The 115,343-nt window shown below is 71.8% G+C and carries 102 protein-coding genes and 3 tRNA genes (2 of these 105 running past the window's edge); 46 read left to right on the top strand and 59 right to left on the bottom strand.

Annotated elements, in window-relative coordinates; all coding sequences use genetic code 11:
- The 16 genes from rpoB to HNR19_RS02090 form a co-directional block, all read right to left on the bottom strand.
- Window positions 1–3,237, bottom strand: the 5' portion of a protein-coding gene (gene rpoB, locus HNR19_RS02165; RefSeq protein WP_179666342.1) for a DNA-directed RNA polymerase subunit beta. It extends 246 nt beyond the left edge of the window; only the first 3,237 of its 3,483 coding nucleotides appear in the window; the start codon lies at window positions 3,235–3,237; its stop codon lies off the left edge, out of view.
- A gap of 227 nt (window positions 3,238–3,464) precedes the next feature.
- Complete coding sequence (locus HNR19_RS02160; protein ID WP_179666341.1) at window positions 3,465–4,400, bottom strand: J domain-containing protein; 936 nt, start codon at window positions 4,398–4,400, stop codon at window positions 3,465–3,467.
- On the bottom strand, window positions 4,397–5,134 hold the full coding sequence (locus HNR19_RS02155) for a hypothetical protein (protein WP_179666340.1): 738 nt from the start codon (window positions 5,132–5,134) through the stop codon (window positions 4,397–4,399). Before HNR19_RS02155 ends, HNR19_RS02160 begins: the two co-directional genes overlap by 4 nt.
- Complete coding sequence (locus HNR19_RS02150) at window positions 5,131–6,423, bottom strand: MCE family protein (RefSeq protein ID WP_179666339.1); 1,293 nt, start codon at window positions 6,421–6,423, stop codon at window positions 5,131–5,133. Before HNR19_RS02150 ends, HNR19_RS02155 begins: the two co-directional genes overlap by 4 nt.
- A complete protein-coding gene (locus tag HNR19_RS02145) occupies window positions 6,420–7,874 on the bottom strand; it encodes an MCE family protein (protein WP_179666338.1) in 1,455 nt (484 codons plus the stop codon). The genes HNR19_RS02150 and HNR19_RS02145 overlap by 4 nt, the downstream gene beginning before the upstream one ends.
- The gene (locus tag HNR19_RS02140) at window positions 7,871–9,016 is read right to left on the bottom strand and encodes an MCE family protein (RefSeq protein ID WP_179666337.1); all 1,146 of its coding nucleotides are present in this window, start codon (window positions 9,014–9,016) and stop codon (window positions 7,871–7,873) included. The genes HNR19_RS02145 and HNR19_RS02140 overlap by 4 nt, the downstream gene beginning before the upstream one ends.
- Window positions 9,013–9,987, bottom strand: a complete 975-nt coding sequence (locus HNR19_RS02135; RefSeq protein ID WP_343047010.1) for an MCE family protein — start codon at window positions 9,985–9,987, stop codon at window positions 9,013–9,015. Before HNR19_RS02135 ends, HNR19_RS02140 begins: the two co-directional genes overlap by 4 nt.
- Complete coding sequence (locus tag HNR19_RS02130; RefSeq protein WP_218910121.1) at window positions 9,987–11,042, bottom strand: MCE family protein; 1,056 nt, start codon at window positions 11,040–11,042, stop codon at window positions 9,987–9,989. Before HNR19_RS02130 ends, HNR19_RS02135 begins: the two co-directional genes overlap by 1 nt.
- Window positions 11,042–12,322 (bottom strand): MCE family protein, encoded by a 1,281-nt coding sequence (locus HNR19_RS02125; protein WP_179666335.1) that lies wholly within the window; start codon window positions 12,320–12,322, stop codon window positions 11,042–11,044. The genes HNR19_RS02130 and HNR19_RS02125 overlap by 1 nt, the downstream gene beginning before the upstream one ends.
- Window positions 12,323–12,329: 7 nt before the next feature.
- On the bottom strand, window positions 12,330–13,157 hold the full coding sequence (locus tag HNR19_RS02120) for an MlaE family ABC transporter permease (protein ID WP_179666334.1): 828 nt from the start codon (window positions 13,155–13,157) through the stop codon (window positions 12,330–12,332).
- 5 nt (window positions 13,158–13,162) lie between these two features.
- Window positions 13,163–13,945, bottom strand: coding sequence for an MlaE family ABC transporter permease (locus HNR19_RS02115; RefSeq protein ID WP_179666333.1), 783 nt, complete (start codon window positions 13,943–13,945; stop codon window positions 13,163–13,165).
- A 13-nt stretch (window positions 13,946–13,958) separates the two neighbouring features.
- Window positions 13,959–14,921 (bottom strand): ABC transporter ATP-binding protein, encoded by a 963-nt coding sequence (locus HNR19_RS02110; protein WP_179666332.1) that lies wholly within the window; start codon window positions 14,919–14,921, stop codon window positions 13,959–13,961.
- A 313-nt stretch (window positions 14,922–15,234) separates the two neighbouring features.
- Window positions 15,235–15,630 carry a 50S ribosomal protein L7/L12 gene (rplL, locus tag HNR19_RS02105; protein WP_179666331.1) on the bottom strand — a complete coding sequence of 132 codons (396 nt, stop codon included), beginning with the start codon at window positions 15,628–15,630 and terminating at the stop codon, window positions 15,235–15,237.
- Between the two features lie 78 nt (window positions 15,631–15,708).
- The gene (gene rplJ / locus HNR19_RS02100) at window positions 15,709–16,398 is read right to left on the bottom strand and encodes a 50S ribosomal protein L10 (RefSeq protein WP_179666330.1); all 690 of its coding nucleotides are present in this window, start codon (window positions 16,396–16,398) and stop codon (window positions 15,709–15,711) included.
- 231 nt (window positions 16,399–16,629) lie between these two features.
- Complete coding sequence (locus HNR19_RS02095) at window positions 16,630–17,175, bottom strand: GXWXG domain-containing protein (RefSeq protein WP_179666329.1); 546 nt, start codon at window positions 17,173–17,175, stop codon at window positions 16,630–16,632.
- A complete protein-coding gene (locus HNR19_RS02090) occupies window positions 17,172–18,875 on the bottom strand; it encodes a GMC family oxidoreductase (RefSeq protein ID WP_179666328.1) in 1,704 nt (567 codons plus the stop codon). The genes HNR19_RS02095 and HNR19_RS02090 overlap by 4 nt, the downstream gene beginning before the upstream one ends.
- A gap of 152 nt (window positions 18,876–19,027) precedes the next feature.
- On the opposite strand from HNR19_RS02090, the gene HNR19_RS02085 reads away from it, so the two are divergent.
- Together HNR19_RS02085 and HNR19_RS02080 are read left to right on the top strand one after the other, a co-directional pair.
- A complete protein-coding gene (locus HNR19_RS02085; RefSeq protein WP_179666327.1) occupies window positions 19,028–19,705 on the top strand; it encodes a TetR family transcriptional regulator in 678 nt (225 codons plus the stop codon).
- Complete coding sequence (locus HNR19_RS02080) at window positions 19,702–20,982, top strand: aspartate aminotransferase type Ic (RefSeq protein WP_179666326.1); 1,281 nt, start codon at window positions 19,702–19,704, stop codon at window positions 20,980–20,982. The genes HNR19_RS02085 and HNR19_RS02080 overlap by 4 nt, the downstream gene beginning before the upstream one ends.
- A gap of 75 nt (window positions 20,983–21,057) precedes the next feature.
- Here HNR19_RS02080 and rplA read toward each other — a convergent pair whose 3' ends face one another.
- The 5 genes from rplA to HNR19_RS02055 all read right to left on the bottom strand — a co-directional run bounded on the left by rplA (window position 21,058) and on the right by HNR19_RS02055 (window position 23,676).
- Window positions 21,058–21,771 carry a 50S ribosomal protein L1 gene (rplA, locus tag HNR19_RS02075; protein ID WP_179666325.1) on the bottom strand — a complete coding sequence of 238 codons (714 nt, stop codon included), beginning with the start codon at window positions 21,769–21,771 and terminating at the stop codon, window positions 21,058–21,060.
- 1 nt (window position 21,772) lies between these two features.
- The gene (gene rplK / locus HNR19_RS02070) at window positions 21,773–22,207 is read right to left on the bottom strand and encodes a 50S ribosomal protein L11 (RefSeq protein ID WP_179666324.1); all 435 of its coding nucleotides are present in this window, start codon (window positions 22,205–22,207) and stop codon (window positions 21,773–21,775) included.
- A 174-nt stretch (window positions 22,208–22,381) separates the two neighbouring features.
- On the bottom strand, window positions 22,382–23,239 hold the full coding sequence (gene nusG / locus HNR19_RS02065) for a transcription termination/antitermination protein NusG (RefSeq protein ID WP_179666323.1): 858 nt from the start codon (window positions 23,237–23,239) through the stop codon (window positions 22,382–22,384).
- Between the two features lie 62 nt (window positions 23,240–23,301).
- A complete protein-coding gene (gene secE, locus HNR19_RS22275) occupies window positions 23,302–23,550 on the bottom strand; it encodes a preprotein translocase subunit SecE (RefSeq protein ID WP_343047009.1) in 249 nt (82 codons plus the stop codon).
- A 53-nt stretch (window positions 23,551–23,603) separates the two neighbouring features.
- A tRNA-Trp gene (locus HNR19_RS02055) sits at window positions 23,604–23,676 on the bottom strand.
- Between the two features lie 179 nt (window positions 23,677–23,855).
- On the opposite strand from HNR19_RS02055, the gene HNR19_RS02050 reads away from it, so the two are divergent.
- Both HNR19_RS02050 and HNR19_RS02045 read left to right on the top strand, forming a co-directional pair.
- Entirely contained in the window at window positions 23,856–24,896 is a 1,041-nt protein-coding gene (locus HNR19_RS02050; RefSeq protein ID WP_179666321.1) for an adenosine deaminase, read from the top strand.
- A complete protein-coding gene (locus HNR19_RS02045; protein WP_179666320.1) occupies window positions 24,893–25,309 on the top strand; it encodes a DUF4190 domain-containing protein in 417 nt (138 codons plus the stop codon). The genes HNR19_RS02050 and HNR19_RS02045 overlap by 4 nt, the downstream gene beginning before the upstream one ends.
- On the opposite strand, the gene HNR19_RS02040 is transcribed toward HNR19_RS02045, so the two are convergent.
- From HNR19_RS02040 to HNR19_RS02030, 3 genes are read right to left on the bottom strand one after another with little or no spacing between them, the layout of a single operon-like run.
- Window positions 25,310–26,350 carry a UDP-N-acetylmuramate dehydrogenase gene (locus HNR19_RS02040; RefSeq protein ID WP_179666319.1) on the bottom strand — a complete coding sequence of 347 codons (1,041 nt, stop codon included), beginning with the start codon at window positions 26,348–26,350 and terminating at the stop codon, window positions 25,310–25,312.
- The gene (locus tag HNR19_RS02035) at window positions 26,343–26,738 is read right to left on the bottom strand and encodes a MaoC/PaaZ C-terminal domain-containing protein (RefSeq protein WP_179666318.1); all 396 of its coding nucleotides are present in this window, start codon (window positions 26,736–26,738) and stop codon (window positions 26,343–26,345) included. The genes HNR19_RS02040 and HNR19_RS02035 overlap by 8 nt, the downstream gene beginning before the upstream one ends.
- Window positions 26,735–27,148, bottom strand: a complete 414-nt coding sequence (locus HNR19_RS02030) for an FAS1-like dehydratase domain-containing protein (RefSeq protein ID WP_179666317.1) — start codon at window positions 27,146–27,148, stop codon at window positions 26,735–26,737. The genes HNR19_RS02035 and HNR19_RS02030 overlap by 4 nt, the downstream gene beginning before the upstream one ends.
- Window positions 27,149–27,191: 43 nt before the next feature.
- Between HNR19_RS02030 and HNR19_RS02025 the strand changes: the two genes are divergently transcribed.
- Entirely contained in the window at window positions 27,192–28,214 is a 1,023-nt protein-coding gene (locus HNR19_RS02025; RefSeq protein WP_179666316.1) for a hypothetical protein, read from the top strand.
- 91 nt (window positions 28,215–28,305) lie between these two features.
- On the opposite strand, the gene rpmG is transcribed toward HNR19_RS02025, so the two are convergent.
- The 7 genes from rpmG to HNR19_RS01990 form a co-directional block, all read right to left on the bottom strand.
- Window positions 28,306–28,476: a 50S ribosomal protein L33 gene (gene rpmG / locus HNR19_RS22475; protein WP_110206760.1), complete on the bottom strand. Its 171-nt coding sequence runs from the start codon at window positions 28,474–28,476 to the stop codon at window positions 28,306–28,308.
- Between the two features lie 50 nt (window positions 28,477–28,526).
- Window positions 28,527–28,600: transfer RNA gene (locus HNR19_RS02015), tRNA-Met, on the bottom strand.
- 53 nt (window positions 28,601–28,653) lie between these two features.
- Window positions 28,654–28,726 (bottom strand) — tRNA-Thr (locus tag HNR19_RS02010).
- Between the two features lie 62 nt (window positions 28,727–28,788).
- Complete coding sequence (locus tag HNR19_RS02005) at window positions 28,789–30,189, bottom strand: amidase (protein WP_179666315.1); 1,401 nt, start codon at window positions 30,187–30,189, stop codon at window positions 28,789–28,791.
- A gap of 9 nt (window positions 30,190–30,198) precedes the next feature.
- Window positions 30,199–30,756, bottom strand: coding sequence for a DNA-3-methyladenine glycosylase I (locus HNR19_RS02000; RefSeq protein WP_179666314.1), 558 nt, complete (start codon window positions 30,754–30,756; stop codon window positions 30,199–30,201).
- A gap of 52 nt (window positions 30,757–30,808) precedes the next feature.
- Window positions 30,809–31,771, bottom strand: a complete 963-nt coding sequence (locus HNR19_RS01995) for a pirin family protein (RefSeq protein ID WP_343047008.1) — start codon at window positions 31,769–31,771, stop codon at window positions 30,809–30,811.
- Between the two features lie 10 nt (window positions 31,772–31,781).
- The gene (locus HNR19_RS01990; RefSeq protein ID WP_179666313.1) at window positions 31,782–34,088 is read right to left on the bottom strand and encodes an FdhF/YdeP family oxidoreductase; all 2,307 of its coding nucleotides are present in this window, start codon (window positions 34,086–34,088) and stop codon (window positions 31,782–31,784) included.
- 119 nt (window positions 34,089–34,207) lie between these two features.
- On the opposite strand from HNR19_RS01990, the gene HNR19_RS01985 reads away from it, so the two are divergent.
- Entirely contained in the window at window positions 34,208–35,323 is a 1,116-nt protein-coding gene (locus tag HNR19_RS01985; RefSeq protein WP_179666312.1) for a glycosyltransferase, read from the top strand.
- On the opposite strand, the gene HNR19_RS01980 is transcribed toward HNR19_RS01985, so the two are convergent.
- The gene (locus HNR19_RS01980) at window positions 35,258–36,586 is read right to left on the bottom strand and encodes a glycosyltransferase 87 family protein (protein WP_179666311.1); all 1,329 of its coding nucleotides are present in this window, start codon (window positions 36,584–36,586) and stop codon (window positions 35,258–35,260) included. The genes HNR19_RS01985 and HNR19_RS01980 overlap by 66 nt on opposite strands.
- Entirely contained in the window at window positions 36,583–38,073 is a 1,491-nt protein-coding gene (mptB, locus tag HNR19_RS01975; RefSeq protein WP_179666310.1) for a polyprenol phosphomannose-dependent alpha 1,6 mannosyltransferase MptB, read from the bottom strand. Before mptB ends, HNR19_RS01980 begins: the two co-directional genes overlap by 4 nt.
- Window positions 38,074–38,258: 185 nt before the next feature.
- Here mptB and HNR19_RS01970 point away from each other — a divergent pair, with 185 nt between their 5' ends.
- The 6 genes from HNR19_RS01970 to HNR19_RS01945 all read left to right on the top strand — a co-directional run bounded on the left by HNR19_RS01970 (window position 38,259) and on the right by HNR19_RS01945 (window position 45,863).
- On the top strand, window positions 38,259–39,161 hold the full coding sequence (locus tag HNR19_RS01970; RefSeq protein ID WP_179666309.1) for a DUF2189 domain-containing protein: 903 nt from the start codon (window positions 38,259–38,261) through the stop codon (window positions 39,159–39,161).
- A gap of 89 nt (window positions 39,162–39,250) precedes the next feature.
- Window positions 39,251–39,718, top strand: coding sequence for a nitroreductase family deazaflavin-dependent oxidoreductase (locus HNR19_RS01965; protein WP_179666308.1), 468 nt, complete (start codon window positions 39,251–39,253; stop codon window positions 39,716–39,718).
- Window positions 39,719–39,776: 58 nt separating this feature from the next.
- Window positions 39,777–42,275 carry an AMP-binding protein gene (locus tag HNR19_RS01960; protein WP_179666307.1) on the top strand — a complete coding sequence of 833 codons (2,499 nt, stop codon included), beginning with the start codon at window positions 39,777–39,779 and terminating at the stop codon, window positions 42,273–42,275.
- Entirely contained in the window at window positions 42,275–43,285 is a 1,011-nt protein-coding gene (locus tag HNR19_RS01955; protein WP_179666306.1) for an extracellular solute-binding protein, read from the top strand. Before HNR19_RS01960 ends, HNR19_RS01955 begins: the two co-directional genes overlap by 1 nt.
- A complete protein-coding gene (locus tag HNR19_RS01950; RefSeq protein WP_343047333.1) occupies window positions 43,282–44,829 on the top strand; it encodes an ABC transporter permease in 1,548 nt (515 codons plus the stop codon). Before HNR19_RS01955 ends, HNR19_RS01950 begins: the two co-directional genes overlap by 4 nt.
- Window positions 44,826–45,863 carry an ATP-binding cassette domain-containing protein gene (locus HNR19_RS01945; RefSeq protein WP_179666305.1) on the top strand — a complete coding sequence of 346 codons (1,038 nt, stop codon included), beginning with the start codon at window positions 44,826–44,828 and terminating at the stop codon, window positions 45,861–45,863. Before HNR19_RS01950 ends, HNR19_RS01945 begins: the two co-directional genes overlap by 4 nt.
- A gap of 43 nt (window positions 45,864–45,906) precedes the next feature.
- On the opposite strand, the gene HNR19_RS01940 is transcribed toward HNR19_RS01945, so the two are convergent.
- Complete coding sequence (locus HNR19_RS01940) at window positions 45,907–46,419, bottom strand: SigE family RNA polymerase sigma factor (protein WP_179666304.1); 513 nt, start codon at window positions 46,417–46,419, stop codon at window positions 45,907–45,909.
- The gene (locus HNR19_RS22470) at window positions 46,416–47,264 is read right to left on the bottom strand and encodes a hypothetical protein (protein ID WP_179666303.1); all 849 of its coding nucleotides are present in this window, start codon (window positions 47,262–47,264) and stop codon (window positions 46,416–46,418) included. Before HNR19_RS22470 ends, HNR19_RS01940 begins: the two co-directional genes overlap by 4 nt.
- Window positions 47,265–47,414: 150 nt before the next feature.
- Between HNR19_RS22470 and HNR19_RS01930 the strand changes: the two genes are divergently transcribed.
- Both HNR19_RS01930 and HNR19_RS01925 read left to right on the top strand, forming a co-directional pair.
- Window positions 47,415–48,557 (top strand): YibE/F family protein, encoded by a 1,143-nt coding sequence (locus tag HNR19_RS01930; RefSeq protein ID WP_179666302.1) that lies wholly within the window; start codon window positions 47,415–47,417, stop codon window positions 48,555–48,557.
- A gap of 10 nt (window positions 48,558–48,567) precedes the next feature.
- Window positions 48,568–48,876, top strand: a complete 309-nt coding sequence (locus tag HNR19_RS01925; protein WP_179666301.1) for an STAS domain-containing protein — start codon at window positions 48,568–48,570, stop codon at window positions 48,874–48,876.
- Between the two features lie 25 nt (window positions 48,877–48,901).
- Here the strand turns inward: HNR19_RS01925 and HNR19_RS01920 are convergent, their stop codons facing one another.
- Window positions 48,902–51,052 carry a SpoIIE family protein phosphatase gene (locus HNR19_RS01920; protein ID WP_179666300.1) on the bottom strand — a complete coding sequence of 717 codons (2,151 nt, stop codon included), beginning with the start codon at window positions 51,050–51,052 and terminating at the stop codon, window positions 48,902–48,904.
- Window positions 51,053–51,194: 142 nt separating this feature from the next.
- Between HNR19_RS01920 and HNR19_RS01915 the strand changes: the two genes are divergently transcribed.
- The 8 genes from HNR19_RS01915 to HNR19_RS01880 all read left to right on the top strand — a co-directional run bounded on the left by HNR19_RS01915 (window position 51,195) and on the right by HNR19_RS01880 (window position 63,054).
- Window positions 51,195–53,072 carry a PAS domain S-box protein gene (locus tag HNR19_RS01915; RefSeq protein WP_179666299.1) on the top strand — a complete coding sequence of 626 codons (1,878 nt, stop codon included), beginning with the start codon at window positions 51,195–51,197 and terminating at the stop codon, window positions 53,070–53,072.
- Window positions 53,069–53,851 carry a response regulator gene (locus HNR19_RS01910; protein ID WP_179666298.1) on the top strand — a complete coding sequence of 261 codons (783 nt, stop codon included), beginning with the start codon at window positions 53,069–53,071 and terminating at the stop codon, window positions 53,849–53,851. Before HNR19_RS01915 ends, HNR19_RS01910 begins: the two co-directional genes overlap by 4 nt.
- A gap of 82 nt (window positions 53,852–53,933) precedes the next feature.
- Entirely contained in the window at window positions 53,934–55,643 is a 1,710-nt protein-coding gene (gene qcrB, locus HNR19_RS01905) for a cytochrome bc1 complex cytochrome b subunit (RefSeq protein ID WP_179666297.1), read from the top strand.
- Between the two features lie 20 nt (window positions 55,644–55,663).
- On the top strand, window positions 55,664–56,143 hold the full coding sequence (locus HNR19_RS01900) for a hypothetical protein (RefSeq protein ID WP_179666296.1): 480 nt from the start codon (window positions 55,664–55,666) through the stop codon (window positions 56,141–56,143).
- A 76-nt stretch (window positions 56,144–56,219) separates the two neighbouring features.
- Window positions 56,220–57,083 carry a class I SAM-dependent methyltransferase gene (locus tag HNR19_RS01895; protein ID WP_179666295.1) on the top strand — a complete coding sequence of 288 codons (864 nt, stop codon included), beginning with the start codon at window positions 56,220–56,222 and terminating at the stop codon, window positions 57,081–57,083.
- 63 nt (window positions 57,084–57,146) lie between these two features.
- The gene (locus HNR19_RS01890) at window positions 57,147–57,539 is read left to right on the top strand and encodes a hypothetical protein (protein ID WP_179666294.1); all 393 of its coding nucleotides are present in this window, start codon (window positions 57,147–57,149) and stop codon (window positions 57,537–57,539) included.
- Between the two features lie 95 nt (window positions 57,540–57,634).
- Complete coding sequence (locus HNR19_RS01885) at window positions 57,635–61,165, top strand: ATP-binding protein (RefSeq protein WP_179666293.1); 3,531 nt, start codon at window positions 57,635–57,637, stop codon at window positions 61,163–61,165.
- Window positions 61,162–63,054, top strand: coding sequence for an FAD-dependent monooxygenase (locus HNR19_RS01880; protein WP_218910119.1), 1,893 nt, complete (start codon window positions 61,162–61,164; stop codon window positions 63,052–63,054). The genes HNR19_RS01885 and HNR19_RS01880 overlap by 4 nt, the downstream gene beginning before the upstream one ends.
- Before the next feature lie 86 nt (window positions 63,055–63,140).
- Here the strand turns inward: HNR19_RS01880 and HNR19_RS01875 are convergent, their stop codons facing one another.
- From HNR19_RS01875 to HNR19_RS01855, 5 genes are all read right to left on the bottom strand, one after another.
- Entirely contained in the window at window positions 63,141–65,753 is a 2,613-nt protein-coding gene (locus HNR19_RS01875) for a glycoside hydrolase family 32 protein (RefSeq protein ID WP_179666292.1), read from the bottom strand.
- 112 nt (window positions 65,754–65,865) lie between these two features.
- Complete coding sequence (locus HNR19_RS01870; RefSeq protein WP_179666291.1) at window positions 65,866–66,819, bottom strand: carbohydrate kinase family protein; 954 nt, start codon at window positions 66,817–66,819, stop codon at window positions 65,866–65,868.
- The gene (locus HNR19_RS01865) at window positions 66,812–67,669 is read right to left on the bottom strand and encodes an ATP-binding cassette domain-containing protein (protein ID WP_179666290.1); all 858 of its coding nucleotides are present in this window, start codon (window positions 67,667–67,669) and stop codon (window positions 66,812–66,814) included. The genes HNR19_RS01870 and HNR19_RS01865 overlap by 8 nt, the downstream gene beginning before the upstream one ends.
- Window positions 67,666–68,685: an ABC transporter permease subunit gene (locus tag HNR19_RS01860; protein ID WP_218910118.1), complete on the bottom strand. Its 1,020-nt coding sequence runs from the start codon at window positions 68,683–68,685 to the stop codon at window positions 67,666–67,668. Before HNR19_RS01860 ends, HNR19_RS01865 begins: the two co-directional genes overlap by 4 nt.
- Window positions 68,686–68,753: 68 nt before the next feature.
- Entirely contained in the window at window positions 68,754–69,827 is a 1,074-nt protein-coding gene (locus tag HNR19_RS01855; protein WP_179666289.1) for a substrate-binding domain-containing protein, read from the bottom strand.
- Window positions 69,828–69,975: 148 nt separating this feature from the next.
- Between HNR19_RS01855 and HNR19_RS01850 the strand changes: the two genes are divergently transcribed.
- Both HNR19_RS01850 and HNR19_RS01845 read left to right on the top strand, forming a co-directional pair.
- Entirely contained in the window at window positions 69,976–71,001 is a 1,026-nt protein-coding gene (locus HNR19_RS01850; protein ID WP_218910117.1) for a substrate-binding domain-containing protein, read from the top strand.
- A 46-nt stretch (window positions 71,002–71,047) separates the two neighbouring features.
- Window positions 71,048–71,848, top strand: a complete 801-nt coding sequence (locus HNR19_RS01845; RefSeq protein WP_218910392.1) for an HAD-IIA family hydrolase — start codon at window positions 71,048–71,050, stop codon at window positions 71,846–71,848.
- Here HNR19_RS01845 and HNR19_RS01840 read toward each other — a convergent pair.
- Complete coding sequence (locus HNR19_RS01840) at window positions 71,835–73,250, bottom strand: MFS transporter (RefSeq protein ID WP_343047007.1); 1,416 nt, start codon at window positions 73,248–73,250, stop codon at window positions 71,835–71,837. The two genes, HNR19_RS01845 and HNR19_RS01840, sit on opposite strands and share 14 nt — an antisense overlap.
- 76 nt (window positions 73,251–73,326) lie before the next feature.
- Between HNR19_RS01840 and HNR19_RS01835 the strand changes: the two genes are divergently transcribed.
- Window positions 73,327–73,779 carry a winged helix-turn-helix transcriptional regulator gene (locus tag HNR19_RS01835; RefSeq protein WP_343047006.1) on the top strand — a complete coding sequence of 151 codons (453 nt, stop codon included), beginning with the start codon at window positions 73,327–73,329 and terminating at the stop codon, window positions 73,777–73,779.
- 57 nt (window positions 73,780–73,836) lie between these two features.
- On the opposite strand, the gene HNR19_RS01830 is transcribed toward HNR19_RS01835, so the two are convergent.
- Complete coding sequence (locus tag HNR19_RS01830; RefSeq protein ID WP_246303460.1) at window positions 73,837–75,036, bottom strand: MFS transporter; 1,200 nt, start codon at window positions 75,034–75,036, stop codon at window positions 73,837–73,839.
- 145 nt (window positions 75,037–75,181) lie between these two features.
- Between HNR19_RS01830 and HNR19_RS01825 the strand changes: the two genes are divergently transcribed.
- On the top strand, window positions 75,182–75,574 hold the full coding sequence (locus HNR19_RS01825) for a MerR family transcriptional regulator (RefSeq protein ID WP_179666285.1): 393 nt from the start codon (window positions 75,182–75,184) through the stop codon (window positions 75,572–75,574).
- A 61-nt stretch (window positions 75,575–75,635) separates the two neighbouring features.
- Window positions 75,636–76,790, top strand: a complete 1,155-nt coding sequence (locus tag HNR19_RS01820; protein ID WP_179666284.1) for an alkene reductase — start codon at window positions 75,636–75,638, stop codon at window positions 76,788–76,790.
- Here HNR19_RS01820 and HNR19_RS01815 read toward each other — a convergent pair.
- Both HNR19_RS01815 and HNR19_RS01810 read right to left on the bottom strand, forming a co-directional pair.
- Window positions 76,787–77,521: an MBL fold metallo-hydrolase gene (locus HNR19_RS01815; RefSeq protein WP_218910115.1), complete on the bottom strand. Its 735-nt coding sequence runs from the start codon at window positions 77,519–77,521 to the stop codon at window positions 76,787–76,789. The two genes, HNR19_RS01820 and HNR19_RS01815, sit on opposite strands and share 4 nt — an antisense overlap.
- A 23-nt stretch (window positions 77,522–77,544) precedes the next feature.
- Window positions 77,545–78,522 carry a GlxA family transcriptional regulator gene (locus HNR19_RS01810; RefSeq protein ID WP_179666283.1) on the bottom strand — a complete coding sequence of 326 codons (978 nt, stop codon included), beginning with the start codon at window positions 78,520–78,522 and terminating at the stop codon, window positions 77,545–77,547.
- Window positions 78,523–78,594: 72 nt separating this feature from the next.
- On the opposite strand from HNR19_RS01810, the gene HNR19_RS01805 reads away from it, so the two are divergent.
- The gene (locus HNR19_RS01805; protein WP_179666282.1) at window positions 78,595–79,515 is read left to right on the top strand and encodes an NAD-dependent epimerase/dehydratase family protein; all 921 of its coding nucleotides are present in this window, start codon (window positions 78,595–78,597) and stop codon (window positions 79,513–79,515) included.
- Window positions 79,516–79,558: 43 nt separating this feature from the next.
- Here the strand turns inward: HNR19_RS01805 and HNR19_RS01800 are convergent, their stop codons facing one another.
- Window positions 79,559–80,962 (bottom strand): aminotransferase-like domain-containing protein, encoded by a 1,404-nt coding sequence (locus HNR19_RS01800; RefSeq protein WP_179666281.1) that lies wholly within the window; start codon window positions 80,960–80,962, stop codon window positions 79,559–79,561.
- A 42-nt stretch (window positions 80,963–81,004) separates the two neighbouring features.
- Here HNR19_RS01800 and HNR19_RS01795 point away from each other — a divergent pair, with 42 nt between their 5' ends.
- From HNR19_RS01795 to HNR19_RS01775, 5 genes are all read left to right on the top strand, one after another.
- Window positions 81,005–82,237, top strand: coding sequence for an aminotransferase class V-fold PLP-dependent enzyme (locus HNR19_RS01795; protein ID WP_179666280.1), 1,233 nt, complete (start codon window positions 81,005–81,007; stop codon window positions 82,235–82,237).
- Window positions 82,234–82,668: a hypothetical protein gene (locus HNR19_RS01790; RefSeq protein ID WP_179666279.1), complete on the top strand. Its 435-nt coding sequence runs from the start codon at window positions 82,234–82,236 to the stop codon at window positions 82,666–82,668. The genes HNR19_RS01795 and HNR19_RS01790 overlap by 4 nt, the downstream gene beginning before the upstream one ends.
- Before the next feature lie 10 nt (window positions 82,669–82,678).
- Entirely contained in the window at window positions 82,679–83,752 is a 1,074-nt protein-coding gene (locus HNR19_RS01785) for a hypothetical protein (protein ID WP_179666278.1), read from the top strand.
- A gap of 115 nt (window positions 83,753–83,867) precedes the next feature.
- Window positions 83,868–84,221 (top strand): nuclear transport factor 2 family protein, encoded by a 354-nt coding sequence (locus HNR19_RS01780; RefSeq protein WP_218910114.1) that lies wholly within the window; start codon window positions 83,868–83,870, stop codon window positions 84,219–84,221.
- A 1-nt stretch (window position 84,222) separates the two neighbouring features.
- Window positions 84,223–85,248: a Leu/Phe/Val dehydrogenase gene (locus tag HNR19_RS01775; RefSeq protein WP_179666276.1), complete on the top strand. Its 1,026-nt coding sequence runs from the start codon at window positions 84,223–84,225 to the stop codon at window positions 85,246–85,248.
- Window positions 85,249–85,264: 16 nt separating this feature from the next.
- On the opposite strand, the gene HNR19_RS23680 is transcribed toward HNR19_RS01775, so the two are convergent.
- Together HNR19_RS23680 and HNR19_RS01765 are read right to left on the bottom strand one after the other, a co-directional pair.
- Window positions 85,265–85,918, bottom strand: a complete 654-nt coding sequence (locus HNR19_RS23680; protein WP_179670027.1) for a helix-turn-helix domain-containing protein — start codon at window positions 85,916–85,918, stop codon at window positions 85,265–85,267.
- A gap of 99 nt (window positions 85,919–86,017) precedes the next feature.
- The gene (locus HNR19_RS01765; RefSeq protein WP_179666275.1) at window positions 86,018–86,389 is read right to left on the bottom strand and encodes a RidA family protein; all 372 of its coding nucleotides are present in this window, start codon (window positions 86,387–86,389) and stop codon (window positions 86,018–86,020) included.
- A gap of 118 nt (window positions 86,390–86,507) precedes the next feature.
- Between HNR19_RS01765 and HNR19_RS01760 the strand changes: the two genes are divergently transcribed.
- Window positions 86,508–89,861 carry a serine hydrolase gene (locus tag HNR19_RS01760; protein WP_179666274.1) on the top strand — a complete coding sequence of 1,118 codons (3,354 nt, stop codon included), beginning with the start codon at window positions 86,508–86,510 and terminating at the stop codon, window positions 89,859–89,861.
- Window positions 89,862–89,867: 6 nt separating this feature from the next.
- Here HNR19_RS01760 and HNR19_RS01755 read toward each other — a convergent pair whose 3' ends face one another.
- Window positions 89,868–90,932 (bottom strand): pyridoxal-phosphate dependent enzyme, encoded by a 1,065-nt coding sequence (locus HNR19_RS01755; protein WP_179666273.1) that lies wholly within the window; start codon window positions 90,930–90,932, stop codon window positions 89,868–89,870.
- Between the two features lie 139 nt (window positions 90,933–91,071).
- Here HNR19_RS01755 and HNR19_RS01750 point away from each other — a divergent pair, with 139 nt between their 5' ends.
- The 7 genes from HNR19_RS01750 to menC all read left to right on the top strand — a co-directional run bounded on the left by HNR19_RS01750 (window position 91,072) and on the right by menC (window position 99,438).
- Window positions 91,072–92,652 (top strand): ABC transporter substrate-binding protein, encoded by a 1,581-nt coding sequence (locus HNR19_RS01750; RefSeq protein WP_179666272.1) that lies wholly within the window; start codon window positions 91,072–91,074, stop codon window positions 92,650–92,652.
- Between the two features lie 2 nt (window positions 92,653–92,654).
- A complete protein-coding gene (locus HNR19_RS01745) occupies window positions 92,655–93,653 on the top strand; it encodes an ABC transporter permease (protein ID WP_179666271.1) in 999 nt (332 codons plus the stop codon).
- Window positions 93,654–93,796: 143 nt separating this feature from the next.
- Window positions 93,797–95,551, top strand: coding sequence for a dipeptide/oligopeptide/nickel ABC transporter permease/ATP-binding protein (locus HNR19_RS01740; protein ID WP_246303640.1), 1,755 nt, complete (start codon window positions 93,797–93,799; stop codon window positions 95,549–95,551).
- Complete coding sequence (locus tag HNR19_RS01735) at window positions 95,548–96,324, top strand: ABC transporter ATP-binding protein (RefSeq protein ID WP_179666269.1); 777 nt, start codon at window positions 95,548–95,550, stop codon at window positions 96,322–96,324. The genes HNR19_RS01740 and HNR19_RS01735 overlap by 4 nt, the downstream gene beginning before the upstream one ends.
- Entirely contained in the window at window positions 96,321–97,454 is a 1,134-nt protein-coding gene (locus HNR19_RS01730; RefSeq protein WP_343047005.1) for a M20 family metallopeptidase, read from the top strand. Before HNR19_RS01735 ends, HNR19_RS01730 begins: the two co-directional genes overlap by 4 nt.
- A complete protein-coding gene (locus HNR19_RS01725) occupies window positions 97,454–98,341 on the top strand; it encodes a GNAT family N-acetyltransferase (RefSeq protein WP_179666268.1) in 888 nt (295 codons plus the stop codon). Before HNR19_RS01730 ends, HNR19_RS01725 begins: the two co-directional genes overlap by 1 nt.
- A gap of 11 nt (window positions 98,342–98,352) precedes the next feature.
- Complete coding sequence (gene menC, locus HNR19_RS01720) at window positions 98,353–99,438, top strand: o-succinylbenzoate synthase (protein ID WP_246303458.1); 1,086 nt, start codon at window positions 98,353–98,355, stop codon at window positions 99,436–99,438.
- 18 nt (window positions 99,439–99,456) lie between these two features.
- Here the strand turns inward: menC and HNR19_RS01715 are convergent, their stop codons facing one another.
- The 3 genes from HNR19_RS01715 to HNR19_RS01705 form a co-directional block, all read right to left on the bottom strand.
- Window positions 99,457–100,965 carry a leucyl aminopeptidase gene (locus HNR19_RS01715; RefSeq protein WP_179666266.1) on the bottom strand — a complete coding sequence of 503 codons (1,509 nt, stop codon included), beginning with the start codon at window positions 100,963–100,965 and terminating at the stop codon, window positions 99,457–99,459.
- Window positions 100,965–101,960, bottom strand: coding sequence for a threonine ammonia-lyase (locus HNR19_RS01710; protein ID WP_343047004.1), 996 nt, complete (start codon window positions 101,958–101,960; stop codon window positions 100,965–100,967). Before HNR19_RS01710 ends, HNR19_RS01715 begins: the two co-directional genes overlap by 1 nt.
- An 88-nt stretch (window positions 101,961–102,048) precedes the next feature.
- Entirely contained in the window at window positions 102,049–103,704 is a 1,656-nt protein-coding gene (locus HNR19_RS01705) for a PucR family transcriptional regulator (RefSeq protein ID WP_343047003.1), read from the bottom strand.
- A gap of 180 nt (window positions 103,705–103,884) precedes the next feature.
- On the opposite strand from HNR19_RS01705, the gene HNR19_RS01700 reads away from it, so the two are divergent.
- The 3 genes from HNR19_RS01700 to HNR19_RS01690 all read left to right on the top strand — a co-directional run bounded on the left by HNR19_RS01700 (window position 103,885) and on the right by HNR19_RS01690 (window position 106,732).
- Window positions 103,885–105,009: an alpha/beta hydrolase family protein gene (locus tag HNR19_RS01700; RefSeq protein ID WP_179666264.1), complete on the top strand. Its 1,125-nt coding sequence runs from the start codon at window positions 103,885–103,887 to the stop codon at window positions 105,007–105,009.
- 102 nt (window positions 105,010–105,111) lie between these two features.
- On the top strand, window positions 105,112–105,501 hold the full coding sequence (locus HNR19_RS01695) for a MerR family transcriptional regulator (protein WP_179666263.1): 390 nt from the start codon (window positions 105,112–105,114) through the stop codon (window positions 105,499–105,501).
- Window positions 105,502–105,505: 4 nt separating this feature from the next.
- Window positions 105,506–106,732, top strand: a complete 1,227-nt coding sequence (locus HNR19_RS01690) for an amidase family protein (RefSeq protein WP_179666262.1) — start codon at window positions 105,506–105,508, stop codon at window positions 106,730–106,732.
- On the opposite strand, the gene HNR19_RS01685 is transcribed toward HNR19_RS01690, so the two are convergent.
- Window positions 106,627–106,956 (bottom strand): winged helix-turn-helix transcriptional regulator, encoded by a 330-nt coding sequence (locus HNR19_RS01685; RefSeq protein ID WP_179666261.1) that lies wholly within the window; start codon window positions 106,954–106,956, stop codon window positions 106,627–106,629. The two genes, HNR19_RS01690 and HNR19_RS01685, sit on opposite strands and share 106 nt — an antisense overlap.
- On the opposite strand from HNR19_RS01685, the gene HNR19_RS01680 reads away from it, so the two are divergent.
- A complete protein-coding gene (locus HNR19_RS01680; protein ID WP_343047002.1) occupies window positions 106,948–107,679 on the top strand; it encodes an NADPH-dependent F420 reductase in 732 nt (243 codons plus the stop codon). The two genes, HNR19_RS01685 and HNR19_RS01680, sit on opposite strands and share 9 nt — an antisense overlap.
- Before the next feature lie 14 nt (window positions 107,680–107,693).
- Here the strand turns inward: HNR19_RS01680 and HNR19_RS01675 are convergent, their stop codons facing one another.
- From HNR19_RS01675 to HNR19_RS01660, 4 genes are all read right to left on the bottom strand, one after another.
- Window positions 107,694–108,515, bottom strand: a complete 822-nt coding sequence (locus tag HNR19_RS01675) for an alpha/beta fold hydrolase (RefSeq protein ID WP_179666259.1) — start codon at window positions 108,513–108,515, stop codon at window positions 107,694–107,696.
- A 5-nt stretch (window positions 108,516–108,520) separates the two neighbouring features.
- On the bottom strand, window positions 108,521–109,774 hold the full coding sequence (locus HNR19_RS23370) for an amidase family protein (protein WP_179666258.1): 1,254 nt from the start codon (window positions 109,772–109,774) through the stop codon (window positions 108,521–108,523).
- A 104-nt stretch (window positions 109,775–109,878) separates the two neighbouring features.
- A complete protein-coding gene (locus HNR19_RS01665; protein WP_179666257.1) occupies window positions 109,879–110,970 on the bottom strand; it encodes a hypothetical protein in 1,092 nt (363 codons plus the stop codon).
- Window positions 110,971–111,101: 131 nt separating this feature from the next.
- The gene (locus tag HNR19_RS01660; protein ID WP_218910110.1) at window positions 111,102–112,037 is read right to left on the bottom strand and encodes a nitrilase family protein; all 936 of its coding nucleotides are present in this window, start codon (window positions 112,035–112,037) and stop codon (window positions 111,102–111,104) included.
- 109 nt (window positions 112,038–112,146) lie between these two features.
- On the opposite strand from HNR19_RS01660, the gene HNR19_RS01655 reads away from it, so the two are divergent.
- Entirely contained in the window at window positions 112,147–113,124 is a 978-nt protein-coding gene (locus tag HNR19_RS01655; RefSeq protein WP_218910109.1) for a LacI family DNA-binding transcriptional regulator, read from the top strand.
- A gap of 686 nt (window positions 113,125–113,810) precedes the next feature.
- On the opposite strand, the gene fabG is transcribed toward HNR19_RS01655, so the two are convergent.
- Complete coding sequence (gene fabG / locus HNR19_RS01645; RefSeq protein WP_179666254.1) at window positions 113,811–114,602, bottom strand: 3-oxoacyl-ACP reductase FabG; 792 nt, start codon at window positions 114,600–114,602, stop codon at window positions 113,811–113,813.
- A gap of 36 nt (window positions 114,603–114,638) precedes the next feature.
- Window positions 114,639–115,343: the 3' portion of a phosphotransferase enzyme family protein gene (locus HNR19_RS01640; protein ID WP_218910108.1), read on the bottom strand. The gene runs 246 nt beyond the window's last position; 705 of the gene's 951 nt are visible here — the last part of the coding sequence; its start codon lies beyond the right edge, outside the window; the stop codon is at window positions 114,639–114,641.

Here is a 115,343-nt window from a genome sequence, read left to right as displayed (position 1 = left end):
GTCGTCGGACTTGATCGTGAGCAGCTCCTGGAGGGCGTAGGCGGCGCCGTACGCCTCCATCGCCCAGACCTCCATCTCGCCGAACCGCTGGCCACCGAACTGGGCCTTACCGCCCAGCGGCTGCTGCGTGATCATCGAGTAGGGGCCGGTCGACCGCGCGTGGATCTTGTCGTCGACGAGGTGGTGGAGCTTCAGGATGTACATGTAGCCCACCGACACCGGGTCGGCGTACGGCTCGCCCGAGCGACCGTCGAACAGCGCGGCCTTGCCGTCCTCCTTGACGAGGCGGGTGCCGTCGCGGTTGGGCAGCGTCGAGCCGAGCAGGCCGGTGATCTCGTCCTCGCGGGCGCCGTCGAAGACGGGCGTCGCCAGCTTGGTGTCGGGGTCGGCCTTGTCGGCGCCGATCGAGATGAGCCGCTGGGCCCACTCCTCGTTCTTGAGGTCGGCGTCGATGTGCCAGCCCTGCTTGCCCAGCCAGCCCAGGTGGAGCTCGAGGATCTGGCCGATGTTCATCCGTCGCGGGACACCGAGCGGGTTGAGGATCACGTCGACCGGGGTGCCGTCCTCCATGAACGGCATGTCCTCGATCGGCAGGATCTTCGCGATGACGCCCTTGTTGCCGTGGCGGCCGGCGAGCTTGTCGCCCACCGAGATCTTCCGCTTCTGGGCGACGTAGACGCGCACCAGCTGGTTGACGCCCGGCGGCAGCTCGTCGCCGTCCTCGCGGTCGAAGACCCGGACGCCGATGACCGTGCCGGACTCGCCGTGCGGGACCTTCATCGAGGTGTCGCGGACCTCGCGCGCCTTCTCACCGAAGATCGCGCGGAGCAGCCGCTCCTCCGGCGTCAGCTCGGTCTCGCCCTTCGGGGTGACCTTGCCGACGAGGATGTCGCCCGTGGTGACCTCGGCGCCGATGCGGATGATGCCGCGCTCGTCGAGGTCGGCCAGCATCTCCTCGGAGACGTTGGGGATGTCGCGGGTGATCTCCTCCGGGCCCAGCTTGGTGTCGCGGGCGTCGACCTCGTGCTCCTCGATGTGGATCGAGGTGAGGACGTCCTCCTGCACCAGGCGCTGGCTGAGGATGATCGCGTCCTCGTAGTTGTGGCCCTCCCACGGCATGAACGCCACGAGCAGGTTGGTGCCCAGCGCCATCTCGGCCTGGTCGGTGCACGGGCCGTCGGCGATCGGCGTGCCGACCTCGAGCCGGTCGCCGGCAGCGACGAGCGGCCGCTGGTTGATGCACGTGCCCTGGTTGGAGCGACGGAACTTCGCCAGCTTGTAGGTGCCGTAGGTGCCGTCGTCGTTCATCACGTCGATGGAGTCGGCGGACACGCTCTGGACGACACCCGGGGCGTCGGCGACGACCACGTCGCCGGCGTCGACCGCGGCGCGGTACTCGATGCCGGTGCCGACGATCGGGCTGTCGCTGGTGATCAGCGGGACGGCCTGACGCTGCATGTTGGCGCCCATGAGCGCGCGGTTGGCGTCGTCGTGCTCGAGGAACGGGATCAGGGCCGTCGCGACCGACACCATCTGGCGCGGGGAGACGTCCATGTAGTCGATCTCGTCGCGCGAGATCTCGGCGACCTCGCCGTGGCGCTGGCGGACCAGCACCCGCTCGTTGACGAAGCGGCCCTTGGCGTCGAGCGCAGCGTTGGCCTGCGCGATGACGTAGCGGTCCTCGTCGTCGGCGGTCAGGTAGTCGATCTTGTCGGTGACGACACCCTTCTCGACCTTCCGGTACGGCGTCTCGACGAAGCCGAACGGGTTGATCCGCCCGTAGGACGCGAGCGAGCCGATCAGGCCGATGTTGGGGCCTTCCGGGGTCTCGATCGGGCACATGCGGCCGTAGTGCGACGGGTGGACGTCACGGACCTCCATGCCGGCGCGGTCACGGGAGAGACCACCCGGGCCGAGCGCGGAGAGCCGGCGCTTGTGCGTCAGGCCCGCGATCGGGTTGGTCTGGTCCATGAACTGCGACAGCTGCGAGGTGCCGAAGAACTCCTTCAGCGCCGCGACGACGGGGCGGATGTTGATCAGCGACTGCGGCGTGATCGCCTCGACGTCCTGGGTCGTCATCCGCTCGCGGACGACGCGCTCCATCCGGGCCAGGCCGGTGCGGAGCTGGTTCTGGATCAGCTCGCCGACCGTGCGCATCCGGCGGTTGCCGAAGTGGTCGATGTCGTCGGAGCCGATCTCGATGTCGCCGACGGCGGCGGCCATCTCGGTGCGGCCGTCGTGCAGGGCCACGATGTACTTGATCGTCGCGACCATGTCGGAGATCGTCATCGTCTGCTGGTCGAACGCCTGGTCCTGGCCCAGCTTCTTGTTGATCTTGTAGCGACCGACCTTGGCCAGGTCGTAGCGCTTGCTGTTGAAGTAGTAGTTCTTCAGCAGCGTGAGCGCGGCCTCGCGCGTCGGCGGCTCGCCCGGGCGGAGCTTGCGGTAGATGTCGAGCAGCGCGTCGTCAGGACCCTGGGTGTTGTCCTTCTCCTCCGTCAGCTGGATCGACTCGAACTGACGCAGCTCGGCCATGACGGCCTCGTAGTCGTAGTCCTCGCCGGTGTCCTCGGCGACGGCCTGGAGCGCCTTGAGCAGGACGGTGACGTTCTGCTTGCGCTTGCGGTCGAGGCGGACGCCGACCAGGTCGCGCTTGTCGATCTCGAACTCCAGCCACGCGCCGCGGCTCGGGATCAGCTTGGCGGTGAAGATGTCCTTGTCGGACGTCTTGTCGGCGGCGCGCTCGAAGTAGACGCCGGGCGACCGGACGAGCTGCGAGACGACGACGCGCTCGGTGCCGTTGATGACGAACGTGCCCTTGGGGGTCATGAGCGGGAAGTCGCCCATGAAGACCGTCTGGCCCTTGATCTCACCGGTCTCGTTGTTGGTGAACTCGGCGGAGACGTAGAGCGGGGCGGAGTAGGTGAGGTCCTTCTCCTTGCACTCGTCGACGGTGTACTTGGGGTCGTAGAAGACCGGGTTCTCGAACGACAGCGACATCGTCTCGGAGAAGTCCTCGATCGGCGAGATCTCCTCGAAGATCTCGGTCAGGCCGGACTTGTCGGAGACGTCCTCGCCGGCGGCGCGACGCGCTTCGAGCCGGGCCTTGTGGGCCTCGTTGCCGATCAGCCAGTCGAAGCTGTCGGTCTGGAGCGAGAGGAGCTGGGGGAGCTCGAGAGGTTCGGAGATCTTTGCGAAAGAGATGCGGGACTTACCGGGAGTGGTGCGCGCGGCCAAGAGGTGTCCTTCGACGGGTTCGCTCTTCGAGTGCGCCGACCCACCACAACGTCGGCCATCCGGGCAGGCTGACGCGCATTTGAGGGCAGGCGCAAAGCGCCACGTTACACCAGATCAGGGCGCCAAACAATATCGGCATGCACCCGTCGGGATGAACCTCGGCTGATCATGCTTCCCCGCGCTGCCGAGGTCAAGCACCACCGCCGTACGCCGCCCGCCCGGAGGGGTCAGAAGCAGTCGGACTCGGTGCAGATGTCGTCGAGGAGCCAGCGGCCGTCGTCGCGCTGGAGGGTGAGCGTGGCCCACATCCGCAGCGGCTGCGGAGCCGCGTCACCCTTGCGGCTCTCCTGGTTGATGAACGCGACGACCTTGGCGACGTCGCCGCCCTCGGAGACCCGGGTGAGGCCGGTGCCGGTGACCGCCGCGTTGACGACGAGCTTCTCCTTCACCACCTGCTCACGGAACGTGAGCTGCTCGCCGTCGACCTCGACGGTGCTCTCGAAGAGCTCGTCGCGCTCGGCGGCGTACGCGTCGGTCAGGTAGGCGCTGGCCCGGTCGACGTCCTCGTCGAAGGTCTTGTAGTTGTAGGCGAGCACCACCGGGACCAGCTCGCTGACCGCGTCCTCGGCCGACCGCGCAGCCTCGGAGGCGGCGTCGGCCCGCTCGCTCGGCGGGTCCCCGCCGAGGGTCCCCGGGAGGGCGAGCACGGCGACGAGCAGCAAGAGCGAGACCACCGCGGCGGCGACGGCCGCGATGAAGGCCCACCGGGGCGGACCGTCGGCCTTGGCGGGCGGTACAGCGTCCGCGGCCTCCGTCGGCGCAGGCGCGTCGTCGGCCTCCTCGCTCGTCGCGGGGTGGGCCGCGGCGACCGGAGTCGCTGGCTCGTCGGAGGACTCGGGCTCCTCGGCCACAGCCGGCACGTCGGTCGCGGGCCCCTCGGCGGTCTCCGCGACCACGGGCTCCTCGTCGGCCTCGCGGTCTGCCGCGAGCTCGGCGTCGTAGGCGGCCCGCTTGTCCTCGTCGAGGAGCACGCCGGCGGCGTCGTTGAACGCCCGGAACCGGCGGTCGGTCGGGTCGAGGTCGGCCGTCGCGGCCTTCCAGGCCGCGCGGATCTCGTCACGGGTGGCGGACTCGTCGACGTCGAGCAGGTCGTAGAGGTTCATCGCTGCTTCCCCTTCCCGCCGTTGCCCTGGTCGGGCTGGGGCAGGCCCGGGAGCTGCTGTTCCTGCTCGGGCATCGGGTCGGCGAACGGGGGCAGCCCGTCGTCGACGTCGTCGAGGTTGTCGACCAGCCACTCCCCCTCGACCTTGACCAGGTCGACCTCGTAGCGGAACCGCTGCGGGCCCGAGCTCACGCGGGGGTCGTCCTCGGAGTCGCCCTGCTGCTCGTCGTCGGAGGTCTGCTGGTCCACCTCGTCCGGGTAGGGGAAGGAGGTGTCGGCGCGGCCGGCGACCAGCACCGTCGCCGAGTCGGGATCGGCCGAGGCGACGCCGACGGCGAGCACCTCGGCGCTGCGCTCGACGCCCAGCTGGGCGACGGTCTGCTCGGCGTAGCCGACGTTCTTCTCGAAGACGGTCGCGAACTTCGGCGTCATCAGGTCGGCGACGGCGGCGTAGTCGGGCATGTGCCCTGCGTTGTCGAGCATCTCGGGGCCGTAGGTGTTGAACCGCAGCACGAAGGCGCGGGCGGCCGAGAGCAGCTCCTCCCGCTCCGCGACCTCGCCGGACTGCGGCACCTCGTCCTCGGCCAGCGAGCTGATCCGGTCACCCAGGCCGTCACCGGCGCTCCGGGTCAGGAAGAGCGCGACCGCGCCGGAGAGGCAAAGCACCGCGACGAGCAGGGACACGCCCACGATCAGCCAGCGACGGCGCGGGTCGGTGTCCTTCGGGTCGGTCACTCCTGTCCCATGAGCAGGGGTTGGAGGTACAGCCACTTCCACGAGTCCTCTCCGAGCGATGCCGGCGCCACGCTACCGGCGGTCGCAAACCGGTCCTCGTCGACGTTCCAGTCGATGCGGCCGGTCTCGCGGTCGTAGCCGACGACCACCTGCTGGCCCGGCGCCGGACGCGGGGTGGCGCCCAGGTTCTGGTAGCCGCGCGGGTTGCTCTTGGTCGGCGGCTCGGTGCAGCGGGCGTCCATCTCCATCTTCCAGTACTCGCCGTTGCTGGGCGAGCGCCGGGTGGTGCCCTCGTAGCCGCCGTGGCACGGCGGGGTCGTGGTGAGGATCAGGCCGATGTGCGCGTCGACCATGCCGCTGCCCGGGCTCTTGTCCATGACGGCGTAGGAGCCCTCGAGGAGGACCGGGTAGGCCACGAACAGGGTCTCGACGCCGTCGAGGTTGCGGACGACGACCTCGCCGGTCGTGGTCACGTTGTTGAGCAGCTCGGAGATCTCGACGTCGTTCTGCTCCAGGAACGTGCGCAGCTGGTTGGCCGCGAAGGAGCCGCTGTCGATCACCCGGCGCAGCGCGGGGTCCGCGTCCGCCAGCGCCGTCGTGAACGACGACAGGTGCGTGGCGAACATCTTGAGCGAGCTCTTCGACGCGATCTGGCCGCGCAGCACGACGTTGGCGTCCTCGATCAGGGCCGTGGTGACGTCGAAGTTCTCGTCGGCCGTCTGGATGAACGAGTTGCCGGTGTCGATGATCTGCTGGAGGTCCTCGCCGGTGTCGCCGAACGCGATCCCTAGCTCCTCGACCGTGGTCTGCAGCGCGTCGCGGTCGACGCTCGCGACGGTGTCGGAGATGTGCCCGAGGAGGGTCTCGGTCGCGATCGGCGTCGCGGTCAGCTCCTCCTGGATCTCGGAGCCGTCCTCGAGGTAGGGGCCGTCGTCGACCTGCGGCTGCAGCTCGACGTACTGCTCACCCACGGCTGACCGGTTGCCGACGACCGCGAGCGTGTCCTCGGGGATCTCGTCCCACTCGTTGTCGATCTCGAGGTGTACGTCGACGCCGCTGCGGTCGTCGGTGAGCTCGAGCTTGCTCACCTTGCCGATGCGGACGCCGCGGTAGGTGACCTCGCCGCCGGCGAAGATGCCGCCGGACTCGGGGAAGTGGGCGACGACGGTGTAGCTGCGGTCGATGATCACCCGGTCGAGGCGGGCGTAGCGCGCGCCGACGTAGGTCACGCCGACGAGCGTGATGAGGGCGAAGACGAGCAGCTGGATGCGTGTGCGGCGCGTGATCACGAGCCCACCCCCGTCGCGGTCAGTGGAGCACCCAGGAACAGGCCCAGGTCCCTGTCGAAGGCGTCGGTGTCGCCTGTGTCGCCGGTGTCGTCACCCGGCGCGGTGCGTCCCAGCCCGAGCCCCCCGAGGCCGAGGTCGTCGAGCAGGTCGCCGATCGGGTTGTCGGAGCCGAGGATCCCGTTGCCGCCGCCGGCGCCGCCGGCACCGCCACCGCCACCGAGAAGGCCGCACAGCAGGCCGGTCGCCTCGCAGATCTCGTCGAGGAGGTAGCCGGGCAGGTTCTGGCACGCCTTCATCTGCTCCTGGTCGAACCGCGTGTTCAGGCAGTCCTGGAGGATCTGGGTCACGCCGTAGCACAGCCCCTTGATGTCGATCAGGTCCTCGAGCGGGGTGTCGTCGGGCAGCTCGTGCAACGGGACGCACGCGATGTCGGGGATCGACAGGTTGTTGAGGTCGAGGTCGAGGTCGATCGACAGGTTCACGTAGTCACCGAGGTGGAGGTTGCGCGCCACCTGCGGGTCACGGCCGATCGTGTCGTCGACGAACGGGAACGCGTAGAACACGTGGAACGCCTCGACGAACGCCGACCCGGCCTCGTCGAGGTTGATCAGCAGCGGCTCCAGCTGGCGGAGCGAGGAGATCGTCGCGTCCTTGGTCTGGTTGATGACCCGGACGCCCACGTCGCCGAGCTCCTCGAGGCCCTCGAGCATCCGAACCAGGTCGGTGCGCTGGCGCTCGATGGAGTCGAGCGCGCTCGGCAGCTCCTCGAGCGCCTGGTCGATGCTGCCCTGGCGCTCGCGCACGCTGAGCGCGAGCTCGTTGAGCGCCTCGATCGCGTTGACGATGTCGGCCTTGCGGTCGTCGAGCTGCGAGACAAGGGACTCGACCTGCGTCAGCACCGACCGCGCCGAGTCCTCGCGACCCTCGAGCGCCAGGTTGAGCTCGTTGGTGATGGTCTTCAGCTGAGCCACGCCGCCGCCGTTGAGGATCAGGCTCAGCGCGCCGAGCACCTCCTCGACCTCCGGGTTGCGGCCGCTGTCCTCGAGCGGGATCTCGTCGCCGTCGCCGAGCGGCTCGTCGGTGGCGCCGGTGGCGGGCGGCGCGAGGGACACGAACTTCTCGCCGAGGAGGCTGGTCTGCCGGATGGTCGCCACGGCGTTGTCGGGAAGCCCGGTGTCGTTGCGCAGGACCAGCGTCACCTCGGCGGTGTAGTCCTCGCCGTTGAGGTCGACGGACTCGACGCGGCCGACGCTGATGTCGTTGACCTTGACCGCCGACTGGGGCACCAGGTCGAGCACGTCCTGGAACTCGACCTTGACCTTGATCGGGTCGTCGCCGACGTCGGCGCCGCCGGGCAGCGGCAGCTCGTAGACGTCGAAGCCGCAGCCGGCCAGGAGCGAGGAGCCGAGCACGAGCGCCACGGCGGAGCGGATCAGGGACGGTCGCCTCATCGGCCCACCTCCACCAGTCCGTTGAGCGACGGGTCGTAGGCGTCACCCGTCCAGGTGCCGGTGCCGGGCCCGAACGGCACGCTCCTGCCGAGCGGCAGGGTGTTGATCAGGTCGCAGATGCTGCCGTCGGGGTCCTGGGAGGCGACCAGCTGGCACAGCAGCAGGCCGGGGTCCTCGAGCAGGTTGTGGACCAGGTTGCCGATGTTGGCGTTGGAGTCGACCGTGCCCGTCTGGGGGTTGTAGGCCAGACCCAGGTTGTTGAGCGCCAGCGGTCCGGCGCGCAGCGTCATCTCGAGCTCGCGGTGCCGCTTCGCGAGCACCCGGGTGATCCGGTTGAGGCCCGAGATGTTGCGCGAGAGCAGCTCGCGGTTGGACTTCACGAACCCGCCGACCACGTCGAGCGCGACCCCGAGGTTGCTCAGCGCGCTGGTCAGCTCCTGACGCTCACCGTCGAGGAGCTCGGACACCCGGCCCAGGGACTGGTTGAAGTCGCGGACGGTGCTGTCGTTCTCGGCGAGGGTCTCGATGAAGGACTGGAGCTGCCGGGCCGAGTCGAACAGCTCCTCCTTGTTGTTGTCGAGCGTGGTGCTGAGCGCGCCGAAGTCCTCGATGGTCTCCTTGAACTCCGCACCCTGACCGCCGAAGTTGCGGGCGGTCTGCTCGAGCAGGTCGGTCAGTGCGCCCTCGGAGTTGGCGCCGTTGGGACCGAGCGCGACCGTCAGCTCGTCGAGCGAGCTGTAGATCTCGTCGAGCTCGAGCGGCACCGCCGTGCGCTCCATGTCGAGCTCGGAGTTGTCGGGCAGCACCTCGCCCTCGCGGTAGGCCGGGGTCAGCTGGATGTAGCGGTCGCCGACGACCGACGGCGAGATGATGACCGCCTGGGCGTCCATCGGGACCTTGACCTCGTCGTCGTAGGTCATCGTGACCTTGACGCGGGTGCCCTCGGGCTCGACCTTCTCGACCTGGCCCACGGCCACGCCGAGCACGCGGACGTCGCTGCCCTCGTAGACCGAGACGGCGCGCGGGAAGTAGGCGGTCACCGTCTTGGAGTCGCTGCCGCTGCCGAGCATCCAGACGATGCCGCCGGCGAGCAGGATCAGGATGACGGCCAGCGGGGCCCACTTGCGGATCACGTCGGTCACGGCAGCGGCCCCCCGTCGATGCCCGGGATGGGCGGCAGGTTGGCGATGTAGGTGTCCCACCACGGGCCGTTGCCGAAGACGTTGGCGAAGACCCGGTAGAACGGCCCGAGCACGCGCAGCGACTCGTCGATGTTGTCCTCGTTCTTGTTCAGCACCGCGACGACCCGCTCGAGGTGCTGCAGTGCGGGCTTGAGGTCGTCACGCGACTGCCGCACGAGGGCGGTCAGCTCGGTGCTGAGGGTGGACGTGGCGACGAGGATGTCGTGGATGGCGTCGCGGCGCTGGAGCAGCGCGCGGAAGAGGATGTCGGCGTCCTCCATGAGCTTGACGATGTCCTCGTCGCGGGCGTCGAGCACCGTCGAGACCCGCTCGAGGTTCTTGAGCAGCGAGTTGATCTCGTCGTCGCGCTCGGCGATCGTCGTCGACAGCGCGGAGATGCCGTCGAGCGCGGAGCGGAACTCCTCGGGCGTGTTGCGCGTCAGGTCGGCCAGCGTCGTCAGCGCGTTGGCGAGCTGGTCGGTGTCGATCTCCTCCGACGTCTCCGCCAGGTCGGTGAACGCGTCGACGACGTCGTAGGGCGCGGTCGTGCGCTCGACCGGGATCGTCTCCCCCTCGGGGAGCTCGCCGTCGCCGGCGGGGTCGAGCGCCAGGAACATGTCGCCGAGGATCGTCTTGACCTTGATGGTCGCCGCGGTCTCCTCGCCGAAGCTGGCGTCGGACTTGATGCGGAAGCCGACCTTCACGTAGCCGTCGACCAGCTCGATCGACTCGACCTTGCCGACCCGCACGCCGGCGAGGCGGACCTCGTCGTCGACCTTGAGGCCGCCGGCCTCCTCGAACGTGGCGTAGTAGGTGTCGCCGCCGCCGATCAGCGGCAGGTCGCTGGCGCGCAGCGCGGCGACGATCAGCAGCACCAGCACGGCGATGCTGACCGCCCCGACCACGACGGGGTTGCGCTCACGGAACGGCATCATCCGAGATCACACCTCGCTCCGCCGACCTTGTAGGGGACCTGGGCGAGCACCCGGTCGCTGAGCCGCACCGTGGCCTTGAAGTGGCACAGGTAGAAGTTGAACCACGAGCCGTACGTCGCCGTACGCCCGAACTTGTTGAGCTTGATCGGCATGACCTGGAGCGCGCGGTCGATCTCGGCCCGGCCGCGGTCGAGGTGACCCGCCACCTTGCGCAGGTAGTGGATGTCGCGGACGAACGGCTCGCGGATGTCGTCGGCGAGGCCGGCCGTCTCGACCGCCAGCTCGCTGATCCCGTCGAGCGAGGAGAGGATCGCCCGGCGGTCCTCCTTGAGCCCGCCGACCAGGTTCTTGAAGCTGCCGATGAGCCGGGTCAGCTGGTCGTCGCGATCGGCGACGTGGTCGAGCACGTGGTCGAGGTTGTCGAGCAGGTCGCCGATGACCTCGTCGCGGTCGGCCAGCGTCTGGGTGAGCGAGGCGGTGCTCGCCAGCAGGCTCTCGAGGGTGCCGCCCTCGCCCTGGAACACCTGGACGACCTCGTAGGACAGCTTGTTGATGTCGTCGGGCGACAGCGCCTGGAAGAGCGGCTTGAACCCGTTGAACAGCACGCTGAGGTCGAGCGCGGGGTCGGTCTGGCTGATCGGGATGGTCTCCCCCTCAGGGAGCGCTCCGCCGGACCCGCTGTCGTGGGTGAGCGCGATGTAGCGCTGCCCGAGCAGGTTGCGGTAGCGGATCGTGGCGTGCGTGCCCTCGTCGAGCACGGTCTCGTCGTCGGTGATCTTGAAGGTCACGAGCGCGGTCGCGTTGCCGTCGTCGTCCTGCTGCACCTCGATCTCCTCGACGGAGCCGACCTTGACGCCGGCGACCCGGATGTCGTCACCGGTGTTGACGCCGGTCGCGTCGGTGAAGTGCGCCTTGAACTCGCGGGAGCCGCCGAAGGAGAGGTTGCCGATCGTGACCACGAGCAGGCTCGTGGCGAGGAACGTCAGCACCATGAAGATGATCAGCCGGACCGCCGCACCGGAGGTCTTGGCGTCGAGGCCGCGGATCGCCATCACCGACCACCCCCGTCGGCGACGAGCGGGCCGCCGAGCAGCACGCCGAGGCCGGAGTCGGCGTCGACGCCGTAGCTGTCCGCGAGGAACTGGCGCAGCAGGTCGACGTCGGTCGGGTCGCCGTGGTAGCCGGCCGGGTCCGATCCGAGGTCGAGACCCGGAGCGACACGGCTGGTGCCCTTGCCGGTGGGCTCGTCGACGCCGTCGTTGAAGTCCGGCACGTGCACGAGCGGGTTCTCCTGGCTCCACGGCGGGTTGGGCAGCCGGTAGCAGTTGGGCCCGCGGTCGTCGTTGAAGACCGGGCGGTCGTTGACGTTGTAGGACCGCGGCTGGTGGGGCAGCGTCTCGAGCACGATGTGCAGCTCGTAGCCGCGGAACGCCTCGGCGGCGCGCGGCGCGAAGTTGACCAGGCCCTTGGCGAGACACGGGATCACCGGCGAGTAGCGCGACAGCACGGCCAGGGTCTGGGTGCTGATCTCGCCGAAGCGCTCGAGGCGGTCGTCGTTGGCGTCGAGGAAGACGCGCGCAGTGTCGGAGAACGACCGGATGTCGCGGAGCGCGGAGCGCAGCACGGCCTCCCTGGACTCGATGGTCTGCGTGGTCTTGACGGTGTTGTCGAGGATCTGCGCGACCTCGGGGAGGATGTCGGCGTAGGTCTGCGAGACCTCCGCCGTCAGCCGCAGGTCCTGGACCAGCGCCGGGATCTGCGGGTTGATGCGCTTGAGGTAGGAGTCGACGGTCTCGAGGTTCTCGCCTAGCTGCTCGCCCCGGCCCTCGAGGGCCGTCGCCAGCGCCGTGAGGGTCAGGTTGAGGTCGGCCGGGCGGACCGCCTGGAGCAGCGGGTAGATGTCGGAGAGCACCTTCTCGAGCTCGGTGCTGACCACGGTGCGGTCGATGGTGGCGCCGGCCGCGATGACGCCCTCGGCGCCGGTCTCGGGGATCACGAGCGAGACGTACTTCTCGCCGAAGAGCGTCTTCGGCACGATCGAGCCGGTGACGTTGGCCGGCACGGACTCGATCTTGTCGGGGTAGATGCCGAGCGTCAGCTCGGCGCCCTCGGTGGTGGACGCCTTGGTCTCGAGCACCTCGCCGACGATCACGCCGCGCACCTTGACGTCGGCGCGCTCGGGCAGCTGGAGCCCGACCGTGGAGGTGTGGAGCGTGACCTCCTCGTAGTCGGTGAACTTCTTCGAGAAGATCGCGTAGGTCAGCCAGACCGCGAGCAGCAGCAGCACGATGAACGCCGCGCCCAGCACCTTGTGGCTTCCGAGAATCCTCATCGCGCGCTCACCCTGCCAGCCTCACCGTCGTGGTGGTGCCCCAGATCGCCATCGAGAGGAAGAGGTCGATCACGTTGACCGCCACGATGCTCGTCCGGACGGCTCGGCCCACGGCCGTGCCGACGCCCGCCGGGCCGCCGGACGCCGTGTAGCCGTGGTAGCAGTGGATCAGGATCACGGTCACGGAGAACACCAAGACCTTGCCGAACGACCACAACACGTCGCCGGGTGGCAGGAACTGCCAGAAGTAGTGGTCGTAGGTGCCCGCTGACTGCCCGAAGAACGTGAGCACCACGAGTCTGCTCGCGAGGTACGACGAGAGCAGCGCAACGACGTACAGCGGGATGATCGCGATCAGCCCGCCGACGACCCGGGTGGCGACGAGGAACGGCATCGACGGGATCGCCATGACCTCCAGCGCGTCGACCTCCTCGGAGATCCGCATCGCGCCGAGCTGGGCCGTGAACCCGCAGCCGACGGTGGCCGCGAGCGCGATGCCGGCCACGAGGGGCGCGATCTCGCGGGTGTTGAAGTAGGCCGACACGAACCCGGCGAACGCCGAGGTGCCGAGCTGGTCGAGGGCGGCGTAGCCGGAGAGGCCGACCTGGGCGCCGGTGAAGAACGTCATGCCGAGGATGACGCCGACGGTGCCGCCGATGACCGCGAGGGCACCGGTGCCGAGGGTGATCTCCGCGAGCAGCCGCAGGATCTCCTTGGGGTAGTGCGTCACCGAGCGCGGGATCGCGCGGACCACGCCGATGTAGAACGAGAGCTCCTCGCCGAGGGTGTCGAGACCCTTCAGCGGCTTCTCGTAGATCGCCTTCACGTTCGCCATCGCACTCACCCTGTCTTCGCTGGGACGAGCTCGACGTAGATCGTGCTGAGCACGAAGTTGACGACGAACAGGAGCAGGAACGTGATGACGACGGACTCGTTGACCGCGTCGCCGACGCCCTTCGGGCCGCCCTTGGCGTTCATGCCCTTGTAGGACGCCACGATCGCGGCGATGAGACCGAACACGAGCGCCTTGATCAGGCCGATCCAGACGTCGGAGAGCTGCGCGAGGGCGGTGAAGCTGGCCAGGTAGGCACCGGGTGTGCCGTCCTGGAGGACGACGTTGAACGCGTAGCCGCCGGCCACGCCGATGACGCTCACCATGCCGTTGAGGAAGACGGCGACGAGCATGCAGGCGAGCACGCGGGGCACGACCAGGCGCTGGATCGGGTCGATGCCGAGCACCATCATCGCGTCGAGCTCTTCGCGGATCTTGCGCGCGCCGAGGTCGGCGGCGATGGCCGAGCCGCCGGCACCGGCGATCAGCAGGGCGGTGCCGATCGGCGCCGCCTGCTGGATGACGGCCAGCACGGAGGCGGAGCCGGTGAACGACTGCGCGCCGAACTGCTTGATCAGGCCGCCCACCTGGAGGGCGATGACCGCACCGAACGGGATCGCGACGAGAGCCGTCGGGATGATCGTGACCGATGCGATGAACCAGGCCTGCTGGAGGAACTCGCGCAGCTGGAAGGGTCGCCTGAAGAGTCCCCGTGCCACGTCGAGACCGAAGGCGAACAGCGTGCCGGCGGTCCCGACGGGGGCGAGGAGCCGCGCCGCCGTCGAGGACATGGGGGTCGTTACCTCACGCCTGCTGGCTACCGCTCGCGTGCTCCGCGTCCTTGGTGAACGAGCCCGGAGGCGGCGTCACACCATTGAGGCGGCACCACTCGCCCGGCGGCCGCTGGGCACGGCGCGGGATGCCGTTGGAGGGCTCGAGCTGGAGCGGGATCGGCGGGATGGGCGGCAGGTCGAGGTCCTTCTCGGCCGCGAGCTGGTCGGCGTCCTTCTCCTCGGACATGCCGATCGGGCCGATCGTCTGCGCGTTGAGGAACTGGCGCACGACCGGGGTGTCGGACGAGAGCAGCATCTCGCGCGGGCCGTACATGGCGAGGTGCTTGTGGTAGAGCAGGCCGATCTGGTCGGGCACGATCCGGACCGAGTGGATGTCGTGCGTGACGATCAGGAAGGTCGCGTCGATCTGCGCGTTGAGGTCGACGAAGAGCTGGTTGATGAACGACGTGCGCACCGGGTCGAGGCCGGAGTCGGGCTCGTCGATCAGGAGGATCTCGGGGTCGAGGACCAGCGCGCGGGCGAGGCCGGCCCGCTTGCGCATACCGCCGGAGATCTCGCCCGGGAGCTTCATCTCCGCGCCGAGCAGACCGACCAGGTCCATCTTCTCCATGACGATGTCGCGGATCTCGGACTCGCTCTTGCGGGTGTGCTCGCGCAGCGGGAAGGCGACGTTGTCGTAGAGGTTCATCGAGCCGAACATCGCGCCGTCCTGGAACAGCACGCCGAAGAGCTTGCGGACCTCGTAGAGGTCCTTCTCCGAGCAGGAGGCGATGTCGGTGCCCTCGATCATGATCGAGCCCTCGTCGGGCTTGATCAGGCCGATCAGGGCCTTGAGGAAGACCGACTTGCCGGTGCCGGACGGGCCGAGCATGACCGAGATCTCCCCAGCGGGAAGGGTCAGCGTCACGCCCTTCCAGATCAGCTGCTTGCCGAACTGCTTCGTCAGGTTGGTCACCGCTACGTCGACGCCCATATGAACTCCCTCGTTGCTGCCCAGCGCCGTGCTGACCCTCGTGGCCAGGACCCATGGACAGCGGCCGGTGGTTAGGCGGCGCGTCCACGTCGTCATTGGTCAGTCACTGCTAAGTCACTGCGCAGTAACAACGCTCACGCCGAGGGCAGGTTACGTGGAAACCGTGTCACGCGTCACCCGGGCGCCGAGGAACGAGACCACATCGTTTCCTCGGGAAACCCCTTCGTCCGCAAACGTGTCGAGGGCGGACCCCCTCACGGGAGCCCGCCCTCGGACGGTCGGGCTGCGGTACGGCGTACCGCAGCCGTTCAGGTCACTTGACCGTGACGGTGGCGCCGGCGGCCTCGAGGGCCTCCTTCGCCTTGTCAGCGGCCTCCTTGGTGGCCTTCTCGAGGATCGGCTTCGGGGCACCCTCGACGAGGTCCTTGGCCTCCTTCAGACCGAGGGAGGTCAGGGCGCGCACCTCCTTGATGACGTTGATCTTCTTGTCACCAGCGGCCTCGAGGATGACGTCGAACTCGTCCTGGTCGGCAGCGGCGGCGGCGTCGCCACCGGCAGCGCCACCGGCGGCCGGGGCAGCGGCAACGGCAACCGGAGCAGCGGCGGTGACGCCGAAGGTCTCCTCGAACTGCTTCACGAACTCGGACAGCTCGATCAGCGTCATCTCCTTGAACGCGTCGAGCAGCTCGTCGGTGCTGAGCTTCGCCATGATGGCTTCCTTTCTTGGTGACCGGTCCGTGGTCGTCGTAGGGCCGGTCGGGTTTCAGGTGGTGTGGTCCGGGGCCGCTCAGGCCTCGGTGGTGTCGCCTTCGGAGGCGGCCTCAGCGGCGACCGGCTCAGCGGTCTCCTCTGCGGCGGGAGCCTCGTCAGCGGGTGCCTCGTCGGCGGCGGGCTCGGCCGCTGCCTCCGGGGCCTCCTCGGCGGCGACCGGCGTACCGGCACCACCCGCGAGGATCGAGGGGTCCTCCTGCGCCTTCGCCTCCAGGGCGCCGGCGAGCCGGGCGGCCTGGGCGAGCGGGGCGTTGAGGAGGTAGACGGCCTGGCTCAGCGAGGCGAGCATCGCGCCCGCCAGCTTGCCGAGGAGCACCTCGCGCGACTCGAGGTCCGCCAGCTTGGCGATCTCGGCCGGCTCGAGCGCCTTGCCGTCCAGAACTCCACCCTTGATGACCAGGGTGGGGTTGGCCTTGGCAAAGTCACGCAGACCCTTCGCCGCCTCGACGACGTCGCCCTTGATGAAGGCGATCGCGGTCGGGCCGGTGAGCAGGTCGTCGAAGCCGTCGATCCCCGCCTCCTTGGCGGCGATCTTGGCCAGCGTGTTCTTGACCACGGCGTAGTTGGCGTTCGCACCGAGGGAGCGGCGAAGGTCCTGCAGCTCCTTGACGGTGAGACCGCGGTACTCGGTCAGCACAGCGCCAGCGGACTCGCTGAAGGACTCAGCGATCTCCGCGACGGCGGCCTGCTTGTCTGCCCGCGCCATGGGTCTCCTTCTCTCATCTTCGAAGAGACCCCGGCCGTTTCGGGCCCGAGACGACGAACGCCCCGAGCGCAGGCGCTCAGGGCGTGGACCGGCGTACCGGTGCTTGCTCTGTCCCCTGCGCTGGCCGTCCGCGTCTGCGGCGCCTTCGGTCGGTCTGCGTGAGCAGCCGACGACCGGCGGTCTCTGGTTTCAGGAAGAACTGTAGGACCCGGGCGCGCCGGGGCCAAATCGTCAGCGGTCGCGGGCGAGCACGAAGAGGTAGGGCTGCGGGTGGGTGCGCAGGTCCATCAGGCCGAGCAGGGTGTCGTCGTCGACGCGGCGGAAGAAGTCGATGATCGGCAGGTGGTCGTAGACCATCGCCGCGGTCACCACCCCGCGCTTCTCGACGGCCCGCAGCCGCGCCCGCGGCCGGCGGGTCCGCAGTGCGGGGCGCAGCAGGTCGACGGCGAACCGGGCCCGGGCCACGGCCGCGGGAGGGATCCGGCCGGCGAGGCCCATCGGCACCCGGCGCGGGTCGACGGAGACGACCTCGCCCGACGCGGTCGAGAACAGGAGCGGGTGGACCGACTCCTCGTCGTCGAACCGCTTGCCGTACCAGCCCGTCGCCTCGAGGAGTCCGTCCATCGGGTGGCCGGTGCGCAGCTCGCGCCCGCGCCAGGTGCCGCGGATGTCGGAGGGCGCGACGGCGGGCAGGTCGTCGTAGAGGGCCAGCGCGTCCGCGAGCGAGCAGGCCGGCTCGAGCGCCGCGAGGCGGTCGCGTGTCGTCGTGGCGGTCACGACGTACCACCCACCGGCTCGACGGCGGGGCCGCCGGGCAGCCGCAGCGCGGCCGGCGCGGTGGCGGGCACGACCGGACGGCGCGGCGGCACCGGTGCGACGGGGCGGTACGCCGTACCGGGCTCGGGCCGCGGGTCGGGCTCGCCCTTGTTGGGCCAGAAGGCCATCGCTCGCTCGGCCTGGGCGGTAATGGTGAGCGACGGGTTGACGCCGAGGTTGGCCGTGATGGCGCTGCCGTCGGCGACGTGGAGGCCGGGGTAGCCGTGCACCCGCTGGTAGGGGTCGACGACCCCGTCGCGCGGCGTCTCGCCGATCGTGCAGCCGCCGATGTAGTGCGCGGTGGCGGGGATGTTGAACGCGTCGGTGACGACCCCGCCGGCGACGCCGTCCACCTTCTTCTCCCAGCGGCGGGCGATGTCGTGGGCGAGGGGGATCCAGGACGGGTTGGGCTCCCCCGACCCCTGCTTGGTCACCAGCCGGCCCCGCTTGAGGTAGGAGGTCAGCGAGTTGTCCAGCGACTGCATCACCAGCAGGATCACGGACTTCTCCGACGCCCGGCGCGGGTTCTGCGTGCGGAGGAAGCGCAGCGGATGGAGCAGGCACGTGAGGAGCAGTCGGAGCGCGCGGAACGCGCCGCCGTCGACCATCGGCACGGTCTGGAGGAACATCGCGTTGTGGCCCTTGCCGTAGCCCACCACCTCGACGTGGGTCTCCGGCTCCGGGTGGATCGACGAGCTGATCGCGACCCCCTGGGAGAGGTCGTAGCGGTCCTTGGCGGTGACGCCGATGATCGCCTCGGAGTTGCTGCGGGTGAGCTCGCCGATCCGCGGCGAGAGCGCCGGCAGGGTGCCATCCTCGCGCATCCGGTGGAGGAGCTTCTGGGTGCCGAGCGCGGCGGCGGCGAGGACCACCTGCTGGGCGGTGAAGGTACGGCGCCGCTTGCGGAGCCAGCCGTCGGACCGCTCGGTCTCGACGACGTAACCGCCGCGGCCGTCGGGGGCGACCGACGTCACGGTGGTCAGCTCGTGCACCTCGGCCCCGTTGCGCTCGGCGAGGTAGAGGTAGTTGGTCGTCGTGGTGTTCTTGGCGTTGTGCTTGCAGCCGGTCATGCACTCCGAGCAGTGGATGCAGCCGCGCCGGCGCGGGCCCGCGCCGCCGAAGTAGGGGTCGTCGACCTCGACGCCCTCGTTTCCCTCGTTGAAGAACACGCCCACGTCGGTGCGGTGGAACGTGTCGGCGACGCCGAGGTCGGTGGCGATCGACAGCAGCACCTCGTCCTTGGGCCCGATCCGCGGGTTGGTCTCGACGCCCAGCATCCGCTTGGCCTGGTCGTAGTAGGGCGCGAGCTCGGCGCGCCAGTTGGTGATGTGCGCCCAGGCGCGATCGGTGTAGAACGCCGGAAGCGGCTCGTAGAGCGTGTTGCCGTAGATCAGGGACCCGCCGCCCACCCCGGAGCCGCTGAACACCAGGCACTTGCCGAGCACGCTGATCCGCTGCGGTCCGGTCATCCCGAGCCGCGGCGCCCAGATCGACTTCCGCAGGTTCCAGTTCGTCCTCGGCAGGTCGCCGGCCTCCCAGCGCCGCCCCGCCTCGAGCACGCCCACGGCGTACCCCTTCTCGGTCAGGCGGAGCGCGGCGACGCTGCCGCCGAACCCGGAGCCGACGACCAGCACGTCGTAGTCGTAGTCGTCTCGGGCCATGAGGGCACCACCTCGCATCGGAAGGTCGGACAAACCGTCACTGCATACGGTTTCCAGGTTCGGCCATCCCGGTCTCCTTCGTCAAGGGCTGATCACGCACCGGCAGGCGCGCTCGATTGACCCTGTTTACCGTCACGCCGTACGTTTGCGAGGTGTCCAGCCGTCCCCGCCGCACCCAGGCAGAGCGCCGTACGGCGACGCGCGGCCGGATCCTCGACTGCACGGCCGACTGCCTGCTGGAGCGCGGCTACACCGCGACGACCGTGTCGGAGGTCCAGCAGCGCTCGGGCCTGGCGCGGGGCACCATCCAGCACCACTTCCCCACGCGCGCGCAGCTGATCGTCGGGGCGATGTCGCACCTGGTGGACACGCGGATCAGCCGGTTCCGCGAGGAGGCCGCGCTGATCGCGCCCGGCCCCGGCCGGATGCAGGCGGTCGTCGACCTGGCCTGGCGCGACCTCTCCAGCCCGATCTTCTTCGCCGCGCTCGAGCTCTGGGTCGCCGCGCGCACCGACGCCGAGCTGCGGGCGACGCTGGTGCCGGAGCAGGACCGGCTGTTCGCCGCGATGCGCGAGCTGTACGCCGAGACGCTCGGTGAGCCCTACACCTCCGACCCCCGCGTGGAGACGCTCGTGGAGTTCACCGTCGACCTGCTGACCGGCCTGTCCCTGGCGACGATGCTGTCCTCGAGCGCCGGCAGCCGCGAGGCCGTGCTCCGCCGCTGGAAGCGGGCGCTCGCCGTGCTCGCGGGCGTGCTGCCGGCCGACGAGCTGCTCGGCGGCCGGTCGCTGAGCGAGCTCCTGCCGCCCGGTGGCACGATGACCCCGTGACGAAGACCGCCCTGACGTCCCTCTCCGCCGACCAGCTCGCCGAGCGCCTCACCGACCTCCGGGCCGACTACACGTGGCTGAAGGAGCAGGAGCTCAAGCTCGACCTCACCCGCGGCAAGCCGGGCGCCGACCAGCTCGACCTGTCCGAGGCGCTGCTGCGGCTCCCGACCGGCCACAGCAACCGGACGGGCACCGACGTGCGCAACTACGGCGGCCTGGAGGGGCTCCCGGAGATGCGCGAGATCTTCGCCGACCTGCTCGGGATCGACCCCGGCCAGGTGGTCGCGGGCGGCAACTCGAGCCTGTCGATGATGTACCAGGTCGTCACCTGGATGCTGCTCAAGGGCGGCCCCGACTCCCCGCGCCCCTGGTCGCAGGAGGAGACGGTCAAGTTCGTGTGCCCGGTCCCTGGCTACGACCGGCACTTCACGATGCTCGCCGAGCTGGGCATCGAGATGGTGACCGTCGACATGCACGCCGACGGGCCCGACGTCGCCCAGGTGAAGGCGCTCGTCGCCGACGACCCGTCGGTCAAGGGCATGTGGATCGTCCCGACGTACGCCAACCCGACGGGAGCGGTGTGCTCCACCGAGGTGGCCGCCGAGCTGATGGCGATGCCGACCGCGGCGCCGGACTTCCGCATCCTCTGGGACAACGCGTACGCCGTGCACCACCTCACCGACCAGGAGACCAAGAGCGCCGACGCCCTCGGCCTCGCCGCGGTCTCCGGCAACCCCAACCGGCCGATCATGTTCGCCTCGACGTCCAAGATCACGTTCGCCGGCGCCGGCGTCGCCGCGCTCGCCGCGTCCGCGGAGAACAAGGCGTGGTACCTCCAGCGCCTCAATTTCGCCGCGATCGGCCCCGACAAGGTCAACCAGCTGCGCCACGTGGAGTTCTTCGGCGACGCCGACGGGGTGCGGGCGCACATGCAGAAGCACCGCGCCCTGATCGCACCGAAGTTCGCCGCGGTCGACCAGGCGCTGTCGTCGCGGCTCACCGGCCTCGACATCGCCACATGGAGCAAGCCGACGGGCGGCTACTTCGTCGACCTCGATGTGCTCGACGGCACCGCGTCGCGGGTGGTCGAGCTCGCGAAGGAGGCCGGCATCGCGCTGACGCCCGCCGGCTCGGCGTTCCCGCACGGCAACGACCCGCGCGACCGCAACATCCGCCTCGCGCCGACGTTCCCCACGCTGGCCGAGGTCGAGACCGCGATGGCCGGGGTGGCGGTCTGCGTCGAGCTCGCCGCCGTCGAAAAGCTCGCCTCCTCCTGAGGCCACAACGCAGCGGCGCCCGCCACCCTCACGGGTGGCGGGCGCCGCTTGCGTCAGCCGTGGATCAGGCGCTGATCAGGCCTCGTCCTCGACCGCGACGTTCTTGGTGCGGTTGGGGTCGACCTGGACGCCGGGGCCCATGGTCGTGGAGACGGTGATCTTCTTGATGTAGCGGCCCTTGGAGCTGGCGGGCTTGAGCCGCAGCACCTCCTCGAGCGCGGAGGCGTAGTTCTCCGCGAGCGCGGTCTCGGTGAAGGACGCCTTGCCGATGATGAAGTGCAGGTTGGCGTGCCGGTCGACCCGGAACTCGATCTTGCCGCCCTTGATGTCGGTGACGGCCTTCGCCGGGTCGGGCGTGACCGTGCCGGTCTTCGGGTTCGGCATGAGGCCGCGGGGGCCGAGCACGCGGCCGAGGCGGCCGACCTTGCCCATCATGTCGGGGGTCGCGACGACCGCGTCGAAGTCGGTCCAGCCGCCGTTGACCTTCTCGATGAGCTCGTCGCCACCGACGTGGTCGGCGCCGGCCTCGCGGGCGGCCTCGGCCTTGTCGGCGTTGGCGAACACGAGGACGCGGGCCGTCTTGCCGGTGCCGTGGGGCAGGTTGACGGTGCCGCGCACCATCTGGTCCGCCTTGCGCGGGTCGACACCCAGGCGCATCACGACGTCGACGGTCTCGTCGAACTTCTTCTTGCTGCCGTTCTTCGCGATCTTGATCGCGGCCAGCGGGGCGTAGAGCTCGTTCTTGTCGAACTGCTCAGCGGCCGCGCGGTAGGTCTTGCTGCGCTGCATGTCAGTTCCCCTCCGTCGTGACGCCCATGGAGCGGGCGGTGCCCTCGACGATCTTCATCGCCGCGTCGATGTCGTTGGCGTTGAGGTCGGGGAGCTTGGTCTGGGCGATCTCGCGCACCTGGTCCTTGGTCAGCTTGCCGACCTTCTCCTTGTGCGGGACGCCCGAGCCCTTCTTGAGACCGGCGGCCTTCTTGATCAGCTCGGCGGCCGGCGGGGTCTTGGTGATGAAGTCGAAGCTGCGGTCCTCGTAGATGGTGATCTCGACGGGGATCACGTTGCCGCGCATGGACTCGGTCTGGGCGTTGTAGGCCTTGCAGAAGTCCATGATGTTGACGCCGTGCGGACCGAGCGCCGTACCGACCGGCGGCGCCGGGGTGGCCGCGCCGGCCTGGAGCTGCACCTTGACGAGTGCAGCGACCTTCTTCTTGGGAGGCATGGGTTTCCTCTTCTCTTCTCGTGGTCATGACGAGGGCATGCCGGCCCTCTGCCACCGTCGCCCTGACGGGCAACCTGTCTATTGTGCGGAGATTTCGCTCGTACGGCGAATCCGCGGCGTGCCTCGACCTGGTCTCGAGCGAACCTGATCGGGTTTCGAGAGACGCCGCGGGCCTCAGACCTTCTGAACCTGATTGAAGGAAAGCTCGACCGGGGTCTCGCGGCCGAAGATCTCGACGAGCGCCTTGACGCGCTGGGCCTCGGCGTTGATCTCGGTGATCGTGGCGTGCAGCGTGGCGAACGGGCCGTCGACGACCATGACCGAGTCGCCCTCGCCGAAGTCGGCGACCTCGATCGGCTTCTTGGCGGCGGGCGCGGCCTTGCCGCCCTCGGCGGCGGTCTCGGTCTCCGCGGCGGCGGCGAGCACGCTGGCGGCGGGGGCGAGCATGTCCTCGACCTCGCTCATGCTCAGCGGCACGGGCTGGTGGCTGGGGCCGACGAAGCCGGTGACCGACGGCGTGTGGCGGACGGCGGACCAGGACTCGTCGGTCAGGTCCATCCGCACGAGCACGTAGCCGGCGTACTTGGTCTGGTTGACCAGCTTGCGCTGGCCGTTCTTGATGACCGCAACGTCCTCGGTGGGGACCACGATCTCGTGGATGTAGTCCTCCATGTTCAGCGAGTGAACACGGTTCTCGAGGTTCTGCTTGACCTTCTTCTCCATGCCGGAGTAGGTGTGCACGACGTACCAGTCGCCCGGCTTGGCCCACAGCTCGCGGCGGAACTCCTCGAGCGGGTCGAGCTCCTCAGCGGGCGCCTCGTCGACGGGCGCCTCGTCGACCGGTGCCTCGTCGACCGGTGCCTCGTCGACCGGTGCCTCGCCGGCGGTCGCCTCAGTGTCGACGGCCTCGGTCTCGGCCACGTCGTCCGCAGCCACCTCGACGTCGTCGGAGGCGACCTCGGCGGTCGGCTCGGTCTCGAGGGCACCCTCGGCGGTGACGTCCTCGACGGGCGCGTCGTACTGCTCCGACACTGCTGCTACTCCATCGCTTTGCTGGTAGGAACCGGAGTCCGCCGGGGCGGACCGACCGGGCGTCAGACCTCGGTCGCGCCGGTGAAGACCTCGAAGGCCAGCTTGCCCAGACCCAGGTCGAGCAGCGACACGATCGCGATCATCACGAGCACGAAGACCATCGTCACGAGGAAGTAGGTCCAGAGCTGCTCGCGGGTCGGGTAGACCACCTTGCGCAGCTCGGCGACGACCTGGCGGTAGAAGGTCACCGGACCGGTGCGCTTCTCGGGCGCCGGCTTGCGGTCACCGCTGACAGCGGGTGCCTCAGCCACGTCGTTCACCTCTTACTTCTCGTCGGTCTGTCTTGTCTCGCTGTGTTGTCTCGCAGGGCACGAGGGACTTGAACCCCCAACCTTCGGTTTTGGAGACCGATGCTCTGCCAGTTGAGCTAGTGCCCTCCGACAGCCTTCCCGGTCTCCACGTCCCCACCGGTCCGAGGACCTGCGCGAGGGCGCGACTCACCGTCAGGGAAAGCCACCAAGGCAGGAGTCTACGCACCCCGGGCCAAGCGGACCAAAGCCCGGTCCACCGCCGGGCCACCCTCGGGCATGGTGCGTCCCCCTACGATGAGCCGACCATGAGTGAACCGCGGTCGCTGGAGACCTTGCCCAAGGCCCACCTCCACCTGCACTTCACCGGGTCGATGCGCCACGGCACGCTCCTCGAGCTCGCCGAGCGCGACGGGATCTCGCTGCCCGACCAGCTCGTCAGCGAGTGGCCGCCCCAGCTGTCGGCGGCCGACGAGAAGGGCTGGTTCCGCTTCCAGCGGCTCTACGACGTGGCGCGGTCGGTGCTGCGCACCGAGGGCGACGTACGGCGGCTGGTGCTCGAGGCTGCCGAGGACGACGTGCGCGACGGGGGCCGCTGGCTGGAGATCCAGGTCGACCCGAGCGGCTACGGCGCCCGCTTCGGCGGGATCAGCGCGTTCACCGACCTGGTCCTCGACGCCGTGCGCGACGCCTCCGGGCGCACCGGTCTCGGCATGGCGGTCGTGATCGCCGCCAACCGCACCCGGCACCCGCTCGACGCGCGGACGCTCGCGCGGCTGGCGGCGCAGTACGTCGACCGCGGCGTCGTCGGCTTCGGGCTGTCCAACGACGAGCGGCGCGGGTCGACGGTGGAGTTCGAGCACGCGTTCGCGATCGCCGAGCGCGCCGGCCTGCTGCTGGCGCCGCACGGCGGCGAGCTGCGCGGGCCCGAGCACGTGCGGACGTGTCTCGACGCGCTGCACGCGCACCGGCTCGGCCACGGGGTGCGCTCGGCGGAGGACCCCGACCTGCTGAAGCGGATCGTCGACGAAGGCATCGCGCTCGAGGTGTGCCCGGTGTCCAACGTCGCCCTCGGCGTCTACTCCGACCTGACGTCGGTGCCGCTGCCGGCCCTGCTCGACGCGGGCGCGACCGTCGCGCTCGGCGCCGACGACCCGTTGCTGTTCGGCTCCCGCCTCAACGGCCAGTACGCCACGATGCGGGCCGCCCACGACCTGTCCGACGAGCAGCTCGCCGAGCTCGCTCGGATGTCGTTCCGCGCCAGTCGCGCGCCGGCCGACCTGGTGACGCGGGCGCTGGCGGACATCGACGCATGGCTGGGAGCGGATCGGGAAGGCTCCGGCTCGTGAGCCAGCAGCCGCCGTACGACCCCTACCAGCCGGGTCAGCCGCACCAGCCCGAGCAGCCCTACGCAGCGCCGCAGAACCCGGTCTACGGCTACGGCTACGGCGTCAACCACGGCGGCGCGACGACCTCGCTCGTGCTCGGCATCACCAGCATCGCGGTGGCCGTCATCGGCGGCTGCATGTGCCTGTTCCTCGGCTCACTGGCCGCGGTCATCGGTCCGTTCGGCATCTGGCAGGCGGTCAAGGCGCGGCGCGAGATCGACGCGGCGCCCGCGCAGTACGGGAACCGCGGCAACGCGGTCGGCGGGCTGGTCACGAGCATCATCGGCACCGTGCTCGGGGGCCTGGTGGTCGTGGCGTCGATCCTGGTGATCGCCTTCTACGGGTTCGTGTTCAGCGCCGCGACGATGGGCTGATCACAGCTCACAGCCGACGAGCACGGGCTCGTTGACGAGCTCGATGCCGTACGCCGCCCGCACGCCGTCGCGCACCTCGCGCGCGAGCGCGAGCAGCTCCTCGGTCGTGGCGCCGCCGCGGTTGGTGAGCGCCAGCGTGTGCTTGGTCGAGAGGCCGACCGGGCCGCGGTCGAGCCCGTAGCCCTTGCCGAACCCGGCGCGCTCGATCAACCAGGCGGCGCTGGTCTTCACCCGGCCGTCCGGCTGGGGGTACGCCGGCGCGCCCTCCGGGACGGCGTCGGGCTCGACGAACGGGTTGGTGAAGAACGAGCCGGCGCTCCAGGTGTCGTGGTCGCCGGCGTCGAGCACCATCCCCTTGCCGCCGCGCAGGCCGAGCACGGCCTCGCGCACCGCCGTCATCGGCGCCCGGCCACCGAGCTCCACGTCCAGCGTGCGCGCGAGCTCGGCGTACGCCACCGGCGCGCCGAGGGTGGCCTGCCGCATCAGGAACGTCACCTCGAGGACGACGTAGCGGCCGGGCTCCTGCTTGAACCGGCTGGTGCGGTAGCCGAAGCCGCAGTCCTCCGCGGCGAACGTGCGCTGGGCGCGGGCCTGCCGGTCCCAGGTGCGGACGCGGGCGATCGTCTGGGACACCTCCTGGCCGTAGGCGCCGACGTTCTGGATCGGGGTCGCGCCGACCAGGCCGGGGATGCCCGAGAGCGCCTCGATGCCGACCCAGCCCTTCTCGACCGCGAGGGCGACGAGGTCGTCCCAGCTCTCGCCCGCGGCGGCGGTGATCGTCACCGCGCCGAGGCAGGCGAGGTCGTCGGGGCTGTCGGCGTCGGCGCTGATGCCGCTGGTCGCCACCTCGACGACGGTGCCCGCGAAGCCCTCGTCGGCGACGACGAGGTTGCTGCCGCCGCCGAGCACGAGCAGCGGCTCACCCGCGTCGTCGGCCTCGGCGACGGCGGCGACCAGCTCCTGCTCGGTGGTCGCCCGGACCCAGCGACGGGCCGGCCCGCCGAGGCGGAGCGTCGTGTGGTCGGCCAGCAGCTCAGACACGCACGACCGCCGTGGGCGCCGCGAGCACCTTGGCGCCCTCGCAGGTCGCCGTGAGCGAGATCGTGGCGAGCCCGTCGGCGACGTCGACGACCTTCCCGGTCAGCTCGAGGCTCGTGCCCTCGTCGGGGACCACCACCATCCCGGCGAACCGGGCGCCGAGCTCGACGACCTCGGCGTCGCCGGTCCACTCGCGGACGGCGCGCGCGGCCAGCGCGAGGGTGAGCATGCCGTGCGCGATCACGCCGGGCAGGCCGACAGCGGCCGCGACCTCGGGGTCGAGGTGGATCGGGTTGGGGTCGCCGCTCGCGTCGGCGTAGGCCCGCAGGTCGGCGCGGGTGACGGGATAGCTCAGCGGCGCGAGCTCGGCGCCGGCCTCGAGCGCTGTCATGCCGCGTCCTCGACGTCGCGGTGGACGATGGTCGCGGTCGCCGTACAGACCAGGGCGCCGGTGTCGTCGGTGATCAGCGTCGTCGTCTTGTAGAAGTCGTTGGTGCGCACTCGGCGCACGCCGTCGACGGTCAGCACGGCTGACAAGGTGTCACCGACCCCGATCGACCGCTCGTAGACGAACTTCTCGTCGCCGTGGACGACCCGGCTGAGGTCGAGCCCCCCGGCGACCATGAACTCCGCCATCGCGTGGAAGGCCACCACGATGGGGAACGTCGGCGGGACCCGGTCGCCGGCCCAGCCGGTGGCGGCTGCGAAGTCGGCGACGGCCTCGCTGGTCACGGTGTACGGCGCCCGCGCCGCGAACTCGCGGCCCTCGAGCGACTCTGCGTCGGACGGGTCGGTCGGCATGGGGCAAGCGTAGGTGCCCGGGCCGCTGGGTAGGTTCGCGGGCATGTCGGTGCGGTCCCGGGTCCTGGTGGCCGCGCTGCTGCTCCTGCCGGTGCTCGCCGCGTGCTCGACCGACGAGTCCGACCACGGGCCGGGGACCGACCGCCCCTCGGGCTCGGGCACGGGCTCGGGCACGAAGACGGCCGGGTGCGGGCCGGTGGCATTCGACGAGGTCGCCGGCCGGCCGCCGTCGTACGTCGACGGCCCGATGAACGGCTTCCCCAACGACCACGCCGTCTGCGCAGCGGCGTGGCTACCGCGGACCGGCACGAAGTTCGTCCCGCAGGGACTCGTCGTCGAGGGCGGCACCGCGTGGGTGAGCGGCTACGACGGCGGCGGCGCGGTCGGGTCGCTCTACTGCCGCGTGCTGAAGGTCGACCTGGCGACCGGACGGAAGCTCGACGAGCGGGCGCCGGTCGGCGGGCAGATCGGGTTCCGCGACCCGGTGGACTGCCGCCACGGCGGCGGCCTGAGCCGCGACGAGCACGGGTTGTGGCTGGCCGAGAAGCGGCGGCTGTGGCTGCTGGACCCGCAGACCCTGGAGACGATCCGCGCGTGGGCGATCGTGCTTCCCGTGTGGGGCTCGTTCGTGGTGCATGACGACGCGGGCCGGATCGGGCTCGCCGGCTTCGCCGAGCACCGGCCCACCCGGATGCACTGGTTCGACGCCGACGACCTGCTGGCGCCCGGGGTGATCGAGGTGACCACCGGCCTGGCTGTCGGCGAGCAGCCGGTGCCGGCGCGGGGACAGGGTGCGTTCCACGCCGACCTGGGTCGCGGCCCGGCGAAGGTCTGGTTCGTCCGCTCGACCACGCGCTGCGGGATGCTCGACGGCGGCCCCCGCAGCCACCTCGGCTTCATCCCGGGCGCCGAGGGAGCGGCGGTCAGCGGGCGGTCGCTGTGGGTCGTGAGCGAGTCGACCAGTGCGCCGTACTTCCTCGACGGCGGGCGGCCGGTCGTGCCGGCCCTCGCCCGGTTCGACCTGCGCGGGATCGCGGAGTGGGAGCCGGCTCCCTGCGTTCCGTGACGCCGAGTCGGCTCATCTTCACGCCGGAAATGCAGCGAGTCGGCCCATCGTCACGCTCTGGGCGTGAAGATGAGCCGACTCGGCGAAAAGGTCAGCGGGTCTCGCGGTGCGCGGTGTGCGTCCGGCAGCGCGGGCAGAACTTCTTCAGCTCGAGCCGGTCGGGGTCGTTGCGCCGGTTCTTCTTGGTGATGTAGTTGCGCTCCTTGCAGTCCACGCACGCGAGCGTGATCTTGGGGCGAACGTCGGAGCTCTTGCTGGCCACGGGAAGTCCTTGTTTGTCTGACTGGTGTGTTGCTTCTGCGTCATCTGGCGTAGCGGGGGCGGGACTCGAACCCGCGACACCACGATTATGAGCCGTGTGCTCTAACCACCTGAGCTACCCCGCCAGGGGGTCCAGGCCCCTCCAGCTGGTGGTCAGTGGCGGCACCCGTGCTCCCAGAGCCCCTTTACGGAATCGAACCGTAGACCTTCTCCTTACCATGGAGACGCTCTGCCGACTGAGCTAAAGGGGCAACGACGGAGAACTATACGCACGCCCCGGCACCCGAGAAAAATCGGGGCGAGGGGCGGGTTCTCAGTCCTGGATCCGCGCGAAGGGGCGGGCCTCTTCCAGCTCGTAGGCGAGCTCGATCAGGGCTGCCTCCTGGCCCGGCGCGCCGCCGAACATCATCCCCTGCGGGAGCCCGTTGGCTGTGGTCGCGAGCGGCAGCGAGATGGCCGGCGCGCCGGTCACGTTCTGCCAGGGCGTGAAGGCCACCCAGTCCTGCAGGCGGTCGATGATCGTCTCGTAGTCCAGGGTCGGGTCGAGGTGGCCGACGCGCGGCGTCTCGGTCGCCAGCACCGGCGTGAGGCTGACGTCGTACTTGGCGTAGAGGTGCTCCGCCTGCCCCTCGGCGCGCTTGAGCCGCGCGATCGTGCCGGGGAGCCGGTGCGCGTTGCGCAGCGCGTGGCGGGCGAGCCCCAGGGTGAGGTTGTCGTGGCTGGCGCGACGCCAGCTGCGGCCGTGGACGAGCCGGCCGGGACCGAGCATCGCGAGCGAGAGCGAGCCCCAGTAGAGGACGAAGTCCTCGGCGAAGGACGGCTTCACCGGCACCTCGACCTCGACGACTGTGTGCCCGAGGTCCTCGAGCAGCCGGGCGGTCTCCTCGGTGAGCGCCGTCGTCTCCTTGTCGGCGCCGCGACCGACGCCGCTGGTGTTGAGGCCGACCCGGAGCCGCTTGCGGCCCGGGCGGGTGAGGTCGCCGATCGGCGGGAGGTGGAGCGGCCGGTAGATCTTCTCGGCCTCCCGGAGGAACGCGGCCGTGTCGCGCACGCTGCGGGTCAGCACGCCGTCGGAGACGATCTTGATCGGCATGTCGCGGAACTGCTTGTCCTGCGCGAGCCGGGCCCGGGTCGGCTTCAGCCCCACCAGCCCGTTGACCGACGCCGGGATCCGGATCGAGCCGCCGCCGTCGTTGGCGTGGGCGAGAGGTACGGCGCCCGCCGCCACCATCGCGGCGGAGCCGGAGCTGGACGCGCCTGCCGTGTGGTCGGTGTCCCACGGGCAGCGGACCGGTCCGAGCCGCGGGTGCTCGGCCGACGCGCTGAAGCCGTACTCGGACAGCTGCGCCTTGCCGAGCGTGATGAGCCCGGTGCCGAGGTACATCCGCGCGAAGTCGCCGTCGCGCTTGGCGGGGCGCGGGTCCCACGCGTCGGTGCCGTGCATGGTCGGCATGCCCGCGACGTCGACGTTGTCCTTGACGAAGGTCGGCACCCCGGAGAAGTAGCCGGGCCGGGGGTCGCGCGCCTCCGCGCGGGCCCGGTCGTAGGCCGGGAACGCCACCGGGTTGAGCGTCGCGGCCACCTTCTCCGTGCGGCTGATCGCGGCCTCGACCACCTCCGCCGCCGAGACCTTGCCGCCGTGGAGCGCCTCGACCAGCCCGACGGCGTCGAGGTCACCGAGGGCGTCGTCGCCGAACGCGTGCACCTTCTTCATGCGAGCACGTTAGCGACCGGCGCGGTGGCAGCCGGGAAGATGCGGGTCGAAGACGCCGATCGCCTGCATCAGGGCGAACATCGTGGTCGGCCCGACGAAGACGAAGCCGCGCTTCTTGAGGGCCTTCGACAGCGCCACCGACTCGGGCGAGGTGGTCGCGGTCGGCGGCGGCGGCTGCTCGGGCGCGAAGCCCAGGACGAGCTGCTCCAGACCCCCGTCTGCCCGCAGCGCCACGGTCGCCCGCGCGTTGATGATGGTCGCGTCGATCTTGCGGCGGTTGCGCACGATGCGGGCGTCGGCCATCAGCCGCTCGACGTCGGCGTCGTCGAAGGCCGCGATCGCGTCGGCGTCGAAACCGGCGAAGGCCTCGCGAAAGGCGGGCCGCTTGGCGAGGATCGTCGACCACGACAGCCCGGACTGGAACGCCTCGAGGGTGAGCCGCTCGAGGTAGGCGGACTCCCCCTCGACCGGGAGGCCCCACTCGTTGTCGTGGTAGTCGCGCATCGGCCCCGGGCCGCCGGCCCAGGGGCAGCGGGCGACGCCGTCGTCACCGATCGAGGGATTCATGGGGCCATCGTGGCCGAGCCCGCCGACAGGCGGGTACGCCGGCCCGCAGGCCTCAGCTCCGCGTCCGCAGTCGCGCGTTGGGCAGCGGCGGGGCCGGGATCCAGTCGAGGTCGCCCTCGGTCACCCCGAACCGGCCGTCGGTGCGGTCGGGCACCTGTGCCTGCCAGGCGTCGCGGTAGGCGACGACCTCCTCGTGGGTGCGCCCGACGAAGTTCCACCACATCACGATCGCCTCGCCGAACGGCGGCCCGCCGAGCACGAGGACCCGCGCACCCTCCGCGCCGGCCTCCAGCGCGAGGCGGTCGCCGCCGGGCGGGACGTAGGCGAGATCGTTCGCGGAGGCGTCGGTGCCCGCGACGCGCACCGAGCCGAGGTCGACGAGGACCCCGTGCTCGTACGTCGGGTCCACGTCGAGGTCGAGGACGGCACCCGGGTCGAGCACCATCTCTGCGCCGAGCAGCGGCGTGAACGTCGCGACCGGCGACGTACGGCCGAGCAGCGAGCCGAGGAACACCCGGCCCCGCCAGCCGTCGCCGGCGACCTCGTCGGGCGCGTAGTGCTCGAAGCCGGGCGCGGTGTCACGGGCCGCGTCGGGGAGGGCGACCCACAGCTGGGCGCCGTGGAGGACCGTCGTGTCGGCCGTCGAGACCTCGGAGTGGCTGATGCCGTGGCCGGCGGTCATCAGGTTGACCTCGCCCGGCAGCACCATCGCCCGGTTGCCGGCGCTGTCGCGATGCTCGATCTCGCCCTGGAACAGCCAGCTGACCGTCTGCAGCCCCGTGTGCGGGTGCGGCGCGACCGTCATCCCGCCGGACTCGCTGACCGGGTCGGGCCCGTAGTGGTCGAGGAAGCACCAGGCTCCGATCAGGGAGCGCTGGCGCTGCGGGAGGGTACGGCGGACGCTCATCGCCCGCGGTCCGCCGAGCGGTACCTCCCGCGGGGTCATGATCTCGACCGTCGTGGACTCGGCGCCGGTGCAGACCATCTCGTCCGGGCGCGCCTCCGGGTTGCTCACGCGAGGAACGTTAGTCGGCGGGGCTCGCCGCCGCCTCGAGCCGGACGACCACGCCCTTCGAGGTCGGGCACTGGCTCCCCTCCGCGGTGGAGTCGAGCGGCACCAGCTCGTTGGCCTCGGGGTAGTAGGCCGCCGCGCACCCTCGCGGCTGGTCGTAGCCGACGACCCGGAAGCCGCGGGCCCGGCGCTCCTCCTCGTCCCACTCGCTGACCAGGTCGACCAGGTCGCCCTCGGCATGGCCCAGGGCAGCGAGGTCCTCGGGGTGCACGAAGACCACGCGCCGGCCGCCCTTCACGCCGCGGTAGCGGTCGTCGAGACCGTAGATGGTGGTGTTGAACTGGTCGTGCGACCGCAGGGTCTGCAGCAGCAGGCGTCCCTCCGGGACGGACAGGACCTGCAGCGGGCTGGTCGTGAAGACCGCCTTCTGCTCCGGAGTCGGGAAGGTGCGGGAGTCGCGCGGCGGGTGGGGCATGACGAATCCGCCCGGCTGGTCGACGCGCAGGTCGTAGTCGGTGCAGCCCGGCACCACGCGGGCGATGCGGCGCCGTACCGCCCCGTAGTCGGCACGGAAGTCGGCCCACGGGATCGCGGCGCCCGGCGAGCCGGGCTCGAACAGCGCCTCGGCGAGCGAGCACACGACGTCGACCTCGGAGCGGAGGTGGGGCGAGGCCGGCGTGAGCGGACCGCGCGAGGTGTGGACCGCCGACATCGAGTCCTCGACCGTGACCCGCTGCTCGCGGCCGCCGGTCCGGTCGCGCTCGCTGCGCCCGAGGACGGGCAGGATCAGCGCGGTGCGACCGGGCACGACGTGGGACCGGTTGAGCTTCGTGGAGGCCTGGACCGTGAGGTCGGCGTTGCGCATCGCCTGCTCGGTGACGTGGGTGTCGGGTGCGGCCTTGACGAAGTTGCCGCCCATCGCGACGAACACCTTCGCGCGGCCGTCGCGCAGGGCGCGGATCGACTCGACCGTGTCGAAGCCGTCGTGGCGCGGCGGCGAGAACCCGAACTCCGCCTCCAGCGCGTCAAGGAAGGCCGGCGGCGGCGCGTCCCAGATCCCCATCGTCCGGTCGCCCTGCACGTTGGAGTGACCGCGGACCGGGCACAGCCCGGCCCCCGGCTTGCCGATGTCGCCGCGCAGCAGCGCCAGGTTGGCGATCTCCTTGATCGTCGCGACGGCGTGCCGGTGCTGGGTGATCCCCATCGCCCAGCACCAGACCGTGGCGCTGGAACCCTCCAGGAGCCGCGCCCCCGCCTCGATCTGGTCGCGCGTCAGGCCGGTCGCGTCGTGCACGGTCGGCCAGTCGAGCGAGCGCAGCCCCTCGGCGTACGAGGCGAAGCCGGTGGTGTGCGCCTCGATGAACGCCTCGTCGACCGCGCCCCACTCGAGGAGCAGGGCGCCGAACGCCTGGAACAGCGCGAGGTCGCCGCCGACCTTGACCGGCAGGTGGAGGTCGGCGAGCTCGGTGCCGGGTCCGACGACGCCGCGAGGGCGTTGCGGGTTCTTGAAGCGGGTGAGCCCGGCCTCGCGCAGCGGGTTGATCGCCAGGATCCGGGCGCCGCGATCCTTGGCGGCCTCGAGCGCCGAGAGCATCCGCGGGTGGTTGGTGCCGGGGTTCTGGCCGGCGACGACGATGACGTCGGCGCTCTCGACGTCGTCGAGGCTGACCGAGCCGGTGCCGGCGCCGATCGTCTCCTGCAGCGCGACCGACGTCGACTCGTGGCACATGTTCGAGCAGTCGGGAAGGTTGTTGGTGCCGTAGGCGCGGACCAGGAGCTGGTAGGCGAAAGCGGCCTCGTTGGAGGTGCGCCCCGAGGTGTAGAAGACGGCCTCGTCGGGGCTCGCGAGCCCGCGCAGGTGCTCGGCCACGAGCGCGAACGCCTCGTCCCAGCCGATCGGCCGGTAGTGGGTGTCACCCGGCCTCAGCACGACCGGCTCGGTGATCCGGCCCTGCTGACCGAGCCAGAAGTCGCTGTGCCCCGCCAGCTCCGCGACGGGATGGGCCGCGAAGAAGTCGCGGTCGACCCGGCGGGCCGTCGCCTCCTCGGCCACCGCCTTCACGCCGTTCTCGCAGAACTCGGCGGTGTGCCGGTGCTCGGGGTCGGGGTCCGCCCACGCGCAGCCCGGGCAGTCGTAGCCGTCGGGCTGGTTGAGCTTGAGCAGGCTGCGGGCCGACCGCACCACGCCCATCTGCTCGGCGGCTCGCTTCAGCGCCACCGCGACGGCGTGCGGCCCCGCCACCGCATCGGGCACCGACCCCACCTCGAGGTCGGACTCGTCGTACTCCGTGCGCGGGGCTCCCCGCCGCAACAGGCCCATGCGGCCATCCTTGCCCGCGCCTCCAACCCGACGTGAGAAGGAGCACGTCGCGGGCACTCGACACCGGACCTCCACCCCGGCGTAGCGATCCGTTCACCGGCCCCGGCGAAGGTCGCCACGTGCGCATCGCCCAGCTGGCCAACTTCGTCGGGGCGGCGTCGGGAGGGATGAAGACCGCTCTGGCCGAGCTCGGCCGCGGTTATGTCGATGCCGGCGTCGACCGGATGCTCGTCATCCCCGGCCCCGTCGACTCCGCGGAGACGACCGATCACGGCGAGGTGGTGCAGATCCGGGCGCCGCGGGTCGGGGGCGGCTACCGCCTGATCGTCGAGCCGTGGCGGATCGTCGACACCCTCGAGCGGTTCGCGCCGACCTCGATCGAGTGGAACGACAAGCTGACGCTGCTCCCCGTCGCCTGGTGGGCGCGCCGCGCCGGCGTCCGCTCGATCTGCCTCTCGCACGAGCGGCTCACCGACATGTTCGCGATGCGCAGCGGCAAGCCGACGACGTCGAAGGTCTCGATCGGCGTGGTCAACCGGCTGGTCGTCCGCAGCTTCGACACTCTCGTGGTGACGTCCCGCTACGCGCAGCGCGAGTTCCAGCACCTCGCCGATGCCGCGGGCTGCCCGGTCGAGCGGGTGCCGCTCGGTGTCGACCTCGACGCCTTCCGGCCGCACGCCGGCGAGGCGGTGTCCGACGGAACGCTGCGGCTCACCCACGTCGGACGGCTGTCCCGGGAGAAGTCGCCGCACCTCGCGGTCGCCACCGCCGTCGAGCTCCACCGCCGGGGTGTGCCCGTGCAGATGGACGTGTACGGCGAGGGACCGCACCTCGACGAGCTCGAGGACATCGCCCGCGGCGCACCGGTGACGTTCCACGGCTTCGTCGACGGTCGCGAGGAGCTCAGCCGCCGGATCGCCGCCGCCGACATCGCGCTCTCGGTGTGCCCCGGCGAGACGTTCGGCCTGGCCGTCCTCGAGTCGCTCGCCAGCGGCACCCCGGTCGTCACCGCGTCCCGCGGCGGCGCCCGCGAGCTGGTCGACGGCCGCTGCGGAGCGTGGGGTCAGCCCGACCCGGTCTCGTTGGCCGACGCCGTCCTCGAGCTCGCGGCCCGGCCGGCCGCGGAGCGCCGTACGGCGGCGCGCCTGCGGGCCGAGCAATTCCCGTGGTCACGCACCGTCGAGAGCATGCTCGCGATCCACGCCGGTGACGGCGTCGCGGCCGCGACCGCCTGACCCCGGCCGCACCCACCACGCGGCCCACGCCGCGACCACCAGCGCTGCCAGCAGGTAGGCGTTGCCCACCACGTGCGCGGCCAGGCCCCAGTCGTGCTCACGCTCGGCCCCGTGCGGGAACCACCACCCCGGCGCCGCGACGAACACCGCCGCCCACGCCAGCCCCCACCGCCACGACCGCGCGACCAGGGCCACCCCCACGAGCAGCGCCCACACCCAGTGGTGCGTCCACGAGATCGGCGACGCCACCAGCATCGACAGCCCCGCCAGCCCGGTCCCGAGCACCCGGTCCCCCGAGCGCCACACCCGCGCCGCCACCACCAGCACTCCCACCGCGAGCACCCCGGCGACCGCCACCCACAGCACCCGCGGCGGCTCGCCGTCCAGTAGCCGCGCCAGCGCCCCGTAGACCGACTGGTTCCCCGCGTACGCCGGCCCCCCGACCCGCCCCGGGTCGCTGATCGCCTCGCTCCAGAACACCCACGCCGTCCCCGGCAGCACGACGAACCCCACCGCCACGGTGACCAGGAACGCCCCGACGGCCCGCCCCGCAGCCGTCCGTCGCCCGACGAGCACGAGCATCACCACGAACACCAGCGGAGTCAGCTTGATCCCGGCAGCGAGCCCGACCAACACCCCCGCCCACCGCCGGTCCGGCACCAGCAGGTCCACCACGACCAGCAGCATCAGCAGCAGGTTGACCTGACCGAACGCCAGCGTGAGCCACACAGGCTCCAGCACCACACAAGCAGCAGCAACCCCGACCACCGCGGCCGCTGAGCTGGGCCGGCACGCCCACCCGGGGTCCCGCGACCCGGCGCCCTCCGGGCGATTTCGCGACGACGCGCCGGCGCCCCGACCGAAGAAGCGCGCAACCACCGAGCGCCGCCGCGCGGCGGAGCGACCAAGCCCGGAGGACGCCGGGTCGCGGGGCCCCGGGCCTCGCACGCGCCGGCCCACCTCACCCACCGCAATCCCGACGACAGCGACCAGCGCCCCCACGGACAGCACGGTCCAGAGAGAGGAAGCGACCACACCCGGCAACACGGCCAGCGGCGCCATGAGCAGGGCCGCCACCGGCGGATAGGTGAACGGCAGATCAGTGACCGGGTCCCGCCCGCCGTACAGCGGGAGTCCGTCGAGCGCCGCCCGCCCGCCGTACCGGTACACCTCGAGATCGAGCAACCCTCGCGTCTGGTCGAGCACGACCCCCGCGACCCCGGCAGCCGCGAGCGCCAGCCCGAACGGCCACCACCGAGTCACGACGACACGAGCCAACGCGACGCCGCGATCCGCTCCATCCGCTCCCGCGCCCGGCGGGTCAGCAGCAGCACCGGCACCAGCACCGCGAGCGTCATGCAGCCGAGGACGATCGCCAGGTAGGCGCCGTGCAGCGAGGAGTCGAGCGGCGCGACCAGCCCGAAGATCACCGACAGGGACAGCAGCGACAGCATCGCGATCCGGCCCAGCTTCATCGCCGCGAGGAACGGTGGGAGCACCAGGAAGTACCAGAGGTGCACCACCGGGCAGAGCACCACGAACGCGCCGGCGGTCACCGCCGCGGCGCCCACGCCGGCGGCACGGTCGCCGGTGCGCCACCGGAGTGCGACCCATCCGAGGACGCCGAGGATCCCGAGCATCCCGAGCCCGCGGATGAAGTCGCGGAACACGGCCGGCTCCAGCCCGAGGCCGAGCAGGCCGGCCAGCCAGTCGAGGATCCCGCCGGTCAGCGTCGTGATCGACAGCGGGGTGTTGATCGTGCCGGGGACGGTGAGCGCCTCGATCCAGCCGCTGCCCAGCCCGGTGGCGGCTCCCAGGCCGAAGAGCACCGCGAGCGACACCAGGCCGACGAGCGCGAGCCGCTTGATCCGGTCGAGCAGGGTCGCCGCGACCGGCAGCGTCACCAGGGCGACGGCGATGCAGACCAACCCACCGGGCACCTTGACCGCGGCGGCGAGGCCGCCGAGGGCGGCGCCCCAGACCCAGCCGCGCTCGACCGCCACCACGAGCGCGACGGCCATCAGTCCCACCATCAGCAGGTCGTTGTGGAGTCCGCCCACACCATTGGCGATCATCAGCGGTGAGACCAGCACGATCGCCGACGCGAGAGCCGGGTTGACGCCCGTCCACGCCGCCATCCGCGGCACCGCCCACGCGAGCATCAGCAGGCCGGCGAGCGCCAGCCCGCGGTGGGCGATCGCGAGCATCCACGGGTTGCCCGTCGCGCCGGCGAACAGCTCGCCGAAGACCAGCGGGAGCGGGCCGTACGGCGTAGCGGTGTCGAGCCACATCGGGTCGACCGCCTGCACGATCGGGTCGGGCTCCCAGTGGAAGGGCGCCCAGTCGCCCTGCGGCTTGAGCACCTCCGGGCCGTGCTCGTACGGCGACAGGCCGACCTGCGCGAGCATCCCCTGCGCGGCGTACGACCAGCCGTCGCGGGAGAACAGCGGCGGCGCCAGCACGAGCGGCGCCGACCAGAGCATCGTGGCGAAGCGCACCAGGTCGAGCGCGTCCACGCGGTCCTCGCCCTCGGCGAGCGCCACGTGGCGGCACAGTGCGAGCCAGGCGCTCGCCAGCAGGCCGAGCCCGATCAGCACCACCGTGAGTGCGGACATCCGGCCTGCCTCCGCGCCACGCAGCGCTTCGAGCAGCCCCGAGCGCAGCACCGGCGCCGACGGGGGGAGCACGGAGACGACGAGACCACCGAGCAGCACCAGCACGCTGCCGACGAGGCCACGGACGAGGATCACGTGCGGACGGTAGGGCGGGAGCACGACGCGGAGTTGAACGGCACGGCAACCCGTCGCGACATCCTCCCGAAGGACGAACCTGCTGTGAACGGAGCCGTTTTCTGCCTTCCACGAGGGTCGGGAAGGTCTAGATTGAGCGGCACCCGGGCGGGTCCGCCCGCCCCGTTTTCATGAAGGAGTCCCCTATGTCGGGCAACCAGCCGCCTCCCCCGCCGAACTTCGGCGGCCCGCCCCCGCCGCAGCCTCCGGGCGGCGGCGTACCGCCGCAGCCGCCGGGTGGCGGTGGGTACGGCGGTCCTCCGCAGCCTCCCGGTGGCGGTGGGTACGGCGGTCCTCCCCAGCCTCCCGGTGGTGGCTACGGCGGCGCACCGGTCGGGGGCAGCGCTCCCGACGTGGGCACCGTGGTCAGCTGGTCGTGGGCCAAGTTCCAGGCCAACATGAGCCAGATGATCATCGCCGCGCTGGCGATCTTCATCGGCGCGCTGGTCATCCTCGGGGTCGGGTTCTTCCTCGTGTTCGCCGTGCTCGCCGGCGACGGGCTGGAGTGCGTCGACCGCGACTCGTTCGGCTACTGCACCGAGTACGACACCGGCGGCGCCGGGTTCTTCGTGACGATGCTCGTCATGGCCCTGACCTTCGGGCTGTTCTTCGTCTACGCCCAGGTCGTCGGGTCCGGGATGATCCGCGGGATGCTCGGGGTCACCAACGGGCTGCCGTTCAAGGCCGGCGACGTCTTCAAGTTCCAGAACCTCGGCCCGGTCATCGTGCTCAGCCTCCTGATCGGCGCGGGTGTCGCGATCGGCTCGATCCTCTGCTACGTCCCCGGCCTGATCTTCGGGTTCGCCAGCCAGTACGCGCTGTACTTCCTGATCGACAAGAACCTTTCGCCGGTCGACTCGATCAAGGCCAGCTTCAACCTGGTCAAGGACAACCTGGGCCCGACGATCATCTGGTACCTGGTCAGCCTGCTGATCATCCTGGTCGGCGAGCTCGTCTGCCTGGTCGGCCTGCTGGCCGCCATCCCGGTGGTCCTCCTCGGCACCGCCTACATGTACAAGAGCCTCACCGGCCAGGCCGTCGCCGCCTGACCGAGCAGCTCGCAACACCACGACGGGGCGCCATCCGGATCACCGGTTGGCGCCCCGCTCGTCGTCGGGGACCGTTAGCCTCGCGGGCCATGGGGCTGCTCACGCCGATCGCCGTCAAGCTCGGGTCGTTCTCCTGGATGCCGCGGCTGCTGCCGCAGATCACCTGGATCGACAAGCAGCTGCAGCGGCTGACCCGCGGCCGGGTCGCGCTGGTCGGGCTCGCCGGGCTGCCGAGCCTGATGCTCACGGTGAAGGGCCGGAAGTCCGGCATCGCGCGGTCCACTCCCTTGCTCTGCGTGCCGTACGGCGCCGACTGGCTGATCGCGGGGTCGTCCTTCGGCGCGCCGAAGCCGCCGGTGTGGGCGGCCAACCTGCGGGCCTCCGAGACGGCGCAGATCCGCTACGGCGGCCGCGACCTGACGGTGACCTGGCGGGAGCTGGAGGGCGACGAGCGGGACAGGGCGTGGTCGGCGATGAACGTCATCTGGCCCAACTACCAGCGCTACCAGGACACCACCGATCGGGTGATCCCGGTCTTCCAGCTCTCGAAGATCTGACGTTTCCGCTGGTCGGGAACGATTTCCACTGAGGTCAGGCTGGCCTTACCGTTCCCCTGTGACCGCCCAGCCCGGGGAGTCGGCGCCGCCGCCGACCCAGCGCACGGCACTCGGGTTCGCCGCCGATCTGGACCGCCACGGAGACAGCCCTGCGCTCGTCACCGCCGGCGGCGTCCTGTCGTACGCCGACCTCGCCGACCGGGTCGCGGCGCACCGGGTCGCGCTCGGCACCGAGCAGCGACTGGTCACCCTGCGCCCGCAGCCGTCGGTCGGGTTCGTCGTCGACTACCTCGCCGCGCTGGCCGGCGGGCACGCCGTACTCCTGACCAATGACGAGACCGTCGCCGACGCCTACGCGAGCGAGTCGCCGGCCCTGCATCCCGACCTGCGGCTGCTGCTCAGCACGTCCGGGTCGACCGGGTCGCCCAAGCTGGTGCGACTCTCGGCGACCAACCTGCAGAGCAACGCGGAGGCGATCGCCGCCTACCTGCGGCTCACGTCGGCCGACGTCGGGCTGACCACGCTGCCGCTCGACTACTGCTACGGCCTCAGCGTGCTGCACTCCCACCTCGCCGTAGGAGCGTCCGTGGTGCTCACGGACCGCTCGGTGACCGACCCCGCGCTCTGGAGCACCGCCCGCGAGCACGGCGTCACCAGCTTCGCCGGCGTGCCGTACACGTTCGACCTGCTCGACGCCGCCGGGTGGCCCGAGCTGCCCTCGCTGCGCCTCGTGACCCAGGCGGGCGGTCGGATGGCGCCCGACCGCGTGCGCGAGGTCGCGGCCCGCGGGCGACGCGACGGCTTCGAGCTGTTCGTGATGTACGGCCAGACCGAGGCGACCGCCCGGATGGCGTACCTGCCGCCGCAGCTCGCCGAGGAGCAGGCCGGCGCGATCGGCGTGCCGATCCCCGGAGGGCACCTGCGCGTCGACCCGGTCGAGGGCGCCGAGCCCGGCGTCGGCGAGCTCGTCTACACCGGCCCCAACGTGATGATGGGCTACGCGCACTCCGTCGCCGACCTGGCGCGCGGACCCGAGCTGGTCGAGCTCCGCACCGGCGACCTGGCGCGCGTCAACGACGCCGGCCTGTTCGAGATCGCCGGCCGCAAGAGCCGGTTCGCGAAGATCTTCGGCCAGCGCATCGACCTCGACCGGGTCGAGGCGCTGCTGGCGCTCGACCACCTGACGGTCGCCTGCGCCGGGGCCGAGGAGCTGGAGCAGCTGGTGGTCGCCGTGTGCGGCCCTGCTGCACCCGACCTGATCGCCGATCGCGTGCACGCGGCCTGCGGCCTGCCCCCTCGCGCCGTCCGGGTGGTGCCGGTCGACGACCTCCCCCGCCTGCCCAACGGCAAGGTCGACCAGCGCGCGGTCGCCTCGCTCGCCGCCACGGCGCCGCCCGGCAGCGTCGCGGCCGCGACCCCGCTCGACTCCCTCGTCGCGCTCTACCGCGACGTCCTCGGCAACGACCTCGTCGCCCCCCACGAGTCGTTCGTGACTCTCGGAGGCGACTCGCTGTCCTACGTCGAGCTGTCCCTCGAGCTCGAGTCACGTCTCCGCTCGGTGCCCGACGACTGGCCGACCCGCACGATCGGCGAGCTCGCCCTGCTGGCGACCGACCGGCGGCACCGCTTCTGGGCGAAGGTCGAGACCGGTATCTGGCTGCGGGCGGTCGCGATCGTCCTGATCGTCGGCACCCACACCAACCTGTTCCACATCGCCGGGGGCGCGCATGTGCTGCTCGCGGTCGTCGGCGCCAACTTCGCCCGCTTCCTCCTCGGCGGGGACGACACCGCTGCGCGCCGCCGCCGGGTGCTGCGCGGCGCGGCCCGGATCGCCGTACCCGCCGCCGCGTGGACGCTCGCGGTCTGGGTGACCGTCGGCGACTACGGGTGGCGCAACGTGCTGCTCGTCAACCAAATCCTCGGCGGGTCGCGGTGGGCCGAGCCGGCCTGGCACTTCTGGTTCATCGAGGTCGTCCTCCACCTGCTGCTCGTCTTCGGGCTGCTGCTCTCGGTGCCGCGCGTGCTCGCCCTCGACCGACGGCACCCCTTCTGGTTCCCCTTCGCCCTGCTGGTCGCGTCGCTGGTGCCGCGGTACGTCGCCGAGCTGGCCGCGCGCGACCTGATCCACACGTCCTCCTTCGTCGCCTGGCTGTTCCTCGCGGGCTGGGTGTCGGTGCGCACGACCACGACGGCGCAGCGCTGGCTGTTGTCGGCGGCCGTGCTGGCGGCACTGCCGGGGTTCTTCGGGAGCGAGGCGCGCACCGTCGCGGTCGCTGTCGGGCTGCTGCTCGTCGTGTGGGTGCGCTCGGTGCCGTGGCCGCGGGCGGCCGTCGCGCCCCTGGGCGTGCTGGCGTCCAGCACCCTCGCGATCTACCTCACCCACTGGCAGGTCTACCCCTACCTCGAGCACCGCTGGCCGCTCGGCGGCCTGCTGGCCTCGCTCGCGCTCGGCGTCGCCGTCTGGTGGCTCGCCGGCCTCGTCTCGTTCGCCGCCCGCCGCGAGTGGCAGCGGCTCCGCGTCCCCCACCTCCGCACCATCCGACAGAAGGAAGCCTGATGCGCATCACCCGTCCCCTGCTCGGCCTCACCGGCCTGGCGCTCGTGTCGCCGCTCCTCGCCGCGTGCGGCGGCGACGCCGACCTGGTCATCTACTCCGGGCGCAACGAGGAGCTCGTCGGCGGCATCATCGAGGAGTTCGAGGAGCAGGAGGGCATCGAGGTCGAGGTGCGGTACGGCGACACCGCCGAGCTCGCGGCGCAGGTCGCCGAGGAGGGCGACTCCTCCCCTGCCGACGTGTTCTTCTCCCAGGACGCCGGCGCGCTCGGTCTGCTCTCCGAGGAGGGACTGCTCACCGACCTCTCCGAGGACGACCTGGGCCGGGTGCCCGAGGTCTACGCGTCGACCGAGGGCGACTGGGTCGGCGTGACCGGCCGCGTGCGCGTCATCGCCTACGACCCCGACCAGGTCGAGGAGTCCGAGCTGCCCGACGACGTCGCGGCGTTCACCGAGCCCGAGTGGCGCGGCCGGGTCGCGATCGCCCCTACCAACGCGTCGTTCCAGACGTTCATCACCGCGATGCGCGTCAACGACGGCGAGGAGGCCGCCCGCGCGTTCCTCGAGGGCCTGATCGCCAACGACGTGGAGATCTACGAGCACAACCTGGCGATCCTCGACGCCCTCGAGGCCGGCGAGGTCGAGGTCGGCCTGATCAACCACTACTACCTGCACGAGAAGAAGATCGAGCTCGGTGAGGAGAACGTCCGCACGCAGCTGAAGTTCCTCCCGCCCGGCACCGCCGGTGCTCTCGTCAACGTCGCCGGCGTGGGTGTCCTCGAGGGCGGCTCCGACAACGAGCACGCCGACGCGTTCGTCGAGTACCTCCTCTCCGACGAGACCCAGGCGGAGTTCGTGGAGGTGACCGGCGAGTACCCGCTGGTCGACGGCGTCGAGCCCCCGGCCGACGTCCCGCCGCTGGAGGAGCTGGGCGGCGGCACCGGCATCGACCTCGGCGAGCTGTCCTCGCTCGACGAGACCGTCGACCTGCTGACCGAGGTCGGTCTCATCTGAGCACCCTCGCCGCCCATCGACCGGACCGCCCGCCCCGCCTCCTCGTCGCGGTTGCGCTGCTCTGCGCGGCCGCGGCGGCGTGCCCGATCGCCTACCTGGCGATCCGCACGGCGCAGGCGGGTTGGTCCGACGTACGCCCGCTGCTGCTGCGCGACCGGACCCTCGAGCTGGGGCTCAACTCGCTCGCGCTGTGCGGGTCGGTCGCGCTCGGCTCGCTCGTCATCGGCATCCCGACCGCGTGGCTGGTCACCCGGGCGCGGCTGCCGTGGGCAGGTTTCTGGCGGGTGGTAGCGGCGCTTCCCCTCGCGATGCCGTCGTACGTCGCCGCGTACGCCTGGCTCACGTTCGTGCCCGGCCTGCACGGCTACTGGGGCACCGTGCTCGTGCTGACGCTGGTCTCGGCGCCGTACGTGACACTGCCCGTCGCCGCCGTGCTGCGCCGCGCCGACACCGACGTCGAGGACGTCGCCCGCACCCTCGGCATGGGCCCCACGCGCGCGGCGGTCGCCACGCTGCTCCCTCAGGTGCTGCCCGCCGCGACCGCGGGCGCGCTGCTCGCGGCCCTCTACGCGCTCTCCGACTTCGGCGCCCCGGCGCTGATGCGGCACCAGGTCTTCACCTACGGCATCCAGCACGCCTACAAGATCGGCTTCGACCGCACCCTCGCCGCCGTGATGGCTCTGGTGCTCGCGGCGATGGCGCTCGCGGTCGTGCTCGGCGAGCGGCTGTTCCGCGGCCGCGCCGAGCGGCGCGGTGCCTCGGGCTCCGGCGGCGTCCCCGCGCCCCCGCGCAGTCTCGGTCGCGGCCTGCCCGTCGCGCTGGCGCTGCTCGGCATCGTCGCCGTGGCGACCCTCGGCGTGCCCGCCGCCGCACTCGCGGTCCAATCGGCGGAGTCGCTCTCCACCGGTGTCGTCTGGGACGAGCTGGGCGGCGCGGCCGCGCAGACGGTCGCCCTCTCTGCGGCCGGCGCCGCGCTCACGGTCCTGCTCGCGCTACCGATCGGGATCCTCGCGGGCCGCTTCCGCGGCCGGGTCGCGGCATCGATCGAGTCGGCGTCCTACCTCGGCAACGCGATCCCGGGCATCGTCGTCGGCCTCGCGCTGGTGTTCCTGACCATCAACCTGCTGCCCGGGCTCTACCAGACCTCGGTGGCGCTCGCTGCGGCGTACGCCGTGATGTTCCTGCCGAAGGCCGTGGGCGCCGTGCGCACCGGCGTGCAGCAGGTGCCGCGCGACGTCGAGGAGGCGGCGCGGGTGCTGGGCCGCGGCCCGGTCCGGGTCTGGGCGACGGTCACCGCCCGGATCGCCTCCCCGGGGATCGCCGCCGGCGCGCTGTTGGTCATGCTGACCGCCATGAAGGAGCTGCCCGCCACGCTGATGCTGCGGCCGATCGGCGTCGAGACCCTGGCGACCGAGCTGTGGTCGAAGAGCGCCGTCGGGTCGTACGGCGCAGCCGCGCCCTACGCGGTCTCGCTGGTGCTCGTCGCCGCGCTGCCGGCGTACCTCCTGTCGCGCCCGGGCACCGAGCGGGGAGCAGCCTCGTGAGCGCGGTGGAGGTGCGCAACCTGGTGGCCGCCTACGACACCGCCCCGGTGCTGCACGGGGTGTCGCTCACCGTCGAGCCGGGTGCTGTGGCCGCGGTGCTCGGGCCGAGTGGCTCCGGGAAGTCGACGCTGCTGCGGGTCCTGGCCGGGCTCCACCGGCCGGTCTCCGGGTCGGTCACGATCGGCGACCGGCTCGTCGACGACGCCGCGGCGACGTTCGTGCCGCCCGAGCGGCGCGGCATCGGGCTGGTCCCGCAGACGGGCGCCCTGTTCCCGCACCTGACCGTCGCCGGCAACGTCGGTTTCGGGTTGCGCGACAGCGGAGGCGGGGCCAGCCGGCCCGACCGGGCCGCGCGCCGGCAGCGGGTCGCCGACCTGCTCGAGCTCACCGGCCTCGCCGAGCTGGCCCGGAGGATGCCGCACCAGCTCTCCGGTGGCCAGCGGCAGCGGGTGGCGCTCGCCCGCGCCCTCGCGCCCGACCCGCATCTCGTGCTGCTCGACGAGCCGTTCACCGCGCTCGACGCCGGGCTCCGGGTGAGCCTCCGCGCGGAGGTGCTGCGGATCCTGCGCGCGGCCGGGGCGACCGCCCTCCTCGTCACCCACGACCAGGCGGAGGCGATGTCCATGGCGTCGACCGTCGCGCTGATCCGCGACGGCCGGATCGAGCAGGCCGGCACGCCGGTCGAGGTGTACGCCGCGCCCGCGACCCCGTGGGTCGGCACGTTCCTCGGCGAGTCGACCCTGGTGCCCGCCACCTCCGACGGCTCGACCGCGACCTGCGCGCTCGGGATCCTGCGGCATGACGCCGCCGCTGCCGGGCCGGTGCGACTGCTCGTGCGGCCGGAGCAGGTCGCCCTCGACGGGTCCGGCGTCACCGGCACCGTGGTCGCCGTCGACTTCCAGGGCCACGACGCGCTGGTCACGGTGCAGGTCAGCGACATCCCGGTGCGGGCCCGGGTGCCGGCGACCGCGCTGCCGGCGGTCGGCGCGGAGGTCGCGGTCGCCGTACGCGGCGAGGTGCGGGCGTTCGCCTGAGCGGCCTGGGTCCGCTCGAGAGCCGCGGGGTCCCGCCGGCGTGCTACACCACCGGCTCGGGCTCGTCGACCTCCGCCAGCAGCTCCCGCAGCCGCTCCCGGCCGCGGAAGGCGTGGGTCTTCACCGAGCCCTCGGAGATCCCCAGCTCAGCGGCCGTCTCGGCGACCGAGAGCTCCAGCCAGTAGCGCAGCACCACGCAGTGACGCTGCTGCACGGTCAGCTGGTCGAGGGCGGCGAAGAGCACGTCGCGCTGCTCGGAGTCATGCCGTCGGGCGGCCGCGGTGTGCTCGACGCCCTCGAGACCGGAGACCTCGTGCCGGCGCCACGCCCGCCGGTGCTCGTCGATGCTGGCCCGCACCAGGATCTGCCGCACGTAGGCGTCCGGGGTCGCCCACCGGTCGCGGCGCGGCCAGGCGACGTACAGCTTGACCAGGGCGTTCTGGAGGAGGTCCTCGGCCCGGTGCCAATCGCCGCACAGGGCGTAGGCCACGCGCCGCAGGTGGTCCTGGCGCGCGGCGACGTAGTCGGTGTAGGCCGCCTCGTCGCGGGACCTCACCGGTCGCCCTCCGCGGCTACCTCGGCCTCGAGGAGCGCGTTGACGTGCGCGACGACGCCCTCCACCGTCCGGTCCTCCAGCACGGTCGGCTCGACCCGGTAGAACGCCGCGTGCTCGCGGTGGTCGGGTGAGTACTGGCCGACGAGGAACCAGGTCACGCCGTCGAGGCGCACCTCGGCCGCGACCGTCCGCTCGGCCGGGCCGGCGAACTCGGGCCCGATCTCGGGGTCCTCGAGCTGGGCGACGATCTCGAGCGCCGGATCGGTCGACACCAGCCGGCCGTCGTCGCCGACGGCGAGCTGGTCGTTGAAGGCTCCGCTCCCGGCGACCAGGCCGGCGTTCTCCGCCCACAGCGCGAGCGTCGTGTAGTACTCGCCGGACGGGTCGGACTGACTGGTCACGCCGCGTCGGTCGTCGGCGAGGTAGAACAGCGTGCCCTGGACACCCGGCACCGCGGCCTCGAACGCGATCGAGTTGATCTCGCCCAGGGGGTCGCTGATGGTCCGGACGAACCGGGTGCCCGGCGGCACGACGATCTCGTGGTCAGGGTTGACCTCGATCTCCTTCGCGTCCGGGTCCTCCACGACCGGCCAGTCGGTGTCGTTCGGCGCACCGACGACGGAGGCGTACGGCGCCTCCACGACCGTCGGCGGCTCCGGCTCGATCAGCTGCCAGCCGACGGTGCCGACCACCGCGGCCGCGGCGATCCCACCGGCGACGCCGGCCGCGCGGCGCCGCCGTACCGTCGCCCGCCCGGCGCGCAGCCGGTCGTCGATCGATCGGTGCGGTGAGCGGGCCTCCGGCGTGTCGTCGAAGGCGACCTCGAAGCGGTCCCTCAGGTCCATGGTGTCCATCCTCCTCGCTGACCGGCACACCGTGTGCCGTTACCAGTCGAGACGGACCTCCGGCCTGCGGCGTTGACGAGGGGCCCGACTAGCATCGAGATCCTCATGGGCGCACATCACGGGCGGCATGCCGCGCAGGAGAGTCGGCGGATGCGCCGCATCGCACTGGCGGTCATCGCACCCGTCGCGGTGCTGACCCTCGTCGCGATGATCTGGATGTGGCCCGACGACGTCGCGCCACCGGAGAGCGGCGAGGCCGTCGAGCAGGTCGAGGGCGAGGTCACGGCGATCGCCGAGGAGGCCTGCCCCGACCCGCCCGAGGACGCTCCGCAGGACGCCGTCGACCGCGCCGCCTCCGCCCGCTGCGGCACGGCCACCGTGCGGCTCACCAGCGGCAAGGACCGGGGCACCGAGATCGAGACCGCGCTGCCGAGCGGCCCCGGCTCCTCGGAGGTCGAGGAGGGCGACGGGGTCCTGCTCATCGAGTCGAGCACCCCCGAGGGCGAGGTCTACTCCATCGTCGACCACCAGCGCAGCACCGAGCTGTGGCTCCTCGCGGCGGCGTTCGCGCTGGCGGTGGTCGCGTTCGGCCGGCTGCGCGGGCTCAGCGCGCTGGCGGGGCTCGCCGTGACGTTCACCGTCCTCATCTTCTTCGTCGTGCCGGCCATCCTCCACGGCGAGCCGCCTCTGCTCGTCGCGATCGTCGGCTCCGCGGCGGTGATGCTCACCGTCCTGTACCTGACCCACGGCTTCAGCCTGTCCACGACCGTCGCCGTGCTCGGCACCCTCGCGAGCCTCGCCCTCACCGGCGGCCTCGCCGCCCTGACCGTGGGTGCGATGCACCTGAGCGGGGTCGCGGACGACCTGTCGACGTTCCTGAGCAGCACCCAGACCCTGAACATGCAGGGTCTGCTGCTGGCCGGGATCGTGATCGGCTCGCTCGGCGTGCTCGACGACGTGACGGTCACCCAGTCCGCGACCGTCAGCGAGCTGGCGCGCGCCGACCCGTCGTACGGCATCCGCGACCTCTACCGCGCCGGGATGCGGGTCGGGCGGTCCCACATCGCGTCGGTGATCAACACGATCGTCCTCGCGTACGCCGGCTCGGCACTCCCGCTGCTGATCCTGATCGTCGCCAACAGAGACCCGATCGGGGAGGTCGTCACCGACCAGGTCATCGCCCAGGAGCTGGTCCGCAGCGCGGTCGCGACGCTCGGCCTGATCGCCGCCGTCCCGATCACCACCCTGCTCGCCGCCTACGCGGCTCGCGAGCAGCGGTCGGCCATGCCCTAGGCTTCCTCCCATGGAAGACCGCGCGCTGATCACAGCGTTCGACCACGAGACCCGCACCCTCTACGTCAGCGGCTCGGTCGACGAGCTGTCAGGCGTGCACCTGCGTGACGACATCACCAAGTACTCCGCCGACCACACCGAGGACCTGACCGTCGACCTGGTCGACGTCGACCTGCTGCCGAGCGTCGGCGTCGGCGTGCTCGCGGTCGCGATCCGCCAGGCGGAGAGCAACGGCGCCACGATCGAGCTGGTCGCGCGCAAGGAGACGATCGTCCAGCGCGTGCTCACCATCTGCGGGATGCCGTTCCGCGAGCGCTGAGCCGGTCACTGGCCGACCCGCCCGGTCACTCCCCGGGCGGCACCTGCGCCAGCAGCAGCGCCACGTCGTCGGCGGCGCCGTCCGGCAGCATGTCCGCCACCAGCGCGTCGGTCAGCTCGGCAAGCGGGAGGTCGCGAGCGGCGAGCAGGCCGCCGAGCGCGGTGATGCCCTCCTCGAGGTCCTGGCCGCGCCGCTCCACGAGGCCGTCGGTGTAGAGCAGCACCCGGTCGCCCGGAGCCAGCGCGAGGACACTCGGCTCCGGGAACGGGCGGTTCAGGCCGAGCGGAGGGTGCGTCTCGCCCTGGACCCTCTCGACCATGCCGTCCCGGGTGACGCGCAGCGGGGGTACATGGCCGGCGTTGACGATGCTCACGGCCCGCTCGTCGGGAGCGAACTCCGCGTAGACGCAGGTGACGATCTGGTCGGGGAACATGTCGCAGACCAGATCGTCGACCGACTCCATCAGCCGACGCGGCGGCATGCCCAGCCGGGCGTACGCGCGGACCGCTGTGCGCAGCTGGCCCATCACGGCGGCGGCGTGGACCCCATGACCCATCACGTCACCCATCACCAGCGCGGTGCGCCCGCCGGAGAGGTCGATGACGTCGTACCAGTCTCCCCCGACCTCGGTGCCCTCCTGGCCGGGACGGTAGAACGTGGCCACCTCGAGGTGGTCGAGGTCGTACGTCGACGCGGGTAGCAGGCTGGCCTGGAGCTCGGCCGCGATCTGGTGCTCGCGGGCGGCGACCTCCGCCGTGGCGTGGGCGAGGGCGATGGCCTCCTCGGCACGGCGCCGCTCGCTGATGTCCTGCAAGGAGCCCTGGGCGACGACCCCGCCGTCGGGCCCGGCCTCGAGCACCCCGCGGACGCTGGCATGGAAGGCCGAGCCGTCGGCGCGCAGGACCCGCGCCTCGAACGCGATCTGGTCGCCCGGCGCCGCCTCATCGAGCACCGCGGCGACGAACTCGGCGTCGTCGGGGTGCGCGACGAGGGACAGGAACCCGGGGTAGCCGGCGGTCTTGGCCCACTCGTCGTCGCGATCGAGGATGCGCAGGAACTCCGAGGACACCTCCAGCCGCCGCTCCGCCAGGTCGTACGACCAGCTCCCGACCCGCGCCATCCGCTGCGCCTGGTCGAGCAGGCGGCGGCTGCGCTCGAGCTCGGTGCGGATCTGGTTGCTGCGGTCGAGCTCGGCGAGCCGCTCGGCCCGGTCGCGCTCGTAGTCGTAGGCGCGCGCGTCGGTGATCGCCGCGCCGACGTGGCCGCCGACCAGCCGCAGGAAGTCGACGTAGCTCTCGTCGTAGGGACGCATCGGGTTGAGGCCGAGCACCAGGAACCCGTACGACGCCTCGTGCGCGCCAGGGATCGGGACGACCGCGGCGCTCTCGGGCGGGACTCCCCACGGGGTGTCCGGGAGCGGGAACAGCTCGCGGATCCCCTCGACGAGGACGGGCGCGTCACTCTCTCCCGGCCACGGCCAGGGTCCCTCCCCGGCGACCAGCCGCACCGGGGCGGCCGGGTGGCCGGCCGGCAGACCACCCGAGGCGGCGAGGCGTGCGCCCCCGGCGTCGTGGAGGTAGAGGAGGTGGAACGGCAGCGACCTCGTCGCCTGGCCGAGCACCTTGGACGCGGTCGCGAGGGTCTCCTCCTCGGTCAGCTTGTCGGCCAGCGCCACCCCGAGGTCGCGCAGCACCGACATCCGGCGCTTGCCGACGACCTCCTCAGTGGTCTCGGAGACGATGCACAGCAGGCCGCCCACCGTGCCGTCGTCGTCGATCAGCGGGCTGTAGGAGAACGTGTGGTAGGTCTCCTCCCGGTAGCCGTTGCGCTCGACGAAGAGCTGCAGGTCCTCCTCCCAGACCGATCCGCCCTCGAGCACCTGCTCGACGAGCGGCGTCACCTCGGGCCACACCTCCGGCCAGACCTCCGCCGCGGGCCGGCCCAGCGCCCACGGGTACTTCGCGCCCAGCGTGTCGCGCCGGTAGGCGTCGTTGCAGAGGAAGGTGAGCTCCGGGCCCCAGCCGATCCAGATCGCGAAGCGCGACGACAGCATGATCCCGACGACGCTGCGCAGGCTCTGCGGCCAGTCGTCGGGGTCACCGAGCGGCGTCGCCGACCACTCGACCGCGGCGAGCCGCTGGCCGATCTCCCCGTGACGGAGGAACAACTCGCGCAAATGGGTCTCCCGAACTCGCGTGGCCTGACGGTCCCCCGTCTCGAGACCGTGACCGATTCTACGGTCGCCGACCGCTTCAGATCGACCGTTTCGGTTACCGTCCCTTGTGCGTGTGGTCACGCGCGGGACAGAAGGGTGCGGCATGGGGACGGACGGCGAGCGGCTGCCGACGATCGTGATCGTCGACGACGCCGTCGAGGTGCGCACCCTGGTCCGCACCCGGCTGCGGCTCTCCCGCCGCCTCGCCGTGGTCGGCGAGGGCTCCTCGGGACAGGAGGCGATCGACCTCGCGCGTCACCTTCGACCGGACCTGATGCTGCTCGACGTGTCGATGCCCGGGATGGACGGCCTCGAGGCCCTCCCCGAGGTCCGCGAGCAGTCGCCGGACACCCGGGTGGTCATGTACAGCGGCTTCGACGAGCAGGGCCTCGCCGAGCGCACCCTCGAGCTCGGCGCCACCGCGTTCTTCGAGAAGGCCAGCTCCCTCGAGGGCCTCGTCGACGACCTCCTCGGGCTGCTCGACGGAGAGGCCGCGGTTCGCCGTACCCCCAGCGCGTCCCGCCCGACCGCCGCGGCCGTCGAGCCGGTGCTGCGCGAGCACCTCGAGCGGTTCCGCGAGGTCTTCGAGGACGCGGCGATCGGCATGGCGACGATGACGCTGTCGGGCCGCCTGGTCCGCGCCAACGCCAGCCTCGGCCAGCTGACCGGCCGCAACGTCGGTGACCTGATCGCGACGTCGTACGCCGAGCTCGCCGGACCGGACGGCCACCTCTTCGACGACGCGCTCCAGTCGATCGTGCGGGGCGACCGTGACGTCGTGCAGTTCGAGCACCGCGTCGTCGGCGGGGCGCCCGGATCGCGGAGACGACTGGTGTCGACCCTCTCGTCCGTGCGCGACGCCGCGCGACGACCGCTCTACCTGTTCCTCCAGGTGCAGGACGTCAGCGCGCAGCGCCAGGCCGAGGAGGAGCTCCGGCTCAGCGAGCAGCGGTTCCGGCTGCTCGTCGAGACCGTCCAGGACTACGCGATCTTCATGCTCGACACCGAGGGTCGCATCGCCAGCTGGAACGCCGGCGCCCAGCGGATCAAGGGCTGGACCGCCGACGAGATCGTCGGCCAGCACTTCCGCCGGTTCTACCCGCCGGAGGTGCAGGCCGCGCGGCACCCCGAGCACGAGCTCGAGCTGGCCGTCCGCGACGGCCGCTACGAGGAGGAGGGCTGGCGGGTCCGCAAGGACGGCACGATGTTCTGGGCGCAGGTGACGATCACCGCCGTCCGTGACGGCGACGGCGAGCTGGTCGGATTCGCCAAGGTGACCCGCGACAACACCGAGCGACGCCGGATGGAGGAGGAGCAGTCCCACTTCCTCGCGGTGACCGCCCACGAGCTGCGCGCCCCCGTGGGCGTCCTCGCGGGATCCGCGAGCCTCCTCGACCAGAACTGGTCCGAGCTGCCGGACCTCGAGCGCGGCGAGCTGCTGCGGGCGATGGCGAGCAGTGCCGGACGCCTCCAGCGCCTGCTCAACGACCTGCTCACCGCCTCCCGCATCCGCAGCAGCGCCCTCGAGCTCGACGCCGAGCCGTTCGACCTCGCGACGAGCATCGAGCGGATCGTCCGCAGTGCCCACCGGTTCGACGACGCCGGCGACATCGTGGTCGACGTCGCCGCCGGCCTGACCGCGCTCGGCGACGCCGACCGCTTCGCGCAGATGGTCGAGAACCTCCTCGGCAACGCGCTCCGGCACGGCGCGCCGCCCGTCACGATCTCGGCCGAGCCGAGCGACGACCATGTCGATGTCGCGGTCACCGACGCGGGCAACGGGGTGCCCGACAACATGCGCTCGCGCCTCTTCGAGCGGTTCGCCACCAGCAGCGACGGCGGCACGGGCCTGGGCCTCTACATCGTGCGCGCGCTCGCCCGCGCGCAAGGCGGCGACGCCACCTACCGCGGTGACGACGGCGCGTTCGTGGTCACGCTGCCGCTCGCCGAGCCGGCCCCCACCCCGGCGGTGGTCCGATGACGACGCCGGCACGGGTGCTCCTCGTCGACGACGTGCCCGAGGTCCGCACCCTGCTCCGCGCCGCGCTCTCGCTGCGCGACGACCTCGAGGTCGTCGGCGAGGCGTCGCGAGGCGTCGCGGGCGTGACGATGGTCAAGGAGCTCGAGCCCGACATCGTCGTGCTCGACCTGGGCCTCCCCGACCTGGCCGGTCGCGACGTGCTGACCCAGATCCTCGAGCAACGGCCCACCACGGAGGTCGTGATCTTCTCGGGCGTCGACCCCGAGGACCGCACCTGGTACGAGGAGCGGGCCGCGGGCTACGTGCTCAAGGACGCCGACGTCGCCTACCTGGTCGACCTGCTCGGTTCGCTCGCGTCGTCGTCGGAGCCCACGGAGACCGTCACGGTGGCCTCGATGTCGCTGCCCGACGACCTCGAGGGGGTGCGCGACGCGCGGCGGTTCGCCGTACGGACGCTGGAGTCGTGGGGCGTCGACGAGGTGGTCGACGAGGCGTCCGTGGTGGTCACCGAGCTCGCCTCCAACTCCGTCCTCCACGCCGGCTCCGGCTACGAGCTGCGGCTCACGCTGGGCGCGCACGCCGTACGCATCGAGGTCACCGACCACGGTCCCGGCACGCCGGAGCCGCAGGCGTTCAGCGAGGGCGGTGAGAGCGGGCGCGGCCTGCTGATGGTCGCCGCCCTGTCCGTCTCGTGGGGCGTCGAGGGCGGGGCCGACGGCAAGACCGTGTGGGCGGAGCTGGCCCGCAGCAACGGCAACGGCCTGACCGCCGCGGGCTGACCCGAGCCGATTTCCCGCCCGGGTGTCACACATCCCGGTCGGGCGGTGTCACGTGGTCGAGCACCTTCAGGAGGCCCGACCGATGAGCATCGACCTGTCCAAGGTCGCTGAGCGCAACAGCGCGCCCGCGACCGTCGCCCGCACGCACCGCGCCGGCAAGGTGGCGACCTGGGCCGACGACCGGCTCGGCCTCGCCAAGCTCCCCCGGCTGATGTCGATCCGGAAGGTCTTCCCCGACCACTGGTCGTTCATGCTGGGCGAGATCGCGCTGTGGAGCTTCGTGACGCTGCTCGTCACCGGGATCTTCCTGACTCTCTGGTACGACCCGAGCATGGCGGAGGTCCAGTACAACGGGTCCTACGACCCGCTCCGCGGCGTGCACATGTCAGCGGCGTACGCGTCGACCGTCGAGATGTCGTTCGACGTGCGGGGCGGCCTCCTGATCAGGCAGACCCACCACTGGGCCGCGCACATCTTCATCGCCGCCATGATGATCCACCTGCTGCGGCACGCCCTGACCGGCAGCTTCCGGAAGCCACGGGAGGTCAACTGGGTCATCGGCGCGCTGCTGCTCCTCCTCGGCACCATCGAGGGCTTCCTCGGCTACTCGCTGCCCGACGACCTGCTGTCGGGCACCGGCCTCCGCGCGTTCGACGGCTTCCTGAAGGCGGTCCCGGTCGTCGGCAGCTATCTGTCGTTCTTCACGTTCGGCGGGGAGTTCCCGGGTGACCAGGTGATCCCGCGGTTCTACGTCTTCCACATCCTGCTGGTGCCGGGCCTGCTGCTCGCGCTGGTCACGCTCCACCTGATCCTGGTCGTCTACCACAAGCACACCCAGTGGCCCGGTCCCGGCAAGACCGAGCAGAACGTGGTCGGCCCGCCTTTCTGGCCCGTCTACGTCGCCAAGGCCACCGGCTTCTTCCTCGTGGTCGCCGGCACGCTCACCGTGATGGGCGGACTGCTCGCCATCAACAACGTGTGGAAGTTCGGCCCCTACGACCCCTCGAAGGTGACGGCGGGCTCGCAGCCCGACTGGTACATGGGCTGGCCCGACGGCCTGCTGCGCATCATCCCGCCGCTGGAGACCCACCTCTGGGGCGCGACGATCTCGTGGAACGTGATCATCCCGATCCTCGTCGCGCCGCCGACGCTGCTCCTCGTGGTGGCGGCCCTTCCGTTCATCGAGTCCTGGGTGACGGGCGACAAGCGCGAGCACCACCTGCTCCAGCGGCCGCGCGAGGCACCCACCCGCACCGCGTTCATGGCCGCGCTGGTGACGTTCTACGGCGTCGCGTGGGCCGCGGGCGGCAACGACATCATCGCGACCCAGTTCGACCTCTCGATCAACCAGATCACCTACGCGTTCCGGGTGCTGATCTTCCTCGGCCCGGTGCTGGCGTTCGTCGTGGCGAAGCGCTGGTGTGTCTCGTTGCAGCGTGCCGACGTCGACCGGCTGCTGCACGGCCGCGAGACCGGTGTCGTCGTACGGTCCGCCGAGGGCGGCTACACCGAGAAGCACCTGCCCCTCGACGAGGCGCGGGCCTACACGCTGACCGCGCTCGAGCGCCCGGCGCCGCTGCCGGAGGTCGAGGAGCACGACACCGAGGGCGTGCCTCGGCGCCGGGTACGGGCGGAGCGGCTCCGCAGGCGCCTCTCCGTCGCGATGTTCGGTGACAACGTGGAGCGGCCCACCCGCGACGTGCTCGACGAGGCCCGCCACCACGCCGAGGAGGAGCTGGTCGAGGTCGAGCACCAGATCGCCGCCGGCCCGAACCGCCACGGCCCGGAGTAGGACGCGGAGAGGTCATGGCGATGGAGAGTCGCGCCGGCCGGCGCCCGGCGCACCGGGAGCAGGTGGCCGTCCACCAGCTCGGCTACGTGGAGCGCCGGGGCCCGCGCCGGTGGTGGCAGCGCCGCAACGTGGAGCGCCTGCCGATGCTGCAGCTGGTGGTCGAGCCGGGCGGCTCGATCGACTTCGCGGACCCCGAGACCGGCTTCCCCGGACTGGGTCACCCGCCCGCGGCCGACCGGGTCCTCGAGGTGTGGTCGGACGAGCTGATCACGGTGTCGCACGGCGACGCGTGGTCGTACGTCGTGGACGCCGTCCGCCCGTTCGACCGCGCGTGGCTCGACCGGATCTCCTCCGACGATCGCGGCCTGGCGGCTGTCCTGGCGACCTTCGCCGGCCCGGCTCCGGCCGGCAGCTTCCGGCTCGCCGACGTCGACGCCCACACCTACGCCACCCTCGCCCACGTGCGCGACCGCCGTCACGGACGACGTCGCGTGACCTAGCGCGCGACGTCAACGCGATCTCAACAGGCTCCGGACAAGGTCATGGCCACGCCATCGACCTCGAAGGAGCCAGGCAATGAACCGCACCACCTACTCGGGTGACGCCGTCGCCGACGTCGTGCTCCGCCCGGAGAGCACCAGCGACCCGATCAAGCAGAAGCACCGCGCCGTCTGGGCGTCCGGCGACTACGCCGCCGTGGCCCGCGAGGTGATCCCGGCGCTCGGGCGGGTCCTCGTCGACGCCTGCGACGTGCGGGCCGGCGAGCAGGTCCTCGACGTGGCAGCCGGCAGCGGCAACGCGGCGATCCCTGCTGCGCTGCGCGGAGCCGACGTCGTCGCCAGCGACCTGACCCCGGAGCTGCTCGACGTGGGCCGGGCCGAGGCCTCGCGCCGGGGGCTGGAGCTCTCCTGGGAGCAGGGCGACTGCGAGGACCTGCCCTACGACGACGCGTCGTTCGACGTCGTCATGTCGTCGGTCGGCGTCATGTTCGCCCCGCACCACCAGGCCGCGGCGGACGAGCTCGTGCGGGTCGCCCGGCCCGGCGGACGGATCGCGCTCGCGAGCTGGACGCCTGAGGGCTTCGTCGGCCGGATGTTCGCGACGATGCGGCCGTTCGTCCCGGCACCGCCCCCGGGTGCGCAGCCGCCGCCGCTGTGGGGCGATCCCGAGCACGTCACCGCGCTCCTCGGCGACCGCGTCACCGACCTCGCCTGGCAGCGCCGGGAGCTGCCCGTGGACCGGTTCGCCGGCGCCGACGAGTTCGTCGCGTTCTTCAAACGCCACTACGGCCCCACGGTGATGGCCTTCCGCGGCCTCGCCGACCGGCCCGAGCAGGCCGCCGCCCTGGAGCGTGCCCTCCTCGACCTCGCCCGCGGCCACCACCGCGGCCGGCCCACGCCGGGCTGGGAGTACCTGCTGCTCACCGCCCGGCGTGCCTGACGCCACCACGAGCCCACCACCCATCCATCACCACCCATCACCCATCACCAGAAGGAAGTCATCATGCGCACCACCACCCTCCGAGCGATCCTCCCCCTCGCTCTCCTCGCGGCCCTGCCGATCAGCGCCGCCACGGCCGCTGCCCCGGCCGGCTCGACCGTGACCATCACGGCGGAAGGCACCGACCTCTCGGGCACCGTCTCCAGCTCGGCCTCCTGCAAGGACGACCGCAAGGTCGTCGTCTTCAAGCAGCGCGGCACCAAGGGCGGCGGTGACGACCGCAGGATCGCCACCGACGACACCGAGGTGAGCGGCGGCGTCGGCCGGTGGAGCACCGGCAACACCGGGATGACCGGCCGGTTCTACGCCAAGGTCACCAAGACGGCCGACTGCTCCGCGGACGTCAGCCCCACCATCCGGGTCACGACGTCCCGCCTGCGGGACGTCCGGTCCTGACCGGGCCGAGGCGGGCCGCGGGCACTCGCCCCGGCCCGCCTCCTCCGTTTTCCGAACCGCCGATCCGGCGCCGGATTCCGGACTACCTTGCCGGCATGGGCGAGACCTCCGTGCGCCCGCGCTTCGGCATCCTCGGGCCGCTGAGAGTGTCGGCACCCGACGGCACCGCGCTGCCCCTCGGCGGGCGCCGGCCGCGCGAGCTGCTCGCGATCCTCCTGCTGCACCCCCACCAGGTCCTCTCCCGCGAGCGGCTCGTCGACGCGCTCTGGGGCGAGTCCGCGACCGACGGCGCGGTGATCACGCTGCGCACCCACATCGGCGCCGTACGACGAGTGCTCGCCGCGGCGGGCGAGCCGGATGCCCTGGTGTCCCGAGCGGGCGGCTACACCCTCACGGTCGCACGGGATGACGTCGACACCGAGGTGTTCGAGCGACTCCTCGAGCGGGGCCAGGAGGCCCTCGGGCTCGGCGACCACGAGCGCGCCGCGCACCTGCTCGGCACCGCCCTGTCGCTCTGGGACGGCGAGCCGCTGTCCGACCTCGGACCGCCCGACTTCGCGGCGACCGCGATCGCCCGCCTCGACGAGCTGCGCCTCGTCGCCGAGGAGGCCGACCTCGCCGCGGCGCTCGCCCTCGGTCGGCACCACGACTCGATCGGACGTCTCCAGTCGCTGGTGGCCCGGCACCCGTTCCGCGAGCGGTTCGTCGCGCAGCTGATGGTCGCGCTGTACCGGACGGGGCGCCAGGCCGACGCCCTGGCGGCGTACGCGAGCACCAAGGAGCTGCTCGGCGAGGAGCTCGGGCTCGACCCCGGCGCGGAGCTGCAGTCGCTCGAGACCGCCATCCTGCGCCAGGACCCGCTGGTGCTCGGCACGGTCAGCGAGCCGGCCGCCCTCGCCAGCACCACGACGCGGGCGCGTCGACCCCAGCCGGCGGACGCCGTACTGGCGGCGCTGCGGCGCTCCCCGCTCGTCGGCCGCGCGGCCGAGCTCGCGAGCCTCGAGGAGGCCTGGCGGGGCGTCGCCGACGGAGGCGCGGCTGTCGCCCTGGTGTCGGGACCGGCCGGCGTCGGCAAGAGCCGGCTGATCGCCGAGCTCGCCCACCGCGCCGCCGAGGACGGCGCGACCGTGAAGGTGGCGCGCTGCGACGACGCGTCCCTCCCCTACCAGCCGATCGCCGCGGCGCTGCGCTCAGGGGACGAGGTCGCCGACGTGCTCGGCAGGGCGCCCGAGCCGGTGCGCCGACGGCTCTCCCCGCTGCTCCCCGACGGCGCCGGGCCACCGCCCGACAGCGAGGACCCCGGCAGGCACGCGGCGTTCCTCGGCGCCGTGGCGTGGATGCTGGCCGAGCTCGCCTCCGACGCCCCGGTGCTGATCGTGGTCGAGGACGCCGAGCGCATCGACCCCGCCACGGCTGCCCTGCTGCGCCACCTGAGCCGCTCGCTGCCGGCGCGGTCGATGGTCGTCATCGCCTACCGCGACCCGCCGGGCAGCCGCCACGCGCCGCTCCTCGAGCTGGTCGGCGACGCCGCGGCCGGTGGGCTCGCCGACCGGCTGGTCCTCCGCCCGCTGGAGGTCGACGACCTCGCCGACCTGGTCGCGCAGGTCACCGGCGCCGTACCCCCTCCGGCGTTCGTGGACCGCCTCTGGAACCGCACCGGTGGCAACCCGTTCTTCGCGACCGAGGTGCTGCGCGACCTTGCTCCGTCCGACATGGCGGGCATCGACGACACGGCCGGATCGGTGCCCGCCGGCGTGCGTGACGTGCTCCGGCACCGGCTCGCCGGCCTGGCGAGGAGCACACGTGACGCCGTCGCCGCCGCGGCGGTCCTCGGCCCCGACGTGGAGCTGCTCCGGCTCGCGCGCGTGCTCGACCAGCCCGAGGAGCGACTCGTCGAGCTGCTCGAGCCGGCGATCGCCCGCGGCTTCCTCGTGGAGTCGGGCCTCTCCTGGGCGGGTGGCTACGCGTTCCCCCACGCCCTGATGCGCGAGGCGGTGTACGCCGAGACGCCGCCGCCCCGCCGCGAGCAGCTGCACCGCCGCGTGGCGGACGTGCTCCTGGCCGCCCCGGCTCCGCTTCCCGAGGACGTCATGGCGGCGGCCGTCCACCTGCGTCGGGCGGGCGGTGCCGCCGATCCGCTGGAGGTCGGCCGAGCGAGCCTGGCTGCGGCAGAGACCGCGTCGCGGGCCCTCGCGTGGACCGAGGCCGTGGAGCACGCCGAAGGAGCGCTGCCGTTCCTCGACCGCGGCGCGCCACCGGCCGAGCAGGCCGACGCGCGGGTCCGGGTGGCGCTTCTGCGGCTGCGCGCCGGGCTGGACCACGCCCGCGCCGTCGAGCTCCTCGAGGACGCCCTGCGTCGCCAGCTCGAGCTCGGCGACCACGTCGCCGCCGGCACGACACACAGCCGCATCGGCGGCGCGTTGTGCATGCACCACTCGGTGACGGACATCCCCCGGGCACTGGAGCACTTCGACGCCGCGGAGCGGGTCCGCCCCGACATCGCGGAGCGCTTCCACCTCCATCGGGGCCGGATGCAGGCGGCGATGTGGGGCGTCCGGATCGACGTGCTCGGTGAGGCGGCGCGCCGGGCGGGCGAGCTGGCCCGGCACGGCGGTCGCGCCGACCTCCAGGCGTACGCCGCCTGGGGCGCGGGCTACCACGCGGCCAACCTCGGCGATGCGGCGCTCGCCTTCGACCACTTCGCGGCGTCGTGGCAGGCGGCCTACTCGCTGGGCGACGCCTACGTGGGCTGGCTGCCCGCCAACGCCGCGGCGCACATCGCGACGGAGCTGTTCCTCGACCCGGCCACCGGCCGCGCGTGGTGCCGCAAGGGGCTGGCCCAGCCGCGGTTCGCCGCGTTCGCCTACCCGCACGAGGCCGTCGCCGACCAGCTGGCCCGGGCGATGGCCCTGATGGGCGAGCTCGACGACGCCCGCCGCACGGCCCAATCTCTGTCCGCAGAGGCCCTCGCCCACCGGGTCCTGCTCTACTACGACGGGGAGTGGGAGCGATCGGCGGCCGACGCCGCCGACGACCTCGCGAGCAACCGGGCGAGCGGCAACCGGCACGAGGAGCTGTTCCACGCGAAGCGGCTCGCCGACTCCCTCGCCGAGCTGGGTGAGCGCGACCGCGCCCTGGCCGTGCTCACCGAGGTGCTCGAGGTGGCGGTCTCCGGTCCGCAGGTCCCGAGCGAGGTCTGGGTGCGCGCACGACGCGCGCAGCTCGGCGCGGAGGTCGACCTGGCGGACGCGCGCGCCGACCTCGACCGCTGCGAGCACCTCCTCCCCCGCGACGGGTGGGCGGGTCTCGGCGGCGAGGTTGCGCTCGCGCGGGCCACGGTCGCCGGGACCGGGGGTGACACGATGGCGGCGGAGACGGCGTACGCCGAGGCGGTCGCCGTGTTCGCGCAGCACCAGCTGCCGTGGCGGCAGGCCGAGGCGGAGCTCGCGTGGGCGGCCCTGCTCGATGGCGCCGGGAGGCCCCGGGACGCGGCCCACCGGCGCGATCGTGCGCGCGCCGTCTACACCGCCATCGGCGCGCCCGAACGCTGGCTGGACCGCTGCGCGCCCACCCGTCGGCGACCCTCAACACGATCTCAACGCCCGGTCGAGACGGTGGACCCGTGACCGAGATCGAGACGTACGACGCCATCGTGGTCGGTGCCCGCTGCGCCGGGGCGACCGTGGCGACCCTGCTCGCGCGCGGCGGCTGGCGGGTGGCCCTGGTCGACCGCGACCGGTTCCCGAGCGACGCCATCTCCACGCACACCGTGTTTCCCGACGCCCTCGCCGAGCTCGAGCGGCTCGGGGCGATGGACCTGCTCCGCGCGCGGCACGACCTCGCGCCGGCGCGCTACAGCTGGCGGGTCCTCGGCCAGGCGGTGGCGGGGGCGTTCACCCCGTCCGGCGGGCACGACCGGTGCCTCAGCGTCCGGCGGATCAGCCTCGACGCGGTGCTGGTCGACCTGGCGCACGAGGCGGGCGCCGACCTGCACCTCGGGCAGCGCGTGACCGAGGTCCTCGGCGCCGGCACCGCCGACGACCCGGCGCGGGGCGTCGTGCTCGACGACGGCCGGGTGCTCGGCGCCCGCTGGGTGCTCGCCGCCGACGGGCAGCGATCGACGGTCGCGCGGCGCCTCGGGCTCCCGGCCGAGCAGGAGATGCGCGGGGAGATGGCGTTCCTCCTCGCGTACTGGACCGGGCTGCCCCGCTCCGAGTGGTGCCACCTCGACGTCCATGCCGACCGGGCGCTGATGTCGGTGCCCTGCGAGGACGGCGTGCACCTGCTCTCCGTCGCCGGTCGCGCCGACCTGACCCGGGGAACGCCGGAGGAGCTGGAGGAGCGCTACCACGCGCTGCTCGGGTCGTTCCCCGGCGTGCTGAACCCGCGCCTGCTGGCCGGCGCCGATCGGATCAGCAAGGTCGTGGCGGCGCCGGAGACGATGATGCGCGGCTACTTCCGGCCGGCGGCGGGGCCCGGCTGGGCGACCCTCGGCGACGCCGGCCACCTGAAGCACCCAGCGACCGCGCAGGGCATCGGCGACGCGCTCGCGCAGGCCCGCTACGTCGCGGAGCACCTGCTCGCCGGCGGCGACCTCGGTGGCTACGCCGACTGGCGCGCCGCGCGTGCGGCCGAGCACTACGAGTGGTCGTTCATGGCCGCTCGCTTCCCGGGTCCCGCGGCTGAGGGGCTGTACGCCGGCATCGCCGCGGACCCCGACGCGGCGCAGGGGTTCCTCGACTCCTTCACCAAGCGCACCCGGCCGTCCGACGTGCTGACCGCCGAGCGGACGGCGCGGTGGCGCATGGCCAGCGCCTACGAGGACGGCCTGCGGCGGGTCGTCGCGCTCGTCGAGGGCGTGGAGCGCGAGGTTGCCGAGCGGACCGTGCCCGCGTGCCCGGACTGGTCGGTCCGCGACCTGGTGGCCCACCTGGCCGGTGTCGCCGAGGACTCGACGCGGGGCGGCTTCTTCCCGGCCGCGGACCGGGCCTGGGCCGACGCCGACGCGGCGGTCGCCCGCGAGCGCTGGACCGCCGGCCACACCGAGCGGCGGAGGCGACGTACGACCGAGGAGGTGCTGTCCGACCTCGCGCACCACGGCCGTGCGTACGTCGCCGCGGTACGCCGCGGGGACGGACCTGCGCTCGCCGGACCGCCGTGGATGCTGAGCGCGCCGCTCGCCGACCTGTCCGCGCACCTCGAGGACCTGCGCGAGGCGCTCGGCGTGCCACCGGAGCCGGACGCCGAGATCACGCGGACCGGCTTCGGGGTCTACCGCGCCTGGCTGGACCAGCGACTCGTCGCGACCGGCGCCCCGGCGCTGGGCCTGTCGGACGGCGACCGCACCTGGGTGCTCGGCGGCACCGAGCCCGCCGCGACCCTGACCGCGACTCGCGCCGAGCTGTTCCGGATCATCACCGGTCGTCGCAGCGAGGCAGCGATCCGCGCGGCCGACTGGGACGGCGACCCCGGTCCCTACCTCGGCGTGCTGTCGCCGTACCCGCTGCCGGCCTGAGGGCACGCGGCACCCCGGACGTTCTCGTGTCGGGAACGACGAAGCCCGGCCCCCTCGGGGCCGGGCTTCGGACCGGAGACCTGGGGTCAGGGCCGCGAGCGGTGCTTCCCGTCCGCCCACATCGACCGCTCGAGGGGCGTGACCGTCAGCCGCTCGAGGTGCGCGGTGCCCCCCTCGGCCCACAGTCCGATGTCGTCGGCGCCGACCTCCGGGAACACCTGGTCGGTGATCGTGGTCCGGCCGTCGGCGGTGAAGACCTCCACGGAGGCGCGGTCGACGTACACGCGGATGGTCAGCACCCCGTTCTCCAAGGCCACGGGCGCACGCTCCACCGACGGGAACGCCGGGTGGAAGTCGGTGTCGCCCGAGTCGGTGCGGTCGACGAGCAGCTCACCACGGCGCGCGTCGTATCCGATGCGCGTCGCCGACTCCGACCCGCCGAGCACGCTCAGGCCAGCCGCGTCCGCGGACCCGAGCCGGATCCGGGCGTCCACCTGCACGACGTCGCCGGTGACCGGCAGGGTCGTCGTGCCCGTGATGGTGCGCTTCTTCGCCGACCACCGGTCGCGCGGCGAGCGCAACGGGGCGATCTCGTCGACCACCTGCTGGGCCAGGCGCGGACCCTGCGGCGTCGAGACCAGCTCGACCTCGCGCGGCAGCGCCATCGAGCTCCGCCAGGTGCTGGTGGGGATGTCGTTGGCGTAGTCCCAGTTGTTCATCCAGCCGAGCATCACCCGCCGGCCGTCCGGGACGCCCGAGAAGGACACGGCTGCGTAGTAGTCCCGGCCCCAGTCGAGCCAGTCATAGCTGGTGAGGCCCTTGCGGGCCGGGGCGTCGGCGGCCATGAACTGGTCCGCGAGCAGGTGCCCCCAACCCGAGCGGTTGTTGTCGACCAGCCGGATGGTCGCGCTCTCGCCGACGAGGTCGCGCACGTCCCAGCTCTCCCAGTCGAGGCTCTCGCTGTTGCTCCCGGTGGCGGTCCGGACCACCTCGCCATCGACGACGAGGTTCACGCTCGTCTCGTCGCTGCGCACCCGGGCGGGCTCGTCGCCGACGACCACGTGGTCGAGCGTGAGGTGGCCCCAGCCGCCCGTCGCACGGTCCACCAGGCGCAGCCGCGCGGTGCGGCCGGCGTAGTCAGTGACGTCCCAGGTCTTCCAGTTCAGGGCACCCGACTCCGGGCCCGTGGTGGACCGGACGACCTCGCCGTCGACCAGCAGCTCGGCCTGCAGCGACCCGTCGGTACGGCGGCCGCCGCCCAGGAGGAAGCTGACGTGGTCGCCGTCGAGCGGAAACGCCGGCGAGGTCAGCGTGCCCTGGTTGTCGTCGCCGCGGGGGCCGCCCTCCCAGGTGTTGAGCCGCTTCTCGCCGAGGTAGTACTCGCCGCCCGCGGTCGACGGGTTGCGCTCGGGCGCGAAGTCACCGGTCAGCTCCCACCCGTGGTCGGCGACGCCGCCGGCGGCGTACTCGAAGCCCTCGAAGAGGAGGGTGCCCGCGGGTGGTGCGTTGTCCAGGCGCGCGCCGGGCACGTGCGGGTGCCGCCCGCCCCCGACGAGGAAGTTGAGGAAGTCGCGCTCGATGGTGAACGGCTCGGACTCCATCGTCCCGACCGGCCAGTCACCGCCGTGGAACCCGTTCACCAGACCGGCGCCGGCGTGACCCGACACGACGTTCTGCCCGGGCAGGGTGCCCGCCGCCGGCCCGCTCCCCCACGGTCCCTGCTGAGCGTTGCCGGGCTCGTTGGCGACGGTCCAGCCGCCGAAGGTGCCGTCGTCGAAGGACCCGAGGTCCACGCCCGCGGGCGGCTCGGCCCGGCCCACGGTCGACTCCGAGGTGAACGTCGTGCCGTCGAACTCACCGACGAAGTACTGCCCGCCGCTGCCGCCGGCGACGGCTCCGGGGTTGAGGTTGACGACGAGGACCCACTTCTCGTTGTCCGGGTCGCCGTCGACGGGGAGCGGGAAGAGGTCCGGGCACTCCCAGATCCCACCGGTCGCGTTGGCATTGCCGAACTCGCTCAGGTAGGTCCAGTCGACGAGGTTCTCGCTCTTGTAGAGGACCACCTTGTGGTCGACGGCCTCGACCGCGACCATCACCCAGTACGACCCGGCCGGTCCGTCGTAGCGGAACACCTTGGGGTCGCGGAAGTTGGCGGAACCCCTGTCCAGGACGGGGTTCCCGGAGTACTTCGTCCAGGTCTGTCCGTTGTCGAGGCTGTAGGCCAGGGACTGCGCCTGGCGACCGGCGAGCGTCGGGTGGTGCGAGGTGTAGGCGCTCGTGTAGAGCGCGACGAGCGGCGGGTTCGCCGCGGTGCCGAGGCCCGAGGAGTTCGTCTCGTCCGACACCACGGACCCGGAGAAGATGTCCTCCACGGGGTTGCCCGCGTCGTCGAAGGTCTGCGGGATCGCCAGCGGCTGCTGCTCCCAGTGGAAGAGGTCGGGCGACGTCGCGTGACCCCAGCTCATGTTGCCCCAGCGCGTGCCGGACGGGTTGTGCTGGAAGAACAGGTGCCAGGTCCCCTCGTGGAAGACCATCCCGTTGGGGTCGTTCATCCAGTTCTTCTCCGGCGAGAAGTGGACGTGCGGTCGGTACCGCTCGGTCGCGGGGTCCGGCTCCCGGGCCGGAGCGGCGGGCGCCAGCGCGGTGACCAGCAGGCCGCTGGCGGCGAGGGCGGTGAGGGCAGCACGAAGCAGACGCATCATCGGTTCCTTCGGATCGGCGACGGAGCGGAGGAGGTGTCGGAGGAGGTGCGGAGGAGGTGCGGAGGAGGTGCGGAGGAGGTGCGGAGGAGGTGCGGAGAAGGTGCGGGGGTCAGGCGGGCAGGTCGCTGTGCGCGAGCTCGGTCCCGACGGGGTCGAGCTCGTGGTGGGTCGGCGGGTTGGCGCCTGCGCGGGACACGGTGATCGCCGCCGCGGCGTTGGCGCGCGAGAGCACGGCGTACCACTGCGCGCGCGAGGCGCCCGACAGCCGGTCGGCGCCCGCCTCGCCGAGACCGCCGGTGCGGAGCAGGCCGTCGAGCAGGGCGGCCAGGAACGAGTCGCCAGCGCCGATCGTGTCGACGACGGTGACGCCAAACCCGGGCACGCTGATCTCGTCCGACCGCGTGTAGCAGGTGGCGCCGGCCGCACCCCGGGTCACGACGACCGCCGTCGGGCCGAGGGCGAGGAGCCGCTGGGCGGCCTCGTCGGTCGGGGTGCCGGGGTAGACCACGGCGAGGTCCTCGTCGGACGCCTTCACCAGGTCGCTGAGCGCGCAGACCTCGTCCACCGCGGTGGCGAGGTCGGGCCCGCTCCCGGTGAGCGCCGGACGTGCGTTGATGTCGTAGCTGACGGTCGCCGTCTCCCGGTGGGAGGCGAGCACCCGCCGGACGGCCGACCGGCCCGGCTCGACGACGGCAGCGACCGAGCCGGCGTGCACGTGCACCCGGTCGGCCGCGGCGGGTGGCTCGGCGAGGTCGGTCCGCAGGTCGAAGTCGTACGACGCCGCGCCGTGCGCGTCGAGCCGCGCGACCGCGGTGGACGTGCGGGGCAGGATCGCGGCGTCGCCCACGACCCGCACGCCCGACCGCTGCAGGTGCCGGAGCAGGAGGTCGCCCCGAGTGTCCGGGCCCACTGCCGTCACCAGGTCGACGGGCACGCCGAGCCGGGTCAGCGCGACGGCGACGTTGGCCGGGCTGCCGCCCGGGTGCTCGACCGTCGTCCCGTCCTCGCGCGGGACCACGTCGACGACCGATTCGCCGACGACGAGCACCCGCCCATCAGTCATCGCGGGCCCCGGCCTGCCGGGCCTCCAGCTCGTCGATCGTGGTCGCACCGGTCATCACCGCGACGCCTTCCGACATCGTGTGCACCTTGGGGTCCAGCACGCCGGCGCCGCGGCCCAGCCGCTGCACGTGGATGCGGTCGGCCACCTGCCACACGTGCGGCATGTTGTGGCTGATCAGGATCACGGCCAGGCCTGCGTCGCGGAGCTTCTCGATCGTGCCGAGCACCTGGCCCGACTCCTTGACGCCCAGCGCCGCGGTCGGCTCGTCGAGGACGACGCCCTTGCTGCCGAACGCTGCCGCGCGCGCGACCGCGACGGCCTGCCGCTGGCCGCCCGACAGGGTCTCGACCGCCTGGCCCATGTTCTGGATCGTCTGGATGCCCAGGTCCTGCACGGCGTTCTCCGCCTGCTCGCGCATGGCCTTCTTGTCGAGCATGCGGAGGACGCGCCCCAGCGGCCCGCGGCGCCGTACCTCGCGGGCGAGGAAGAGATTGGTGGCGATGTCGAGGGCGGGGATCACGGCGAGCGACTGGTAGACGGTCTCGATGCCCGCCTCGCGGGCGTCCTGGGGCTTGCGGAAGCTCACCGGCACGCCCTCGAGGAGCAGCTCGCCCTCGTCGGGAACGAGCGCCCCGGTGAGGCACTGGATCAGGGTCGACTTGCCGGCGCCGTTGTCGCCGATGACGGCGAGCACCTCTCCCTGGCGCAGCTCGAGGTCGACCCCGGCAAGGCCGACGACGTTGCCGAAGGTCTTGACCAGGCCACGGGCCTCGAGGACCGGCGTGGTGGCGGACGGGTCGGGGACGTGGGGCATCGTGGCGGACTCCGGTTCGCGGCTGAGGGTGGTCATGCGCGTGCCTTCCTGATCCACTGGTCGGCGGAGACGGCGAGGATCACCAGCGCCCCGACGGCCAGGAGCCGGTAGTGGTCGTCGACCCCTGCCAGCGCCAGGCCGAGGGTGAACGACTGGACGATGAGCGCGCCGAGGAGCGACCCGATCAGGGCGCCCCGGCCGCCGAAGAGGCTGGTCCCGCCGATGACGACGGCGGTGATGCTCGCGAGGTTGGCGTCGGTCAGCGCGTTGGGGCTGGCGGCGCCCGCCCGGCCGATCAGCACCCACGCGGCGATCGCGTAAATGAGGCCGGCGGCGAGGTAGACGCTGAGCAGGACCCGGCGCGCGCTGACCCCCGAGAGACGCGCGGCCTCGGGGTCGTCGCCGACGGCGTACACGTGCTGGCCCCAGGCCGTCTGCGACAGCGCGAAGCCGACGACGCCGTACATCGCCAGGACCAGGACCACTCCGACCGTGATCCGGAACTCGCCGACCGCGAAGGACTCGCCGGTCCAGCTGAGCAGGCCGGGCAGCGCGTTGGCCTGGATGCTGGTGCCGCCGGTGTAGATCAGGGTGATCGCGGTGAAGACGCTGAGCGTGCCGAGGGTGACGATGAACGGCGGCAGGCTGAGCCGGGTCACCAGGGCGCCGTTGACGAGACCGGCGCCGAGCCCGACGCCGAGCCCGAGCAGCAGGGCCATCGGCCCGGACAGCCCGTTCTCGGCGGCCGCCTTGGCCGTCACCATCATCGCGAGGATCGTGATCGCGCCGACCGACAGGTCGATGCCGGCGGTCAGGATGATCAGGGTCTGCCCGATCGCGAGCGCCGCCACGACTGCGGTCTGCTGGATCAGCAGAGACTGTGCGCCCGGTTCGGCGAAGCGCGGGTTGACGAGCGAGAAGACGACGTACGCCGCCACGAGCACGACCGCCGGGCTGAGCCAGGGCCGGGCGTGCAGCTGGGACTGGAGCCGCTGGGCGAGGGTCTTCCTGCCCTGCAGGACGCTCGCAGCGGTCAGGGTCTGGGTGGTCACGATGTGTTCCTTCCGGTCGGGGACGGCCGTCCTGGCTGGCGGACGGCCGTCCCCACGGCGCTGGAGCGTCAGCCCCAGCAGATCTCGGCGGCCTCGTCGGTGTCGATGCTCTCGACGCCGTCGGCCGGCTGGTCGGTCACCAGCGCGACGCCGGTGTTGTAGAAGTCGAGGCCGTCCGACGTCTCGGGCGCGTCACCGCCGCGCGCGAGGTCGGCGATCGCGGCGACGCCCTGGGACGCCATCTCGAGCGGGTACTGCTGCGAGGTGGCGCCGATGACGCCGTCCTTGACGGACTGGACGCCCGCGCAGCCGCCGTCGACGGACACGATGAGGGCGTCGTCGATGCCCGCGGCCTCGAGCGCCTCGTGCGCGCCGACCGCCGCGGGCTCGTTGATCGTGTAGACGACGTTGATCTCGTCGCTCTGCGTCAGGCAGCTCTCCATCGCGCTCCGGCCGCCGTCGGAGTTGCCGCCGGTCGGTTCGTTGCAAACGATCTCGTAGTCGCCGCCGGAGTAGCTGCCCGAGGGAGCCTCGTCGCCGTTGACCTGCGGGTCGGCGGTGTCGATGCCCATGCCGGTCAGGAAGCCTTGGTCGCGGTCGTAGTCGACGCTGACAACCTTGTCGTTGAACAGGTCGAGGAGCGCGATCGTCGCTGGCTCGCCGCCCAGCTGGGCGGCGGTCCACTGGCCGATCAGCTCGCCCGCCAGGAAGTTGTCGGTCGCGAAGGTGATGTCGACGATGTCGGCGGGGTCCGGGGGCGTGTCGAGGGCGATCACGTAGAGGCCGGCGTCGCGCGCGGACTCGATGGCCGAGTTGACGCCGGGACCGTTGGGCGTGATCAGGATGCCGTCGTCGCCACGGGCGACCGCCTCCTCGATCGCCTCGATCTGCCCGGCCTCGTCGCCGTCCTCGGCGCCGGCGGCGACCGTGAGGTCGACGTCCTCACCCTCCGCGGCCTCCTTCGCGCCCTCCTGCATCGCGACGAAGAACGGGTTGATCGAGTCCTTGGTGATGAGGGTGACGCCGACGGTCTCGCCGTCACCCTCGGCCGACCCGCCGCAGGCGGCGAGCGTGGTGGAGAGCGCGACGACCGCGCCGGCGGCGACGACCCGGGAGAGTCCTGCGCGGGGCTTGTGCTGCATGTGCCTGACCTTTCGAGGTGATGTCACGTCCTGATGACAACGATGTCACCGTATGAGAGCATGTGATGGCGATCACGGTCAAGGCCCTGGTAGGAAAGGGCTCACCATCCGGGCGGGCCACGGCCCCCGGGCAGAGGGAGGGAGAGCGGTGTCGACCAACAGCAAGCCGCGCGCCACGATGCGCGACGTCGCGGCGCTGGCCGGCGTCAGCCTGAAGACGGTCTCGCGGGTGGTCAACGACGAGTCGCCGGTGTCCGAGGCCGTCCGCACCCGCGTGCACAAGGCCATCGACCAGCTCGACTACCGCCACAACCTCGCGGCGAGCAACCTGCGGCGCCGCGTCGGCCGGGCCCGCGTGCTCGGCGTGCTCCTCCAGGACGTCGGCAACAGCTTCTCCGCCGGGCTGCTCCGCGGACTGGAGGACGCCTGCCACGAGCGGCAGGTCGCTCTGCTCGCCGCCAGCCTCGACGAGGAGGCCGCGCGCGAGCGCCTGCTCGTCTCCGACCTCGTCTCACGGCGCGTCGACGGCCTGGTGATCATGCCCGCCACCGACCGGCAGGACTACCTGCTCCCCGAGCTGCGCGCCGGCCTGCCGACCGTCTTCGTCGACCGGCACCCCGTGGGCGTCGACGCCGACTCGGTCACCGTCGACAACGTGCGGGGCGGCTACGACGCCGCGCGCCACCTGCTCGCCCAGGGCCACCGCCGCATCGCCGTGGTCAGCGACCTGCTGGCGATCGAGACCGCCCGGCTCCGGATCGAGGGGGTGGAGCAGGCGCTGCGCGAGGCCGGCGTGGAGCCCGGTCCCGGCCTCGTCCGCCCCGACGTCCGCTCCGCCGACGACGCCCAGGCCGTGGTCACCGAGCTCCTCGGCCGCCCGGAGCCGCCTACCGCGGTGATCACGCTCCGCAACATCCTGAGCGTCGGCGCCCTGCGGGCGCTCCGCGACGCGGGCGCGGCCGACCGGGTCGCTCTCGTCGGGTTCGACGACTTCCCCACCGCCGACCTGATGGACCTGACCGTGATCCGGCAGGACGTGGCGGCCATCGGCGCCCGGGCGGCCGAGCTCGTCCTCGCGCGGCTCGACGGCGACGAGACGCCGGCGCGCCACGTGACGGTCCCGCACCGGCTGATCCAGCGCGGCACGGGCGAGGTCGCCGTCGTCCCGGCCTGATGTCCCGCGACCGCCGACGCACACCGAGAATGGACGGGTGACCGAGATGCGACCCATCGAGACGTGGCTGACCGACATGGACGGCGTGCTCGTCCACGAGGAGGAGCCCATCGCGGGAGCGCAGGAGTTCATCGCCGCGCTCCGCGAGGCGGACGTCCCCTTCCTCGTCCTCACCAACAACTCGATCTACACGCCCCGCGACCTCCGCGTGCGCCTCCTCCGCAGCGGCATCGAGGTGCCGGAGGAGTCGATCTGGACCTCGGCGCTGGCGACCGCCCAGTTCCTCTCCGACCAGCGACCGGGCGGATCGGCGTACGTCGTCGGGGAGGCCGGCCTGACCACCGCGCTCCACGACGTGGGCTACGTGATGACCGAGCGCGACCCCGACTACGTGGTGCTCGGCGAGACCCGCACCTACTCCTTCGAGTCGATCACCCGGGCGATCCGCCTGATCAACGACGGCGCGCGCTTCCTCGCGACCAACCCGGACCCGAGCGGCCCGAGCCCCCAGGGCATGTTGCCCGCGACCGGGTCGGTGGCCGCCCTGATCAGCACCGCCACCGGCCAGACGCCGTACTTCATCGGCAAGCCGAACCCGCTGATGATGCGCAGCGCCCTCAACCGGCTGGAGGCGCACTCGGAGACCACGGTCATGGTGGGCGACCGCATGGACACCGACATCATCAGCGGGCTCGAGGCCGGCATGCGGACCGTCCTCGTCTCGACCGGCTCGACCCGCCCCGACCAGGTCGGCCGGTTCCCCTACCGGCCGACGATGGTCGTCGACTCGATCGCCGACCTGGTGCCGATGGCGAAGGGCGACGACGAGGCCCTCACCGGGCGGTGACCTGGCGCCGCAGCAGCGGGACGAGCGCCGCCAGGATCGCGAGGCCACCCAGGACGGTCGGCACGAGGAACGCGCGGCGGTAGTCGTCGGCGTCCTGGCTGCCGTGGCCGGCGAGCACGATGCTGACCACGGCGAGGCCGACCGCACCCCCGAACTGGAACGCCGTGTAGAGCACACCGCTGGCCAGGCCCTGCTCCGACTCGTCGACTCCCTCCGCGGCGGCCAGTGTCACCGGTCCGTACGCGAGGGTGAACGCGATGCCGACCAGCACCAGGCTGGGCAGCAGGTCGACGTACCCCCAGCCGGAGTCGAGGCGGAGCAGCAGTGCGTACGCCGCCGTCGCGGCGGCGAGCCCGGCGACGAGCACGGCGCCGTTGCCGAACCGCTGCACCAGCCGCGGCGTGAGCACCGGAGCCAGGATCAGGTCGATGCCCATGATCGCGAACGTGAGGCCGGTCTCGAGCGGCGACCATCCCTTGAGGTCCTGCAGGTACAGGGTGCCCACCAGCTGGAAGCCGAAGAACGAGCCCATGAAGAGGAGGCCGACGGTGCTGGCCGACAGGACCAGTCCCTCGCGCAGGATGCCCAGCCTCACCAACGGGTACGGCGTCCGCCGCTCGTGCAGGACGAAGGCGGCCAGCAACAGCGCGGCCACGACGGCGACGACTACTCCCCGCGTCGTCTCGCGGTCCTCGCCGAGGCTGACGATGCCGTAGACGATCGCGACCATCGCGCCGGTCACCGTGAGCGCGCCGACGACGTCGAACCTGGCGGGCGCGGCCGTGCGGGCCTCGTCGGCGCGGATCAGCGCCCGACCCAGGACCAGGAGCACCGCGCCGAGCACGACGGGCGCGAAGAACACCCAGCGCCAGCTGGCCGTCGTGAGAAGGCCGCCGGCCACCATGCCGAGCGAGAAGCCGGCAGCGCCGGTCGCGCCGTAGATGACCACGGCCCGGTCGCGCAGCGGCCCCTCGGGGAAGCTCGTCGTGATGATGCTGAGCCCGGCGGGCGTCATGAACCCGGCCGCGACACCCGTGACGAACCGGGCCACGACCACCATCCAGCTCTCCGTGGCGAACCCGCCGAGGCCGGAGAAGGCGATGAAGACGACGAGCGCCGTCAGGAAGACCCGGCGCCGGCCGAGGAGGTCGGCGGAGCGGCCGCCGAGGAGCATGAAGCCGCCGTACCCGAGCACGTAGGCGCTGATCACCCAGTGCGCCGAGCCGGTCGACAGCCCGACGTCGGCCGCGATCGCCGGCACCGCCACGTTGAGCATCGCGATGTCGATGCCTTCGAGGAACAGCGCGCCGCAGAGGACGAGGAGCAGCCCCCACTCGCGGGGCGTCATCTTCGGGGGCCTCGACGGCGTGGCGACGCCGTCATCGAGGGAGGTGGTGGTCACGGACTCTCCTGGGTAGTTACTGAACGTGTGTTGGTTACCTCTTGTAACTACCTAGATGGTGAGCGAGGATGAGGCCGTGGCGGAAGTAGGCACTTCGAAGTCACCCGGTTCCCTCGAGGTCACCGGGCACGACCCCGACTGCTGGGACGCGTTCCAGTGGGACGCTCGCGAGGACTGCGAGGTCCGGCAGATCCTCGACCGGATCGCCGACAAGTGGTCGCTTCTCGTGATCTCACTGCTCGAGCGCCGCACGATGCGCTTCAACGAGCTGCGCCGCGAGATAGACGGCATCAGCCAGCGGATGCTGACGGTGACCCTGCGCCACCTCGAGCGCGACGGACTCGTATGCCGCACCGTGCACCCCGAGGTGCCGCCGCGGGTGGAGTACTGCCTGTCCCCGCTGGGCCACACCCTGCTGGGCACGATCCAGTCCCTCGTGCTGTGGACCGAGGAGCACCAGATGGAGATCGTCCGGGCGCGCCAGGAGTTCGACGCGGCGCAGGCGGGCGAGGACGTGACCGCCCTCTAGGCTCGCGGCACCGTCGTGCGGCTCGCGATCGCGCGACGCACGCATCCCCCGGCCTCCTCACCCGACCGGCACCGGCTCCTCGACCACGGGCGGCCGGAGGAAGCTCGTCCCTGCGGCGACGGCGATCGTGACGACAGCGAGGATCAGGCCGGTGACCACCGGCGCCGACGCGCTGTAGCCGTCGATCGCGACCCCACCGGCGAACGCACCGAACGCGATCCCGATGTTGGCCGCGGAGACCGGCAACGACTGCGCCAGCTGACCGCCGGGCCCCGCCAGGGTGATCACCCGCACCTGGAGCGACGGCACGATGCTGTAGAAGCACAGGCCCCAGGCGACGAGGACCAGCGCGACGAGGGCCGCGACCGAGCCGACCAGGTGAAGCAGCAGCAGGGACACCGCGATGCCGACCGACCCGATCACCAGGGTGCGCCCGGCGTTCCAGTCGGCGAACCGACCGCCACGGAACGATCCGACGGCGGTGGCGGCGCCGTACGCCAGGAGGAACACGCTCAACATCCCGCCGGAGATGCCGGTGACGCTCTTGAGGAACGGCACCAGGTAGGTCAGGGCGGCGAAGACGGTCGCGAACACGATGAAGTTCAAGAAGAGCACAGCGAGCACCCGGGGAGCGAAGGCGTACCGGGCCTGCTGGCCGGCCCCGCCTCCCGCGGGCGCGACGGGCGGGATCAACACGAGTGCCCCGGCCAGCGTGACCACGGCGGCGGCCACGATCACCAGGAACGACCCGCGCCACCCGAGCGTCTGCCCCACGAGCGTGCCCAACGGCACGCCCAGCGCGGCCGACATCGCGACGCCGGCGATGATGATCCCGATGGCCTGGCCCATACGCTCGGGCGGGACGACCGACGTGCCGGCGATGAACGCCGCTCCGATGAACAGGCCCTGCGAGGCGCCGATCGCGAAGCGCAGCACCAGGAACAGGCCGTAGTCGGTCGTCAGCACCATGGCCACGTTGCACGCGATGAACAGGACCACCGCAGCGACGAGGACCGTGCGCTTGTCCACCCTGATGGTCAGCGCGCTCAGCAGCGGGCCACCGACGGCAAGTCCTAGCGCGTACGACGTCACCAGCGCGCCGGCAGCAGGGATGGAGACGTGGAGGTCGGAGGCGATCGCGTCCAGCACGCCGACGACCAGCAGCTCACCGCTGCCCAGCACGAACATCCCGAGGAACAGGGTGGCCAGGGCCAGGCTGGCGTCGGTCCGGGCCGGCGCTCGGTCGTCGCTGCTCATCATTGCTCGCTCTCTATGGCAACCTTTGGTTGCTTCACAGTAGGGCCGGTGTCCTCGATAACGCAACCGCAGGTTGCGCTCCTTTCTCGCCCCACCTCACATCCGTGTCAATATTTCGCCGGGTCGACGGGACGAGGAGGACGCGGTGAAGATCGGTGAGCTCGCCGAGCGCACGGGCGTGAGCACGCGATCCCTGCGCTACTACGAGGAACAGGGCCTGCTCGTGTCCCAGCGCACCTCGGGCGGACACCGCTTCTTCCCCGAAGCCGCCGTCGACCGGGTGATCCGCATCCAGGAGCTCTATGCCGCGGGGCTGTCCAGCGCGAAGATCCTCGAGATCCTCCCCTGCATGCGCGACGTCGACGGCGGCCCGAACGAGAGGGCGACGCCCCGACTTGCCGCGGCGCTGCGTGCCGAGCGCGATCGCATCGATCGCCAGATCGCGGACCTCCAGCGGACGAGGGAGATCCTCGACGACGTGATCGAGAACGCGGCGCCCCGTCGCGGCTCCAAGCGACGTGCCACCAGGAGCCGCTGAGCCATCCGCACGGCTCCCGGGCTTGAACCTCACATCCATGTGAGCTTCTAGCCTCCGAACCATGACCCGCGACGAGAGTCCCACCCTGTTCGACAACGTGACGGTCGGGCGGATCCGTACGACGTCACGCCTCGTGATGGCGCCGATGACGCGCATGCGCGCCGATAGCGACGGCACCCCGACCGACCCGATGATCACCTACTACGCACAACGAGCGTCGGCCGGCATGATCGTCGTCGAGGCCACGTCACCTGATCGGGCGGGACGCACGTTCAACAACACGCCCGCGATCTTCACCAGCAGGCATCGGGCCGCTTGGCGTCGCCTCAGCGAGCGCGTCCACGACGAGGGCGGACGACTCGTGCTGCAGCTCCAGCACGGCGGGCGCATCGGCCACCCGGCCGTCAGCGGAGTCCCACCGATGGCCCCCTCGCCCATCGTGCTGCCGGACGTGGTCTTCACCGCGGACGGCCCGGTCCCTGCCCCCGTTCCGCGGGAGATGACCGATGCGGACATCGCGCAGACGATCGACCACTTCGCGCGCGCTGCGCTGCACGCCGTCGAGGCAGGGTTCGACGGCGTCGAGGTCCACTCGGCCAACGGATTCCTGCTGCACCAGTTCCTCGCCGAGAACACCAACCAGCGGACCGACGGCTACGGCGGCACGGTCGCGGCACGGTCACGGTTGACGCTCGAGGTCACCCGCGCGGTGATCGACACCGTCGGAGCGGACCGGGTCGGAGTGCGGATCGCTCCGGGCTTCACCGGGTTCGGCATCGCCGAGGGGGACCCCGCGACGCTGTACGGCCACCTCGTGCCGGAGCTCGCAGCATCCGGCGCGGCCTACCTGCACGTCGTGTTCGCCGACCCGGACTCAGACATCTATCGCGGCGTCCGCGCTGCGTGGCCGCGCACGCTCATAGCCAACCCCGCCCTCCCGTGGCCCGAGCCCCTGCCGGTCGATGGGGGCCGCGCGGAGGCGGAGCGTCTCCTGGCGTCGGGAGCCGACCTCGTCGCCCTCGGCCGCGCCTTCCTCGCGAATCCCGACCTGGTCGCGCGGTTCCGGATGGGCGCACCCCTGAACGACATCCGCCCCGAGCACTTCTACGGCGGGGCCGACGTCGGCTATCTCGACTACCCCGCCCTCACCGAGCCGGCCGGAGCCGCCGTACGTCGCGAAGGCGGGATGACGGCGCCCGCCAGGCAGACGATCTAGGCGCCGAGCAGGTCTGGCGCGTCGCGGATGAGCGCATGCGCTCCGTCGAGCACCGCCTCGCCGTGGCCGAACCCCGCCACGCTCGCGCCTGTGTCCGCGATCCTGGCCAGCGACCGCTTCGCCTCCTCGCGGTCGACGTTGAACGCGCCGAGGATCACGGTCCCGTGGAACTCGGCGACCGCGTCGCCGGTCAGGACCGCGTCCGCGTCGGGGAGGTGGAGGGCGATGCTGCCCGGCGTGTGACCCGGCGCCCCGACGATCCGCGCGCCGCCGGCGAAGTCGAGCACGTCCCCGTCGCGGACGGCGCGGTCCACGCGACACGGAGGGCCGTGAGGCGGCACGTCGCTGGGCGGGTGGATCTCGGTCTCGGCGGGCGTCAGCACGGGGAGCGGGCCACGCTCAGCCCCGCTGACGAACGCGGCGTCGGCGTGGCCGGCGACCACCTCGACGCGCCCCCACGTCGCGATCTCCGCGGCGCTGCCGACGTGGTCCTCGTGGAAGTGCGTCAGGACGACCCGTACGACGTCGCCGCGTCCCTTGCCCAGCACGCGCAGGGCGCTCTCGATGAGAGCGGCGCTGTCGGGCCAGCCGGTGTCGACCAAGGTGACGCCGTCATCGCCGTCCCACAGATAGCTGTTGAGCAGGTGGGCGCCGTCACCGGGGATCCGCAACCGGTGGAGGGAGGGGGCGATCTCGTGGAGGTCCGGTGCGGACAGGTGTTCCGACGTCACCTGGGTGAACGTAACACGCGCGGTTACGTTTTCTCGGCGAGAACCCCGCCGCCCGGTGGGGACAGCCGGGTGAACGCCGCGCGATACACCGCCGGCGCCAGCCCGAGGCGGCTGCTCACGTGGCGTCGCAGCGAGTCCGCCGTGCCGAACCCGCTGTGCCGGGCCACCTGGTCCATCGGCAGGTCGGTCGACTCCAGCAGCTCGCGGGCCCGCTCCACGCGCTGGTGCAGCAGCCACTGGATCGGGCTCATGCCGGTCTCGGCCTGGAACCGGCGGGTCAGCGTCCGCACGCTCGTGCGCGCGTGCCCGGCGAGGTCGTCGAGGGTCAGCACCGCCTCGAGCCGCTCGAGCGCCCACGCACGGGTGGCGCTCAGCGACGTACCGCTCTCGCGCGGGAGCGGCGCCTCGATGAACTGCGCCTGCCCGCCGTGCCTGACCGGCGCGACGACCGCCAGCCGGGCAGCGGCGTTCGCCACCGCGGCGCCGAAGTCCTTGCGCACCAGGTGCAGGCACAGGTCGATGCCCGCCGCCGCGCCGGCCGACGTGAACACCGGGCCGTCCTCCACGAACAGGACGTCGGGCTGCACGTCGACCTCGGGGTACCGGGCCGCGAGCGCCCCGGACTGGACCCAGAACGTCGTCGCCCGCCGCCCGTCGAGGAGCCCGGCGGCGGCCAGCACGAACGCGCCCGTGCAGATCGACGCGATCCGCGCTCCCCGGTCCGCGGCCTCGGTCAACGCGGCGAGGACGCGGGGGTCCGGCGCCACGCGATCACCGGTCCCGGTCACGATGACGGTGTCCGCGTCGGCGATGACCTCCAGCCCCGACGCCACCACGAGCTGCATCGACCCCTTCGCCTCGATCACGCCCGGCTCCGCCGTACACGTCCGCACCTCGTAGCAGGGCGCGTCGTCGACGAGGGCCGAGCCGAAGATCAGCTCGGGGATCGCGAGGTCGAACGGGATGACAGGCGGTACGGCGACGACTGCTACCCGACGCATTGGCCAGAACCTCCGGAAGTGTGGCGTTCAGGCCACTATCCCACCGCGCCCCGAACCACCACGATCGCTCGCATGACTTCCACGTTGATCGTCGGCGCCGGCGCGACCGGCTCCGCCACCGCCCTCCTGCTCGCTGGGTCCGGTCACAAGGTTCGCCTGGTCACCCGTCGCGGCACCGGCCCCCGCCACCCCGCGATCGAGCTGGTCCGGGCCGACGCGAGCGACGCCGATCGGCTGAAGGAGCTGGCAGCCGGCACCAGCGTGATCTTCAACTGCGCGATGCCGGCCTATCACCAGTGGCCGGAGCTGTGGCCACCACTGGCCGTCTCGATGCTGGGCGCGGCAGAGGCGGCGGGCGCGGACCTCGTGATGCTCGGCAACGGCTACGGGTACGGCGACGTCGATCCGATGACCGAGGACCTGCCCATGCGGCCGACGACCGTCAAGGGCCGGGTGCGCGCCGCGATGTGGCTGGATGCGCTCGCCGCCCACGAGGCCGGGCGGGTGCGGGTGACCGAGGTGCGCGCGGCCGACTACCTGGGCCCCGCTGCGGCGTCGGTGTTCAACTTCACCGTCACCCAGCAGGTCCTGGCAGGCGAACCCGCCACCTACCCGGCGCCCGTCGACGTACCGCACGCGTGGACCGCCACGCAGGACGTGGCCCGCCTGTTGGTGGCGGCTGCGTTCGACGACAGGTCGTGGGGCCGCGCGTGGCACGTGCCCAACGTCGCCGTGCTGAGTGTGCGCGAGGTCGCGGAGCGACTGACCGAGCTGACCGGCTCTCCGAGACCCACCGTCACCGGGATGACCCGGGACGAGCTCGTCGCGGCGGGCGCGGACGACCCGATCCTCGCCGAGCTGGTCGAGATGCTGTACCTCGACGAGAAGCCGCTCGTCTTCGACTCCACGATCACCCGCGAGACGTTCGGGCTGGAGCCGTCGCAGCTCGACGACGTGCTGCTCGAGATGTCGAAGCTGCCGCCGCCGACCTGAGCCGGTCGTCGGCCACGGGTCGCACGGACCGGGCGGGTCGCGGTCACCCGGGCGTTGCCGACGCCAGCAGGCGCACGCCCTCCTCGAGCGCTCCGAGATCGGGCGCCGCACCGAGTGCGAGCCGCAGGAACGGCCCGGCCGGCTCGGCCGGGAAGAACCGGTCGCCGCCGGCCACCGACACCCCCACGGTCGCCGCGGCACCGGCGACGCGGGCGGGATCGGCACGCTCGGGCAGGCGGACCCAGACGTGGAGCCCGCCGCGCGGCGGGGACGGGACGACCCACTCGGGCCGATGCGTGGCCAGTGCACGGAGCACCGTGGTGCGCCGCTCGTCCAGCGCCTTCGCGAGCCGGCGGCGGTGGCGCTGCCAGCCCGGCGACACGAGAAGGTCGACGGCCGCTTCCTGCAGCGGCAGGCTGATGAAGAAGTCGACGGCGCGCCGCGCGGCCTGGAGGCGGCGCATGACCGGGCCGCGCGCGACGATCGCGCCGATGCGGAGGCTCGGGGCGACCGGCTTGGTCAGCGACGTCACCTGGATCACGCAACCGTTCGGGTCGTCGTCGATCAGGGGCGAGCGTCGCGTGTCGTCGTGGCCGAGGTGGCGCGCGAAGTCGTCCTCCACCACGAACGCGCCGTGGGCGCCCGCGGCCGCGACGAGCCCGGCCCGGCGCTCGGCGGACATGGTGGCGCCCGTGGGGTTCTGATGGGTGGGCTGGCAGTAGACGAGTCGTGCTCCCGAGCGGGCGAAGCTCTCCTCGAGCAGGTCGGCGCGGAGACCGGCCACATCCGTCGGCACCGGCACCGGGCGGAGGCCCGCGGCGCGGATCGCGGCGAGTGCGCCCGGGTAGGTCGGCGACTCGACGAGCACGGCGTCTCCGGGCCGGCCCACCGCCCGGAACACCAACGACAGGGCGTTCTGCCCTCCCGCGGTGACGAGCACGTCGTCGGCGTGGATGTCCGCGCCGCTGTCGGCCGCGAACAGCTCCCGCAGCGCGGGCAACCCTGCCGCTGGAGCCCGCCCCCACGCGTCCGGTCGGCGCGACGCCCGCCCGAGGGCCGCGGTCAGCGCGGCCGTCGGCTGCAGGGAGTCGTGCAGGTAGCCCCCGTCCAGCACGAACCGGCCGGCCGCCGGTGGCCCGCTCAGCCGCTCGGTGACGTCGGCGTCGAGAGGACTGTCGCCCAGGACGACGCTCTGCCAGTCGGTGTCCAGCCGAGGCGCCGGGCGCCGACCGGCATCCCCCGTCACGAACGTCCCGCTGCCCGTCTGGGTCACCACGCGGCCCTCCGCCGCCAGCCGCGACAACGCCTTGCCGAGCGTGACCGGGCTGACCCGGAGCCGTTCGACGAGCTCGCGCGTGGACGGCAGCCGGTCCCCTGGCCTCCGCTCCTCGATCAGGCGCAGCAGCTCGGTGCGCACCCGATCCGGGGCCGACGTGGCTTCCGGCATGGACCGTTCCTTTCCAGGGCGAGCGAGGTGCTATCGTAGGTCGTGAAAATCAACGATAGCGATATCCTCAGCGACACGGAATCGATTCTCGACCTGACGGCCCTCCGTGACGACACCCCGGGGACAGCGGGACGGATCCACTTCAACAACGCCGGTTGCGGCCTCCTGCCGGCACCGGTGCTGGCCGCGGTCCAGGCGCACCTCGAGCTGGAGGCGGAGATCGGCGGCTACGAGGCCTCCGCGCTGCGTGCCGACGCGGTCGGCGGGTTCTACACGGAGATGGCGAGGCTGCTGGGGTGTCGCCCGGAGAACATCGCCTTCGCCAGCAGCGCGACGCACGCGTACGCGACCGCTCTGTCCGCGATCGACTTCCGCGCGGGCGACGTCATCCTCACCACCCGCAACGACTTCATCTCCAACCAGATCGCCTTCCTCTCGCTGCGCAAGCGGTTCGGGGTCGAGATCGTCCACGCACCCGACTCCCCCGAGGGCGGTGTGGACGTCGAGGCGCTGACGGCGCTCGCCCGCCGACTCAGGCCGCGCCTGGTCGCCGTGACGCACGTCCCGACGAACTCGGGGCTGGTGCAACCCGTGGAGGCGATCGGCCAGGTCTGCCGGGAGCTCGACCTCACCTACCTCGTCGACGCCTGCCAGTCGGTCGGTGAGCTCGTCGTCGACGTCGACGCGATCGGGTGCGACTACCTGACCGGCACCTGTCGCAAGTTCCTCCGCGGCCCGCGCGGCACCGGGTTCCTCTACGTCTCCGACCGCGTTCTCTCGACGCCCGCCGAACCCCTCTTCATCGACATGTACGGCGCCCGCTGGACCAGCGCGGCGGCGTACACGCCGGTCGCCACCGCCGCCCGCTTCGAGGACTGGGAGTTCCCCTACGCGAGCCTGCTCGGTTGCGCCGAGGCGGCCCGCTACGCCAGCGACGTGGGCATCGACGTCATCGCCCGCCGGACCCCCGCGCTCGCCCGGACGCTGAGGTCCGCGCTCGCCGACATCCCCGGCGTCACCGTGCTGGAGAAGGGTCGCGAGCTCGCCGGGATCGTGACGTTCACGATCAACGGCTGGCAGGCGCAACCGTTCAAGCAGCGGCTCGACGCGCACGCGATCAACTCGGCCCTCAGCTTCCGGGAGTTCGCGCAGTACGACTTCGGCGACAAGGACGTCGACTGGTGCCTGCGTCTCTCGCCGCACTACTACAACACCGAGGCCGAGATCGCCCGGGTCGCCGACGCGGTCGGCGGGCTTGCCGAGGAGGCGGCGTGACCGGCGCGGAAGGCAACGTAGATGACGGGACGTTCGGCGCCAAGGTCTACGAGCTCGCGAAGGTCGGAGGACACTGGTTCCCCGCGATCGCCGACAGGCTTGCGGACTCGGTGCTGAGCGTGCACCGCGCCACGGAGTGGATCAGGGCGGTGAGCGGGGCGGCCGGCGACCCACCCGCGCTGCGCGAGGTGCTGGACCACTGCTCTGACCTCCAGGCCCACCTCCTCAGGTCGATGCGTCCGATGGCCGCGACGGGGGAGGCGCTGATCGACCTCGCCAACCACTTCATCGCCACCGACGAGCAGGCCCGCGCGGACTACGAGCGCCTCCAGCGGACGCATCCGTTCCCGTTGCGCCCGACCAGCACGGGCGACTCGCTGCCGCGGCCGGGCGATCCGCCGACCGGCCGCGGCACGGTCCAGTACATCTGAAAGGCTCACCGTGACTCGACAGTTCGATCGCGGCGCTCTCACCGAGACCCTCGATGTGCTCCAGGCCGACCTCGCCGACCTCGCGCACATCGAGGCCGTGGTGGACATGCGCGAGCGGTTCTACGTCGCCAACAACCACCCAGCCGGTCCCTTTGACCTCGCGGAGGACGTCCTCGGGTACGACTTCCAGGTCGGTCGGCGCTATCCGTTCGAGGTCTCGGTCTACGGGATCCTCCCGGGTAGCCAGGCAGACCGGTGGAAGGCGGAGATCGCGGAGGCTCGGCGCCAGGCGGAGGGATGGGCCGAGGACCTGATCGACTCGGCGCGCGCGGCGCTCTCGTTCATCGTCGACCCGCAGTCCCGGTTGCTCGAGCTCGCCGTCTCCGAGCTCGAGCAACCGGCTGAGCACCTCGTCCGGCACATCCCGAGCGTGTTCGAACGGGTCGCGGTCGAGCTCGGCGACTGGCAGGGAGAGGCGAAGCACGCGTTCGACACATTCATCGGCGACGCCCGGCGGGCGACCGACAACCAGGGCTGGCTCGCCGAGTCGCTGCGGATCGCTCTCGCCAACGCGAAGGCCGTGATCGACCTCGGTCAGCTGGCGCTGCTCGAGGGCCTGACGCACGTCCGCAGCGACCTCGACCAACAGCTCAGGAAGAGGGTCGAGGAGGAGCGAGGCGCCGAGAGCCGGATCCGGTTCTTCCTGCTCGCGGCGACCGCCACCGGAGTTGTCGGATCGCTGGCGATCCCCATTCCCGGCGTCGCACTGGCCGCGATCGCCGCCTCCAGCCCGCTGCTCGGACTCGTCAAGGACTCGATCCCGCAGGCGGACGCCAGGCTCCAGGAGGTGCCGGTGCGGAGCGCCACCGACTACGCGAGCGCCGTGGAGAGCGTCGTCGACAACGTCGTCGACGGCACGCGCCTGCGCTGGGACACCGCGGTTGCGGAGGGTGCGCTGAAGATCCAGCGGGGCGTCGAGGATGTCGGCAACCTCCACGGTCGCGACGCGTTCGAGCCTCCGACGCCCACTCGTCTCGAATCCGGCCCGGTCGACGGCGGCTTCCACCATCCGGCGCAGAGGTAGTTGCGGTCGGGCTGCTCCCCGGACAGCGTCCGTGGTCGCCGCGCATCAACCCGACGCCGCGAGTTGGTGCGGAGGGCCAATGACGGCCGGCCCGGCCGAAACGCACGCTGCTGTCGTGACCAACCCGGGTGACCTCGTCCGCAGCTACTACCGCGCCGTCGACGCCGGCGACATCGAGGGGGTCCTCGAGTGCTTCGCCGAGGACGCCCGTTACGACCGCGGTGGATATCCCCCGCTGCAGGGCGCCGCGGACCTGCGACGCTTCTACGCGCACGACCGGGTGATCGCGTCGGGCCGTCATCGGGTCGAACGGATCCTGGTGGACGGTCGCACTGCGGCAGCACTCGGAACCTTCCAGGGGACGTCGAAGTCGGGTGATGCGCTCGACATCCGGTTCGCGGACTTCTTCGTGTTCCACGACGACCTGATCGGTCAGCGCACCACCTACTTCCTCACTGCCGGGGTGTGACATGCGGATCACGGAGATCGATGCGGACGGATACGAGCAGGTGGTGCGCGTCGCGGATCCGGCGACGGGGCTGGACGCGATCATCGCGATCCACGACACGACCCTTGGTCCCGCGCTCGGGGGCGTCCGGATGCGGGCATACCCCAGCACGGCCGACGCATTGGACGACGTGCTGCGCCTGGCTAAGGGGATGACCTACAAGTTCGCTCTGGCGAGGGGCGACCACGGTGGGGGCAAGTCCGTGATCATCGGCAGCCCCGAAGGGAAGACACCCGACTTGCTCCGAGCGTTCGCCGATGCCGTGCGAGCGCTCGACGGCCGCTACGTGCCCGGCGTCGACAGCGGCACGACGCAGGACGACCTGCGAGCGATGGAGGCCGCCGGCGCGATCGCGTCCTGCACGGGTGACGACCCGTCGCCGTACACCGCACTCGGCGTGCACGCGGGGATCCTCGCGGCGGTCCGTCACCTGGACGGCTCCCCCGAGCTGCGAGGGCGACGCGTCGTCGTCCAAGGCGTCGGACACGTGGGCGCGTCACTGGTCAGGCAGCTGGTCTCGTCCGGCGCCGAGGTCGTGGTCGCCGACGTCGATGACCGGGCCGTCGCGGCGGTGGCCGGCTCCTTGCCCGTGGCGGTCGTGCCGGTCGAGGATGCCCTGACCGTGGCCTGCGACGTCTACGCGCCCTGCGCACTGGGAGGCGTGGTCGACGACGACTCGCTGGCGAGGCTCGACGCCCGCGCCGTGGTCGGCGCGGCGAACAACGTCCTGGCGGATCCGCGTCACGGTGAGGAGCTGCACGGACGCGGGATCCTCTACGCTCCGGACTTCTGCGCGAACGCCGGAGGGATCATCTTCCTCGGTGCGGAGGCCAGCGGTCTGCCGGCGACCGAGGCTCGGCGCCGCGTACGCCGCATCGGGCGGACGCTCGAGGAGATCTGGGAGATCGCGGGCCGCGAGGACCGGCCGCCGCCGGAGGTCGCGATGGCCATGGCCGAGCAGGTGCTGGCCTCGAGGCGCGGAGCCTGAGCCGGGGCGCGTCGCCCTATCCGCGCCGGAGCGCACGGTAGTGGCCCGGCGAGGTCCGCCACCGTCTCCAGAAGTGGCGCCGCAGACCTGCCGCGGACGCGTAGCCCACCCTCCTGGCGATCGCGTCGACGGGTAGGTCGGTCTGGACGAGGAGCGCGCACGCGCGGTCCAGTCGGCGGTCGAGGAGCCACTGGCCCGGGCTGACCCCCAGCTCGTCGGCGAACCGTCTGGTCAGCGTCCGAGGTGAGACGCCGACGGCTGCCGCGAGCGCACGCACGGACGGCGGGCTGTCCGCCGCCTCGTCGAGGACGTGTGCCAGGACCTGCAGAAGCGCAGTGCCTGGCCCGTGGCCAGCACGACGCCCAGCAGGCCGGAGGAGATCGAGACCCGATCCCACCGACACCAGGTGCACACCCCCAGCGCGCGCTCGCTCGAGATCCTGGAGCAGTTCCTCCGGAGGCCGGTGGCCGGCACGCCAACGCGGGACCAGGACAGTCTCTGCCTCGGCGACCTCCTCGAGCGGCCCGTCCGGGAGGATGCGGAGGCCATCTGCTGTCGAGACCGGGCCGCCCTGCGTGGCACAGGTCTTCAGTCTCCGTGGGTGTCCGCCCACCGTCGCGTGGCCCGGTCCGGGGCCCGCCGCCGCGGGAACGACGTCGGAGACGGACATACCCTCGTGGACGAGGACGAGCAGGCGCCGCGGCTCCCGCGATGCCACGCCCGGCGACGGTCGCGCCGTCCGCCCGGCGAGTCCGGCGCCCACTGCGCCCTACCCCTCGACCCCGGGCGCCGCGTGATCGGCCAGGACCGCCACCGCCTCGATCTCGACCAGCGCCGGCGCCGGGAGGCCGGCGCCGATCGCCGACCGCGCCGGGAGCGGGTCGCTGAACCAGCGGAGGTACTCCTCGTTGAAGTCCGACCAGTCCGCGATGTCGTCGAGGAACACCTGGACCTTCACCACGTCCGCGACGCTCGCACCCGCGCGTTCGAGCTCCCGGGCCAGGTTGCCGATCGCGGCGCGGGTCTGGGCTACCAAGCCGTCAGCGAACCGACCGTCAGCGTCGCGGCCGAGCTGGCCGGACACGAAGAGCAGGTGGCCCGCGCGCCGGGACATCGAGTACGGCGGCGAGGGGTCAGGCATGCACCGGGACGCTAACCGGCCGCGGCACCCGCGCCGTCGTCCCGGGCGACGAACGCGGATCGGTGGCGTTGTCCGATTCGACGACCCCCCTGTCCCGGGTCTTTGAGAGGGTCGCGACATGAGCCGTCCCGTCGCCCTCGACGACCTCTTCGACATCGCGGTGCCGTCGGACCCCGCGCTCTCTCCGGACGGACGTCTGGTCGCTTACGTGCTGAGCACCGTCGACCGGGGCGAGGACGTCGATCGAGGAGAGGTGTGGCAGGTCGACGTTGGAACGGGGTCGCGCCGACGGCTCACCGCGGGCCACACGGACTCTGGCCCGGCGTGGTCGCCGGCCGGGTCGCTGGCCTTCCTCCGCGACGACGGGGAGCGGACCCTGGTGCTGGTCGTCGCTCCAGGATCGGCCGACCCGCGGGAGGTCGCGACGCTCCCGGCCGGCGCGACCGGCCTCGCGTGGAGCCCCGACGGGGTGCGGCTGGCCCTCACCGCGCCCGCGCCGGCTGGTACGGACGACGCCGACGTCCTCGATCCCCGAGCACCTGTCGTCGCCTCCCGACGGAGCTTCCGTGCCGACGGTCGAGGGCTCACCCGGGGGACCCGCCGCCACGTCCACCTCGTCGACGTGACATCCGGCGAGGTGCACCGCGTGACCGCCGGTGACTGGGACGCTGCAGCTCCCACCTGGTCGCCTGACGGCACCCGCCTGGCGATCACGGCCGGCGTGGGCGACGACGCCGACCTGACCGGCTCGACCCAGGTCTGCGTGGTGGACGCAGCGGCGTCCGGGCCGATCGGCACACCTGATCAGGTGACCGACCTCGCCGGTGCCGTCGACTTCGCCGGGTGGAGCCCGGACGGCTCGTCCCTCGTCGTCGTCGGCAGCTCTCGGCCCGGACCGCACAACATGGACCTCCTCCGGATCGCCCTCGACACCGGGAAGGTCGACGTGCTGACCGCAGACCTGGACCGGATGGTGATGCCCGGAGGAGAGCCCGCCTATCCGGGCGGCCGCCCCGGATTCACCGCGGACGGCGCGCTGTTGTTCTGCGCCCGGGACCGGGGCCACACGCGGCTGTTCCGGATCGATGACCTCGACCGACCGCGCTCGGTGGCGGTGCCGATGGACGAGGGGTCCGTGGTGTCGGGCCTGTCGACCAACGGCGGCGACGTGGCCGCGGTCGTCGTGGCGTCGCGCCACAGCCTGGGCGAGGTCGCGATCGTCGATGCCACCGGCGACATCCGGGTCCTCACCGACCACTCGGCGGTCGCCCTGCCCGGAGTCACGTGGATCGAGCCGGAGGAACGAACCTTCGTCACGCACGACGGCACCGAGGTCGGCGGCGTCCTGATCAGGGCGCAGGACGCCGTGGGCCCCCGTCCCCTGCTCCTCGACGTGCACGGTGGGCCGCACGACTCGTGGAGCAGCGCGCTGGACGGAGTGCACCTCTACCACCAGGTCCTGGCATCGGAGGGATGGCTCGTCCTGCTCGTCAATCCGCGAGGCAGCGACGGGAGCGACGACGACTTCCTTCGAGGTGCCCTCGGACGCTGGGGATACGCCGACGAGGCGGACTTCCTCGACCCGATCGACCAGCTCGTCGCCGAGGGTCTCGCCGACCCCGCGCGGGTGGCGGTCACCGGCTACAGCTACGGCGGGTTCGCGGTCTGCCACCTGACGGCGCGCACCGACAGGTTCGCTGCGGCGGTCGTCGGAGGTGGGATCTGCGACCTCCGCAGCTTCGCGGGCACCTCAGACATGGGCCACTACTACGCCACCGAGGAGTTCGGAGGGCTGGCCGCCGTGCGCAGCGGCACCGCCGCGAGCCCGATCGACCTCGTCGACCGCGTGACCACCCCGACCCTCGTCCTGCACGGAGAGGCGGACGACCGGTGCCCGGTCGGCCAGGCGGAGCAGTGGTTCACAGCGCTGCGCGAGAACAGGACGCCGGCGGAGCTCGTGCTCTATCCAGGCGCGAGCCACGCCTTCATCGTCACGGGCCACCCTTCCCATCGCGCCGACTTCAACCGGCGGATCCATGATTGGGTCACCCGCTTCGGCGCGCCAGCGACGCCCGGATCGGGGCCGGACGCACGCCGCCGGCGGTCCCGGTGGCAGCAGCGACTCTCCCTCCTGGCCGACCGCCACGGCGTCCCCGGAGCCGCCTTCGGCGTCCTTGACCTGCGTTCCGACGGGCGCGCCGAGCCGGTCGTGGCCGCGCACGGCGTGCTCAGCACGCGGACCGGCGTCGCGGTCACGCCCGACGCGCGGTTCCAGATCGGGTCGATCACCAAGGTGTGGACGGCGACGCTCGCCGCGATGCTGGCCGACGAGGGTGTCCTCGAACTCGACCAGCCCGTCGTCTCCTACCTCCCGGACCTCGACCTGGGCTCGGCCGACCACACCGCGCACGTGACGATGAGACACCTGCTGAGCCACACCAGCGGCCTCGACGGCGACGTGTTCACCGACACCGGCCGCGGCGACGAGGCCCTGGCTCGATACGTCGCCGACGTCCTGCCGACCGTCCCTCCCACGTCTCCTGTCAGCACCCTGTTCTCCTACTGCAACTCCGGCTACTCCCTCGCCGGGCGGGTGCTGGAGCGGGTCACGGGCACCACCTGGGACCGACTCATCGACGAACGACTCGTCGCCCCGCTCGGACTCGACGACACCGGGACCCTCCCGCAGGACGCCCTGCTGGGTCGCGTTGCCGTCGGCCACCTCGGGCGTCGTCCCGACCTGCGACCGACCGACACCTGGTACCTGCCCTGGTCCGGCGCGCCCGCGGGCGCGGTCTGGGCGTCGGCCGCCGACGTGCTGGAGTTCGCGCGGCTCCATCTCGAGGAGGGGCAGCACGGAGAGCACCGGCTGGTCGCAACGGGGACGGTCGCCGAGATGCGCAAACCAGTCACCCACGTCCCGGCGCCGCACTTCGGCGCCGACGCCTGGGGGCTCGGCTGGATGGTCAAGGACTGGAGCGGACGGATGGTGATCGGGCACGACGGTGGCTCGATCGGGCAGACCGCGTTCCTGCGCCTCGTGCCCGACGCCGGCGTCGCCGTCGTCCTCCTCACCAACGGCGGCAACGCCTACGAGCTGTACCGCGAGCTGTTCAGCGAGGCGCTCGGCGAGCTGGCGGACATCGAGATCCCGACGTTCTCCGCCCCTGCGGACCACCCGCAGGCCCCTGACGATCGAGACCGCTGGGCGGGCAGCTACGTCCGCCACCTGCAGACCATCGAGGTCGACCCGACCGACGACGGTCTCCGGCTCGAGGTCGCGCTCCGTGCCGAGTTCGCGGACCTGCTGGGGATCGACCGCGTCCGGCGTCTCGACGTCCGTCGCACGGACGATCCGGCCCGGTTCGTGTTCCAGGTGCCGGGCACCGAGCTCTGGCAGTCGGTCTCGTTCCTCGAGCGGGAGGGGACGACATACCTCCACGAGGGCCTGCGTGCCGCACCGCGGAGGTGAGGGAGCTCAGTCGGTGGGCCCCTCGGTCAGCACGACCAGCACCGAGGCGGACCCTGGATTCCGCACGACCGCCTCGAGCCTCCCGGCCCGACGCAGCCGCAGCAGCCCGGCGACCGGAGCCGCCCCGGTGAAGCCGATCTCGATTCCCTCCGCCCGCAACACCCTCACCGCCTCCCGCGCGTCGGCGTCGTCGACCGCGCAGACCGCGTTGAGACCCTCGCTCAGCTCCGGCCAGGTCGGGGCCGACGGCTCCCCACAGTTGAGGCCGGCCATGATGGAGCGGTGCGGGCCGGGCACGGCCGTACGCCGACCCGCGCGCAGCGACGTGAGGACGCAGGCGGCGTCGACCGGTTCCACACCGAGAACCGCGGGCGTCCCCGCCCGCTCGCGCTGCATCGACCTTGCGAACCGCACGGTCGCGGCCGCGAGCGAGCCGACGCCGATGCCGACCACGACGGTGTCGAAAGATCGAGGGTGCTGCTCGGCCACCTCGGTGAAGATCGTCGAGTAGCCCTCCACGATCAACGGCGAGACATCGTCCTCCGGGTCGTCGGAGGTGTCGGCGACCAGCAGGTCGGCGGGGCCGATGGAGGCGGCGGCCCGGACAACGGCGTCGTCGTACGTCCCGTCCACCTCCAGCACGGACGCACCCTCGCCCCTGATGTCGTTGATCCGGCGCTCCGAGGTGCCGTCCGGAACGTAGATCCGGGCCGCCAGGCCGCGGTCGCGCGCGACCCTGGCGACCGCGCGGCCGTGGTTGCCGTCCGTGGCCGAGACCAGGGCGGCGAGCTGCGCGTCTCCCCCGCGTTCCTCCAGCAGGCGGTGAACGGCCCAGGATGCACCGAGCACCTTGAACGCCGGCAGACCCCAGCGGTCGTCCTCGATCTTCGCCCACACCTCGCCGACGCCGAGCGACGCCGCGATGCCGGGCAGGCTCCGCAGGGAGGTGGCGCGGTATCCGGGAAGGCCGCGGTGGAAGGCCGCGGGATCCTGGGCGAGGACCGTCGGCGGGCGTTCGGACGCCGACGGGTTGAGGTGCAGGTCGAGGTTCGTTCCGGCGGAAGAGTGCACGACCACGACGATGCCCGAGCGCAGCACGTCGGCCCTTGTCCGACTCCACCGTTGATCCCAGGCCGCGTTGGACGATCTGCCAAAGACGGTCCGATCCGGGCAGGAACACGATGGTCGAAATCGCTGAACCGGAGGAACCATGAGCCAGCGTGTCACCATCCCCGCCGCCACCGTCGCCCTGAGCTGCGTCCTTGCTGCGTGCAGCGCAGGGGACGCGGACCCAGGAGGGAACGGACCCAGCGGACCGGGCGGACCCGTCACCGTCGTCGTCTCGTCGGACCCCGGGAGCCTCGACCCCCACAAGGCCGTCACGTCGGCGGCCGGGCAGCTGGTCGCCTTCGCGTACGACTCACTGGTGCACGTGGACGAGGAGGGCAACGTCGTCCCCGCACTCGCGAGCGCCTGGACCGAGGACGGCACCTCGGTGACCTTCGAGCTCGGCGACCAGGCAACCTGCGCGGACGGGTCGAAGATCACGCCCAGCCTGGTCGCCGAGAACCTGTCATTCGTCGCCGATCCCGAGAACGGGTCGCCGCTCAACGGCCTGTACATGCCGTCCGGGGCCGAGGTCACCGCGTCGGACGAGGACGGCACCGTCGTCGTCGAGACGGCGGAGCCCTTCCCCTTCCTGCTCAACGGGATCGCGCAGGTCCCGATCGTTTGCCAGTCCGGCCTCGACGACCGCAGCGCCCTGGAGCGCGAGACGCACGGCACTGGTCCGTTCGTCCTCACCGAGTCGGTCGTCGACGACCACTACACCTACACCGTGCGCGAGGACTACACCTGGGGGCCGGACGGCGCCTCGACCTCGGCCGACGGCACCCCCAGCGCCGTGACGTTCAAGGTGGTCCCGGACGAGTCCACCGCGGCCAACCTCCTGATCAGCGGTGAGGTGAACATCGCGACCGTCTACGGCCCCGACCGCGCACGACTGGCCGGCCAGGACCTGCCGCACGAGGACCTCCAGAACGTCGCCGGGGAGTTCTTCTTCAACGAAGAGGACGGCCGCCCGACCTCCGACCTGAGTGTCCGGACCGCTCTGGTCGCAGCGCTCGATCTCGAGGAGCTCGCCGACGTCGTGACCGACGGCAACGCCGTGCCGTCGACCGGCATGGTCACCCTCGAGCCGACGGCCTGCTCCGGTGACACGGTGACCGGCAACCTTCCGGACTCCGGCCTCGACGCGGCGCGAGCCGCCCTGGTCGACGGCGGGTGGCAGGAGGGCCCGGACGGGTGGACGAAGGACGGCCAGCTGCTGGAGGTGACGTTCGTGCACGGCACCGACAAGCCGCTCGCCAATGCGGCCGAGCTGACCGCCGCTCGTTGGGAGGAGCTCGGCGTCCGCGTGGACTCGGTCGCGAAGGACAGCTCCTCGTTGAGCGAGATCCTCTTCTCGACGGGCGCGTGGGACGTGACGTCCAACTCGCTGCAGGTGCAGTTCCCCAGCCAGCTGGTGCCTTTCCTCTCCGGTCCGGCGCCGGCCGATGGCACGAACTTCGCGCACCTCGACAACAAGGAGTACGAGCGGCTCGCAGCCGAGGCCTCCGCGATGCCGGGGTCGAGCGGCTGTGACCTGTGGATCGAGGCGGAAGCCGCGCTGGTAGAGAACCTCGACGTGGTTCCCTACGCCAACCTGACCGTTCCGGTGTGGGGCCGGGGCGTCGAGTTCCGGGAGACGGCCTACGGGATCGACCCGCTCTCGCTGCGGCACTCCGGCTGAGCATGGCGATCGCGACGACGAGCGCTGCCGACCCCGGGACGACGCGCCGGGGCGGCAACCCCTGGGTCGGCTTCGCGGCACGGCGGCTCGCGCGGTTCGCGCTGTCGATCGCGCTGCTCGTCACCGCCACGTTCTGGATGATCCACCTCGTGCCCGGCGACCCCGCGCGGGCGGCGCTGGGAGCCACGGCGTCGGCGGAGCTGGTGGAGCACAAGCGGGCCGAGCTCCACCTCGACGAACCGCTCCACGAGCAGTTCGCGATCTACCTGGGTGGGCTCGTCCGAGGTGACCTGGGCAGCTCCCAGGTCACCGGCCTCCCGGTCGGCACCGTGATCGGGGACCGCCTCCCCGCCACGGTGACGCTGGCGGCGGTGGCGTTCCTCCTGGTGGTCGTGGTGGCGGTTCCCGGCGGGATGGCGGCCGGACAGGCGACGTGGCGTCGGTGGCGTCCGGCGTCGGAGCTGGCGTTCAGCGGCACGACGAGCGCCCTGAGCGCGGTGCCCGACTTCCTGCTCGGGGTGGCCCTCGTCTACGTCTTCGCCATCGCCGTTCCGGTGCTGCCGGTGGCGGGCCGCGGCGGGCCCGACAGCTACGTGCTTCCCGTGATCGCACTGGCGGCCGGGCCGATCGGCCTGATGCTCCGGATCGTTCGGGCGGAGACCGTCCGGGTCCTGCAGCAGGACTTCGTCCGCACCGCGCGCGGGAAACGGCTGCCGGGTCGCCGAGTGTTCCTCCGCCACGTCCTGCCGAGCGTGGTCACCCCCACGCTCACCCTCTCGGGGCTCATCCTGTCCGGTCTGCTCGCGGGGACCGTGCTGGTGGAGACGCTGTTCGCCTGGCCGGGGCTCGGCAGCTCGCTCACCCGTTCGGTGCTCGACCGGGACTACCCGCTCGTGCAGGGTCTCGCGCTCGTCTTCGGGACGGGCGTGCTGCTGATCAACCTCACCGTCGACCTGGTCATCTCGATCGTCGACCCCCGGACCACCCTGCGGGACGGCTGACCATGGGTGAGTCCCGACGTACCTCCGCCTTGCGGACACCTCTGGGCCTGGCGTCCGTCCTGGGCCTCGGTCTCCTGGCCCTCGTGGTAGTCGTCGCACCTGAGGTACTAGCGGCCCGCGCCGACCGGGTCGCCGTGGACGCCATGCACCAGGGCCCGAGCGCCGACCACTGGCTGGGCACCGACGCGCTCGGTCGCGACGTGTTGGCTCGGGTGCTCGTCGCGGCCCGCCTCTCCGTGCTACTCGCCCTGGCCGCGACGGCACTCGGCACCATCGGCGGCGTCCTGCTGGGGTGCCTCCCGTTCCTGCTCGGGCGACGCCTCGGCCGGATCGCGATCGGGGCGATCGACCTAGCGGTCTCCTTCCCCGGCCTGCTGGTCGCCATCTTCCTGGCGGTGATCGTCGGGGTCGGGCCGACCGGCGCGGTGATCGCGCTCGGCGTCGCGATGGTGCCGAACTGCGCTCGCCTGACCTACACGATGACCGCGGCGGTCGCCGCGTCGAACTACGTGACCGCGGCCCGGGCGCTCGGCGTAGGCCGGGTGGCCGTCATCCGCCGTCACATCGTCCCCAACATCGCTGAGCCGCTGTTGATCACGACAGCGTCGACCACCGGGTCGATGCTGCTCGCGTTCGCCGGTCTGTCCTACCTCGGTTTCGGTGTCCAAGCGCCGAGCTACGACTGGGGGCGACTCCTGAACGAAGGCCTGGCCGAGATCTACGTGAACCCGGCGGCCGCCCTCGGGCCCGGGGTCGCGGTGGTACTGGCCGGGATCGTGTTCAGCCTGGTCGGAGAGTGGGGGGCGCGAGCCGCTGGGATCCGCGACGACGGCCCCCGGTCGCGCCGGAGGCGGACGGCGGCGGCCCCGCCGCCGGAGCGCGAGCCGGCCGCGTCCGGAGCCGCCTTGGTCATCGACGATCTCACGGTCGCGTTCGGGGAGCACACCGCCGTTCGCGGGCTCAGCCTTTCGGTCGGCGACGGCGAGGTGGTGGGCATCGTCGGCGAGTCCGGGTCGGGAAAGTCGGTGACCGCGATGGCGGTCGCAGACCTGCTCCCGCCGGCGGCCACGGTCCAGGCCCGGGACCTCGCCGTGGACGGACGGACGTTGCGCGACCTCGGCCCTCGGGCGCGACGGGACTGGCTCGCGGAGCGCCTCGGCGTCGTCTTCCAGAACCCGCTGACCGCGCTCAACCCGACGATGCGGATCGGCGACCAGGTCGTCGAGGGCATCCGGGACCGTGACGGCACCCGCCGGGCCCCCGACGCGACGGTCGCCCTGCTCGAGCGGGTGCGGATGCCCGCTCCCGCCGTCCGCGCACGCCAACGCCCGCACGAGCTGTCCGGGGGCATGCGGCAGCGGGCCGTGATCGCGATCGGGATCGCCACCGACCCGAAGGTCGTCATCGCCGACGAGCCGACGACCGCACTCGACGTACGGCTGCAGAAGCACGTGCTCACCATGCTGGAGGAGGTGCGAGCCGCGGCAGGCGCGACGCTTCTCCTGATCAGCCACGACCTCGCGGTCGTGTCGACGATCGCGACCCGAGTCGTCGTGATGTACGGCGGACGCGTGATGGAGGACCTGCCGGTCGGGACGCTGCACGACCCGGCGCATCCCTACACCGCGGCACTGCTCCGCGCCGTGCCCGACCTGCACACCGACGTCGGTCGCGACCTGGTGACGATCGAGGGACGACCGCCGGCGTCGGCAGACGCACTCCCCGGCTGTCCGTTCGCTCCGCGGTGCGACCGTGCCGAGCACCGGTGCCACACCGAGGCGCCCCCGCTGCTGGACCACAACGATGGGCACCGGCTCGCGTGCTGGAACCCGGTCCGCGAGCTCGCGACACGTGCGTGCCACGAGGCCATGACCCCGACGGGCGGTCGAGCGGAATGAGCCGACTGGAGGTCGAGGACCTGACCGTGAAGTACCGATCCGGTCGCCACGAGCGGATCGCGGTGGACCGCGTGTCGTTCGCCGTCGCCGCCGGTGGCACGCTGGGGATCGTCGGCGAGTCCGGCTCCGGGAAGACCAGCCTGGCCGGTGCCGTGGCCGGGATCGTCCCGACCGCAGGAGGACGCGTGAGCATCGGCCGCCGTGCGGCCGGCCGACAGCTCCGCCGACACCCTGTCCAGACGGTGTTCCAGGATCCGTACGGCTCCCTGAACCCGAGGATGGCGGTCGGCGACGCGATCGCCGAGGGCGTTCGGGCTGGGGGTCGGAGCGGAGCAGCCGTCCGAACGGCCGTGTCCGAGTGGCTGGAGGCCGTCGGGCTGGACCCGAGGACAGCGTCGGCGCGTCCGGGCGGGCTGTCGGGCGGGCAGTGCCAGCGCATCGCGATCGCCCGCGCACTCGCTGCCGACCCGGAGGTGCTGATCGCCGACGAGATCACGTCGGCCCTCGACGTCTCCGTCCAGGGATCGGTGCTGAACCTGGTCCGCGCCAAGCAGCGCGAGCTCGGCTTCACGCTCGTCGTGATCTCCCACAACCTGGCGATCGTCAGGTTCCTCGCGGAGGACCTCGCTGTCATGCACGAGGGAAGGCTGGTCGAGCGCGGCGCGACCCAGGACGTGCTCTCGGCGCCACAGGATCCCTACACGCGGAGCTTGATCGACGCGGTTCCGGTCCTGGGCGGCTCCCGCCCGGCGTCGAACGGGGACCGCCAGTGAGCGCACGTGCCGGCGTGTCCGGGTTCGCGACCCGGCTGCCGGCGATGCTCGACGATCTGGCGCTGCTCGTAGCGGCGGAGTCGCCGTCGGCCGACCACCACGCCGTCGCGCACAGCGCGCGCGTGATCGCCGACGTCGGTCGCCGGTTGCTCGGGTCCGATCCGGAGATCCTGACGATCGACGGCTGCGCCCACCTCAGATGGCGCCGGGGACGCCCTGGCCGCGGGATCTTGGTGCTCGGCCACCACGACACCGTCTTCCCGGTGGGCACGATCGAGCGCCGGCCGTACTCCGTGGAGGCAGGGGTCGTCCGCGGCCCCGGCTGCCTCGACATGAAAGCGGGGTTGGTGATGGCGCTCCACGCGCTCGCCCTAACCGACCCCGACGTCGGGGTGACCCTGCTCGTCACCGGTGACGAGGAGATCGGCTCCCCGACCTCTCGCGCGCTGGTCGAGGACGAGGCGCGAGCCAGCGCAGCCTGCCTCGTCCTCGAGGCCGCCGCCGACGACGGCTCGCTCAAGATCGCTCGGAAAGGCGTGTCGATGTACGAGATCGCGGTCACCGGTCGGGCTGCCCATGCGGGCCTGGACCCGGAGCGCGGGGTGAACGCGACGACCGAGATCGCGCATCAGGTCGGAGTCGTGGCCGGCCTGGCCGATCCGGGCGAAGGCACCACCGTGACACCCACGGTCCTGCGCAGCGGAACCAGCGCCAACACCGTCCCGGACCAGGCATCGCTGCGCGTGGACGTCCGGTGCCGTACCCGGAAGGAGCAAGAGAGAGTGCACCAGTCGATCAACGCCTTGCGACCCCAGGACCGCGAAGCGGAGCTGAGGGTCGTGGGCGGGCCGAACCGCCCGCCGCTCGAGGACGCGGCGTCGGCCTGCCTCTTCCGGCTGGCGGAGGCCGAGGCGACCGCACTCGGCCTCTCTGTGTCGGGAGCCGCGGTGGGCGGAGGATCCGACGGGAACCTGGCGGCCGGCGTGGGCACTCCCACCCTCGACGGCCTCGGTGCCGTCGGGGCGGGGCCGCACACCACCGACGAGTACGTCGTGGTCGACGAGCTCGCGCCGCGCACCGCACTCCTCGCCGCGCTCCTGCATGCGATCCCGGTTCAGGCGGGCGGCTGATGAGCCCGACGGAGACCGGCAGCTCCCACGTGCCGCGAGCCGCTGACGACGCTGCCCGGCGAGAGCACGCCAGGACGACCTGGCTGCGGGCCCAGGAGCAGGCGGGAGTGAGCGTCCGGCCCCTCGAGACGATCGACGAGCTTCGCCAGCTCGAGGAGCTGTTCACCGAGATCTGGGGCCCGCGACGAGGTGACTCGATGATCAGTCGTGAGGTGCTTCGCGCTCTGTCCTCGTCAGGCAACTACGTGGTGGGCGCCTATCTCGGCGATGCGATCGTGGGCGGCTGCGTCGGCTTCGCCGCCCGGTCCGACGTGCCGTCGCTCCACAGCCACATCGCCGGCGTGCGCGGCGCAGCGCAGGGCCGCAACGTGGGGTTCACGATGAAGCTGCACCAGCGTGACTGGGCGATGCGCAGCGGGTTCCGTCGGATCGAGTGGACGTTCGACCCGCTGGTGCGTCGCAACGCCTACTTCAACGTCGCCAAGCTCGGCGGCCGACCGGTGCGCTACCTCCCGGACTTCTACGGGCCGATGGACGACGGGATCAACGCCGACACGGCGAGCGACCGGGTGCTGCTGCGCTGGGAGATCTACGAGGACCCGCCCGGTGGCTCGGGCTCGCCTGCCCGTCAGCTCCTGGCCATCGGGCAGGACGACGAGCCGGAGTGGATCGAGGGAGACCGGGCCGGCGTACGCGCAGAGGGAGCGGTGACCAGGTACGCGATCCAGGTCCCGGACGACATCGAGCGGATCCGGCGGTCGGCGCCGGACCTCGCCGACCGATGGCGGCGGGCGCTGCGAAAGGCGCTCGGAGGCCTGCTCGACGACGGCGCCGAGGTCGCCACGTTCAGCACCGTCGAGGGATACGTCGTGGACGCGGTCCGATGAGGATCGAGGCATTGGAGCTCCGATGGCTCTCCCTCCCGCTGGTCGCCCCGTTCCGGACGTCCTTCGGGATCCAGACGCACCGAGAGGCACTTCTCCTGCACGTGGTGGGCGACGAGGCCGACGGGTGGGGCGAGTGCGTGGCGTTGGCCGAGCCGGTGTACTCGGCCGAGCACACCGACGGCGCCGCGCACGTGATCGAGCACCACCTCTTCCCGCGGCTGACCGGACGGGATCCGTCGGCCGCAGACGTGGCCGCGCTCCTCCGTCCGGTGCGCGGCCACCGGATGGCGAAGGCCGCCCTGGAGATGGCGGTGCTCGACGCCGAGCTGCGCGCGGCAGACACGTCGTTCGCCGACTACCTCGGAGCGAGCCGCAGCGAGGTCGCCAGCGGCGTCTCCGTCGGGATCATGGACAGCATCGACGAGCTCGTGACGGCCGTGGCGGCCTACCTGGACCAGGGATATGCACGGATCAAGCTCAAGATCGAGCCGGGTTGGGACGTCGAGCCGGTTCGAGCGGTTCGCGCCGCGTTCCCCGACCAGCCGCTCCAGGTCGACGGCAACGCGGCCTATGGCCGGGAGCACATCGCGCACCTCCGGGGTCTCGACGAGTTCGGCCTGCTGCTGCTGGAGCAGCCGTTCGACGAGGAGGACGTCGTCGGTCACGCCGAGCTCGCTCGTAGCGTCGCGACGCCGATCTGCCTCGACGAGTCGATCACCTCGTTGCAGACCGCGCTGGACGCCGTCGAGCTGGGGGCGTGCTCGATCGTGAACATCAAGCCCGGCCGGGTCGGCGGGTACCTCGAGGCACGCCGCATCCACGACGCGTGCCTCGAGGCCGGCGTACCCGTGTGGTGCGGCGGCATGCTCGAGACCGGCATCGGGCGGGCGGCGAACATCGCCCTCGCGTCGCTGCCCGGGTTCACCCTCCCGGGCGACATCTCCGGCTCTGACCGGTTCTACGCCGTCGACATCACGGAGCCGGTGGAGATGGTCGGCGGGCGCGTGTCCGTGCCGGCGGGTCCCGGGTTCGGGCGCAGCCCCGTGCCGGGGACGTTGGAGCGGTTCACGCGCCGCTCGATCTGGCTGCGGGCATGACGCCCGCGGTGCCGGCGGTCACGAGTCGAGGGCGACCGCGCGCAGGAAGTTGATCAGCGTCTGCACCGGGACGCCGGTCGCACCCTGCGGGACGACCGAGTACGGCGCGCCGTGGTTGTAGGCAGTCCCGCAGATGTCGAGGTGCGCCCAGCGCGTGCGCTGCGACGCGGGCGATGCGAACTCCTGGAGGAAGATGCCCGCCGTCAGCATCGTGGCCGATCGCTCGCCCTCGTTGGCGATGTCCGCGACCTGCGACGCGAGCGCCCGCCGCAGGTGGATAGGAAGGGGCATCGGCCAGAGCCCCTCGTCGGCCTCGGCCGCAGCCTCGAGGAGCAGTGCCCGTAGCGGGTCGTCGTTGGACATCAGCGCGCTGATACGGGTGCCCAGAGCCATGACCTGGGCGTCCGTCAGTGTCGCGACGTCGACGATCAGGTCCGGCTTCTCCTCCCGAGCGAGGGTGAGAGCGTCCGCGAGCAGCAGACGGCCCTCGAGGTCGGTGTTGCGCACCTCCACCCGTCGCCCGTCCCTCAGGGTCAGGACGTCGCCGGGTCGGATCGAGGTCCCGGACACCGAGTTCTCGGCGAGCGGCAGCCAGGCGGTGACGGCGACGTCGAGCTCGAGACGGGCTGCAGCCACGCAGGCCTGGAAGACGGCTGCCGCGCCCGCCATGTCGATCTTCATCGAGGCGAGCTCGGACGTCGGCTTGAGGTTGAGCCCACCCGAGTCGAACGTCACCCCCTTGCCGACGAGCGCGACGTGGGCCCGAGGACGGGGCGGCCGATGGCGCACGACCACCAGGCGAGGAGGGTTGCCGGACCCCTGCCCGACCCCCGCTAGGCCGCCGAGCCCGGCACCGCGGACGCGCCTCGCGTCCCAGACCTCCACCGTCAGGCCGTGCGCCCCGCCGACGACCTCGGCCGCCGCCGCGAAGTCCCGCGGGGTGAGGAGGTTCGGGGGGCGGTCGACGAGGTCGCGGGCGCCGGTGACGGCGTCGGCAACGATGCGGGCGCGCTCCACGGCGGTCCCGGTCGCCGACTCCTCGACGGTGTGCCGGACGTGCACCGTCCGGCCGGTCGGCACCGGACCCACCACCGGAAGCCGTCCGGTCTGGCGGTGGACGCCGAGGAGAGCACCTCGGACCACGGCCTCGAGCTCCTGCGGCGTGGTCGCGGGGAGCGCGAGGACGACGTTCGCGAACGCCGACACTCCTCGCATCGCCGACGCTGCCGCACCCGCGAGACCTGCCAGCCGTGGCGCGTCATCCGGCACACGGACGAGCGCGAGGGCGCGAGCCGCGAGTCCCGCGGGGGGAGGAACCAGGTGGACCGGCTCCGTCTCGGGGTCCACGACGTCGATGAAGGCGACGACGTCGCCGAGCAGATCGGCCGAACGCGGGTCCAGTCCGGGCGTGCGGTCCTCGCCGGGTTGCACGCCGACCACGAGGACGTCACACGGGACCTCCGCGACGACCTGCTCGCGGTCGACGACGACGAGCTCGACGTCGTGGGCGGCGGGCTGGGGGCTCATCAGCGGCCCAGCAGGTTCGTCAGGCGGGCGACATCGATGTTGCCGCCGCTGAGCACGACGCCCACCCGGCCGCCCCGCACGTCGACCCGGTCGGCCAGCAACGCGGCGAACGCACTCGCACCGCTCGGCTCCACCACCACGTGCAGCTCGTCGACCAACGTGCGCACCGCCCGGCGGATCTGGTCGTCAGAGACGACCACCACCTGGTCGGTGTAGAACTGCGCGATCGCGAAGGTCAGCTCCCCGGGGATCGGCAGCTGCTGCCCGTCCGCGACGCCCTCACGGACCGTGCCCCGGACCCGCGAACCGGCCGCCATCGATCGTGCCCAGTCGTCCGAGGACGCCGGCTCGACGCCGATGATCCTCGGCATCGGGCGCTGGTCCGAGCTCGCGAGCCCGGTGCCCGCCAACAGTCCGCCACCGCCGACGGGCACGATCAGCACGTCGAGCGGTCCGACCTCCTCGAGGAGCTCCCGGGCGACGGTTCCCGCTCCCGCCACGATCCGCGGGTCGTCGTACGGATGGACGATCGTCCGGCCCGAGCGCCGGGCGACGTCCTCCAGGACCTCGTCGGGATCGTCGTGATACCTGTCGAACTCGACGACGTCCGCGCCGAGGCGCTCGGTCGCGCGTCGCTTGGACTCGGCCGCATCGTGCGGCATGAGGATCGTCGCCGTCGTACCGACGAGCCGAGCGGCCAGCGCGACGGCCTGGGCGTGGTTGCCGGACGACGACGTGACCAGCCCCGCAGTGAGCTGCTCCGGCGACAGGCGGGAGACCAGGTTGTACGCCCCGCGGAACTTGAACGACCCGGTCCGCTGCAGACCCTCGACCTTGAAGAACAGCTCACAGCCCCACCGGTTGTTCAGCTCGGTCGACTCCAGCACGGGCGTGCGGACCGCCGTCCCCCGGAGGGTCCGCGCGGCTTGGAAGACGTCCGACAGCGTGGGCAACGTCGCCGCCGCACCAGTGACCTCCGCAGGCTCGGATTGCACATCCCGATCCCACCGCAGTCGGAGTCGATCCGGATCGTCGGAGGGTCCAACCCACGACGGACGCCTTGGTCGGATCGTCCGAAGCGCCTCAGCGACTCTCGGCGTGAGAGTCCTCCGTCAGCTGGAGTAGACGCACCTGCAGCATCGCGGCCAGTCGCTCGCTGGGGTCGTCGAGATCGAGCTGCCCGATCTCCGCGATGCGCCGCAGCCGGTAGCGGAACGTGTTGGGGTGCACGTGGATGGCCTCGGCGGCGAGGCGTACGTCGCCGAAGCTGTCGAACCACGCGCCCAGGGTGGCCAGCATGGTGCTGCCGTTGCTCTCGTCGTACTGCCGTAGCCGCTCGACCGGCCCGGACAGGTGCGACCCCCGCGCCGCGTGGAGGTCGCCGAGGTCGAGGAGCAGGGCGTCGCTCTCGACGTCGGCGACATGGGCGACGCACGGCGCGCGGCCCGTCACCCGTAGCACGCGCAGTGCGCGGTCGGCCTCGACCCTGGCGCCCCTCAGCTCGAGCACGTTGGTGGCCTCGTGGGTGATCACGACGTGACAGGGGATCCGGGTGCCGGTGCGCTCGAGGAACGTGGCCGCGAGCGTGCGAAGCCCGGCGGCAGAGGCGTTGTCGAGCAGCGGGAGGATCGCGTAGCTGGTGGTGCCGATGGTCGCCGTCGCGGCCTTGAGGTGGGTCGCACCCACGTGGACGGCGAACGCGTCGTGCAGCCACTGACGCTCCGCGGTCGACCGCGCGAGATCGACGCTCGACACGGGGTCGTGGGCGGACCGCGTCTGGCCGAGCGCCATGACCACCAGCCGACGACCGGACAGGCCGAGGCGATCGAGCGCCTCGGCCGCCGCGGGACCACCGGTCAGGGCGGCAGCCATCAGCTCGCTGTTGAGGCGCCGGCGCGTGTCGGACCCAGCGCGCAGGCGGAGCAGGTGCAGGGCGACGATCTTCGCGGCGTCCCGCAGGCCCGCCTCCCGCTCGGGCGTCAACGGGCCGTCGACCGCTGCCCAGATCGAGCCGAGGAACTCGTCACCCGCCCGGACCGCGACGGCGACCCGGGCGATGTCGATCGGGCCGTCGGCGAACGGTTGGAGATAGATCGGGGCGTCCTCGCGGTACAGCCTCTGGAACACCCCGCGCTGCTCGAGGACACGCACGTAGTCGTCAGGCACCTGGCGACCGAGGATGGTCTGCAGCCTGGACTCGTCGGCCTCGTCCTGACGACCGGAGAAGGCGAGCACCCGCGACGCACGGTCCTCGATCGTCACCGGCGCGTCGACCAGGGCGGAGATCGCGTTGGCGACAGAGAAGAGGTCTCCCAGCAGCAGGCCGGGCGCTGCGCCGGACTCCTGGTCGACCTCGGTCGGCGCCGACGCCAGGCTCAGGAGGAGACTCGTGAGCTGGACCCAGGACGCCCCGGACGCCAGGGAGAGCAGCACCACCGGGGCTTCGGCCACCACCCGCTCGAGCTCGGCCGTCATCGGGACCGGGTCCCTGACGATCAGCGCGCCTGCGTCGGCGGCCGCGAGCTGGTTGATCAGCGTGGCGATCTCCCCCGGACTGGTGAGACCGACGCCGAGGACGACGGCGCCCTGCGTCCCGACCGCCTCCTCGTCGTCGGCGTGGATAAGGACGTTCTCCACCGCCGGCGCGCGATCGACGTCACCCGAGACGTGCCTGAGCAGCGTGGAGCCGAGCTCGTCGAGGATCCGGCGGATCGTCGGGCGGTCGGTTGCCGGCGTCACCTGGTCTCCTCGGAACAGCGTCGTTGTCATGCATTCTGAACCCTGCCGCGCGCGTAAAAGCATCCGTCGACACGCCGACGAAGGGAACCTTTTACCTCCAGCCGGTCCTTGCACCTCCCCCGCGCGGCAGGGCTCTCCATGGTCGAACGGCGCAGGTTCGAGCGGAGGAGTGAAGGATCGATGCGGAGATATCTGGCGGTATTGGTCGCGGTGGCTCTGATCGGGTGGGCGGCACCGGGGGCCGGGGAGGCGGTCCAGCGACCGCGCACCACGGAGGTCCCGGTCTGGGCCGGGATGCTCAAGGAGCAGCACCTGCTCCCGACGGATGACTCGTATCCGCCCGGCACGCTCGCCTGGCGCGTCGAGTACTACACCACGACGCCGGACGGCGGTCCGACCTCCTCGAGCGGCTTGGTCCTGGTGCCGCCCGGACCGGCGCCGGCCGGCGGCTGGCCGGTGGTGGCGTGGGACCACGGCACGACCGGCATCGACGACGGCTGCGCGCCGTCCGCTATCAAGGGCGCGGCGTACGGCGGGCTCCTGAGCCAGATCCTCGCCGCTGGGTACGTCGTCGCCGCCACCGACTATCCGGGGCTCGGCACGGCGGGGGTGCACCCCTACCTGATCTCCGAGTCGGAGGCCCGGGCGACCGTCGACTCGGTGCGAGCGGCACGATCCCTGCTCGGCAACGTCTCCTCGTCGTGGGTCGCCGCCGGTCACTCGCAGGGCGGCCAGGCGGCCGTCGCGACGGCCGAGATCGCCGACGACTACGACGGGCTGCTCCAGTTCGCGGGGGCGGCGGCGTTCGCTCCTGCCCCGAACATGACGCGCTACGTGGACGCCATCGCGTCGCCCCACCCGCTGGAGCAGCAGTTCTACACGATGATGCTCGTGGGCATCTGGACCCAGCACCCCGAGCTGAGGTGGGCCGACTATCTCGGCCCGCGCGCCCGGGCTCTGCTTCCTGAGGTGCTGGACCTCTGCTTCGACGACCTCACCCAGGTGTTCGTGCAGGCGGCCCTGCCGGCGTCGGAGTTCGAGCCGGTCGATCAGGCCGCCGTTGACCGACTGCGGGCGTGGTTCCGCGAGTCCGAGGTCGGGCATCGCAGCGCGGACGGACCGCTGCTCGTCATGCAGGGGACGGCCGACCACGTCGTACCCGTCGGCGACACGCAGGAGATGGTCGAGATGTCGCGATCGAACGGCTCGACCGTCGACCTCCGCGTGTACGACGGCGCCACCCACGGATCGGTGCTCGACCTGGGCGCGGCGGACCTGCTCGCGTGGCTGGATGCGCAGCTGTAGGTCACCGGACGCGGCGCGAACCTGACCCTGCCTGGCGCGTTCGTGCCTGTGCCCGCCGCGCCGGGTCGCCGAGGCTACAACCGTGCAGTCAGGTTGCCAGCCGTGAGGATCGGCGAGCTCGCCGCGCGGACGGGCGTGACCGTACGCGCCCTGCGCTACTACGAGGAGCTCCAGATCCTCCGGCCCCACCGGGGACCCGGTGGTCAACGGCGCTACCGAGCGGCGGACGTAGACCGCGTCGTGCTGGTGCAGGAGCTCTACGCCGCCGGCCTGCACAGTCGCCGGATCGCAGAGCTGGTGCCGGCGCTGGAGCGGTCCGGTGCCGACCCGTCGCGACCAGTGGCGGCGCTGCTGGACGAGCGCAGCCGGATCCTTCGCGAGATCCGCGACCGGCACCGAGCACTGTCGGTGCTGGACGAGATCGTCGCGCGAGTGACCGGCGCCGATCGCGACGAGTCGATGCACACGGATGGCACACGGATGGTTCGCTGACGCCATGGCGGACGCGACGGTGTGGCGGGAGCGCGGCGACCCGCTGGTTGCGGGAGCAACCGACGGCCCGCTGGCCGGCGAGACCGTCGCGGTCAAGGACCTGTACGACGTCGCCGGGTGGCCGGTCGGCGCGGGGAACCCGGCCTACCTCCGCGCGGCACGTCCCGCCGCTTCGCACGCCCGGACGGTGACGATGCTGCTGGCCGCCGGAGCATCGGTCCGCGGGATCGCGCAGACCGACGAGTTCGCGTACTCCCTCGCCGGCGCCAACGACCACTACGGCACTCCCCCGAACCCGGCGGCGCCGGGCCGGCTCCCGGGCGGGTCGTCCTCGGGACCGGCCGCCGCCGTCGCGCTCGGTGAGGTGAGCGTCGGGCTCGGCACCGACACCGGCGGATCGATCCGGGTGCCGGCGGCGTACCAGGGGCTGTACGGGATCCGGACGACTCATGACGCGGTCTCCCGGGTCGGCCTGCTGCCGATGGCGCCGACGTTCGACACGGTCGGGTGGATGACCCGGGACGCAGCGACGCTGGCGCGGGTGGGCGAGGTGCTGCTGCCGGCGTCGCCCGGCGGCCGGGACGACCTCGTCTCAATTGCGCAGCTTTTCGAGCTCGCCGACCCAGAGGTGGCGCACGTGGTCCGAACCGGCCTCGACCACCAGCCCCTCGCGCCCGGGCGACTCCCCCTGGAGGAGTGGCGCGAGGCGTTCATCGTGCTCCAGGCCTGGGAGGCGTGGCGGGCGCACGGCGCGTGGCTCGAGGGCCGGACGGACACATTGGGGCTGGACGTCCGCGCCCGGTTCGAGCGCGCCCGCTCGGTGACCGACGACGCGGCCGGATCGGCGCGGGCGAACGTCGACCGCGCCCGTCGTACGATCCGCGAGCTCGTCGGCGATCGTGTCCTGGTGCTGCCGTCGGCGCCCACCGTCGCTCCGGTGATCGGCTCCGACCTCCGGCGGGTGCGCGACGCGACGCTCGCGCTGACGTGCGTCGCCGGCATCGGCGGGCTGCCCGCCGTGACCGTCCCGCTGACGGCGACGAGCGGCCTGCCCTGCGGCCTGTGCCTGGTCGCGGCTCCGGGACGCGACCGTGACCTGTTGGAGCTTGCGCTGCGGTGGTTCCGTCAGTCGGGGACCGGATCGAGCAGGCGCTCGGCGTTCTCCTCTGCCCACCGCACCAACGCGGCCACCGGCTCCAGCAGGGTCCGGCCCAGGTCGGTCAGCGAGTAGTGGCGGGGCGGCTCTGCCGATCGAGCCACCAGTCCCGAGTCGACCAGGTGCCGCAGGGTCTGGGTCAGCATCTTCTTGCTGATGCCACCGATCCTGGTCTGCAGCTCGCCGTACCTCATGTCGGACTCCCCGAGCGCGGCGACGACGACCACGGTCCACGTGTTGCCGATGACGCCGAGCGTCGTGCGGGCCGGGCAGTCGGCGAGGAAGACGTCGTGCTCCACGCGCCCACGCTAGCCCCGGCGTCACGCGCCGTGCGCGGATCGACGAGGGAACCGATCGGTTCCCTCGCCGTTCCTAACGTCGACGTCGTGAAGATCGGAATCCTCGGTTCAGGAATGATGGCCTCGGCAATCGCACCGCATTGGATCGGTGCGGGCCACGACGTGGTGGTCGGCGGCCGCACACCCGAACGCGCGCAGCAGCTCTCCGCGGACCTCGGAGTCGAGCACGGCACCCTGGCTGAGGTCGCGGCCTTCGCCGATGTGGCACTCCTGGCCGTTCGGAGCGAAGGGCTCGGCGAGACGCTCGACCTCGCGGGCGCGTCGCGGGGCACGCTCGCCGGAACGACCGTCATCGACTGCGGCAATGCGGTCCACCTCGGCGACTACTCCCAGGTCCGGTGGGACGGCAGGTCCCTGGCCGAGGAGGTGGAGTTCCGGGCCGTCGGCAGCAAGGTCGTCAAGGCGTTCAACCTGTGTCACGCGGACGTGTGGCGCACGCCGACGACGTACGGGGGCGCGCCGTTGCGCGTCCCGTTCTGCGGCAGTGAGGAGGCGAGGTCGGTGGCTCGTCCGCTCATCGAGCTGCTCGGGGATCCCCTCGACATCGGCGACCTGTCGCAGGCGCGGCACCTCGAGGCCATGGCCATCATCATGATCCGAGCGTTGGCCAGCGGGCAGACGCCGCTCCGGTCCGCCTTCAACCTGCTGTCGGCCGATGGTTGATGGCGGCGACTCGATCACCGGATGACCGCGTTGATGGCCTCGGCGAGAGCGAGCGGACCGGTGACGTGGGCCAGGTGGTCGTGGTCCTCGAGCACGGTGACGTCTTCCACCCGAAGCGCGTCGCGGAACCGGTCGACGCTCGGGCCGTACGGCGGGCGGTGGCGGCTGAGCTCCCCGGCGATCAGCGACGTCGGCACGTCGAGCGACGAATACGCCGAGGGCACGAAGTCGAACGCCTCGATCGCGGCGAGCTCGGCACCGGCGGGCGCCGCCAGGGCCCGCAGCTTCGCCCACACGGCGGCGTCCTCCCGCAGCGTGTCCACGTGCGCCCGGCTGTATCCGGAGACATCGACGTTGATGATCTCGACGGCGGCATCGAGGTCGCCGTTCTCGACCGCCTCCTCCAGCTTGGGCAGGGCGTCAGCGGCGAACGGGCGCGCGACCGGTTCGTAGAGCACCAAGGACCGCACGGCCGCTCCGCGGCGTACCGCCTCGACCGCGATCAAGCCTCCGTAGCTGTGGCCGACAAGATCGACCGGCCCCTCCTGTAGCGCGAGCCAGCCCAGGAGGTCCTCCGCCTCGGTCTCCACGGCGTAGCCGTCGGGGAGGTCGCCGCTGGGCCGCCGGCCACGGCGGTTGGGCACCACCGCCGGTCGTCCCGGTGCCACTGCCTCCATGACGTGACGCCAGGCGTGAGCGTCGGCCATGACTCCGTGGAGGAGGACGACCGGGACCCCGTCACCGCTCCGGGCTAGGCCCGCGAGATCACCGGAGGAGTGGGGATGCCGCACCTCGCGGAACGTCGCGGACACGGGCGGGCTGTTGTGCTGGGTCATCGTTCTCACTTTCGTTTTTGTCGGTACTGCGTGGAGAGGATTCGGTCGGCCGCAGCGAGAAGCCGCTCTTCTCCTCCTGGCGGCGCGATGAGCTGAAGGCCGGCAGGCAGGCGCGGAGTACTGATGGGGACGGACAGGGCAGGGAAGCCCAGCAGGTTCCACTGGTGCGTCAAGGACAGGAGGACGTCGCGCACGGCGGCACGCGTACCTCCCATGTCGATCTCGCGCTGGTCGAGCAAGGGAGCCGAGATCGGGGTCGTCGGCGTCACGAGCACGTCCGCCGTCCCGAACTGGCGCAAGACGGCGCGGCGCAGCTCGTCGCGCCGGTCCAGCGCGCGCGTGTACTTCCAGGCTGGGACCTTCGCAGCCGCCTCGAGGCGCTCGAGGACTTCCGGGTCGAAGAGGTCTGGCCGGGTGGCGATCCGGTGGGCGTGCTGGGCGTGTGCCTCGGCCCCCTGGACTGCAGAGAAGTCTTCCCGAATCCTCGCCGCGAGCTCGGGGTCCATCCTCGCGGGGCCCAGGATGCCGAACGCAGCGCGCGCAAGCCGTCGAACCCGCTCGGCCAACTCCGGATCTATCGGATCGACGCCGAAATCCAGCCACGCTGCACGCAGCGGCCCGACGTGCGCAGGGGCGGGACGCCCGGTGAGCACCGCCAGCCCGACTCGGAGGTCACCCACGGTCGACGCGTGCAGGCCGACATGGTCGAGCGACGGGGAGAGCGGGACCGTACCAGCATTCGAGATCGCTCCGTACGTCGGCTTCAGTCCGAGCACGCCGGAGAGTGCACCGGGGATACGGACAGACCCCCCGGTGTCCGTCCCAAGCGACAGCGGAACGGCACTGGTGGCCACCGCGACCGCGCTGCCTGCACTCGATCCTCCCGCGATGCGAGCGGGGTCGCATGGGTTCAGCACGGCGCCGTGTGCGGAGCGGTCACCGGTGGGTCCGTAGGCCATCTCGTGCGTGACAGTGATTCCCACGATGACCGCGCCCGCGCGACGCAGGGCCGCGACACTCGTCGCGTCAGTCCGGGGTCGACGATCGGCGAGATGCCGGCTCCCGCCGGTGACGGGTAGACCGGCAACGTCGATCACGTCCTTGACCGCGACGGGGATCCCATGCAGCGGCCCGACCAGGCGCCCCTTCGCTCGATCGAGGGCGTCAGCTGCACTGAGCGCACCGTCGACGTCGAGGTGAGCGAAGGCGTTGAAGTCGGCAGTCGCCATCTCTGCCCGACTCAGCGCGTCTTCGATCACGCTCCGCACCGTGTTCTCCCCGCGCCGGTACCTCGCGAGAGTGGTCGCGACATCAGCATGGAGCCCGTCCCCGATCGCATGCGGGGTCGCGCCTTCGCGACCGGTCACACCCGCTCCATCGGCAGCGCAGTCAGCACAGGCACGAGGGCCGCGCACGAGATGGTCATCGCCATCACGTAGCCGGCGAACGGGTGAACGCCGTCGGGCATGCGCCGTCCCAGAGCGAAGGCCAGCGGGGGCACGACCGTGGCCCCGACGACCACTGCCACGCCATCAGCAAGGACTGAGCCGCCTTCGGCGAGGACGAGCGCCGGGACGAACGAGACCAGAGGAGTGAAGGTCGGATACCAGCCGTGCTCTCGCCACGACGAGCGCCACATCGTGGTCGCCAGGAGCGCGGTCGCGATCTGGCTGAGCAGCACGTGAGCCCAGAGGCCGGACCCGTACACGGCAAGAGCCGGGTCGACAGCCGCAGCAACGAGAAGGCCGAGGATCATCCCCGCACCCGCCCACTCGTTGCCGTAGAACTGCGGCTCCGTGAAATCGGCAAGGGTCCGTCGCACGCTCCACTGCACCGCCCCCATGGAAGCTGCGTCTGGACCGGGCACCCGGTTGCCCAGGTCGCGCTGCAACCAACCGGTCCTGTCCGAGACGAGGAAGGTGATGATGGCACTCGCCCACATTCCGGTGGTCGCAGACACGACGCCGGGGAGGCCGAGAGGAATGCACAGCACGGAGTGCACGAGGAGCGCTATCGGCGTGGTGAGCACAACACCGGCCAGCACGCCCGTGACGACCGCGCGCGGCCGCACTCCGTACGTCAGGACCACAGCGGCCGGCACAGAGACGAAGGAGACGAACAACGGTTGCCAGGCCCCAGTGGCGTCCGCGGTCCAGCCCCACAGCGCGGACCCGAGGGCCAAGCTCGCCGTCGAGGCGAGCAGCACCGTGGGCAGCCGGCCCGTGCCGCAGGCGATCGGGAACCCGGCCACCCGCCGATTCCGCCGGCCGAGCTCATGGGCCACCAGAGCGCCGGCCACCATGAGGCCACCTCCGAGCGCCGACAAGTGAAACTGCGCGTCGGTCGTCGCGGCCAGGACCCAGGCCGCGAACCGACTGATGCTGTCGCGGGCGACAGGCAGCAGGTCGGGGTCCGGCGTGATCCGGCCAGCGACAAGCACGCCCCCGGCGATCACGCCGGCGAGAGCCCCAATGAGTGCCGCTGCGGTACCCCACCCTTCTCCCGCGGGATCTGGCGTTCTGCCAGGCCACCGTCCTGTTGCCGATCGTCTCCTCGGCGAGCTCGCGGTCAGTTGACGGAGGCCACTCATCGCGGCCACGGCTTCGCGTCGTATCCGAGCATGCCGTCGTACAGGTCGGTTCGGCGATCGCGAACCAGGTCGTTGAGGTTGTTCCAGATGGGCGCCGAACGCGACTCCATCAGGTCGAGGTCGGCGACGATCATGGTCTCGCTCGTCGCGTCCGCGACTTCACCGACCGGCCAGCCGTTGGTGCCGGCGATCAGCGAGCACCCGAGGAACTTGGCGTCACCTTCGGAGCCGATCCGGTCGGAAGCAGCGATGAAGACGTTGTTGACGTGGGCGGCGGTCATGGTGAGGTAGCTGGCCATGCACCGGCCGGCCCCGTCGAACAGCGGCGGGGGCGTCCAGACCCAGTTGTTGATGCTGCAGATCAGGTCGGCACCCTGGGCGGCCAGCAGCCGAGGCACCTCCGGGAACCAGATGTCCCAGCAGATCAACAGTCCGATCCGTCCCAGAACTGTGTCGAAGACGGGGTAGCCGAGGTCCCCCGGGGTGAACCACAGCTTCTCGGCGTTCCAAAGATGGGTCTTCCGGTAGCGCCCGATGTAGCCATCCGGTCCCACCAGCACCGCCGTATCGAACAGACGCGCGCCGTCCCTCTCGGCGAGGCCACCGACGATGTGCAGACCCAGGCTCGCGGCGAGCTCGCTCCAGGCATGCACGGTCGGCCCGTCCGGCACCGGTTCGGCGTGCGCGAAGGCCGCTGCGCGGGTGCCGAACGAGTAGCCCGTGGTGACCAGCTCCGGTAGCACCACGACATCGGCACCCTGCTCGGCAGCCTCCTCGATCTTGCGCAGGACGCGCGACTCGTTCTCCTTCCGATTCGCTACGCCGACCTGCGCGTCCATCTGGACGACAGCCACGCGCGCTGGCCCCACCGCTGTCTGCGAAGTGCTCATGGGATCCTCATCTCTCCGGCCAACCCAAACGTTTGGCCCCAACGATTGGGTGTATCCTCAGCGACGTGCGCCTCGCTGTCAAGATCCACCTGCGATCCCGGACATGGGCGACGTAGCGCCGGGGCGTCGCTCACGACCGACGCTCAAGTCAATGGCCGCGTCCCTCGGCGTGGACGTGTCGACGGTCTCGCGAGTTCTGAACGGCAGCAGGGACGAGGCGCTGCGGGCAGCGTCGCCGGAGACGGCCGACAGGATCCGCGCCCACGCCGCCCTGGTGGGCTACCGGCCGGACCCGCATGCCACGGGGCTACGAACCCAGCGCAGCGGTCTCGTTGCCGTGATCGTTCCCCGACTGTCCGACGGCGTCCTCGCCCTCCTGGTGGAGGGCATCGAGTCCGAGGCACGGAAAGCCGGCCTCGCGGTGTTCGCGATGAGCAGCCACGACGATCCCGAGGACCAAACCGAGAGGGTGGCGACGGCGTTGGGACGTCGGGTCGACGGCCTCATCGTCGCCGACGCCCGCCTCGACACCCCCCTCCCCACGTCACTGCTGCGGGGCGACACACCCTTCGTCCTCGCCAACCGGCGCCTGCCGGACAACTCGGCCGTCACGGGCGACGACGTGCTCGGGGGGCGCCTGGTCGCCGAGCACCTTGTCGCCTCGGGCCGAAGCAGACTCGCTGTCATCGGCGGCCCTCCCTACGCCAGCACTGCAGTCGACCGAGTGTCGGGGTTCGTTGCCTCCGTCCGCGCAACGGGCCTGGACCTCCCGGACGAGCGCGTCGTCGACTCTGGTTTCGACATCGCGAGCGGACGAGACGCAATGCAGACGATCCTGCAGAACGACCCGGACGTCGACGCCGTCTTCGCGGTTGATGACTACGCGGCCATCGGCGCATCGAGTGTCGCGCGGGCCCACGGACGAGTCATCGGCAAGGATCTGGCCGTCGTGGGCTACAACGACACACCCGTCGCAGCGGAGCTGGAGGTGGCGCTCTCGTCCGTCGCCCACCCGACGTTCGAGCTCGGCCGGGCCGCGCTGCTGTCTCTCTCGGCCATGATGACGGGCGCTCCACCACGGGACGAAACCATGCAGCCAACGCTCATCGTCAGGGACTCCTCGCGTTAGCCCCGCACGCAGAGCGGCCTTTCCGGGCCGGCCGGGCGATACGAAACGGCCCGCCTCCTGCTGAGACCCAAGAGGGCAGCGATGGCTCTTCGAGCCGGTGCGGTCGCCTGAACTCGGAGAGGACTGGACCGAGAAGGCGGTCGAGCGCGCCTGGTCAGCATTGAATTCGCCACGGAATAGGGGCCTGCTCCGATGAGTTCCGCCGTCGTGAACGATTCCGCATCGGTCGTGGTGGATCGACTCCTGGCCCGCTTGTCGGAGGGGGACAGGTCGGGGGCGGCTGCGTGTTTCGACGAGAACTCTGTCGACTTCCTTGCCCCGCACGCGCCCCACGTCCCGTGGATTCCTGACGTGCGAGACCGGTCGGGCATCGAGGCCTTCTTCGGTGCTCTCGATGAGTACCTGGAACCTGACTTCATCCACATCGAGCAGCGAGTCGAGGACGGTGATGATGTCGTCCTGCGAGGTTCGATCAGGAGCAAGGTGCGCGACCGGACGCTGGATCGAGTCCCCGATGGTGGTTTGGATCACCGTTCGGGACAGCCGCATCGTCCGATACCACCTGTACGAGGACAGCTGGTCGGTGGCGCAGGCTACCGCGTGACGATCGGGTTTCCTCCTCCCGCAAGCGGTCGGTGCGTTCCCGTCCAAGGCCGCAAGGTCAGTCCGGCGACAATGCCTGGCCGTTAGGACACCGGACCGGACGTCAGGATGGCCTCGAACGACTCGGGAAGCGTCTGGCCACCGTCGATCACCAGTGTCTGACCGGTGATGAATCCGGCCTCCCTGCTGGCGAGGAACAACGCGGCGTGTCCGATGTCCGCCACGGTGCCCATCTTGCCTTGGGGAATCGCCGCCGCCATGGCGTCGACGTACTCCTCGCCGAGTTCGGCAACGCCCTCGGTGAGTACGTTGCCCGGCATGACGGCGTTGATCGTGATGCCGGCGGGCGCGAGCTCGAGCGCGGCCGAGCGAATGAAGCCCAGTTGCGCCGCCTTGCTTGCCCCGTAGTGCGACCAACCCGGGTATCCGGTCAGGGGACCGGTGATCGAGGAGGTGACCACGACGCGGCCGAGGGCAGATGCTGTCAGAGCGTCGAGGCACGCCTGAACAACGAAGAAGGTGCCCTTCACGTTGGTGTTCAGGACAGCGTCCAGGTCCTCCACCGTCATGTCGCGAAGACTGGCCTCCGGGAAGATCCCGGCGTTGGCGCACAGGACGTCGAGTCCGCCGTGCCGTTGCTGGACCGCGGACGCGATTCGGTCGCACTCCTCCCGGTCCGCGACGTCCGCGACGAGGACGGAGACGGCTCCAGCTGAGTCTTCGAGAGAAGCGGCGGCTCTCTCCAGCGCCGACTCGTTGCGACCGACCAGCATGACGTCGGCACCGGCGTCGGCGAAAACCTGTGCGATGCCGAGACCGATGCCGCGACTCGCCCCCGTGACGACGACCGACGCTCCGGTGATTGGGGTGAACAATGTGGATCTCCTCGAGGGTGGCGACCGCCGTGGCGATCAGGTGATCGAGCGGCCGGAGGACGCGAGATAGCGCTCTGCGAGCTCGTAGGTGGCTGGTCGATACACGGATGCGAGCTCCTTCGCCTCCGACGAGTGGGCGTGGGATCCGAGCCAGGCAAGGACCAGGAGCCGCCGCAACATGAGGAACGTGGGCAACAGGGAGGCATGGGACTCGTCGAGCGGCGCGACCGATCGATAGCCGGCCAGCCATGCGTCCTGCCATTCCGGGAGCCGTGGGTCGGCCTCCAGGAACGTGACAGCGGCCGCGAAGTCGTACAGGAACCACGAGTATCCGCAGTCGTCGAAGTCGATGACACTGATCTGTTCGTTGTCGACAAGAAGGTTGGCGAGCCGGAGATCTGCGTGCACCAGCCCCCACCGGTCGGGAGTCGCGCCGAATCCCGCGAGCCGACTGCGGACGAGGTTGACACCTCGATCGAGCATCGCCAGCTCGGCGGGGCCCAGCTCGGGGTCGTCTTCCCACCGGCCCCATCGCGGATCAGCGCCCAGCGTCTGCCTCCACCCCCAGTCGAACCGCTTGAACCACGGCGGCGGCCGCCATCCGCGAGCGTGGACGTGGAGCCGGGCGGTGATCTGTCCCAGATTGACGAAGTCCTCGCGCCGCAGGTCGGTGTCGTGGGGCTGTTGTCCGGGCAGTCGCTCGAACACCACACCGTGTCGCTCCACACCACCGGCAACGAC

It is taken from the genome of Nocardioides thalensis, assembly GCF_013410655.1.
Lineage (GTDB): Bacteria > Actinomycetota > Actinomycetes > Propionibacteriales > Nocardioidaceae > Nocardioides > Nocardioides thalensis.
The sequence above is the reverse complement of the archived record's forward strand: the minus strand, read 5'-3'. Positions and strand labels throughout refer to the sequence as shown.

Bases quoted from the DNA above. Each gene is read 5' to 3' on its own strand.
- HNR19_RS01715 (WP_179666266.1), bottom strand. From the start codon at position 100,965: ATGAGCCCCCAGCCCGCCGCCCACGACGTCGAGCTCGTCGTCGTCGAC.
- HNR19_RS01750 (WP_179666272.1), top strand. From the start codon at position 91,072: ATGAGCCAGCGTGTCACCATCCCCGCCGCCACCGTCGCCCTGAGCTGC.
- HNR19_RS01810 (WP_179666283.1), bottom strand. From the start codon at position 78,522: ATGCGTCGGGTAGCAGTCGTCGCCGTACCGCCTGTCATCCCGTTCGAC.
- HNR19_RS02005 (WP_179666315.1), bottom strand. From the start codon at position 30,189: ATGAAGAAGGTGCACGCGTTCGGCGACGACGCCCTCGGTGACCTCGAC.
- HNR19_RS02115 (WP_179666333.1), bottom strand. From the start codon at position 13,945: ATGTCCTCGACGGCGGCGCGGCTCCTCGCCCCCGTCGGGACCGCCGGC.
- HNR19_RS01765 (WP_179666275.1), bottom strand. From the start codon at position 86,389: ATGCCTGACCCCTCGCCGCCGTACTCGATGTCCCGGCGCGCGGGCCAC.
- HNR19_RS01875 (WP_179666292.1), bottom strand. From the start codon at position 65,753: ATGCGTCTGCTTCGTGCTGCCCTCACCGCCCTCGCCGCCAGCGGCCTG.
- HNR19_RS02110 (WP_179666332.1), bottom strand. From the start codon at position 14,921: ATGGGCGTCGACGTAGCGGTGACCAACCTGACGAAGCAGTTCGGCAAG.
- HNR19_RS01805 (WP_179666282.1), top strand. From the start codon at position 78,595: ATGACTTCCACGTTGATCGTCGGCGCCGGCGCGACCGGCTCCGCCACC.
- HNR19_RS01655 (WP_218910109.1), top strand. From the start codon at position 112,147: ATGGCCGCGTCCCTCGGCGTGGACGTGTCGACGGTCTCGCGAGTTCTG.
- HNR19_RS01870 (WP_179666291.1), bottom strand. From the start codon at position 66,819: ATGACTGATGGGCGGGTGCTCGTCGTCGGCGAATCGGTCGTCGACGTG.
- HNR19_RS02090 (WP_179666328.1), bottom strand. From the start codon at position 18,875: ATGGCCCGAGACGACTACGACTACGACGTGCTGGTCGTCGGCTCCGGG.
- HNR19_RS01675 (WP_179666259.1), bottom strand. From the start codon at position 108,515: ATGACCCAGCACAACAGCCCGCCCGTGTCCGCGACGTTCCGCGAGGTG.
- HNR19_RS01955 (WP_179666306.1), top strand. From the start codon at position 42,275: ATGCGCATCACCCGTCCCCTGCTCGGCCTCACCGGCCTGGCGCTCGTG.
- HNR19_RS01895 (WP_179666295.1), top strand. From the start codon at position 56,220: ATGAACCGCACCACCTACTCGGGTGACGCCGTCGCCGACGTCGTGCTC.
- HNR19_RS02025 (WP_179666316.1), top strand. From the start codon at position 27,192: ATGTCGGTGCGGTCCCGGGTCCTGGTGGCCGCGCTGCTGCTCCTGCCG.
- HNR19_RS01845 (WP_218910392.1), top strand. From the start codon at position 71,048: ATGCGACCCATCGAGACGTGGCTGACCGACATGGACGGCGTGCTCGTC.
- rplL (WP_179666331.1), bottom strand. From the start codon at position 15,630: ATGGCGAAGCTCAGCACCGACGAGCTGCTCGACGCGTTCAAGGAGATG.
- HNR19_RS01690 (WP_179666262.1), top strand. From the start codon at position 105,506: ATGGCGGACGCGACGGTGTGGCGGGAGCGCGGCGACCCGCTGGTTGCG.
- HNR19_RS01990 (WP_179666313.1), bottom strand. From the start codon at position 34,088: ATGGGCCTGTTGCGGCGGGGAGCCCCGCGCACGGAGTACGACGAGTCC.
- HNR19_RS01700 (WP_179666264.1), top strand. From the start codon at position 103,885: ATGCGGAGATATCTGGCGGTATTGGTCGCGGTGGCTCTGATCGGGTGG.
- HNR19_RS23680 (WP_179670027.1), bottom strand. From the start codon at position 85,918: ATGTCCGTCTCCGACGTCGTTCCCGCGGCGGCGGGCCCCGGACCGGGC.
- HNR19_RS01900 (WP_179666296.1), top strand. From the start codon at position 55,664: ATGGAGAGTCGCGCCGGCCGGCGCCCGGCGCACCGGGAGCAGGTGGCC.
- HNR19_RS01925 (WP_179666301.1), top strand. From the start codon at position 48,568: ATGGAAGACCGCGCGCTGATCACAGCGTTCGACCACGAGACCCGCACC.
- HNR19_RS01930 (WP_179666302.1), top strand. From the start codon at position 47,415: ATGCGCCGCATCGCACTGGCGGTCATCGCACCCGTCGCGGTGCTGACC.
- HNR19_RS01915 (WP_179666299.1), top strand. From the start codon at position 51,195: ATGGGGACGGACGGCGAGCGGCTGCCGACGATCGTGATCGTCGACGAC.
- HNR19_RS01890 (WP_179666294.1), top strand. From the start codon at position 57,147: ATGCGCACCACCACCCTCCGAGCGATCCTCCCCCTCGCTCTCCTCGCG.
- HNR19_RS01830 (WP_246303460.1), bottom strand. From the start codon at position 75,036: ATGAGCAGCGACGACCGAGCGCCGGCCCGGACCGACGCCAGCCTGGCC.
- HNR19_RS01745 (WP_179666271.1), top strand. From the start codon at position 92,655: ATGGCGATCGCGACGACGAGCGCTGCCGACCCCGGGACGACGCGCCGG.
- HNR19_RS02120 (WP_179666334.1), bottom strand. From the start codon at position 13,157: ATGGCGAACGTGAAGGCGATCTACGAGAAGCCGCTGAAGGGTCTCGAC.
- HNR19_RS02130 (WP_218910121.1), bottom strand. From the start codon at position 11,042: ATGGCGATCCGCGGCCTCGACGCCAAGACCTCCGGTGCGGCGGTCCGG.
- HNR19_RS02050 (WP_179666321.1), top strand. From the start codon at position 23,856: ATGAGTGAACCGCGGTCGCTGGAGACCTTGCCCAAGGCCCACCTCCAC.
- HNR19_RS01885 (WP_179666293.1), top strand. From the start codon at position 57,635: ATGGGCGAGACCTCCGTGCGCCCGCGCTTCGGCATCCTCGGGCCGCTG.
- HNR19_RS02125 (WP_179666335.1), bottom strand. From the start codon at position 12,322: ATGAGGATTCTCGGAAGCCACAAGGTGCTGGGCGCGGCGTTCATCGTG.
- qcrB (WP_179666297.1), top strand. From the start codon at position 53,934: ATGAGCATCGACCTGTCCAAGGTCGCTGAGCGCAACAGCGCGCCCGCG.
- rplK (WP_179666324.1), bottom strand. From the start codon at position 22,207: ATGCCTCCCAAGAAGAAGGTCGCTGCACTCGTCAAGGTGCAGCTCCAG.
- HNR19_RS01740 (WP_246303640.1), top strand. From the start codon at position 93,797: ATGCACCAGGGCCCGAGCGCCGACCACTGGCTGGGCACCGACGCGCTC.
- HNR19_RS01775 (WP_179666276.1), top strand. From the start codon at position 84,223: ATGCGGATCACGGAGATCGATGCGGACGGATACGAGCAGGTGGTGCGC.
- HNR19_RS01910 (WP_179666298.1), top strand. From the start codon at position 53,069: ATGACGACGCCGGCACGGGTGCTCCTCGTCGACGACGTGCCCGAGGTC.
- HNR19_RS22470 (WP_179666303.1), bottom strand. From the start codon at position 47,264: ATGGACCTGAGGGACCGCTTCGAGGTCGCCTTCGACGACACGCCGGAG.
- rplJ (WP_179666330.1), bottom strand. From the start codon at position 16,398: ATGGCGCGGGCAGACAAGCAGGCCGCCGTCGCGGAGATCGCTGAGTCC.
- HNR19_RS01970 (WP_179666309.1), top strand. From the start codon at position 38,259: ATGTCGGGCAACCAGCCGCCTCCCCCGCCGAACTTCGGCGGCCCGCCC.
- HNR19_RS02000 (WP_179666314.1), bottom strand. From the start codon at position 30,756: ATGAATCCCTCGATCGGTGACGACGGCGTCGCCCGCTGCCCCTGGGCC.
- HNR19_RS02035 (WP_179666318.1), bottom strand. From the start codon at position 26,738: ATGACAGCGCTCGAGGCCGGCGCCGAGCTCGCGCCGCTGAGCTATCCC.
- HNR19_RS02030 (WP_179666317.1), bottom strand. From the start codon at position 27,148: ATGCCGACCGACCCGTCCGACGCAGAGTCGCTCGAGGGCCGCGAGTTC.
- HNR19_RS02160 (WP_179666341.1), bottom strand. From the start codon at position 4,400: ATGAACCTCTACGACCTGCTCGACGTCGACGAGTCCGCCACCCGTGAC.
- HNR19_RS01800 (WP_179666281.1), bottom strand. From the start codon at position 80,962: ATGCCGGAAGCCACGTCGGCCCCGGATCGGGTGCGCACCGAGCTGCTG.
- HNR19_RS01865 (WP_179666290.1), bottom strand. From the start codon at position 67,669: ATGACCACCCTCAGCCGCGAACCGGAGTCCGCCACGATGCCCCACGTC.
- HNR19_RS01965 (WP_179666308.1), top strand. From the start codon at position 39,251: ATGGGGCTGCTCACGCCGATCGCCGTCAAGCTCGGGTCGTTCTCCTGG.
- HNR19_RS01760 (WP_179666274.1), top strand. From the start codon at position 86,508: ATGAGCCGTCCCGTCGCCCTCGACGACCTCTTCGACATCGCGGTGCCG.
- HNR19_RS01735 (WP_179666269.1), top strand. From the start codon at position 95,548: ATGAGCCGACTGGAGGTCGAGGACCTGACCGTGAAGTACCGATCCGGT.
- HNR19_RS01725 (WP_179666268.1), top strand. From the start codon at position 97,454: ATGAGCCCGACGGAGACCGGCAGCTCCCACGTGCCGCGAGCCGCTGAC.
- HNR19_RS01855 (WP_179666289.1), bottom strand. From the start codon at position 69,827: ATGCAGCACAAGCCCCGCGCAGGACTCTCCCGGGTCGTCGCCGCCGGC.
- rplA (WP_179666325.1), bottom strand. From the start codon at position 21,771: ATGCAGCGCAGCAAGACCTACCGCGCGGCCGCTGAGCAGTTCGACAAG.
- HNR19_RS02135 (WP_343047010.1), bottom strand. From the start codon at position 9,987: ATGCCGTTCCGTGAGCGCAACCCCGTCGTGGTCGGGGCGGTCAGCATC.
- HNR19_RS02145 (WP_179666338.1), bottom strand. From the start codon at position 7,874: ATGAGGCGACCGTCCCTGATCCGCTCCGCCGTGGCGCTCGTGCTCGGC.
- HNR19_RS01820 (WP_179666284.1), top strand. From the start codon at position 75,636: ATGACCCGCGACGAGAGTCCCACCCTGTTCGACAACGTGACGGTCGGG.